The organism is Nostoc sp. KVJ20 (assembly GCF_001712795.1).
In the GTDB taxonomy this organism is placed as follows: Bacteria; Cyanobacteriota; Cyanobacteriia; order Cyanobacteriales; family Nostocaceae; genus Nostoc.
Map to the genome: position 1 here is coordinate 1 of NZ_KV757603.1, position 115,343 is coordinate 115,343.

The following is a 115,343-nucleotide window of genomic DNA, read 5'->3' on the forward strand; positions in this document are numbered from 1 at the left end:
TGTATGAAACCACCCTGCCCTAACCCCCCTTATAAAGGGGGGTTAGGGGGAGCAAGATATGTGCAACTTCACATTAAATTGGTATTAGTTGTTAAATAATTTCATTTTTACTCAAATTTGATATCAGCGAAAAGGGAATTTTCCCGAATTGGATGTAGCAAACACTCTAGCGAAAATGCGTCTCTCCTCCTTTACGCCTCTGTGGTAGACTACGGCAAGTCAAAGTGTCTACGTGATTCTAAATCTATAACTTCTTGCGGCAACTCAAATAAACCATCTTCCCCAGTTTCAAAATCAATCACCTGATACACAGCATCAATATTTAATTCACCATAAATATGAGGAAATAATTCACCTATTTCAGCAGGTTCATAGCGAATTTCAGCTTGTACTTTCTCAGAATCAATAAAAAGTAGTAGCAAATCTTTCTGATTATCAAAAAATCTCTTGGCAACTTTGAGTATTTGCGTTGATTTTGAACAATGTATAAAACCTTCACTGTCTAAAGAATCAGCGCGATATGTACCGAGATTTTTTGCTTGTTCCCATTGGTGGCGTTTGGTAATGTGAATAATAGTGTTCATAAAAATCTAGGAATTTCTGCGGATTGTAATATTTTCAGGAAATCTTCTAACTTGGTAAAGTCTTTAATTACTTTTGTAGCGCCTACATTTGTTAATTTCTTATCACCTATGCCAATAAAAGCAATATTCAACCGATAGGCAGCTTTTACATCCCAAACACCATCACCGACAAAAACAACTTTCTGGAATTTTTCAACTTGATAAAGATTCTCTGCTTTGATAATAGCTGTTTTAATAATATCTTCTCGCGAAAGTGCATCATTAGCTGAGGCTAACGGAATGCCTTCTATTTCTAAGTTGGCTTTTTGAAGTTTTAGTTTAGCAGACTCACGCCAACCACCAGTTGCGATTGCAACACACCAATCAGGGTATAACTGTAATTTAGCTAATACATTTGCAGAACCAGGTATTCCGCTGAATAAATCTTGGTTATTAATATACGCTTCCTGGAGTAGACTAACAAAACGCGCTTTGATTCTGACTAACTCTTCATCTGAAGGAAGACGTTTTAATTTTTCTTTGAAAATTTCTTGGGTAATTCCCGAATCTGTGGTGTATGAGTATTCAGACCAATTTGTATGTACACCAAAAATTCCAAATTCTAATGCAAAAGCACGTTTAAAACAATCTTCATCAACTTTGTAGGTGTTTGTCAGTGTACCATCAATATCAAAAATCACTAATTGCATACAAGCGATCGCTCTACAATATTATTCTTAAAAATTTCACGCCTAGCTGCTAGAGCCTTAACACAACCTTTAAGACTTACTTTATAAATTGTCTCTTATAATTAAGTTAATCAGTACGATCGCTGCCGATTATTTTTGTTTATTCCCATTTTTGCCGTTTGGCGATGTGGAAGATAGTACTCATGTTGATTGAATCATTTTACGAATATCATCTAAAGGTGATTCAGGTTCATTAGAATTATCAGGATAAAATTCTAACGCTACAGTAATGTTCAGTTTGGCATCTTGCTTGTACATGAATGGAGAAATGATTTCTGTAGATACTTTTATTCTGAGTTTCCCTGCTTGCCAGTTTGTAGAACCAACTCTGAAAACTTTACAGTTGATGCCTTCGCTAGAAGATTGCCATGTGACATCTTGAATTTTAAAATTGACTTCGTTTATGCACAATCGGTTAAAAATTCCTGAAACAGAGAAATCACTATGATGCTCCCTTAATTGTGTACGAAATTTCTGGTTAAAATTTTCAAATATCAATTCTTTAAATCTGCTAACTATATATGTATCTTTATTAAATAACAAAACATCAGTACCAAAATCTAAGAGTTGGCAGATATTGCTCATATTAATCCTAGTAATTAATGTAAATTAGAAAGTGTCTGCATGATAATTTAAACTAACAAACTATTCTAATCCGCAATTATTACCATCAATGCAGTGATAATACTGATATTCAAGCTGCTAAAGATAATCGCTCAACAACATTATTTTTTAAAATTTCATACCCAGACACCCAAATACAAAGTTTTTCTTTACGCTTTTGGGTAAGATGATAATTTTATAAATTCGGCGGAATACAAACATCTGGCGCACACAATCCAAGAAACTGTAGGGTTGTCACCTCAAAATTATTCAAATCTACGCGACGGATAGAATGGTTATTGGTATCAGCAATATATAGATATGAATCCATAACACTCAATCCTGAAGGTTCAAAAAAGCGGCTATTTTTACCTTGACCATCTTGTAAACCCGCAGAACCATCTCCCAAAACTGTTTGACAATTACCACTGGGACTAACTAATTTAATTTTGTGATTATAGGTATCTGCTACCCACAGAAAATTCTGAGCAAATTCAACTCCTAAACAGTGTTGTAAACGCACATCTTCACCTTGTCCATCTATATCTCCAAAGTCAAATAAACCCCCACTACCGCAAACAGTTCGCACTTGAAACGGTTTGACAATTCTCACACCGCGAATTGAACTAACTTCACTGTCAGCAATATATAATTCTTGCCCATTATTAGTAATACCACTAGGTTGAGCAAAAGCAGATTCGGTAAGTGAACCATCAATACACGCTTCTGCACCAGTACCAGCATAAGTTTTGATAATGCCAGTTTCTAAATCCATTTCCCAAATTTGATGCGGCCCAGCCATTGCAATAAATAAGGTATTTCCCACTTTCACTAAATCCCAAGGGGAATTCAGCGCGGTTTCTAAACCAGCACCGCCATGAGGATGAATATTGCGGCTTTGTTCACCAATTCCTGCAATAGTTTCAACTACTTGGTGCTTTAAATCAACTCGCCGCAGTGCATGATTTTCTGTATCAGCAACGTAAAGAATCTGATTCTCGGCATCATAAGCCATTCCTTGCGGTGCAAAAAACTGCACTTCATTAAAAGTACCATCGGTTAAGCCAGATTTTCCAGTCCCAATTAATTGTAAAATTTCTCCATCAAAGCTACTCATAATCAGGCGGTGATGTCCAGAGTCAGCGATGAATAAACCTGCTTGAGTAGCTAGAACTTTACCAGGAAAAGCTAGGGGTGTGATTAATGGTTGGCGCTGTTTTTCTAAAGTCAAGCTGATTTCTTGAAAATTAATTGTGCCTTTGTTTTGGTGTTGCTGAATTAACTTTTGAATCAACTCGTCTAAAGTATCACGGTTTCCTTCACCAGAAATCTGGCCAATCACGTAACCTTCTGGATCAATAATTATTAACGTAGGCCAAGCACGCACAGCATACTCTTGCCAAATCCGAAAATCTCTGTCAACTACAACTGGATGTTCAATGTCGTAGCGCAGAATAGCTTGACGGATATTTTCTGTTTCTTTTTCATTTTCAAATTTGGCGGAGTGAACGCCGACAATGGTAAGGCTATCTTTATATTTTTGTTCTAAATATTTCAGGTTTGGCAGAATATGTAGACAATTAATGCAGCAGTATGTCCAAAAATCTAAAATTACGACTCTACCTTTGAATTGTTTAAGAGACAAAGGCTTATCGGTATTTAGCCAAGAGTAATTTTGTGGCAATTCTGGCGCTCTAACACGGGGAATCATAAAGTATCCTTTGATAAAGTCAACTCATCACTTAAACTTTAAATTCAGAGTGGTTTTTATGCAGATTTTACTGCCTTTATACACAATAAAAGGTAGACAAAGCCTTAAATTACTTAAACTAAAGTCTGCAAATAATCAAACTTGAGCACTTTATATTACAGTAAGTCTATCGATTTGTCGTAACTTGAAGTATAATTATCCTCTCAAACAGAGTCAGTGAAAGTTTATGAACACTTTTTATGTTTCAGATTTAGATGGAACATTGCTTGGAGATAATGCAATTCTTTCTTCGTTCAGCAAGAAAATACTTTCTGAACTCTTGCATCAAGGACTCCAGTTTACTGTAGCTAGTGCGCGTAGCGTTGTTTCTATGCAAATCATTCTGAAAGATTTGAATCTTCGTCTCCCGATTATTGAATTTAATGGTGCTTTTATTTCTGATTTGGATTCTGGTAGACATGAAATCATAAATTCTATTTGTCCTTCTGTAGTTGAAAGTATCTACAAACTTATCCTGGAGTTTGGCTGTGTTCCCTTTGTATCTAGTTTTAATGGCATGGAAGATTGTGTTTACTATAAAGATGTAATGAACGATGGAATGCGTTGGCATATTAACGATCGCCTAACTAGCAAAGACCGAAGATTGAGAGCAATTGAAGATTTGACACATTCTTTTAGCGATCAAATTGTTTGTCTAACAGTGATTGGTCACGCACAGGAATTACTCGAACTTCAAGGCGCGATTATTGAAAGACATAAAACTAATGTAGAGACACACTTGATGGAAAACCAATACTCTCCAGGTTGGTATTGGTTAACAATTCATGACCGCAAAGCCACGAAAGCTCAAGCCATTCGGACTCTGGTAGAAAATTATGGATTACAGGAAAGTGAGATTATAGTCTTTGGTGATCAAATTAATGACATCAAAATGTTCAAAATTGCTAATCATGCCATTGCAGTTGCTAACGCAGATGCCAAACTCAAACGTTATGCAACATTAGAAATTGGCTCAAACACAGAAGATAGCGTTGTTAAATACATTCATCAGGATTGGTTGAACAGATTTGCTTAGAAAAAGGGACTGGGGATTGGACTACCAGTTTCTAACTTTCAGTATCCGCATAAACTAGAAATGGTTTTAATGGACATCACTTTTGAAAAGACTTGACAGACTAACTACTATAGAGTTGTCAGCTTGGGTACAACAAGCAAAAACGAAAGCTGAACACGGAAAAGTTATCGATCGCATTCCGCAATTAGCTAAAGCCGATCCTGCTTGGTTTGCAGTTCATATCTGTCTTAAATCGGGTAAAAATATCAGTTTTGGGGATATAACTTGTATTTTCCCGCTAATGAGCGTGATTAAAACATTTTCTCTCCTTTATCTGCTGGAACATTTTGGAGCAGAAACGGTTTTTAAGTGGGTTGGGGTGGAACCATCGGATGCACCCTTCAATTCTTTAGAACAATTAGTTAGCGATCGCGGCCACCCTCGCAACCCTATGATTAATAGTGGGGCAATCACTCTCGCTGATAAGTTACCAGGAAAGGACGCTAGCCAACGCACTCTCTTATTTTGTCAATGGCTCAACCAATTAGCAGGTTGCCAACTAAGTTTAGATGAGGTGATGCTGGCTTCGGTGCGATTAACCCGCTCAACAGCTAATGAAGCGATCGCAAATCATCTTGCCGAAGCTGGACATCTAGAAAATATTGAAACAGCACTTGATACCTACGAGCAAATATGCTGCATATCTGGGCGAGTTGAAGATTTAGCCTTGTTGGGAAAACTTCTAGCTTGTGAAAATAACTTTTTAGAATCACAAAACCGCCAAATTGTCAATGCTGTGATGTTAAATTGTGGACTGTACGAAGCTTCTGCCGAGTTTGCAGTCAAGATTGGTTTACCGATGAAATCAGGGATTGGTGGTGGACTTGTAGCAATAGTACCAGGTGAGGGAGCGATCGCTTGCTACAGTCCTGGGTTGGATGATATCGGAAATCCTGTAAGTGCGATCGCATTTGTTGAGGCTTTAGCGCAAGAGTTACAGTTGAGTATTTTTGGTTAACTCTGGTTTTTCTGTTTCGGGAGCGCTTATTTTAGGTAACGGCGTTGATTCAGGAGTCGGCATGACCTCTGGTTGTGGTTCTGGTGCTGGAGACTCGATAATCTCTGGCAGCGTGGGTGGCAAACTGGGAGATGGCGCAACTGTTACTTGTGGAGTTGGTGTCTTGCCGGTTTGACGGTTGAAAAATCCCCCAAATCTAGATTTTTTTGGCTGAGGCGCAACTTTTTCGGGCAACGGTGTAGATTCAGGAGTCGGCGTTACCTCTGGCTGTGGTTCTGGTGTTGGCGTAATTATTTCTGGTACTGGAGACTCGATAATCTCTGGCAGCGTGGGTGGCAAACTAGGAGATGGTGCAACTGTTGTTTGTGGTGTGGGAACTTTACCAGCCCCACGGTTAAAAAATCCGCCAAATCTAGGTTTTGTTGGTTGAGGGATAACTTTTTCAGGTAACGGCGTTGATTCAGGAGTCGGCGTTACCTCTGGCTGTGGTTCTGATATCGGAGACTCAATGATTTCTGATGGTGTCGGGGATAAGGTGGGAGATGGTACAGCCGTTGGAACTTCCAATTCTGGTTGTTCTGGCTGTGTTTTAGATTCTTTGGGAACTTCAGTTTCAGGAATGGGCTGTTTTTCTAGCTTCGGTTGTATTTGGGGTGTTTTTTCAACAGAAGGGGTAGGTGTGGGTTTAGGTACAAGTTTATAATTCGGATCTACAATGCCCCGAACCTCATCTGCTGTGAGTTCTCCTCTCACGATTTTTGATAAAGTGTCTTTACCCTTTGGCTGGTAGTCAATCAACCGGACTGTGGTATTAAAGGCATTTTTGAGAGGATTTCCCTGATTATCGAGAAATTCCAGCTTTATCCAGTTTTTACCAGTTTGGAAACCTTTAAGATAAACAGCTTGCCAGCGATCGAAAATAAAACTTTCACCATTAATTGTGACGCGGATACGCCAATCACTAAATCCGTCGTTAGCGTTTTCCTTCTCAATCAGATGTAGGGGAGCGTTAGTTAGATAAAAGTCCAGTAATATTGGCTCTGCCCCATAGCTGCTTTGAGGACGGCTATAAGTTAGCAAAGGTAACTTGGGATCTGGGTTGTTGTCGTCGGTTTTGGTAAAGACGTGAAATGTTGTTTGGGCATAAGCACCTTCATTCTTAAAGCTTTCATGCCAAGGACGAGAAGCAAAGACGCGCAGGGTATGAGTACCTGGAGACAAGTCAGGCAAAACCAAAGGCTGATTCAGGTCGTAAACAGGTATATAAGGTTGATTATCCAGAATTACGTGTAAATGTGGCCCCAATTGTAATTGTGGGTCTTTAAATATTGGTAGATCCCTAACTTGAAAACTGGCTGTAATTTTATCATCTTGAAAAACTTCATCAGATTTTGGAGTAACAATTGTCACTTGTGGCTGATAAACTTCCAAAATTGTCCGCAGTTCTTGAATAACAGATGGTGGGGAAACTTCCGAAAATTGCTTTGAAATTTGAGAAATCTGTGGAGAGTTTTCTCTATAGCTATTATATACTTCCTGGCTAGCGACTTTCTCGCCGCAACTGGTCAAGCTTAATACCAGCAACAATGTCATTATCCACCTAAGAATCGGGAACCTCTCAGGGACGAGCTTCTCTAACACCCTTTTCTGCCACGAGTTCATGCGTTGCACCCAGTGATAGTCTTCGACAATTGACAGATTATTTTCGCTCAAACTGTCCATCTGGAACTATAGCCCAAAAGGTGAAATCCACCTCACATCGCCTAAGTTTTCCTGTGTCTATTTCAGTAGATTTTAAAATAAGTCATACTTTTTACAGCTTTTTACTTACAACAATGGAAAGATGACACAAATGTTCATGAGTAATAGTAGTAAAAGCTGGAACGCCCAACACATACAGCAAAACCATAAAACTTACCAATTGTTATTCTTTGTAAATTAAAATGGTTAATCTATTGACTTTTAGACAAATAGTTTGACGTTAAAAGGCAGATAAGGCGGGAATTCCAGCAATATTCCACCAAGTTTGAATTATTGTTAAAATATCTCCAACAAAGTGCAGGTGAAGACTCTATAATTCAACGAGAAACAACTCTCCACATAGGGTCTTCATCGCGGCTTCAGTAAAATTCTGAGTATCCGGTAATGGTTCACTTTGTGGTATTCATGATTCCTCATTCCTTATCAAGAGAGGAGGTCAAATGACAATAAGTCCTCCGGAGCGAGAGGAAAAAAAGGCAAGAGTAATCGTTGATAATGACCCAGTTCCAACCTCATTTGAGGCATGGGCAAAACCTGGACATTTTGACAGATCCTTAGCCAGAGGTCCCAAAACCACCACATGGATTTGGAACCTGCACGCACTCGCCCATGATTTTGATACACATACAAGCGATTTAGAAGACATATCCCGCAAGATATTCTCAGCCCACTTCGGCCACTTAGCCGTAGTGATGGTTTGGTTGAGCGGGATGATTTTCCACGGCGCGAAGTTTTCTAACTACGAAGCTTGGTTAAGCGACCCATTGAACGTTAAACCAAGTGCCCAAGTTGTTTGGCCCATTGTCGGGCAAGACATTTTAAACGGTGATGTTGGCGGTGGTTTCCACGGTATTCAAATCACCTCCGGTTTGTTCCAAGTATGGCGTGGCTGGGGGATTACAAACTCCTTCCAGCTTTACTGCACAGCGATCGGTGGATTGGTATTAGCAGGCTTGTTCCTATTTGCCGGCTGGTTCCACTACCACAAACGCGCTCCCAAACTGGAATGGTTCCAGAATGTGGAGTCGATGCTGAATCACCACTTGCAAGTACTGCTAGGTTGTGGTTCCTTGGGATGGGCAGGTCACTTAATCCACGTGTCCAATCCGACCAACAAGCTTTTGGATGCAGGTGTTGCTCTCAAAGACATCCCCTTGCCCCACGAGTTCATCTTGAACAAAGACTTGTTGACCGAGTTGTATCCCAGCTTTGCTGCTGGTTTAGCACCTTTCTTCACCTTGAACTGGGGTCAGTATGCTGACATCCTGACCTTCAAGGGCGGTCTGAACCCGGTAACAGGTGGCTTGTGGATGACTGACATTGCTCATCACCATTTAGCGATCGCAGTTCTCTTTATCGTTGCTGGACATCAGTACCGTACCAACTGGGGTATTGGTCACAGCATTAAAGAGATCCTCGAAAACCACAAAGGCCCTTTCACCGGCGAAGGTCACAAAGGTCTCTACGAAAACCTGACCACATCTTGGCACGCTCAGTTGGCTACTAACCTAGCCTTCTTGGGTTCGCTGACCATCATCATCGCGCATCACATGTACGCGATGCCCCCCTATCCATATTTGGCAACTGATTACGCTACACAGTTGTGCATATTCACTCACCATATTTGGATTGGTGGCTTCTTGATTGTTGGTGGAGCGGCTCACGCTGCGATCTTCATGGTGCGGGATTACGATCCAGTTGTGAATCAAAACAACTTGCTGGATCGGGTGATTCGTCATCGTGACGCGATTATTTCTCACCTGAACTGGGTGTGTATTTTCCTTGGCTTCCATAGCTTTGGACTTTACATCCACAACGACACAATGCGTGCATTGGGTCGTCCTCAAGACTTGTTCTCTGATACAGGGATTCAATTGCAGCCAGTATTTGCCCAGTGGATACAAGGTATCCACGCCTTGGCTCCTGGTACAACTGCACCTAATGCCCTAGAACCAGTTAGCTATGTCTTTGGCGGCGGTGTCTTGGCTGTTGGCGGTAAAGTGGCAGCTGCACCCATTGTTTTGGGCACAGCGGACTTCCTAATTCACCACATTCACGCTTTCACCATTCACGTCACCGTCCTAATTCTGCTCAAAGGTGTACTGTACGCCCGTAGCTCTCGTCTGATTCCAGACAAAGCAAACTTGGGCTTCCGCTTCCCTTGCGACGGCCCTGGTCGTGGCGGTACCTGTCAAGTCTCTGGTTGGGATCACGTATTCCTCGGACTTTTCTGGATGTACAACTCCCTGTCTATTGTAATTTTCCACTTCAGTTGGAAGATGCAATCAGATGTTTGGGGAACCGTAGATGCAGATGGGACAGTAACTCACATCACTGGTGGTAACTTCGCCCAAAGCGCCATTACCATCAACGGTTGGTTACGAGACTTCTTGTGGGCACAAGCTACACAAGTCATCAATTCCTATGGCAGCGCGCTATCTGCCTATGGTCTACTCTTCTTAGGCGCTCACTTTGTCTGGGCATTCAGCTTGATGTTCCTGTTCAGTGGTCGCGGCTACTGGCAAGAACTGATTGAGTCCATTGTTTGGGCGCATAACAAACTGAAGGTAGCACCAGCAATTCAGCCTCGCGCTCTGAGCATTATTCAGGGTCGGGCTGTAGGGGTAGCTCACTACCTCTTGGGAGGAATTGCCACAACCTGGGCATTCTTCCATGCACACATCCTTTCAGTAGGGTAGCAATCAGCAAAATTTTGGATTTTGGATTTTAGATTTTAGATTCAATCCAAAATCCAAAATCTAGAATCCAAAATTGAACTGGTATTTGATGGCTAAAGGTCAGAGGATTTATTAAACCTATGGCGACAAAATTTCCGAAATTTAGCCAGGATCTCGCACAGGACCCGACGACTCGTCGGATATGGTATGCGATCGCTACAGGCAACGATTTTGAAACCCATGATGGCATGACGGAAGAAAATCTTTACCAAAAGATTTTCGCAACTCACTTCGGTCACTTGGCAATCATCTTCCTGTGGGCATCCAGCCTCCTGTTCCACGTGGCCTGGCAAGGTAACTTTGAACAGTGGATTAAAGATCCCCTTCACATCCGTCCCATCGCCCATGCGATTTGGGACCCCCACTTTGGTAAACCAGCGATCGAAGCTTTTACCCAAGCGGGCGCTAGCAATCCGGTAAACATTACCTACTCTGGTCTCTACCATTGGTGGTATACCATCGGTATGCGGAATAACGGCGAACTGTACAACGGTTCAGTGTTCTTGCTATTATTCGCTGCTGTATTACTGTTTGCTGGTTGGCTGCACTTGCAACCCAAGTACCGTCCTAGCTTGGCATGGTTTAAGAGCGCTGAACATCGCCTAAACCACCACTTAGCAGGTTTGTTTGGTGTTAGTTCATTGGCTTGGGCTGGTCACTTAATTCACGTTGCTGTCCCCGAAGCTCGCGGTCAGCACGTAGGTTGGGATAACTTCCTGAATACCCCACCCCATCCAGCCGGTTTGACACCATTCTTTACAGGCAACTGGGGTGTTTACTCTCAAAACCCTGACACTCCTGGACATATCTTCGGGACATCGCAAGGTGCAGGAACTGCAATTCTGAGTTTCTTGGGTGGTTTCCATCCCCAGACAGAAGCTTTGTGGCTGACTGACATCGCTCATCACCACCTAGCGATCGCAGTTTTATTCATCGTTGCTGGTCACATGTACCGGACAAACTTTGGGATTGGTCACAGTCTCAAAGAAGCATTAAATGCCAAGAGTTTCTTTGGTATTCCTGTTGAAGGCCCGTTCAACCTACCTCACCAAGGTATCTACGACACCTACAACAACTCCCTGCACTTCCAATTGGGATGGCACTTAGCAGCGCTAGGTGTTGTTACTTCCCTGGTAGCGCAGCACATGTACTCCATGCCTTCCTACGCATTTATTGCGAAGGACTACACAACTCAGGCAGCGTTGTACACGCATCACCAGTATATTGCTGGATTCCTGATGCTTGGTGCTTTTGCTCACGGAGCAATCTTCTGGGTACGTGACTACGATCCAGAACAAAATAAAGGCAACGTACTTGACCGCGTATTGAAGCACAAAGAAGCGATTATTTCCCACCTCAGCTGGGTATCCCTTTTCTTGGGCTTCCACACCCTTGGTTTGTACGTACACAATGACGTAGTAGTTGCTTTCGGCACTCCTGAAAAGCAAATCTTGATTGAGCCAGTATTTGCTCAATTCGTCCAAGCTGCTAATGGTAAAGTACTGTACGGTTTAGATGCTTTGCTATCTAACCCCGATAGTATTGCTTACACAGCATGGCCTAACTACGCTAACGTTTGGCTTCCAGGTTGGTTAGATGCCATCAATGCTGGTACTAACTCCCTGTTCTTGACAATTGGCCCTGGCGACTTCTTGGTTCACCATGCGATCGCTCTAGGTCTGCACACCACCACCTTGATCTTGGTCAAAGGTGCTTTGGATGCCCGTGGTTCTAAGCTGATGCCCGATAAAAAGGACTTCGGCTATGCCTTCCCTTGCGACGGCCCCGGTCGTGGCGGTACTTGCGACATCTCAGCATGGGATTCCTTCTACCTCGCTACATTCTGGATGCTCAACACCATTGGTTGGTTGACCTTCTACTGGCATTGGAAACATCTAGGTATTTGGCAAGGCAACGTAGCTCAGTTCAATGAGAACTCTACATATCTCATGGGCTGGTTCCGCGATTACCTCTGGGCTAACTCTGCTCAGTTGATTAACGGTTACAACCCCTACGGCGTGAATAACCTGTCTGTCTGGGCTTGGATGTTCTTGTTTGGACACCTAGTTTGGGCTACTGGCTTCATGTTCTTAATCTCCTGGAGAGGTTACTGGCAAGAGTTGATTGAAACCCTTGTTTGGGCACACGAACGCACTCCTCTAGCTAACCTAGTTCGCTGGAAAGACAAGCCCGTTGCTCTATCTATTGTTCAAGCTCGTGTAGTTGGTCTAGCTCACTTCACTGTTGGCTACGTCGTAACTTACGCCGCATTCTTGATTGCTTCTACTGCTGGTAAGTTCGGTTAATTCGGCTGCTAGTTTTGTAGATAAGTAATAAAAATCCCCTGCCGCAAGGTGGGGGATTTTTTTATTGAGCGGGCAAGATGCCCAGTTTAGGAGATAGAACTCATAAAAGATTGTCGAGTGCTGGCGTTCGCAATGATAGCTTTTATAGGAAACTAAAAATACAGCTAACTTTTGAATAAACTTGTTGTAAAAAACCATATCATTTACCCTAGGAGTTATTACCCTAGGAGTTATCAAATGTCCCTTCCCGAAATTACTCAAAAGCTATTAGCCGCGAAACAAGAAAAAAAACTAAGCTTTGCCGATTTGGAAAAAGTTATCGGACGTGATGAAGTATGGATTGCTGCTTTATTCTATCGGCAAGCTAGTGCTTCCGAGGAAGAAGCTAAGTTACTAGTTGAAGCATTGGGGTTAGATAATAGTTATATTAAAGAATTGACTGAATATCCTATAAAAGGATTAGGCCCAGTTGTACCAATTGACCCATTGATTTATCGTTTCTACGAGATTATGCAAGTTTATGGTTTCCCCATTAAGGAAGTAATTCAAGAAAAGTTTGGTGACGGGATTATGAGTGCCATTGACTTTACCTTAGATATAGAAAAAGAAGAAGACCCCAAAGGCGATCGCGTTAAAATCATTATGTCTGGTAAATTTTTACCATACAAAAAGTGGTAGTGTTTCAGTCTTACTTATTTTAGGAGTATATTTTCATCCACAGAGATACAAAGTTAATATACTCCTCTGCGTCAAAAAAATAACTGTTAAAATTAAATCCTTGAATAATACCAAAACAAGTTATAACTAGAAAAAACGAGATAATTTTATAAATCTTGCAAGAAGAACCAATAACGCCACCAAAAGAAATAATTTTTAATCCCTTTTATACCCAGCAGAACGGAGCAGCATATTTAGGTGATAGCCTTAAACTTATTCAATTCATTGATGATAATAGTATTAATTTAATTATCACATCACCTCCATTCGCACTCACCCGCAAAAAAGAATACGGTAACGAAACCGCTGAAAAATATATTGAGTGGTTCCTACCTTTCGCCTATGAATTTAAAAGAGTACTCACAGAGAATGGCTCATTCGTACTAGATTTAGGCGGCGCTTACCTACCTGGTAATCCCGTGAGGAGTATCTACCAATACGAACTTTTAGTGAGGTTATGCAAAGAAGTAGGTTTCTTTCTTGCTCAAGAATTTTACCACTATAATCCGGCTCGACTGCCAACCCCTGCTGAGTGGGTGACAATCAGACGAATTCGCGTTAAAGATTCAGTCAATACAGTTTGGTGGTTGTCTAAAACCCCGCATCCTAAAGCAGATAACAGAAAAGTTTTAAAGCCTTATAGCCAAAGTATGAAACAATTACTCAAAAATGGTTATAAGGCAAAAATACGTCCTAGCGGACATGATATTTCTGATAAATTCCAAAAGGATAACCAGGGTGCAATTCCGCCGAATTTACTAGAAATTCCTAATACTGAATCTAATAGCGTTTATTTACGACGCTGCAAAACAGCAGAAATTAGACCCCATCCAGCACGTTTTCCTCAAGGGTTCGCCGAGTTCTTCATCAAATTCTTAACTGATGAAGGTGATAGGGTATTAGATCCATTTGCAGGTTCTAATACAACCGGCTTTGTTGCTGAAACTCTGCAACGCCGATGGATATCTTTTGAAATTAATGAGAATTATGTAATGGGAAGTCGTTATCGATTTAGCGAATAACGAAATTAAGTGAAGAGTCAGGAGCAAGAAGTTAAAATTTCTAACTTATAACTCGTAACTCATAATTACTCACTTAGATTTCTCCATTTACCTGCATTTGATGAACTTGATCCGCTAGCTCTTGACGACCTTGATCATCTAGTTTGTCAATAGCTAACATTCCCATGAGAATAACTTCTTTTAGGGTCAAACGTGTCGAATGTGCCTGTTTTTGCACAATCTCTTTAATAATGGGACTGACACCAATCGCTGTACTAGCTCTAGCCACGTAATAAAAGCAAAACACTAATGATTCAGCCTAAATCTTAGCACTTTCAATGAGGTTATTCTCTAGAGGTAAAACTTAATTTAAATGTGTTTCAACTCATACTTCAATGAGTAAACATAAATTTTTAAATTACGTATATAGGACTAGTATTTTATTCTTGAAATACACGTATATTATGTATTGCCGAGAGTACGGTACTACAAGCTTGAAATGGTGCGTTACCCTCTGCAAAAACATCCTACAAGACAACTGAGAAGCCTTCTTGACTGTTGCCTGTTGCCTATTCCCTATTGCCTGCCTACGCAAATTAGTTCAGAAATCAAAGCGGATTCCTATAGTGAGTTCTAAACTTCTCAGTATGGTAAACTTGATGCTTGCTCACTCAGGACACATCATCGTATGATATCAATTTCTCAACGGTTTAACTTTTGCCTATTCCTCCAGAATTTCCACGAAATTTTCAATCGTCACATCAAAGGTGCGAGCTAATTTGTGGATAGCAGTAAAGTCAACTGTCATCATTCCAGGACGACGCGCATATATTCTAACTGTGCTGTAAATTACCCCAGAACGGTCAGAAACTTCTTTTAGTGTCCATCCTTTGTCTTTTGCTAGTTCTCGAATCTTTAATCTGACTAATCCCATATTTGATAACTGATGCATTTGCACCGCTCAATTTAATATGAGAAATTAAAAAGTGTAGACGCGTACTTTTACAAAGAAGCAAGCTACGTGGAGCATATCGTAGAGAAACCGCTTGTGGTCAGACATCGCCTCTCGGTCTAGCAAACTCTCATGCGATCGCTACCAATTTACTGAAATCTAGAAACATGAAATAAAATGGTTATTTCCTATATTACCAATATCAAAAGCAAAAGCCTCTGTCCTGAGATACTCAAAAATTGCTCACTAATCGCCAAGTTTGCAAACACTTACAATATTTGTGACAACTGAGTTATGGAAAGTTGTCAGTTGCTAAAAACAATGCTTTCAGTAGAAAGATTCTTACAAACAAGACTTCTATACCACCGAGAAAACCGTACTTTAAAGAGATCGTAAATTGTCAAATATAATCTCGTGAACACGCTTTACAGAACTATACAGTGTAAATAAGAATAATAACTTAACCGAAGTAAAATTTTCCTGAATACAGACAACTAATGCTGTCATAGGGAAAAGCAGTGAGTAGAGGAGAGAGAAAACGATGAGGGACCCTTATCTGTTGGCAGCAGGCTTGTTAACAGGACTAGCAATACCAGCATCGGCTCTTCCACATCTGTCAATTGTCCTGCCCGAAAGTTCTAAATTTCTGTGGGATTTAAAACAGGGTTCGCAGGCAATAGTCAGTACAAAAATTATCCCCAGCGTTGATCTCTCCTTACCAGAACTCAGCGGCCAAGCGTTCCAACCCCTAAAAAGTTCGCAGCCAACAGTAAGTGAGAAAAACGTCCCTAGCGTACCAGAATTCAGCAGTCAGGGATTACCAGCCGCAACAGAGTCATTAATCAACCCCAGCACCCAAGCAACTAGCCTCTTATTGACATCTGGCAATCAACTTTACTACCAAAGATTGGCGGCTCTGAAAACAGGTCAGATTTATACACGCGTAAATAGTGATAATTTGCAATCATTGTGGGAGTCGATTAAGAAACGTCAACTAACTTATGACGACTGGAAAAGTTTATTAGCTTTAGAAGCGAGAGCGATCGCTCAAGGTCAAGGTACCAATCATCTAAGTATCTTAATTGGCGATTCTTTAAGCATGTGGTTTCCTAGAGAAAAGCTACCTGCTGGTAAATTGTGGCTCAATCAAGGCATATCTGGAGATACTTCCAGTGGTGTTTTAAAAAGATTGGGAGCATTTTCGGCAACACGGCCAAATGTAATTTACATTATGGCTGGGATTAACGACTTACGAAAAGGCGATAGCGATGAAACGATTTTGCGTAATTATCGCCGGATTGTCCGTCGTTTACGACAGACTCACCCCCAAAGTCAAATCATTGTCCAATCAATTTTGCCGACTCGCCTACCAAAACTTTCCAATAGCCGCATTCGTAACATCAACACACAACTAACCCTGATTGCTAAACAAGAAGGCGCTAATTATCTAAATATTTATAGCTGGTTTACGGATATGGAGGGCAATTTGCGCCCAGAGTTGACTACAGATGGATTGCACTTGTCTCAAGAAGGATATGATGTGTGGCGAACAGCACTACAGCAGATAGAATACAAGCTCACTCAGCATGAGAATTGAGCGATCGCTTGGCCGACATTTGGAGCGATGTCTACGACGGGCTGCGCCTGCGCGATTTTAAATTTATGGAAGTTCCTGATAGCGATACCATCAACATCCGTTCTGTAATTGAACACCAATTGGCAGCCTTTAAAAAGGATGATGCCCAAGGTGCTTTTGCCTTCGCTAGTCCAACAATTCAGGCACAATTCAGAAACCCAGAAAATTTTATGCAGATGGTAAAGACAAGCTACCCGGCAGTATACCGTCCTCGTTCTGTTTTTTTTGAAAAGGTAACAACCATCCAGGGAAACATAACTCAACCAGTGCTACTACTTTCTCCTGATGGAATTCCCTTGAGGGCTTTATATTTTATGGAAAAACAGCCCGATAATATCTGGAGGATTAACGGTTGCTTTCTAGTTTCTCTAGAAGGTAAATAAATTCAAAATCTTATGCTTTAACGCCCAAGGCTTCGCGATTCAAAACCTGATTCAACTTACCGCTACGATAACCTTCCAAATCTAAGGTTACATAGATAAATCCAAAATCTTGGAATGCAGAAACTAATGTTTGTAAATCATTAGTCAACACAAACTCTTTAATTTGTTCTGGTGGTAATTCAATGCGTGCTGTATCTCCTTCCGATCGCACACGCAAATTCTGCCAACCTAGCTTTCGCAGATAAATTTCTCCTCTACCGACTCGTTGCAACTTAGTTACAGTAATCTCTTCACCGTAAGGAAACCGAGAACTGAGGCAAGGTTGAGCAGGTTTATCCCACCAAGATAAACCAAGTTGTTGCGAAAGTTGGCGAACTTCAACTTTGCTGACACCCACTTCTGCTAAAGGCGATCGCGCCCCTCTTTCCTTAGCCGCCTGAATTCCTGGGCGATAATCATGCAAATCATCAGCATTTACCCCATCGACTACATAGGGATAACCCAACTCTAAAGCTAAAGGTTTGAGAGTGTCGTGCAACTCACTTTTGCAAAAATAACAGCGATTAACCGGGTTAGAGGTGTAATTGGGATTTTCCATCTCGTGAGTCTGGACGATTTTATGAGGAATCCCAATAGTTGCAGCTTGAATTTTCGCGTCTTCCAACTCTTCTGGTAATAGCGAAGGAGAAACAGCAGTGACAGCCAAAGCGCGATCGCCCAACACATCATAAGCAATTTTGGCAACCAAAGTACTGTCAACGCCTCCAGAGTAGGCAATCAACGCCTGCTCCATTTCTCTAAATAAGGCTCTTAATTGCTCAAATTTTTCTGTCAGCATCATTTCCCAATCCTGCCAAAACCCGATAGCACCCAATCATTTATATTGTAGTCATTAGTTATGGCGCTTTGGGCATAAGACCCAGAGAGGAAAGACTTACTGTAACTTCCCCTCTGCTCCTCTGCTCCCCTGCTCCTCTGCTTCCCTGCTCCTCTGCTCCCCATCAACCAACGTTGGTGCTTGACTGTACTTAGCCACCAGACGGGCTAAAAGTGGTAAATCAATTGGTTTAGAAATATAGTCATTTACACCAGCGGCTAGACAAGTTTCGCGATCGCCTTTCATTGCCATTGCTGTTTGAACAATTACCGGAATCGTCCGATATTGTGGATGTTCTCGCAGTTGTTGCACCAAGTTAAGACCATTTCCATCTGCTAGATAAACATCCATTAAAATCAGCACCGGCTCTAACTCAGTTAGAGTTTCCCACATCTCGGCAGCATTCTTAACCCAAGTCACTTGATATCCCAATTTACGTAGATAAATTTGCATCAAATCAGCGTTGGGTAAGTCATTTTCTACCAGCAAAATTTCTACAGAAGAACTAGGGGTGAAAGGCACAGGAAATGAGGAAAATTTTGCTTCCCCTGCTCCCTCATCTTCCCCTGCTTCTTCATCTCCTCCAACTCCCACTTCTTGCTTAAGGGGAAGTACAAGGGTAAAACGGGAGCCGCGATCTACCTCAGATTCAACTTTCACCGAACCACCGTGAATTTGGGCAAGTTTCCGAGTCACTGCTAAACCCAAACCAGTACCTTCAACGCCATCAGCTACAGCCTTAGCAATTTGGAAATAGGGTTGAAACAGTTGAACTTGGTCTTCTTGGGAAATGCCACTGCCAGTATCCCAAACTGTAAAATGCACAGATACGCCTTTGGAAGCAACCTGTAAACCAACACTTCCTTTACTAGTAAACTTTAGGGCGTTGAAGAGTAAATTCAACAGCATTTGCTTGAGTCGTAAGGGGTCAGCTACTAGGGTTGTAATATCAGGTTCAAGTTCTAGGCACAGTTTCAAACCCTTATTAGCGGCTTTCTCTTTCACCAGTGCCAAAACATTGCTACACAGCACTGGCACATCTACTGTTTCCCACTGCACTTCCAGCTGATTTGCTTCAATTTTAGAGAGATCCAAAATATCATTAATCAGAGCTAGCAGGTGCTTGCCGCTAGACTGAATGATATTTAAATACTCTTGCTGGCGTTCTCTAGTTGGTTCGTACCCTGGAGCTAAAAGCAGGTGGGTAAACCCAATAATGGAACTAAGTGGTGTGCGAATTTCGTGACTGGTATTTGCCAAAAACTGATTTTTGAGTTGATTGGTGCGCTCCAATTCTTGATTAGAGTTACTTAACTGTTGATACCGTTGCTCCCAAGATAGGATGTGTCTAAGTTGTACCAAAGCTGTAGTACAGTACTTGGCAGACCTTGCCATCAATTGTGATCTGAGTTGAGCTTGTGATTTCATGAGCGACTCACGATCAGAGCTTAGGGGCGTTGCGGCGATAATTAGCCAACCCATAACGCTGCCAGAATCATCAGCCAACCGCCAAGCGCTAGGTGGTTGTTGATTCTCAAGCTGTTGCAAATCTTCGAGTTTTATGACCTCTTGCAATCTCAACAGCAGCTTTTTTTCTGCTGTCAGCACTTCTAGAAATAAAGGTTGTGAGTTTGGGGATGGAGAACGAGAAATATAGCAAACTGTGGCCACAGTTTCTTGTGGTTGAAACAGAGCAATGCCTACGGCACAATCTGCAAGCACCAGATTACTGCTGTTAACAGCACTGTTAATTTCGTTAACCACAGTTTGGAGAATTTCCGCTTGTGCGGCTCCTGTCTGTGGGACAGTGTTACAAGCAGAAAGCAGGCAATCATTAAGGCGACTTTGCAACTTGTTCAAGCTGCTCTCCAGCCACAGCTGTGCGCGAAGTTGCTCAATTGTTCTCAAAAGTTTTGGCGTTGCATCTATCTGTGAGTTCTGGTCTGATAAGCTTGAATACTGCTGCATGGTCAACTAGACCGCTGAACAAGTTTAGCTTCACATAAAAATCCCAATAGGATTCTATGTATATTAGCCGACAATTCTTTTTTATTTATAAACCATAACTTATGTTGTTATAAACCATAGCTTATGATGTCGAGTTTAGCAGCTAGACCAAAAAAAAATATTTTATGAGCCACTGACCTAAAATTTTTTAAAAGCAACTTAAGACTTATGGATACACAATTCGCCCAACTAATCGTTAATGGGATTGCGGTGGGGAGCATTATTGCTCTAGCGGCAGTCGGACTGACTCTTACATACGGAATTTTACGATTATCTAACTTTGCTCATGGTGATTTTCTCACCTTAGGAGCCTATCTGACTTGGCTGATAAACACTATTGGAGTTAATATTTGGCTGTCAATGATTTTGGCGGCGGCGGGAACAGTAGCAGCAATGCTGTTATCGGAAAAGTTGTTGTGGTCAAAGATGCGCTCTATCCGTGCTACTTCCACTACGCTGATTATTATTTCTATCGGACTTGCCTTATTTCTTCGCAATGGGATTATTTTTATCTGGGGTGGCAAGAACCAAAACTATAATTTACCTGTTACTCCGGCTTTAGATATTTTGGGTTTAAAAGTGCCGCAAAATCAATTATTGGTATTGGGGTTGGCGGTGCTAGCAATTTTGGCGTTGCATTACCTGCTGCAAAATACCAAAATTGGCAAGGCAATGCGAGCAGTTGCCGACGATCTGGATTTAGCTAGGGTTTCAGGTATCAATGTTGACCGAGTAATTTTCTGGACTTGGCTAATTGCGGGCACTCTTACGTCATTGGGCGGCAGTATGTATGGGTTAATTACAGCCGTGCGCCCGAATATGGGATGGTTTTTAATTTTACCATTATTTGCCTCAGTAATACTTGGTGGCATTGGCAATCCCTACGGTGCGATCGCAGCAGCTTTTATCATTGGCATTGTCCAGGAAATTAGCACCCCTTGGCTGGGTTCACAGTATAAACAAGGTGTAGCACTGTTGATCATGATTTTGGTGCTGCTCATTCGTCCCAAAGGTTTATTCAAAGGGACGATTTGATCAGCACCATTCCACTTCTAATTATTCAATAATGTGGAAATACCAGGCTGCTACCAGGAAATTGATAGCCAACAAGAACAATGCCCAGCCTGTGCGATAAGCGTAGGGAGGTTTAGCTCCACTGTCGGCAACTGCGGAATTCTTCGTTGTTTTAGCGGTCATAATGCGATTCTCCTTATGTCATGACTTTTTAAGAAATACCAAACTGGCGTACCAAATACCCAAATTCTTTAAGAATATTTGTGTGAAGTTGGGAATTGGGGATTGGGATTAGGGGAGAGGTGAGAGGTGACAGGTGATAGTGAATAATCTGCACCCTGTAACCCTTTCTTCAGACTCAGTGGCGTGAAAGACTTGCCGTGACAGGTGATAGGGAATAATCTGCACCCTGTAACCTGTACCCTATTCCCTTCTTCACTCCCCACTTCCTACTCCCTCCTCTCCAGCATGATAGGAACTGCGAACCAGAGGCCCGGAACGAACATGATTGAATCCCATTTCCCATGCTAATATGCCAAGTTGCTCGAATTCCTCTGGAGTCCAATATTTTTGAACTGGCAGATGTTCTAAAGAAGGACGCATATACTGCCCGATAGTCAAGCGATCGCACTCTACAGCCCTTAAATCGGCCATTGCTTCAACGACTTCATCAAGTGTTTCCCCGTGTCCTAGCATCAAACCTGATTTAGTGGGAATTGTCGGATCGATTTCTTTGACCATAGCCAGAACTAAAAGCGAGCGATCGTACTTGGCTCCCCGACGCACTGGCCCAGTTAAGCGTCGTACTGTCTCAATATTGTGATTAAAACAAGCTGGTTTGGCTTTCACAATCATCGCTATCCGCTGGCGTTGACCTGATTCCCCCACACCAGCACCACCCCAAAAATCTGGGGTCAGCACTTCAATTTGAGTCTCTGGGTTCAATTGGCGGATAGTCGCGATCGTCTCTACAAAGTGCCCTGCACCCTGATCGGGCAAGTCATCACGGGCTACAGAAGTCAGCACGACATAACGCAATCCTAAAAGCTGCACCGCCTGTGCTACCTTTTGGGGTTCCTCTAAATCAAGAGGCATTGGTGCATGACCTTTATCTACTTGACAGAAAGCACAAGAGCGTGTGCAGGTAGGCCCCATTAGTAAGAAAGTTGCAGTTTTTTGGGCATAGCACTCTCCCCGATTGGGACAGCGCCCTTCTTCGCAAATCGTGTGAATCTGGCGCTGCTTAATAATGCGTTGTACGGTAGAGATTTCACTAGCTTTGGCAATAGGGCGACGTAACCAGCTAGGCATTGCCGTAATTTCAGACTTGAGTTCGGCTTGTTGTGACGAAATCATAGACATTCAAGCAAGATCCAAAGGAACTGTGGGGCAAGTTTAAGCTTTAAATATCACGATGACATAAATTACCCATAACAAAAATAGAAGTTTTGCAAAACACCTCTAGCAATGTCATTTATACCGAAATATACTATCCCCCAATTGCTAGAAATTTTGTATATAGTGGGAGGATTCTCAAGGACAATCGGCAAGGCCGCTATTTACACTTATAGTTTCTGTTAGAGCAAACAGTCGTGGCAAGCAACAAGATTTTAGTTATCGATGACACTACAGTTGTCAGGGTAAAAGTACGAGAAATGTTGCCTCCGGGCAATTTTGAGGTACTGGAAGCAAAAGATGGTTTGGAAGGACTGAATTTTATCCTTCAGGAAAAACTCAGCCTGATTATGCTGGATTTCCTGTTGCCTAAAATGAGTGGCTGGGAGGTTTTCCAGAAAGTTCAAGCCGATCCGGAGTTAAGGAAAATTCCTTTAGTGATCATGTCTGGTCGCAAGGAAGAGGTGACTGAGAAAATTACCGAACCCTTTGAATATTTTGAATTTCTAGGCAAGCCTTTTGATCAGAAGCAACTAATTAGCGCAATTAAGTTAGCTATGACCAAGGCGAAACAGCCACGCCCAGAACTCGTCGCAGTCGGAGCAGGAGTTGCTGTTAAAAGTAGCACAGCTACAGCCTCTAGTGTTGCAACTGCTACGATGCCTACGGTGGCAAGCAACGCAGCCTCTAGTGTTGCAACTGTTGCGATGCCTACGGCGGTAAGCAATGCAGATCCTAGTACCGGAGGAGTCTCTAACGCAGAAATTAATGCGTTGAACGAGAAAATTGTCAAAATGCAAGCAGAAATTGATGGGTTGAAGAAACAACTAACTCAGGTTGTGACTTTTATTAAACAAAAAATCAAGTAGCATTTGTACTCGTTATTATCGCAGCCAAAAATACACCGTCTCTAATAACGGGTGTCCGATTAAAAGTGGGTAAAAATAATTAGTTCAAAAACACTTATGTTGACAAATCTTCGTTGATAACAAAATTCAAAAACAGGAAAAAATAACTAGCGATTATCTGCACCTCTATAATTTCTGAATTTTGAATTTTAAATTATCTATACTCCTATGGTGAAGTCAGCTACACATAGCGTCTTTACATGACAAGGAGTTGAACTCAGTTGTTAGTCTAGCAAAGCAGCCCAATACTCATGAAACCTGTCACAGTTTCCTCTTAAACTAAGGAGAACGGCAGGCTTTTTTGTTATTTAGTCTGCTCATCCACAATCTGTATCACAATTTGAAAGCTAGTCCACAGATCAAAAGTAGTAATACCAATTTTTTATGAAGCTGCATAATAGCTGCATAATATAATTCGATCCCCCCTAGCCCACGCCAGCCGCTCCACTTGGGGAGACCCCAGACGCTCGCAGACTCGCTAACGCTGCGCTATCGCCCTTGGGAGAAGACCGCGCTGGCTCCCCTTAATAAGCTACGTGTACACACAAGTCCTAAAAACCTAGCTTGATAAGCATTTNNAATCAGGCATTCCTATGCAGAGCAGAGGAACGAGATAACAATGAGAAATTGATCTTCTTTTGACTTGTGTGTACACCGTAGTTAATAAGGGGGGAACTGGAAAAACATCTATCAAAGTCCCCCAATTTATCGGGGGATTTAGGGGGATCAAGATATATGCAAATTCACATTAAATTGGTATAAGAGCAAATATTTATCAGACATAGGACTCATATTTGATTTTTGAACAAAACTCAGTACACCTTTATTCCTTCTTCCTAGTCCCCAGTCCCCAGTCCCCAGTCCCCAGTCCCCAGTCCCTTACCTCTACGAGTGATTCAGAAATTAAATCGGATTGCTATACATTTGCTAGCAATATCCTTATAAACTTTATAGCTTTTAGCATTTCCATAATACATAGTTCGAGATTCAGATATTCGTGAAAATTATATTATAAATTATGTTTTTTAAGACAAATTAAACAAAAAAAGCCTATTTAATGATACTGACAGTCTTAGCACGGGAATAATAAGCCATAGAAACAAGAATTATGAGCATAGTTTGCAATGTTAGTAGTATTAGATACTTTATATGCATTTCCTGGTTATCGCATTACCGAGGATATCTACTCAGGTAGCAAAACCCTGGTTTATCGGGCTATTAGAGAAAAAGACAAAAAACCAGTCGTTCTCAAATTGATGCGGAACGAATATCCGACGTTCGCGGAAATCGCCCAGTTCCGAAATCAATATATCATCACCAAAAACCTTGAGCTTCCTGGCATAGTCAAAACTTATAGCTTAGAAAGCTACCGTAACAGCTACGTCTTAGTAATGGAAGATTTTGGCGGCATTTCCCTCCAAGACTGGCGACTGGAGGACAAGGGGAAGAAGGAAAACTGGCTTTCCCTCAATGAGTTTTTCCATATTGCTATTACAATTGCTTCTACTCTTGAAGGATTGCATCGCGATCGCATCATTCACAAAGACATCAAGCCTGCCAATATTCTAATAAACCCTACCACAGATGAAATAAAAATCATCGACTTTAGTATCGCCACCCTCCTACCAAGAGAAATTCAATTTCTCACCAATCCCAACATCTTAGAAGGCACTTTGGCTTACATTTCTCCAGAACAAACCGGAAGGATGAACCGAGGTATCGATTACCGCACTGATTTTTATTCCCTCGGTGTCACCTTCTTTCAACTCCTCACCGGACAGTTACCCTTCACCGCTAAAGATCCGATGGAGTTAGTTTACTCTCACATTGCCAAACAACCGCTAAAAGCAAGTCGAATTAACTCTGATATTCCGCTAATTTTGTCTGACATTATCAGCAAGCTGATGGCAAAAAATGCCGAAGACCGTTATCAGAGTTCTTTGGGATTAAAGCATGACTTGGAGATATGTCAAAGTCAGTGGCAAGAAACAGGAAATATTGCCCTCTTTGAACTAGGTGCGAGGGACATCTCAGACCGTTTCGTAATCCCCGAAAAACTCTATGGTCGTCAGAGTGAAGTTGAAACCCTACTCGCCGCTTTTGGGCGCGTGGCAGACGGGGCAACAGAAATGATATTAGTCGCAGGTTTCTCTGGCATTGGCAAAACTGCTGTGGTTAATGAAGTCCACAAACCCATTGTACGGAAGCGTAGCTACTTCATCAAAGGAAAATTTGACCAGTTTCAACGCGACACCCCCTTATCAGGATTGGTGCAAGCTTTTCGAGACTTAATCGGGCAACTCCTCTCGGAAACTGATGCCCAAATTCAACAATGGAAAGTCAAAATACTGCGAGAGTTAGGTACACAAACTCAGGTAATTATTGATGTCATTCCTGAACTCGAACAGATTATTGGCAAGCAACCTCCGGTTACAGAGATATCTGGTAGTGCTGCCCAAAATCGGTTCAATTTATTGTTTCAAAAGTTCATCCAAATCTTTACTACAAAAGAACATCCCCTGGTCATATTTATCGATGACTTGCAATGGGCAGATACGGCTTCTTTGAAATTAATTCAGCTATTAATGTGTGAGAGTAAATTCTCTTCACTTTCAGAAGAGACAGAACAAATACATGAAATTCAGGGTGGTTTATTGTTAATTGGTTCCTATCGAGATAATGAAGTTTCAAAGGTGCATCCGCTTTATTTAACACTACAGGAGATTGAACAAGCAGGAGCAACTATTAATACAATCGTCCTAGCACCGTTAAATCAGGGTGATTTAAATCATCTCATTACAGATACTCTTCATTGCTCTGAAGCAGTTGGTGTTCCTCTCACTCAGATGGTATTTGCCAAAACTAAAGGCAACCCCTTCTTTTCCGTTCAATTTCTCAAATCTTTACACGATGATGGGCTAATTATATTAAATTTTGATACTGGTCATTGGCAGTATGATATTTCAAAAATTAAAGAATTAGCTCTCACAGATGATGTCGTAGAATTTATCGGACTGCAAATAGAAAAATTGCCAATATATACCCAAAAAGTTCTCAAGCTGGCTGCCTGTATTGGAAATCAATTTGACCTAAAAACTCTAGCGATCGTCAATGAAAAATCTGTAGTAGATACAGCATCAGACTTGTGGCAAGCATTACTTGATGGGCTAGTCCTACCACAGACTGAAAACTATAACATCTTTTCAAAAGAGAATAATAATCAAGAATCTATTGTTCACGGAATAGATTCTACACAATTTTCAAATTCTAATTCACAGCTACCTAAATATAAATTCGTCCATGACCGAGTACAGCAAGCTGCTTATTCTTTGATTCCCGAAGAACAAAAAAAGCCAATTCACTTAAAAATTGGACTACTGTTATTGAACAATATTCCAGTTGCAGAACAGGAAGAAAGGGTTTTTGAACTTGTCAATCAGTTTAATATCGCAGTGGAATTAATCTCTCCTCAAGCTAAACGAGATGAACTAGCCCAGATGAATCTAATTGCTGGACGTAAAGCTTTAGCATCAACAGCTTATCCCACTGCTGTGAAGTATTTAACTACCGGCATCCAACTACTGTCAGATGATAGTTGGGAAACTCAATATAAGCTAATCCTAGCTTTGTATGAGACAGCAGCAGAGGCAGCATATTTAGCTGGCGACTTTAGGCAAACCGAGCAATTAGCAGAGATAGTATTGGTACAAGGGAAAACTCTTATAGATAAAGTTAAAGCTTACGAGGTAAAAATTAAAGCATCTGGGGCACAGAACCAAGCACTTAAAGGAATTAATACTGCACTAGCCTTTTTGAAGCTTTTAGGAGTAGAGTTTCCTGAACATCCAAGCCAATCTGATGTTCAGCTAGTAATGGGAGAAATAGCCTCAAATTTGGCTGGTAGGGATATTGAAGATTTAATTAACCTACCAAAAATGACAGAAGCTAAAACGCTAGCAGTAATGAGTATTTTATCGAATATTCATGCTTTAACTTATCAAGCTATTCCTGAATTATTCGCACTGATTATTGTTAAACAAATCAACTTATCTCTACAATATGGCAATGCACCATTATCTGCCTTTGCCTATGTTAATTATGGACTAATACTGTCTGCGCTAGTGGGAGATGTTGAGTCGGGCTATCAATTTGGTAAACTAGCTGTAAATCTTTTATCGAGGTTAGAAATTAAAGAAATTAGCGCGAAAATTCTTGGCTCTTTTCTTTCACTTCTTAGACCTTGTAAGGAGCACGCCAAGGAAATATTAAAACCTTTGTTGCAAGCTTATTCTATTGGTATTGAAACAGGAGATTTAGAGTATGCAGCTTATTCTCTACACATTTATTCTTACTGCTCATATTTTATCGGTAGAGAACTTTCAGAGCTAGAACAAGAAATGGCAAATTATAATAATGCCATCAGACAACTCAAGCAAAAAACAGTATTCCAATGGAGTAATATTTATCGGCAGAGCGTATTGAATCTACTAGGGTGTGCAGAAAATTCCTGTTCTTTAATTGGTGAGGTTTATAACGAAGATAAAATGCTGCCGATCCATTTGGAAACTAAAGATGGACTTGGACTTCTATATCTCTATGTCAGCAAACTTCATCTCTGCTATCTATTTCAAGAATTTCATCAGGCAGTTGAAAATGCCACACTAGCGAAAAATTATTTAGATACTGCAATAGGACATCTCGTTGTTCCAGTTTTCCATTTTTATGATTCTTTGGCAGGTCTAGCTGTATATTTTGAGGTATCTGAATCTGAGCAAAAATGTATTCTCGATCGGGTTCAAGCCAATCAAGAAAAAATGGAGCATTGGGCAAATCATGCCCCAATGAATTATCTGCACAAATATTATCTTGTAGAGGCTGAACGCTATCGGATTGGAAGTCAATATCTCGAAGCAATGGAATTTTACGATCGCGCTATCTTCCTTGCCAAAAAACATGAGTATATCAATGAAGAAGCCGTCGCTCAAGAACTTACTGCCAAATTCTATTTAGAATGGGGTAAACATAAGATTGCCCAAACCTACCTAACAGATGCTTACTATAGCTATGTTCGCTGGGGAGCGTTAGCCAAAGTTGACGATTTGACAAAACGCTATCTCCAATTACTGGCTCCTATATTTCAGCAAGAAAAACTGAGTATCCATTCCAGCGAAGAAAGCACTTCTTTAGATAACACATCTATATCATCTTTATCTACCCTGAGTAATCAACAAACTGTTATTGGCTCGAAGACAAGTATTTCTGATTCTCTGGATTTAGCCGCATTCATTAAAGCATCTCAAGCACTCTCTGGCGAAATTGAGCTTGAGCGACTACTTTCTACTTTGATGAAAGTTGTGATGGAGAATGCAGGAGCTTCTAAATGCGCTTTAATTTTGAGCGAAGGTGATAACTTAGCATTAACTGTTACAGCAGTTTGTTCAAGTTCAAATTTTGATCATACCCACACGGAGTTTCCATCAACTTCTTTGGAGTCAAGTTACGATGTTCCCATTACTTTGATTAACTACGTTAAGCGCTCCAGAGAAATTTTGGTTATTGATGATGCAATAACTGTTTCATTTTTAGCAGGTGATAGCTACATTCTGAGTGAAGAACCTAAGAGTTTGTTATCTATACCTCTTCTAAATCAAGGTAAATTGATTGGAATTATTTACCTAGAAAATCATTTGACGACAGGAGCATTTACACGCGATCGCGTAGAAGTCCTCAAACTACTCACTACTCAAGCAGCAATATCCCTAGAGAATGCTATCCTCTACAAAAATTTGGCACAAGCTAAAGAAACCTTGGAAGAATACAACCATACCCTAGAGGAAAAAGTCCAAGAAAGAACGCAGGAACTCAACGACAAAAATCACTGTTTACAACAAACTCTACAAGAATTGCAACGTACCCAAATCCAATTGATTCAAAGTGAAAAAATGTCTTCTTTAGGACAAATGGTGGCAGGAATTGCCCATGAAATAAATAACCCTATTAACTTTATTAATGGCAATATTACTCATGCTAGTGAGTATGTCCAAGACTTGCTGGATTTGGTAGTTGTTTATCAGCAAGAATATCCCCGTCCTTCGCCTTTAATTGAGAGAAAATCTGAGGAAATTGACATAGATTTTCTATCAGAAGACTTGCCAAAGATTCTAGATTCCATGAAAGTGGGGAGTTTACGTATCCGGAATATTGTTTTAGGCTTACGCAACTTTTCTCGCCTAGATGAATCTGAGATGAAGCCTGTGGATGTTCATGAGGGAATAGACAACAGCTTAATGATTTTGCAACACCGATTTAAAGAAAAGAACAATTTTGCTGAAATTGAAGTCATCAAAGAATACGGAAAATTACCCGAAGTTATTTGTTATCCTGGTCAACTCAATCAGGTGTTTATGAATATCTTGAGTAATGCGATCGATGCTTTACAAGAGGCATTTTTTATTGATCATCCATCATTGGTAAATGACAAAGAACAAATAACAAAAGATATAAATGCGTCAGCGGCTTCTCATAGAGTAGGACAAATTCACATATTTACTGAACTAACAGATTATAATACGGCGATAATTAAAATTGCCGATAACGGTTCTGGTATGACAAAAGCAGTACAGCAGAAAATCTTTGACCCATTTTTTACCACCAAGTCGGTAGGAAGTGGCACGGGGTTGGGGTTGTCGATTAGCTATCAGATTATTGTGGACAAACACAAGGGTAGCTTAACCTGTGATTCCACATTAGGAAAGGGGACTGAATTCGTGATTGAGATCCCGATGCAACAGTCAGATATCTAGACTATGGCAATCTTATTTGATTTGCTCTCCAGTGAGAGGCTCAGATCCCCGACTTCTTGAAGAATTCGGGGATCTTTTTGTTCTGTGGGCTGGGCATCTTGCCCGCTTTGATTATGTAACTTAAATGCCGATGAGTTTATTCACTAAAGACTCTTGAGCCTCACGTCGTCCTGTAATTACCATCTTGACTCCACTGGCTGACGCAAGGGTAAAACCTCGACGCTGAGGTCGCTCAGGTTGCTGATTAACTAGCGCTAACTGATAGCGTGATAGGATGGTTGCCAATACTAATTTCATTTGAAACAAACCTAAAGCCTCACCAATACAACGACGGACACCACCACCAAAAGGCAGAAATTCATAAGGAGAAAATTGGCGTTCTAGAAAACGTTCTGGTCGAAACTGCTTAGGTTGGGGATATAAATCTTCACGTTGATGAGTAAGATAAATACTAGGAAGCAATACTGTTCCAGGCTCTAAAGAATGTCCCAAGAGTTTAACCGGTTCTTGTACTACCCTTGGGAAACAGAACGGTAAAACAGGGCTAACTCGCAAGATTTCATTACAGACAGCCGTAAGATATGGCAGTCGATAAATGCTCATAGGTTCTGGGGAATCACCAAGAGTGCCCACTTCTTGGAGCAGTTTTTCACGGACTAGAGGCTTTTGGTGAATCCAATACAATCCCGAAGCTATTACAGATGCCGTAGTTTCATAAGCGCCAATTATTAGGGTCATTAACTGATCGCGCAATTCATGATCTGTCATAAATTGACCAGTTTCATCTTGAGCTAAGATCAGCAAGGAAAGTATATCGACACATTCTGAATTAGGTTGTTGCCGACGTTCAGCAATTTCGGCGTAGAACAATTGATCGGTTGTCTCCCGATCGCGCAGAAATTTTCCCCAAGGACTCCAAGCCCCTAAATCCTGTTGCAAGAATGGGAGCAAGAAAAAACTAGAAGTGATAGGTGAATGAGAGAGATTTAACAGCAATGGCAGTGAATGCTTAAGTTTTTGAAATCTTTCTCCCCCATACAACCCTAATACAACCTGTAACATAACTTGTAGAGATATTTCTTGTGTTATGTTACGAGCCAAAAAGGGCTGATTTAGTAGTAACTGACTAAAGGCATTTTCGGTAATATTACAGATTTGTTGGCCATAGCTTTGCATTCGCTCTCCATGAAAAGAAGGCATTATCAATTGTCGTTGTTGTTTATGACGACTTCCATCAAGTATGAGAACTGAATTTTTTCCTAGCCAGGGTTCAGTAATTTGATTGAGTTCACCGGCAGCGACAAATTTCTTTCTATCATTCGTTAAAATTTCTTGGATTGCCTGAGGATGATTCACAAATACTACAGTATCGCCAAAGGCAATTATCCTACCAGTAAAAATGTCGGGATATTGTTGAGCTGCGTTTTCCATGTAGCCCACAGGATCAGTAATCCACTGAAGCTTTTGTAGCAAAGAAGGGGTTTTGAGAGGATTAGGTAGCTGCATATGAATTTTAAGTCCAAACCAAAATCGAAAAATTGTATTAGCGAGGACAAACCCTTAACAAAATAATATGGGTTCATCTATGATGAGCTTTCAGCAAAATAGGATACCTAACAGGTATCCTATTTTCTTATAAAGATAGAGTGAGAATTTATTGATTTAACTCCAAGCTGTCTATATTTTGATAGCGACCAGAGTGAGAATACCAAATCAGATTGGCAGATATCCAGCCATGTAGTCCTGATATATATTTGGCAAGTTCTGCATCTAATTCTTCTCCAAAAGATGGAAGAGATGATTCAAAATCTTTCAAGCGATGTACTTCTCGATCATGCATTTCGCTAACTGTGAGAATTGCTTCTTCTAAAGAAACGTTTTGTTGATAATAAATTAACAATGCTAAATTATGAACATCGCCACTTGACATTTCTCTATGTACGGAGAAAATATCATTACACCAAGCAAGAATGTTAATTGTCATCGCTTTTAATTCTTTCATCACCTCATGATTTCGGAGAGAATCAGGAATTGTTAAATAATTGCAAAATTCCATCAATGCAAGGAAAACATATCCGCCTAAAGTTAACCTACGTATAAGCATATAACTGTCAACATCGGGTGTAATTTCCTGTGCGCGGTTAACTGCTTCTTGAACACAGCCATCAAAATAGCCTTCATAGCGATCAACAAAGTAATGAAACCATTCTTGACTGCCTCTTTGAAGTATCCGTTGTCGTAAATCACTTAAGGCATAAGCAAGTGGTATATCCTTACTCGTGAGTTCTGCACCATTCAATATTTCCAAAAATCTCTTATGAAAATCTTTGAGAACATCAGGTTGTCTTCCTAAATTTGATAAATCACACTGGTCATCCCAAATAAACGCCCAGCTCAACCAATCATTTGCAATTTTCAATTCTTCAAGCTGGCAGTTGGGATAAGCACTTGCCGCTAGGAAGAAAAATTTTGATTTGCAAAAACGCTGATAAGATGATTCATTGGCCAGGAGATTGAAGCGAAGTACCCATTCAAGAGCGTGCCTTTCTAGAACATCAATATGTTTATTAATGTGGGATGGAAATGGGCAGTATAAATTAGGGTAAGCTAATTGATTCATAAAAATGAATTAGTTTAAAGTACCAAAAAAATCCATCACAATAGAACAAAGACAATACTGTTAAGAGTCTTTGAAAAAAAAAACTTCTGCAAAAATTCACAGTGATTCCATGTTTTCTCAAGTGCCTAAATATGATTTAGTCAACTATCATTACTATGTAAATCTATATGATTTTTTTAAAGTTATCTCAATATTGTTCAATGTTTTTTATTAAAAAATAACCGTAATTATCTGTAATTATATTTCTTTAATAAAAATAGCTATCTCTGTGTATATTCGTTCATGAGAAATGCTGTTGACTAACTAAAAAAGTTAACTTATGACATCAAAAATATTGTTTTAGTTAGCGCTCCTTTTATAAAAAGACAAGGGTAATAATGACTAATTTCAGAGCGTTCGCCTTCAAGAAAGAGGATCTTCAACTCCGGCAAAAGTAAAGATTGGTGCTGAATGTCCATGCTGTAGCGATCGCCTTCGTAGTTGTATAAGGCAATTTGGTGTAAGAATGTTGCTGTTATCAGACTTTTTGGGAACTATAGGATTGTCAGACGAGAAAATTGTCTGTCAGTCTGTGAAAAAAAATGGAGGTGAATTAGCTGCGATCGCAGGGCAATAGGGAATAACTAACAATGAATAAAATTAATTTAAATATATGAATGAACAACCAGACGTAAAAATGCTTTATACTCCAGAAGATAGTTTAATCTTAGTAGTAGATGATACTACTACTAATTTAGAAATTGTCTTTGATATCTTAACTAATGTTGGCTTTAAAGTTATAACGGAAAATGATGGACAAAGAGCAATTAAGCAGGTTGAATTCCAGCTTCCTGACTTAATTCTCTTAGATGTGATGATGCCAGGAATAGATGGGTTTGAAACTTGTAAAAGACTGAAAGAAAATTCAGCTACTTGTGATATACCCGTAATCTTTATGACAGCCAATTCGGATACTCCTAGTAAGGTAAAGGGTCTAAATATAGGAGCAGTTGATTACATCACAAAACCATTTCATGAAGAAGAATTATTAGCTAGAATTAAAACCCATCTTCAATTACGAAATCTCACAAAAACTTTAGAAAAACGAGTTTTAGAAAGGACATCAGCATTATCTAGGGCATTAAAAGACCTACAAGAATCTCAACTTCAGCTTGTACAGACAGAAAAAATGTCTGCCCTTGGTCAATTAGTAGCAGGAGTTGCTCATGAAATTAATAATCCAGTTGGTTTTATTCATGGAAATCTCGGACACGCTTCAGTATATTTTCAAGATATGATTAATATTATTGACCTTTATCAGCAGCATTATCCTAATCCAGTTCCAGAAATTCAAGAGGAAATTGCAGCTATAGATTTGAAGTATATGCTTGCCGATCTACCTAATTTAATTTCCTCAATGAAAGAGGGAGTTCAGCGCATTCGCAATATTAGTACCAGTTTGAGAACCTTTTCTCGAGCAGATAGCGATCGCAAAGTTTATTGTAATATTCATGATGGCATCGACAGTACCATCATGATTCTCAAACATCGCTTAAAAGCATCTGAGGATCGTCCTGATATTCAAGTAATTAAAGATTACGATAATTTGCCAGAATTAGAATGCTTTATCGGACAACTAAATCAGGTATTTATGAACTTGCTAGCTAATGCTATTGATGCTTTAGAGGAGTCTAATGTCGGACGCACCTATATTGAAATTGAAGCAAATCCCAATCAAGTTTTGATTCAGACTACTCTTACTGAAGATAAAAATCATATCTTGATTCGCATTAAAGATAATGGCATGGGAATGTCAACTGATGTCCAGCAAAAAATCTTTGACTATTTATTCACCACCAAGCCTGTGGGTCAAGGCACAGGATTAGGATTATCAATTGCCCGTCAAATTGTTGTCGAAAAACATGGAGGAACTCTAGAGGTAAATTCAGTACTAGGAGAAGGTTCAGAGTTTATCATTAAGCTTCCCATTCAATAATCATAGTCAGTTACGTTAATAAATATAAACTGTCAGAACCACAAAATTCATAATTTGTGATGAGCATTACATAACTATTGATTAGAAACAAAAGCAAGCATTAAATTCTCCGAGAACAGAGATTAAGGAGTTACTTTCGATATATTTTCGGGAACCCTAGAAGGGTAGTTCTCAGATTGTGTCCTGAAAATTTATGAACAATGCACTTAATCACTCAATAGCTACGCTTAATCTTTCTTTAGAACGCGATATATTTTTACGTACATTAATTAGAGAATTATCTGGCACTTTACAGGATGTAGTTGGCTTAGAAGAAGCTTCTGGATTTATTAGCGTAGTTGGTGAAAGGATGGGAAGGCAGATTAACCAAGATTACAAATCTGCCTTGGAAGTCTCCAACCTTTCTCGGAAACAGGTAGCTGATGTCTTGATTGATTTAAAAAAACGCATCCGGGGCGATTTTTATGTGATTGAGCAGGATGATGAAAAAATTGTCTTTGGCAACCGCGTCTGCCCATTTGGCGACAAAGTTCTTGATCGCCCTGCCATGTGCATGATGACTTCAAACGTTTTTGGAACGATCGCAGCTAATAATCTGGGATATGCGAAAGTAGAATTGCAAGAAACCATAGCACAGGGTGATCCTGGATGTAGAGTTATTGTTTACTTAAAACTTACAGAAGAAGCAGAAGATGCAGAAGGTCGAGAATACTTTAGGGGACTAGAATCTGTGTAAACCCTTCAGCATCAAAATAATTCCGGGACATAAGCTTAGTGCAGATATGTAAAGTGAATCGAACCCTGAGATTGGAAGCACCATGACTCCTGAACAATTTCTTGAATTTGCCAGAGTTTTACCAGAACCTTTACTTCTGGTGAGTGGAGAGGGTCAGTTGTTAGCTACCAATCAACCAGTGGCGGATATGTTGGGGTTACGCCGTCAAGAACTGCAAGGAAGAATGCTTTTTGAAATTGTAATTGAGCCTGCCAACGATATTGTCAGGTATTTACAAGCTTGTTCAAGTAGCAGGGCTATGGTTATTGGCTCCTTGACTTTACGAAAGAATGATGGGCAAACGTTAATATGTCGTAGTCAGGGAGCCGTTATTCAACCTTGGTCTCCTGAATCTTCAGCTTTAATTCTCTTACGCTTGGAAAATAGAACTTTGACCAGCAGTAATTTCGTTCTCCTGAATGAAAAAATTGATGAGTTAGCCAAAGAAATTCAGAGACGAAAACAGGCAGAAGAAGCACTCAAGAAAGCGAATCAAGAGTTAGAAATTCGGGTTGAAGAACGTACCACTGCTTTACAAGAAACATTAAACGAACTACAACTTACTCAAACTCAGCTTATCCAAGCTGAAAAAATGTCTAGTTTAGGTCAGATGGTCGCTGGTATTGCTCATGAAATTAATAACCCAGTGAGCTTTATTTATGGGAACCTTCATCACGCCCATAAATACACTCATGATTTACTAAAATTGGTGCAAATTTATCAACAAATTTGTCCAAATACTCCTCCAGAAATTCAAGAGCAAGTAGAAGAAATAGACTTAGACTTTCTGATTCAAGACATAACTAAACTCTTCCAGTCCATGAAAGTGGGAGCAGAACGCATTCAGGAAATTGTTAAATCACTACGTAACTTTTCTAGACTTGATGAAGCAGAACTTAAGCAAGTCAATATTCATGAAGGAATTGATAGTACTTTAATGATTTTGGAGCATCGCCTGCAAGCTAGGCATGAGTACCCAGAAATTAAAGTAATCAAAAAATATAGTCAACTACCAAATGTAACTTGCTATCCTGGTCAACTTAATCAAGTGTTTATGAATATTATTGCTAATGCAATCGATGCATTGGAGGCGTCGGCTAATAATGGTCAATGGTCAGCAGTAAATCCACAAAGAATTGACAATCAAAAACTGATAAATAATAATCCCAAAATTCAAATTAAAACTGAGATAGTCAATGAAAAATGGATAGTGGTTAGTATTGCTGATAATGGTTTGGGGATAAATGAACAAGTTCGCTCAAAGCTATTTGACCCCTTTTTTACCACTAAATCTGTGGGCAAAGGTACTGGACTAGGACTATATATAAGCTATCAGATTATAGTTGAAAAACATAACGGACAACTTAGCTGTTTTTCTGTTCCAGGGAAAGGTGCAGAATTTGTAATTAAGATACCTATTAACTCAGTATCATAAAATTTAACTTAGAGGATGTTTGAAAAGTCTCCTCGTCGGTATCAAAACGTTTTCGATCCCCCTAAATCCACGCCACTTGCTCATGGGGGAAACCCCCAAGACCGCAGTGGCTCCCCTTAAAAAGGGGGACTTTAAGGATTTTCCCCCCTTTTTAAGGGGGGTTAGGGGGGATCAACCAGTGCTTAAAATCACAGCTAACCACTTTTCAAACATCCTCTTAAAAGATATGACAAAGCCTGTCTGCTAATTAGCAAACAGGCTTTGTATTTGAGGACAAAGTTTGGTTGAAACTCGGTTAAATCTTCGCAGTAGAATCAACTGAGGGTTGAGACTGACTAACCGAATCTAACTTTGGCAAAAGCAGTACATTTTGTGCTTTTACATTACTGTTGATTGTTGCTTGCAAAAATGGGGTATTGGAGATAGAATTGTTAGCCAATGTAAACAGTGGATTTGACAAAATCCCTGCTACTGTAGTGGCAATTAATGTTACTACCAACCCAACTTGCAAAGGTCTTAGCCCAGGCAAATCCCAACGCACTTGGGGATAATTCTTCACTGCGTCAGACATTTCATGGGGTTCTTTGACTACCATCATCTTAACTACGCGAATGTAGTAGTAGATGGAGACGACGCTGGTAACTAAGCCGAGCAAAACTAACCAATAAAGTCCTGCTTGCCAACCAGCCCAGAATAAGTAAATCTTGCCGAAAAACCCAGCCAATGGTGGAATACCACCCAAGGAAAGCAGGGAAATACTCAACGCCAGTGTTAGGAGTGGATCTTTTTGATATAAACCAGAGTATTCGGCAATCTGGTCGGTTCCCGTGCGTAGTGAGAATAAGATGATGCAGGTAAAGCCGCACAGGTTCATGAACAGGTAAACCAGTAGGTAAAATACCATACTCGCATAGCCCGCTTGTGTACCAGCAATCAAGCCAATCATCACAAACCCAGCTTGGGCAATGGATGAATAAGCTAGCATCCGTTTCATGCTGGTTTGAGCTAGGGCGACTACGTTACCCAAAATCATGCTGAGAACGGCTAGAGCTGTGAAGACAAACCTCCACTCGTCAGCAACAAGAGGGAAGGCTGTGAGCAGCAAGCGGATGGCTAGGGCAAACCCAGCCGCTTTGGAACCGACAGATAAAAAGGCGATGACTGGGGTGGGAGCGCCTTCGTAAACGTCTGGTGTCCACTGGTGGAAGGGTGCGGCGGAGATTTTGAAGCCAATACCTGCGATCGCAAATACCAGGGCAATCACTAAACCCAAAGATTGGCCGACTTTCGCTGTGGCAATGCCATTAGCGATCGCACTAAGTTCAGTTTGTCCTCCCGATAGTCCATACAGCAGTGATACACCGTACAAAAATATTGCCGTGCTGGAAGCTCCAATTAACAAGTATTTCAGCGCCGCTTCATTGGAGCGGGGGTCACGCTTGGTATAACCTGTCAACAAGTAAGAGGAGATACTCAGGGTTTCTAGGGAGATGAAAATCATCACCAACTCACTAGCCCCGGATAAAAACATCCCTCCTAGAGTAGCACTCAGCAAAATAGCGATGAATTCGGCTAAAGCAGTGCCGCTCTGCTCAACGTAGCGAATTGACATCAGTATAGTAGCGATCGCAGATAAGGCAATAATGCCGCGAAAGACGATACTCAGGTCATCACTGTTAAAGCTACCGGTAAAACCGATGGGATTAGGAGAGTCCCATTGAAAATAGAGGGCGACAATCGAAGCAAATAAACCTGCGATCGCTAGATATCCAATCCAGCGCGCGGATGTACGCCCCAAAATCAAATCAACTATCAAAACCCCCAAGAGGGTGAGAATAACAATCCCCTCTGGTAAAATCGTTCCAGCGTTTAGCTGGGATGCAATATTAGCAAAATCCATGAGATGTATAGGTTTTGGCGATTAGACATTAAGGCTAACTCTGTTCACTCTAGCAAGTTTTCTAATCCCCGGACTAGCTCTTTTAACAAGAGCTTAACAGCTTGGGTGCAGATTGCGATCGCCTACGGCATACTGTTCGCGTTCGCACCAACTTCACTAGCTTACCAGCAGGTTTCTTAGTATTTAGGGATTCACCTAAATACTTTCCTACTTGGTTTTTAAGGTATGACCTTAATTAAATAATGATGCCGCAGCTGCGATCGCTATGTACAAAAAGCTAATTAATAATTAATAAGGGCACAGCATTGCTGTGCCCTTAAAGATTCATAACTTCTAACTTTATTAAAAATCGACAGATGGCAGTTTGCCTTGTAAAGACTGAAATTTAGACTGAACACAGTTTGCACAATTGCAACCAAGTTGATCAATAATCGGATTAGATGTTTGAGTCAACATTGGTGTTACCAGATCAGGAATTTGTTGTGTAGAGACTACCGTAAAAATTTGTGTAGGGTATAGAGATTTCAGGCTGGATGCATGTGCTGGATTGACTACCAGCAGCATGGATACCAGAAGTGCGGGACAGGCGAGTAAAATCAGTTTGACTATGTTCATTATTTACATAAAGATACCTTTGTTGATACAGCATAGCTAATAAATTGACCACCTTCAACTTTAACTACGCCCAAATCCTTGACCGCGTAAAACCTTTGACCAAATAACCAATTCGCCTTGCTCACCGCCTGCGGCCAGTAACTTGCCTTGGGGATGCCAAGCTAAGGCCGAAAAACCTCCTGAGACACCTGTGATAATTTGGGATACTTCCTTGGCTTTGTTCCACAAACATAACCAGCCATCAGCAGCAGCAGAAGCGAGAAGGAAGCTTTTAGGTGCAAAGGCGATCGCATTAATCACACCTACATGATTTGTTAAAACTCGCGCTTCCCAACCTAAAGTGTCATCCTCTAGCTTTTCCCACACCACAATACCTTCAACGCTAGAAGATGCCAGTATTGGCGCACCGACTTTGGTCATAGCTTCTGACCATGCCAATTGGCGAATTTTACCAGGGAAGCCACGCATCACCCAAGGGTCGGGGTTGTTCCATTCCAAAACGGTGACACTACGATCCATGTTGCCAGAAGCCAGGTATTTACCATCAGGCGACCAAGCCATAGCCACACTGACAGTAGTCATATCTAGGTTGTATGGTTCTTCATCCCAGTTTTGACTATGCCAAATTTTCACTCCCTTGTAACCACTAATGGCTAAGTATTGTCCGTCAATGCGCCAATCTATACCCAATACTGAAGAGTTGTCGAAATTCAGCGTCACGACAATTTCACGAGTATCAGCATCCCAGACTTGGACATAACGCCCCAAACTAAAAGCCAGTTGGTTACTGGTGTAATTCCAAGCTAGCTTGTCAACCCATGCAGGGGCATTTTCCAAGGTGGCGATTAATTCAGTGTCGCGCCAAATTTTCACCTGTCCATCTTGTCCACCAACGGCTAAAAATTTTCCATCTGGCGAAAAAGCTAGACAGTCTACAGATTTACCGTTACCAGTTTGTAAGCTTGTGAGTTCGCCATTATTCCACAAAACTACTTCCCCGGCGGCAGAAGTTGCTGCTAAAGTTTTACCTTGTGGCGACCAAGCGATCGCAGTTACATAATCTGAAAGTGTCCCCGAATAGTGTTGTTCAAATTCCTTAGATTTGCTGGTTGTGGTGTTCATATTTGTAAAGGAGAGTGGGGAATGGGGAATGGGGAATGGGGAATGGGGAATAGGGAATGGAGAATGGTAAATTCCCTACTCCCTACTCCCTACTCCCCACTCCCTATTTAAGCTAGACAAGCAAGAAAATCTTGCTTGAGTTGGGCTGCATCAAGGTTGCGCCCGATGAATACTAGTTCGTTTTTGGGGGTTTCACTTGCTTTCCAAGGGCGATCGGGTTTGCCATCGAATATCATGTGTACTCCCTGGAATACAAATCGATTATCTTCTCCAGCAATATTTAAAATACCTTTCATCCGAAAGATATCTGGCCCTTGGGTACGCAGTAATTCAGAAAGCCAAGCGTTTAATTTTTCTCCATCAACTGCACCAGCTTCTACTAAAGCTACAGAAAAGACACTTTCATCGTGTACGTGGGCATCTTCTCCCAAGAAATCTGGATCAATTTCTAATGCATGATCTAAATCAAAGGCTTTTACACCTAATAAAGCATCCATTCCGAGTTCAGAATTTTGGGTACGGTAGATTTTTGCGATCGCATTCATCGCCCGAATCCGTTTCTCCAATTCATTCAACTCTTCTGGCGCTACCAAATCTGTTTTATTAAGTAAAATTACATCAGCAAAAGCAATCTGTTCTTGTGCTTCGTCTGCATCCCAGTGCTGCGAGATGTGCTTGGCATCTACCACTGTCACCACCGCATCTAGAGACAGTTGGCTTTGTAAATCTTCATCAACAAAAAATGTCTGAATCACTGGTGCAGGGTCGGCTAATCCAGTTGTTTCAATTACTAAATGGTCAAATTTATCGCGTCGCTTCATCAAGTTGCCAATGATGCGAATTAAATCGCCGCGCACTGTACAACAGATACAGCCATTGTTCATTTCAAATATTTCTTCATCTGCATCGATAATCAATTGATTATCAATACCCACTTCCCCAAATTCATTGACAATCACAGCAACTTTTTTGCCGTGTTCGTAGGTGAGGATGTGATTGAGTAGAGTCGTTTTACCTGCTCCCAAATATCCTGTAAGAACAGTAACGGGAACTGAATTGTTGATTACGTCAGCCACCATACTCTAAATTCCTCTTGTCTCACCTTATGGATAATCATTATCGCCCATGATAAATCTTTTTATATTTTTGTGCGAACTTGCTATTGTTTTGGCTTTCAGCACAATAATCACATAATTTAATCAAGAAACATTTTATTTTTATGCATCTGTAATAAGTATTGAAGGAGGCAGGAGGCAGGAGGCAGAAGGTTTTTTTCACTTATAGGATTCAAACCCCTCCTGAAAAAGAGCCACAAAACTAGAATTTTTGGAGTTCTTGTCTTAAACCCAAGACCCTATGGTTGCGGGCTGTTACAGATAGCGCAGCGGTAGCTCAGGAGAGGAGCGTTGGGCAGTTATCCTCCTGCCTCCTGCCCTCTGCCTCCTGCCTTCCTCGATAAATATTCACAAGTTGGCGTAGCTGATAAGAATATTCCAACTCACCCTGCGGGAAGTCGCAGGTTAATACCTTGACAATGCCACAACAGGCATGATAATCATTATCACATAGAAAAATTATAGATTGATGGAGAAGCGTGGTGGTTTCAAGAAACACTACCTGCTCGAAAAAGCAAGTAACTCAAACAGGGCAAGCATCTGCGTCTATTGCAATCAGCTTTTTAGTCGTTGCGCCACTGGTTTTATCTACCGCTTTAGCGCCAGCACAAGCAGATGATACTCATAATCATTCAGATGAAACGGGCTTTTACATTGGATTAGATAGTTTGGAGGCTCTCTCTACAGGGACATACGCAGGTTTAGAGAACCCCAACTACAATCGTTTAACCCTTCTGTTTGCACACAGGAATGAAGACACGCCGGAATCAAGCCATTTCCACGGCATTGGTACTTATAGCTACTCTGGTTCTTTAGATAACCCAACCATTAACCCAACCAATACAAATAACCGAATTCCTGAGTCTTACTCAGAACAACCGCCGCTAACATTATTACCTGGTACAGGGTTTTATACTGGTCGCTTGATTAGTACTGCAACAGATAAGGAATATAGTAATCTGACAATAGAACCTATCGCGTCGCTAAAAACTTCCAAAGAATTAGACAACCAATATTTATTCAATAGCTCCAATGGTCGTTGGCAGTCGTCCCTTGAAGGTGCAAATATTGGTTTACAATTAGCGTCAATTAGCAGCGGATTGAATATTGGCGACTCAGCCGGCGTTAATATTGTCAAGTCAGTCGGTGATATCTACACAATCGGCAGTGGTGATGATTTTTCGTTCATCCCTACCTTTTGGACTGATGCTGCTGCACCACTGGGAACTTACTCTGCATCATTCAAACTCGTAGATTTAGGCAATGGCAATAACCCCATTCCCTTTAAGGAGTCTGGCACTTTCAATTTTGATTTTGAAGTCAAGACCGTGCCTGAGTCGTCAACTGTCCTTGGTCTTGGTATAGTCGGTCTACTAGCGCTTTCTCTTTCTCGCTTGCAAAAACTTAATCGCAGTAGTTTGAACTAATTTTAATCTCGCACCAAGGCACAAAATGATTTTTGCGTCTTGGTGCGAGGATTTAATTTTCTGAAGATAACAAAAAATCTTGAACTGCTTCTAAAACAACTGCTGGGTATTCTTCATGCAATCCCAGAGAACCAGGGATAACAACACTTCTCACCCCTGGTAAGGCTACCAAAGCGTTCATTTCTTCTCGTGATTTGGGAGGGCTAGATTCCCCAATTACAACCATGAGGGGTACGGTTAGAGACTTTACAAGTTCTAAAAAATCAGATTGTGCGTGTACAGCATCAAGATTACCAGTGACAAAGGCAGCAGATGCAAATCGCGCTCCTGGTTGTTGAGTTGTGTGCCACTTCTTCTCAATGAAACTCGGTGTAATTTTAGCCGCGTCAGTAAAGACATGACGGCGATACATAAAACTTAATAAAGATGGGGCAGTATTGAGTTTGTAGAGAGCTTGACCAAGTATAGGCGATCGCACCAATTCTCTCACAAAGCCAGCTATTTGCTGACTTGCCCCCATTGTCGGCAAAGGGCCACGCCAAGTAGGAGCTAACAACAAAATTCGTGAGAAAGCAGCTTGTTGTTTGACAGCTAATTGTAAAACGTAACTAGCAGCATGACCAGCCGCCACCACAGTAATGGGAGTATTAAAAACAGCTTTGACAAAATCTTCCAGAAAGTGCTGATAAATTTCCGGTCGATAATTCAAACTAGGGCGAGAAGATTCACCAAACCCTGGCCAGTCTAAGGCTACAACTTGAAAATTGGGAGCTAGTAACTTGGCAAGTTCGCCGACTTCCAAACGCGTCGAAACACTGCTGAAAGATGGTAGTAGCAATAGCGGTGAACCTTTACCGAGGGTTTCATAAACAACCCGCAATTGCTGATTTTCAAAATTCCAGAGATATTCTTGAACTACTCCACCAAAGCCAATAGCAGCAGGAGTAGATAATAGATTGCTTGGCATAAGACTAAATTTTGGTAGTTGTACGTTATTTGTCCTTTGTCTTTTGCAAATGACCAATGACAAATGACCAATAACCAAGTTTAGTTAGGCAAATCTAGCTTACATTCCAATGCTTTTTTTTGCATGGTTTTAAAAATGTTGTAAAACCCATTAGCACGGGAAGGTGTCAGGCTAACGTTTAAACCTGTTTCTTGAATAAAATCTGGGGTAAGTTGGACAATCTCAGTTGGGGTTAATCCCTGCAATCCTTCAACTAGCAGCCCTACTAAACCTTTGGTTAACTGGGAATCAGACTCGCCCTGAAACACAACTTTACCGTCATCCAAAGCTGCGGTGATAAAAACTTGAGACACGCAACCAGGAACTTTATTTTCGGGTAATTTCTCCGCTTCTGGGAACTCATTGAGCTTCTGAGCGTACCAGATTAGCTGTTCGTAGCGTCGCTTCGGTTCGGAAGCGCGTTGAAAGCGCTGGACAATTTTAGCGAGCGCAGGTGGCAAAGAATCTAGAGTTGAGGACATAACAGAAGCTACAAATGATCGGTCTTACCTTGAGTGTAAATTATCTTTAGAGCTATCGCGCCTCTTGTTCACTTGGCATTATGAAGCTTGCCATTACTGAATATATTTTATCAAATCCAGCTAATTACTGCGTAGGCGCAGCCCAACCTAGGCATCGCATCCCCATCGTCCAGATTTTTTAATGCGTCTGATCACAAAAACTGAATTTTATTCTAAGTAAAGATTTTATTAGTTTGTAGCAGATTCTCTGCGTGCCTCTGCGCTTACCTTTGCGTTCCTCTGCGTTTAAATTTCAACCCTCAATTCTCCACGATTCGACAATTCTATGCCTACGGCTGGCTGCGCCTACGCACTTACAAAATTAGGTGCAAGTAGATTTTAACTAAGCAGCTAGATAATAATCAACAATTAAAAATTAAAAATCAAAAAAAAATTCTGATTTTTAATTTTTAATTTCTCTCCCTCAAGGATTAATTCGTAGTTTGTGCAGCTAGCATCTGCTTCAGCTTTTCTAATTCTGAAGCCCAACGAGGATCTGGACGAATAGTGTCTGAATCTGTCGTTGTAGTGCTGGTTTCACGAGAACCACCGCCGCCACTGCCGCCACGACGAGGCTTCTTAGAGCTTTTCTCACGACGGCTACCTTCTCTGTTGGGGCTAGGAGTTGGGGTACTACTAGCAGCAAGAGTAACTGGTTTAGGAGCTTGCTCGTCGCCCTCTTCACCCTTTGTCCGAGGTAATGCCTTTTCTAGCTTAATGGGAGTGTCTTTGAACATCTGCCCATTATACTTTTCAATGATTTCGTCAGCTTGTTCGTCATTGTTGACGGTAAGAAAACCGAAACCACGGCATTTGCCAGTTTTGCGGTCTTTAATTAATTTAGTTGTTACAGCATCACCTTCTGCTGCAAAAACTGCTTGCAGATCTTGACGATCTATTTCATCTTTAGGCAAATTACCTATATATAGGCGAACGGACATGAACTATACCTCCAGAGTTGAATGAACATGGCAAGGCGAGAAAACAATTACTTGGCTTTGGCTTTTAAATAGATGCTATTGACCAAGGCTGCCATTAACCAATTTTTTTGCTCGAAACTGTCAACTTATACAACAATACAGTTTTTCGTCGGGATCAAGCTTGTTTAATCCAAAGGCCCACACTATGGTGAGCTAATAACACCTTAATTCTAAGAATTGTAAATTTAATAGCCTATTGCCTGCAAAAGTACACGCTTTCTTTCATGCTCTTTTTCGCAGAATCAAATACCATTCCTTACATTACCACGGTATTTTCTACGTAGCTAGTTTAGCGCATACATTTCCGACGTTAGTATTACTGCATCGTAACATAAAACACATTTTTTATTCAAGGGAGCATATTTTGAAACAAAAACCAGCCGGTGGCTGGTTGATTTCCTGCTGTGTTGGGAGGATAAAAAGGTATGGAGTAGGGGAAAAGCATCCGATTTCATCACTAAGCTGTAGTGCTGAGTTATGTTGGCTGCTAATGTTTGTGTAAATAAATGTAACACTTGTAAAGAAAACCTGCAACTTTTGTTTACATTCCGATTTGTCCTTTGTCCTTTGCTAATAACGAATGACCAATGACCAATGACTAACCAGTAAGAAAAACGTATGCGCCCCAAGCCTGTGCTGCAACTGCTAAAAAAGTAGACCAAATGGGATGAGGGCTATGAATGGTTTTACCACTTTGAGTTTCCAAGGTTTGGATATCGATCCAAGGTGTTGCTCCTCGGCGGAACCAACCTGTGACGATAATTTGCCTACCAATTAAATCCTGGTGATTGACTGACTGTCCTAGCCAAGAAATGTGGTGTAACTTCACTAAACCTGCGCTGGATTGGAGGATTAAATCTTGCGCTAGAGAGTTGCTAGTGCCTTGACGACCTAATAATTTGCCCACAAGACGCACGCTGACGCTATCAATTGGTAAGGCAGAAGGGTCAGATAACAGGTTGGGTAAGTAGTCGTCAGTTTGCACAGTGTCAGGTTTGATATCTGGGAAGAAAGAATTAATCCGCATCACTGTACCGATGCTAAAGCCAATCAGAAGACAGCCTGTAATGAAAGACCAATCTTCGTATATCCACTTTAGATTTAAAAACTTTAGTGTGAATGCTAGTTGCCAGGTTAGCCAGACTAAAGCTGCAAACAAAACCCCTAGAGGAATTCCCAACCAGGGAGCGATTTGTAATAAGAAAGACTGACGCTTCACCTTTGACGGTTCACTAGCAAAATGTAGCTCGGTGTCTAGATGCCAGTGACGGGCTATTTGGCAGAGGCGTTCGATGCGATCGCCCATCAAAGGATGACTACTATTAATCGTAAACCATCGGCGATAGGGATTGGCAGTATCCCACTTCAAAAAGGCTTCAAAAGATAGATTGCTGGCAATAGTGCCCAAAGCGAGGCTCTGTTGGTAGCTGACTGGTGTCAAAAGATTTAAGCTTTCTAGTTGCCAACTGGTCTGTTCTTGTTTTTGGATATCAGCTGCAATGCCAATAGCAATTTTGAGTAAAGCACGAATCAGGGCATTGGGATTACCAGTAATTTCAGATGCAACGCGATCGCTATAATAAAGCCGCAACCGCGATAACCACAATCCAGTCCCAGTCAGCAAAGACCAAACTCCATAAATTAGACTAGCCAAAATTGTCACCGGCCAGCGCCAAATTTTCGCTGATATTTTGTCTCCCCACTGCGACACTTGCTGATATAGCTGATGAATTGGTAGTGTCACCAGCAGCAACAAAGACATCACAGCAAAATCCCAGTGAGCAATATGCCCTAATTGCGTGGCGTAAATAGTGGCGATTTCATCATCTGCTAATTGCTCTAATAGCCCTTGACTCACAACAATCCTGGCATTACGTGGTAAACTACCATAGGTCAGGATAATTGGTGCAGCCATTGGTAAGATCCGCAGTTTGGGTATGGGCCAGTGTCGCTGTTGGCAACAACGTTGTAGCACCCGAACGGCTTCCCGGCTATGGGTATTTAATACATCTTTAGGAAATTCTCGCTGACCATACAATTTCGCCAGTAGTAGATCCAGCAACCAAGGCGATACTCCGATTAAAATCACCAATACTATTAGCAACAATCTAGTAGGATCGCGGTATAAAAGTTGCAGCGGCTCCAGATAAGGTAGTTTGACTAAAGTCTGGTTGATGAATCCCAATGCTAACTTGAGGATTTCTCGCATAACCCAAAACAGGGCGATGAATGTCCCTGCTGACAGTAGCCGCAAAGGAATTAATTTCGGTTTGCGTAGTGGTTGCCATGCTCTAGCGCGTTGTGCTTGCCGCCAATAAATAACACCGAATAATTTAGCTTGGGTGCGAGTCACAGAACCCATGAAGCCATTTAGGGGTGCAGTTGTTGGTGGTGGTAATGGCGTCGCTACTGTGGCTTTGAGTCTAGCTAGTGGCACCATCGACGGTGTGTCGTCGCTTTTGGTTTCTGTGACTTGATCTTTTGGTTTTTCCTCTAATGTAGGAGTTTCCGGGGGGGGGACTGGGGGAGAATCTGGAGTTGAATTATCAAAGGCAACAAATCCAGTTTCGACATTTTTTGATTCTTGATCGCGTTTTTTACGTTTTGTCAGGTGTTCGAGAGCGCGTGTTGCCCACTCTTGAACTTGCGGATTGTTACTCTCAATGAGATTCTGGGATATAGCGATCGCTTTGGACACTTCGCCAGTGCGAGCATAAGCCATCACTAAACCAACTTGGGCTTGTAAGCTAGCAGTACCATTGCTTTGGCTGCTAGCAATAGGTTCTAAGTGAGCGATCGCTGTTTGGTAATTCCCCTGCTTGAGGGCAACTAAACCAGCCTCCAAAGACGATTTGGCATGTGAAGGCATACAAATTCTGGCACTCCAATCTCTTCTAGGTGATCCACGTTTGTGCAAAAGCGCGAACCTCGGATGCCGTGGAACTCAACCGCGCTCAAGTTTTGCTTGTCAACCAATTTTGGATTTTGGATTTTGGATTTTGGATTGAGCCTGACCACAAGGTTACTTGGCTCAAGGATTTTAAATTAAGGATTTTAGATTTGTTCTACCCACTAGGGGCAAGACATGAACAAAAAAATCTAAAATTTAAAATCTAAAATCTAAAATTCGTAGTGAATTATTCTTCCACTGGTTTTTGACTAGAAAATACTGGAGCGATCGCGCTTAATTTTAACTCTGGATGGTCGCCCAATAATTGTTGACAATTCCATTCATTGCGGAATAGTAACACTGGACGTCCCATACTGTCTTTAACTGTAGTGGTGTTGAATATTCGGCCCACTTTTTCTAATGCTTCCCAACCACCCTCAACCCAACGGGCGACACTGTAGGGCAATAACTCTAATATGGTTTCTACACCATATTCGTTTTGTAAACGAAACTGCACCACCTCGAATTGCAACTGACCCACCGCCGCCAAAATTGGATCGCGCTTGGCTTCATCAGTTGAATACATAATTTGTACAGCACCTTCTTCTCGCAATTCCGCAACGCCTTTTTGGAATTGTTTAGATTTTGAGGGGTTGGGATTCCTCATAGACGCAAACAGTTCCGGCGAGAAATACGGAATCCCCTCATATTCGAGCTTTTGTCCCGTGTAAATTGTATCCCCGATCGCAAAAACACCGGGATTATTCAAACCGATCACATCGCCAGGATAAGCCACATCAATCGATTCCCGCTCTTGAGCAAAGAGTTTTTGCGGGCGAGATAGACGGATGAGTTTACCAATGCGGGCGTGATTCACCATCATATCTTTTTCAAACTTACCAGTGCAGACCCGGATAAATGCGACGCGATCGCGATGCTTCGGGTCCATATTCGCTTGCAGTTTGAAGACAAACCCCGAAAATTCCGGGTATGTAGGGGGAACTTCGCCAACACTGCTGACATGAGAACCGGGTTTGAGGGCATAGTCGAGGAAATACTTGAGGAATAACTCTACCCCGAAGTTAGTCATGGCGCTACCAAAGAACACAGGCGTCATTTTGCCTTCGTGTATCAACTGCAAATCTAGCTCTGGCCCAACTCCTTCTAACAGTTCTAGATCGTTTTTCAGTTGGTGGTAGAGGTCTTGTTCTAGCTGTTCTTCTATTCTCGGATCACCTAACTCGACTATCGTATCACGGGCTTCGCGGCTACCGTGGAAACTGCGCTCAAAGAGGTGTATTTGTTGCTTGTGTCGGTCAAAAACACCTTTAAAGCGATCGCCCATACCAATCGGCCAGTTGACCGCATAGGTTTGTAATCCCAATTCTTGCTCAATTTCATCCAACAGTTCCAGAGGTTCCCTACCTGGGCGATCGAGCTTGTTGACAAATGTAAAAATCGGGATACCCCGCAACTTACACACTTCAAACAATTTGCGGGTTTGGGGTTCCAAACCTTTTGCCGCATCAATCAGCATCACGGCATTATCGGCAGCGGCGAGGGTGCGATAAGTATCTTCACTGAAATCTTGGTGTCCCGGCGTATCTAATAAATTTATTTGACAGTTCCGGTATTCAAATTGCAACACTGTGGAGGTGATGGAAATACCACGTTGTTGCTCCATCGCCATCCAGTCAGAGGTAGCCTTTCGCTGCGCCCGTCGCGCCTTCACCGCCCCAGCTTCGTGAATTGCACCTCCGTACAGAAGTAGCTTTTCTGTTAGTGTAGTTTTACCCGCATCAGGGTGAGATATAATCGCAAAATTGCGGCGAAGTTCAACCGCTTGAATAAGTTCAGACTGAAGTTCAGTAGACATAAATGTATTTGTTTGTTAGCTAACTTAATTTTTTGACTCTTGTAAGTCTTTTAATCTTAAGACAACGATGCTCGTGATAGGGTCGTAATATAACCAACAATCTGACTAAATAGGAGAAAAGAATGTACGACACAGACAAGCGAAAGCTTCTATCTGCCTTGTCGCATGGAGCCATTTTTTTCAGTACGGCTTTTATATCTGTAGGTATACCTATCGCCATACTGCTCGTATCTGATGATCCTGTTGTTAAAGAAAACGCCAAAGAGTCTATCAATTTCCACTTTAATGTCTGGCTGTATGGAGGAATTCTAGGAGCGCTATTTTTTCTATTTGGTTGGTTAGTGTTACCTCTATTATTGTTGGGGCCACTAGCGGGTATTGGGTATCTATTACACTGGGGATTAACAATTTGGGCGCTCATCGGAGTTTTCAGCAATCCTGATATACCCTTCCGTTATCCCTATATTTTCCGAGTTTTTTAACACAAATTATCATTGGGAATGGGGCATGGGGCATTGAGCATTGAGCATTGGGCATTGTCAGTTATTTACTACCAAATACAAAATTTAATTAATTCGTAGCGAATTCTCTGCGTGCCTCTGCGTTTTCCTCTGCGCCACTTGGCGTTGAAATTTCAACCCTCAATTCCCCAAAATTTTGCCAACAGACAGTCTTATCATTTTGAATTGCTTATTATGTCGTTTTTTTCCCAGTCCGTCGGATAGGTGCAACCAAGCTGTAGAATACAAAATTGCCCCACAACTTGATTAAGAGTAGGGCAAAAGGACAGTTAAGCACTGTTTGTAGTCTGTCCGACGGCAGGAAAATTTTAGCCTGCTTTTGTGACGCTTTGTTTTGTGTCCAATTGCGTTGTTTTTCTTCATAAAATTTTATGTTTCCTACACATCGTCCCCGTCGTCTGCGTACTCATCCCCAACTGCGCCGGATGGTTCGTGAAACTGTTTTAACAACAAACGATTTAATCTACCCATTATTTGCTGTACCAGGTGAGGGAATCGCTAACGAGGTGAAATCCATGCCCGGAGTCTACCAACTTTCGGTAGATAAAATTGTTGAAGAAGCAAAAGAAGTTTATGACTTAGGAATTCCTTCGATTATTTTATTTGGAATTCCGGCTGATAAAGATGTGGATGCCACTGGCGCTTGGCATGATTGCGGTATCGTCCAGAAAGCGGCGACGGCGGTAAAAGCAGCAGTGCCAGATTTGATTGTAATTGCTGATACTTGTTTATGTGAGTACACCAGTCACGGTCATTGTGGTTATTTACAAGTTGGTGATTTAACAGGACGAGTTTTAAATGACCCAACTTTGGAATTGTTGAAGAAAACAGCGGTTTCTCAAGCAAAAGCTGGTGCCGATATCATCGCCCCTTCGGGGATGATGGATGGGTTTGTGCAAGCAATTCGTCAGGGTTTAGATGAAGCCGGATTTCAAGACACGCCGATTTTGTCTTATGCTGCTAAGTATGCTTCGGGTTATTATGGCCCATTTAGAGATGCAGCAGACTCGACACCACAATTTGGGGACAGAAGAACTTACCAAATGGACCCAGGTAACGCCCGCGAAGCAATTAAAGAGATTGAATTGGATATTGCTGAAGGTGCTGATATGCTCATGGTTAAGCCAGCCTTGGCATACATGGATATTATCTGGCGGGTGAAGGAAGCGAGTAACTTACCAGTTGCGGCTTACAATGTTTCTGGTGAGTATTCGATGGTGAAAGCTGCCGCTCTCAATGGTTGGATTGACGAGGAGCGCGTGGTTATGGAAACTTTAACTGGGTTTAAACGGGCTGGTGCAGACTTGATTTTGACTTATCATGCCAAAGATGCGGCGCGATGGTTAAAGTAGGACAAATGATTGAATAGTAAGAATTTGCCGACATCTTGGCTCATGAGCAAACGGAAAAGAGTGAATTGATCCGACACTTGATTGTTGAACGTTGGCTAACCTTAGACCTCTTGCAAAAGTGCTTTTTGCAAGAGGTCTTATGAGTGTGAGCAATTATTGCCGCAAGATTTTTCGCGTATTGCTGAGTTTAATACTCAGTACAGAGATTTACCAGGGGATTTTGCATTCTCCTTGATCGTCATTTCGGAATGCTTAGATATTGGTGCGATGCCTAGGTTGGGCTACGCCTATGCTACTTTGAACAGTGATTTTGATATTTATCGGCGTTATCGTAAAAAACCTTTTGGGCGGGTATTTTAGGAATGCGATTTTCAATGCGTAAGTCCTAAAACCTATAAAATCTAACTTAGGTATGTGGATTTATTAATTTGCAACTCCTAATGTAGGGTGCGTTAGTGATTTTCGTAACATAATTTTCTCAAGTATTGATGCGTTAAGCTTGACGGAACGCAACAGCACCTATATATCTGAGAATCAGTTGTCCATTCAGCCTCTGTTACGGAGTTAAAGTTTTGCGTTTTATTTGGCTCCACGTTTCTTATATTCTTGCTCCAATGAAGAGGATCGTTTAAACAACCCAATCTCTAACTAGTGCGATCGCTCACCTTATTTGCGACAGCAGCACGATAAAATTCTAAAACCATAATCGTACTAAAAGGTCTAAATGGCAGAAACACTTTTCTTCAACGCCTTACGGGAAGCCATTGATGAAGAAATGGCGCGTGATTCCAGCGTATTCGTTCTCGGTGAAGATGTAGGACACTATGGCGGTTCCTATAAAGTTACCAAAGACCTGTACCAAAAATATGGCGAACTCCGCATTCTAGACACCCCCATTGCGGAAAATAGCTTTACTGGGATGGCTGTGGGAGCTGCAATGACTGGGTTACGTCCCATCATTGAAGGCATGAATATGGGCTTTTTATTGCTCGCCTTCAACCAAATATCCAACAACGCTGGGATGCTACGCTATACTTCCGGCGGTAACTTTAAAATTCCGATGGTAATTCGCGGCCCTGGCGGTGTGGGACGACAGCTAGGCGCAGAACATTCTCAGCGACTAGAAACTTACTTCCAAGCTGTGCCAGGGTTGAAGATTGTTGCTTGTTCTACACCAAGAAATGCTAAAGGACTACTAAAATCCGCTATCCGCGATGATAATCCAGTGTTGTTCTTTGAACACGTTTTACTTTACAACTTGAAAGAAGATTTACCAGAAGAAGAATACTTGCTACCTCTGGATAAAGCAGAAGTTGTGCGTGAGGGTAAAGATGTCACAATTATTACTTATTCGCGAATGCGGCATCATGTGTTGCAAGCTGTAAAAACTCTTGAAAAACAAGGATACGATCCAGAAGTTATCGATTTAATATCCCTCAAACCATTAGATTTTGATACCATCGGTGCATCAATAAGAAAAACCCATAAAGTCATTGTTGTGGAAGAATCAATGCGAACTGCGGGTATTGGAGCAGAAGTCATCGCCTCAATAAACGATCGCTTATTCGATGAATTAGATGCGCCAGTACTAAGGCTTTCTTCCCAAGATATTCCCACACCTTACAACGGTAATCTGGAACGACTAACAATCATCCAACCAGAGCAAATCGTGGAAGCTGTGGAAAAAATGGTAGCTTTGCGAGTCTAGGGATTGGGGACTAGGGATTGGGGACTGGGTACTGGGTACTGGGTACAAAAAAAATGACCAATCCCCAATGCCCGATCCCCAGTACCCAATACTTGCTCATAACTCCATAAAAGAGCGCTATTATAGCCTTTGTCAGTTGCGAGTTATGGTATGCAAAGACAGCGATCGCTATTAATTTTGATTTTAGTCCTGATAATCGCCGCTATTACGGTGATTGCCACAATTCCGATACCCCTTGGACTGGACTTGCGGGGAGGATCACAGCTCACAATTCAGGTGAAACCATCAGCGGATATTCCCCAAATCACCGAACGAGAATTGGAAGGTGTGAAGAAAGTTGTCGAAGGACGGATTAATGGTTTGGGTGTTTCTGAACCTGTGATCCAAACAGTCGGCACAGATAAAATATTGGTGCAACTACCAGGGGTTAATGATCCAGAGCAAGCTGAACGGGTGCTAGGGGGTACAGCGCAGTTAGAATTTCGTACCCAAAAGCCGAATACAGAAACCCAACTGCTTGCTTTCCAAGCATCTAGAGCCGAATTGAAATTTAAGCAAGAAGAATTAAGAAAGAGTACCGACAAAGCAGCAATTGTCAAGAATCAAGAAGATTTACAGAACAGTAATCAAGCGATCGCAGAATTGTTTGAAAGCACTAATCCACCACTAATTGGCAAATACCTCAAGGATGCATACGGTGAACCCACTCAAGGCGACAACTGGAATGTTGCCATTCGCTTCGACCAACAGGGTGGTGAACTATTTGCCAATTTGACGAAAAATCTTGCCGGAACTGGGCGGAGCATTGGTGTTTTTCTGGACAATGAATTGATCAGCGCTCCTACTGTAGGTATAGAATTTGCCGCCACTGGTATTACTGGTGGCGCTGCGGTGATTACAGGACGGTTTACCCCACAACAAGCCAATGACTTAGGTGTGCAGCTACGAGGTGGTGCATTGCCAGTACCAGTAGAAATTGCAGAAATCCGCACTGTTGGAGCAACCTTGGGTAAAGACAGCATCACTAGCAGTATCTACGCTGGTATCGGTGGTCTGAGTTTAGTATTAATATTTATGGTGGTGTACTATAGACTACCAGGACTGATTGCCGATGTAGCACTATTGATTTACGCATTGCTGACCTGGGCTACCTTTGCTTTATTGGGTGTCACCCTGACCCTACCAGGAATTGCCGGTTTCATTCTCAGTATTGGGATGGCGGTAGATGCGAATGTGCTAATTTTTGAACGGACGCGGGAAGAATTGCAAGCAGGTAAATCCCTTTATCGTTCTGTGGAATCTGGTTTTTATCGCGCCTTTTCCAGTATTTTAGATGGCAACGTGACTACAGTCATTGCCTGTGCGGCACTATTCTGGCTGGGGGCTGGTTTGGTAAAAGGCTTCGCCCTAACTTTAGCTTTGGGTGTAATGGTGAGTATGTTTACGGCAGTTACCTGTAGTCGCACCTTGATGTTTTTAGCAATTACAATTCCCGCACTCAAAAAACCAGAACTTTTCTCTCCGAACCTGCCAACATCAAATAAGGCAGAGGTGGCTTAATGAAACTGAGTATTAACAAATCGCGATCGCTTTGGTGGGCTATTTCTGGTGCTGTCATTCTCGCTGGGATCATCTCAATGGTGATTTCTTGGCAAAACCCGACTATCAAAGCACCCCTACGTCCCAGTTTAGATTTTGTTGGTGGTACACGATTGCAGTTTGAACGGGATTGTAGCAAACCCGGTAACTGCGACCAGCCAATTGATATTAATGTTGTTCGAGAAGTAGCTAAAGAACAAGGATTGGGCGATAGCAGCATCCAAATTGTGGCTGACAAAGGAACTGGCGCAGAAAATGGTATATTAATTCGCACAAAAAACTTGGATCGCGAACAGCGTACCAATTTGCAAAATGCCTTAAGCGAAAAAGTTGGTACTTTTGACGAGCAAAAAAACCAACTTGACACCGTTGGGCCTACTCTGGGAGCAGAACTGTTTAGGTCTGGGGTAATAGCTTTAATAGTTTCCTTTGCAGGCATCATAATCTACTTGAGCTTCCGGTTCCAGTTGGATTATGCAGTGTTTGCGATCGTTGCACTATTGCATGATGTCTTGGTTACGGCAGGGATTTTTTCGATTTTGGGTTTAGTACTAGGTACTGAAGTAGATAGTCTGTTCATCGTTGCTTTACTGACAATTACAGGTTTTTCAGTCAACGATACGGTGGTGATTTACGATCGCATTCGTGAGACGCTGCAAATAAATCCCGATCGACCAATTGCTGACATTGTGGATGATGCTGTGAACCAAACCCTAGCAAGGTCTATCAACACGACTTTAACCACGATGCTATCTTTGTTTGCGATATTTCTGTTTGGGGGAGAAACTCTAAAAAACTTTGCCTTAGCTTTAATTATTGGCTTTACAGCCGGGGCTTATTCAAGTATTTTTATCGCCAGTACTCTTCTAACTTTGTGGCGAGAGCGCAACGGTCAAACAAGTGTGGTAGTCACTGATGAATCGATTGATACATCTCCTGGTAATTAATCATTGAGTATTGGGCATTGGGCATTAGTCTTTAGCAAATGACAAATGACAAAGGACAAATGACAAATGACAACTGACCCATCCTTTACTCAACAAGTAGAAAGATTACATAGGTTGACAATATATGGTAGATGGCTGTTTGTAGTCTGTTTATGGCTCACTGTTGCCCCTGCTTCCTTGTGGGGTCTACGTGCAGAAATTTCTCTGTGGCAGCAATATTTTACCTGGGTGGCGGTGCGATATGGGCTTTTCTACAATCCACTGTCTACCTTTGGTTTAGCCTTTTGTATCGGGATGACCGCTGCTGTTTTAGTTTGGCAAAGTCGGAATATCTTACTCGGACTACCACAGCAAGAAAAACAACGTTTAGAAAAACAAGTTTCTCGAATACGTCAACAGGGGCCAACTCATCCTCTGTGGAAGTGGATTTGTGATTAAATCTTCAAATCGTTGCATATAGATATACGTATTCAGCAATTTCTAGCAAAATACGACTTAGAAACAGCAAATATACTGCTAAAAGTGGTGCCATACATGAACGATCATCAGATTCAATTTAGCGATTACAAGTCTGAAATTGACCTTTACCAACTGCAAGAACTGTTAAACGTTTCAGCTTTCTGGGCAAAGGGACGGAGTATTGAAGATTTAGGTATAGCTATCGCCAATAGTGAACCAGTGATTTGCGTCTGGGATAGCGATCGCCTGATTGGCTTTGCTAGAGCAACATCTGATGGCATATATCGCGCCACAATTTGGGATGTTGTGATCCATCCACAGTATCAAAGTAGTGGGTTGGGAAGCAAGTTAGTAGAAACCGTTTTGACTCATCCCCGCATGAGGTGGGTTGAGCGCGTTTACCTGATGACTACTCACCAGCAGGGTTTCTACGAAAAGATTGGTTTTCAAGCCAACACTACCACTACGATGGTGTTACACAACCTAGCTAACGCTGCTTTCGTTACTACTACAGAAGTTCAGCTTCAGGAATCACTAGGGGGATAGAGATTTGTAGTCTGGTAAGCTGTTGAGGTGCTTCCTTTGCAATGGTCAAGGGCAGAATTTCTAACTTTCCTCCCATAACTTCCACCAGAGTTTGATTGATTAATAGCCTCATTCCTGGGGAAAGAGCAGCGTTTGCTTGGTTAATCTGACTCAGATGATCTTCAGATTTGAGTAAATCAATCGGCTCGCTCCAGGCTATGGCATTGGTTGGTACATCCAGCCAAATGTTTACAACATTATTTGTAGTTAAGGTGCTACTGGAAATACAGATGCTGCCTTCCTCCATCTGAGTAATGGCAGTGTCTATTAAACTGATCAATATTTGGCGGAGCCAGAGGTTATCTGCCAAAACATAAATTTCTGGGTCGGCGGGTAACAATTGCAAGGGAAAATTGCGATTTGCCGCCAGCATATAGGTTAATTTATGAACCTCCTCCAAAATTTGGGCTAAAGGTCTAGGCTGAATATCTAATTTATTAGTACCATGTTCAGTTCTCGCAACGTTGAGAATTTCATCCATCAGCTTCAGCAGTTTCAGCGTTCGCTCGTGAGCTTGGGCAATAAATTCTCGTTCCTCAGCTGGATCTTCACACAAATCGGACAAAATTAACTGTTGCAAGCCAATCAGACCATTGAGGGGCGATCGCAATTCATGAGTAGTCCGCGCTAAAAAACCAGCTTTAAACTGGCTCATTTCCCTTGCCATCAGGTATGCCAGCTGCGTTTGCTGTAGCTGTTGCGATATTGGTGGCATATCCTGTTGAGCTAATGGCGCTACTGGGGATGAGCTAGATGAAACATTAGACGAACGCACAAATAACTGACGGAAAACCATACCTAGTGCAATTCCTGCTCCTAGATATATCCAGTTGCTCCAATTCATCAGAAATATGGGTAGAAACCCCGTCCTAGAAGGACGGCTTTACAATTGTCACTACTGCCTTGGGGTTGCTTGAATCGGTGTACCTTTGTACTGTACTTTCAATGGGACAGTTACCATTTCAAATCTTGCAACCCTGTACACATAGTGTTTTGCACGGGAAGTGCCTCCCTTACGGGGTGATGTTAGCTTCGTCAATGTTTTAAGAGCTTGTTAGGCTAGCAGCACTGTCTCAGTGACCTTAAGACTGTTTAACTACCAGCGACAGAGCGGAAAACTAGCTACGCATTCTCCGGTGTCGTGACTCAAAAAACGTAGTCAGTTATGACTTAGACTGGTCAGAACGGCTTGAGAGAAAATCTAACAAGCCTCATGCCTTTAGGCTGAGGTTCCTGACAATCTGGCAATTATTAACTTGTTCATTGACCACAACAGCGCAAACGAAAGTTCCAGATTTATCTGTTGTGCAAATCAGGAAAACAACATTATAGCTACCTATATCTGGTTATCACTCGAAATATCTAAGTTGATCGCACCTTGCCGCAAAATCTGCCAATTTATCCCTGTCCATTTAGCAACGGTGGAAGGTACACCCATTCCCGACATTTCACCCTCATATTCTGTTGTTGCTAGAGTCCGAACTGTAGGAAACTGATTCTCAATTTCTGCCATCGTTTGCAAAGGTGACTGACCAGAAAAATTGGCGCTAGTGGTGGCAAGAGGGCCAGTTTGCGCCAAAATAGTTTGAGCGATCGCACTGTTTGGGACTCGAATACCAATTGTTGTCGGGTCAATGGGATTCATAACTTTGGGTAGACGTTCACTCGCTGGTAAAACTAATGTCAGCCCTCCCGGCCAATATTTATCTACTAATTCTTGCCAAATTTTATATTCGTCTTCACTACCTTTGACATACGGCCACAAATCTTCAGCACTAGCCGCCATCAAAATCAAAGGTTTATCTTGACTGCGTTGCTTCGCCGCAAAAATTAATCCTGCTTTTTCTGGTACGGTTGCAAGTGCCGGAACAGTATCCGTAGGAAAGCTCACCAAAAAACCAGCACGTGCGCCAGCTATTAAATTTGTTAGAGAAACTTGTGTCATTGTTATGGGTTTGGGCATGAGGCAGGTTTCCTATTTTCTATGCGCTATGCCCCATGCCCCATGCCCTTTTCCTAACTTTTATAAGCAAGGGCAAAGCGTTCAATTCCAGCTAAATCAGCATGAATTTGAATCTTACAATAGCTACCTTGATTTTGCAAAAGTTCTCGCACTGCATCCGCCTGTCCTGCCATCATCTCAATCAACCACACGCCACCCGGTTGCAAATAACTAGGGGAGACTTCTATCAAATGGCGAATGCAATCTAAGCCATCACCGCCACCATCCAAAGCTAGATGCGGTTCATGGTTCACTACTTCTGGTTGCAAACTAGGTAAAATGCTGGTGGGTATGTAAGGGGGATTCGACACCATACCACTGAACTGACCTTTTAAGAATGTCAGTGGCTCCCACCAAGAACCTTGATAAAATTTAATCCGGTCAGCAAAACCCAAATTATCGGCGTTGGTTCGTGCGATCGCCAGAGCTTCTAAACTGTAATCAACTGCATGAATTGTGGCTTTTGGCAAGACATCTGCTAATCCCAGTGCGATCGCTCCACTCCCAGTACCCAAATCTGCCCAGTGCCCTGAAGCACTGCTAGCAGATGCTTCCGCTAAATCAATTAAGCACTCTGTCTCTGGTCGGGGAATCAAAACTGCACTTGACACCATGATTTCAAAGTTACGCCAAGGTGTAACTCCCGCAATATACTGCACTGGCAAGCGGTCATTTAATCGCCTTTGCCACAACTGGTCTAACTCTTCTAAAGGCAATTGCAGCTGAACTTGCGGCCAGTTTTTAAAAGACTCCAAACGCAGTGCCAAGCGGTCTAAGCCAGCAATTTCTAAGAGCAGCCAATCTACCTCTCCTGGTGGGACATCAGTGGCGATCGCTGCTTCAAGAGCTGCATTTCGCCACTGCCAAAGTTGTAAACCAGAAACTATCAGATGTTTCTCCCCCATACCTCAACCTTGGAACGCATATCCGTTATTTTTTCGGAGCGGGGGCAGCAGGCTTGGCGGTTGGTGATTGATTCGGCGAAAGGGAGCGAATAAAATTGATCGACTCCCGTGATGGATAGAGAACAATTTTATTGATGCTAGGATCGCTGCTGCTATTGAGAGCCTCCATAACACCGTACAAATCCACTACCTGAATTTCAGTGTTTTCTGCTTCCTTTGGCACGGCTTTCTTGAATTCGTCTAACAGAGCCACTGCTTGCTCTTTCTCAAAAAAGAAGGGGATGTACCGCTCGTTACCTTTGGCAACGGGAATGGTCAGATAGCTATTATCTTTCTTAAATTTGGGTACAAATAAGGGAATACCATTGAATTGCTCCCCTTTTTTACCATTTTGATTTAGCATACTTGTCGCCGAAGCTACCTGTTGTTGCGTCGGGACTAAAGTATAAATTACTGAGTCTGGTTTCTTTTTGCTTTCTTGGACTATTTTATAGTAGTCTGCCAGAGACAAAGGTCTAACCTGTAGGGTGCTTGCTAACTGGGGATTTTCTTTTTTCAGGCGATTGTCAAGAAATTTTTGAGCATCTTGCTTGCTAATAAAAAATCCTACCTGTGAAACCGGCTTGGATGCGTTGTTTCTGGAAAGAACTACGAATTCGCCTTTCGGATTGGTAAGCGTGAATACAGGTACTTCTTGGAGCTTTTTAACTACCTGATCTTGTGGCAATGCGATCGCCTCTAGATTTCCTATTCCTGGTAGATTGCCGATTCCTGAAAGCCCAGTTAAAAATACACTGCCAGCTATACCCAATGTTGCGCCCAAGCGAATAAATGATTTCATGACTGCTCCTCGCATCAATAGTCCAATTAAATTAAACAAATGGTTGGATTTCCACAGCACCAACTAGCTTTAGTTATATAGCAATCTATTTCAGTTGTGAAAAATTCATTGTGCGCGTTGAGGTTGGGTGTTAAACATCAACGGTCAAAATCCAATGTTCCCCAACTATTTAGGGTTGCTATAGTATCGTTTTCAGAAATTGGCTGTGTTAACGTTGTGTTTTTCTCGGATTAGCTCCGCTATTCACCGCGAAACGCCGTAGATGCCTATTATATGTCTTCTCAAACAGTGAAAAGTCTCTCCATCTCTCCGGACTTGGAGATGATAAATGCCATTCTATCGGCTTTTTATAATATTGGGTGACGCGATTGCTTAATCAATCGTTCCATCTGGGATTGCTTTAATATCTTCTCAAATATATACAAAGCTTAGTTTCAAAAATAATTTACTGCTTAAGGACTAATATTTGTATCTTAGGCTTCAACAGCAGAACAGTCTAATTGATATTCTCGGTAAAAACACGCAATTAAACTGCATGTGTCTGCAAAAAAATCAGTTAATCTGCTTTAACTTTTAACTATCTTAATTAAATCGGGATGACAGGATTTGAACCTGCGGCATCCTGCTCCCAAAGCAGGCGCGCTACCAAGCTGCGCTACATCCCGGTTACACTTGTTCACTTTTTTGGTTTGCTCTTAACTCCCCATCAAAGCGATCGCACTTTTTACAAGGCATTAATTTAATTATATCAGATAAAACGGCTTATGCCTAATATCTTTTATCTTCTACAAAGACAAGCTAGATTACATCCTTACACTGATAAAGGTTTTTCTGCCGACTTAGTTTTACAAGAGATATACTTGTTTGTTCGTCGGCTAAACCTTGTCAAACCAAATTAAAGTAATAGATTTGTACTAGTATCCCTGATTTTCTTGTGCGAATCGGGTTTTATTTGGATTGAGCGCTAATGAGGATACCAGAACATGCCTTTGATGCCTTCTGGATCAGCCATAAACCCCATAGTTCGGTAGAAATCTACAACATGTGGGTCAGCAAAGAGAGTGACATTACTAATTTCTTCACTCCTAAGTTTTTTGAGAACGTATTTCATCAGCGCCTTACCCAGTCCTTGACTTTGAAAGTCTGGGTGAACCACCACATCCCAAATTGTGGCATTAAACGCGTGATCTGAGGTAGCCCGTGCAAAACCAATGAGCCGCTTTTGGTTTCCTCTCACCTGCCACATTGAGGCGACGAGAAAACTATGCTCAATAGCTTTTTTCACTTTTCTTAGAGGACGACGCGACCAACCAACTGCATCACAGAGTTCTTCTAGCTCATATAGGTCAATGTCTCGTTCCGTGCTAAAGACGATTCGAGCCTCCTTTGAAGAAGCTTCGCTAATGCTACTGGAGTTGCCCGCAGCTGCCGCTGTATGCTCTTCAAAGGGGTTTGTCCTAGTTGTCGCTATAGATTCAGGAGTACTAAACCAAGTTTTCCAAAAACCCATGCCAACGTGGTTCGGGTAGTATAACTGAATTGGTTTCCACTCTTAGGAGTGTTGATTCATATTTAACATAGCTACCCCCATTTACTACCCTTTACACTCAAAATTTTTCGGTTGTTTTCGGGATTTGTAATGGTAACAGCCAGTTAAAGCGTGTTTCACACCAATCATTTTCAACTTTAGCATTTTGTTGTAAAGGCTAGGAGAAATTCATCAAAAGGGAAGGATAATAAGTAATTCAAAATTCAAAATTCAAAATGGAAAAACCTAATCCTGGGAATTACTCGTATAGAGCTTAAATGCACGTTAGCTTAGGAGTGAATTGTATACAAGGGATTGGGCATTAGGCATTGGGTATTTAAGAACACTCTATTTCTTGTCCCCCCAGTCCCTAATTCCCAGTCCCTAATTCCCAGTCCCCCATCCCAGCCCTCAATCCCCAACACCCAGTCCCCAGGTGACGAAAGCAAGCGAGTCTTACCCTTAACAATGGCTTCTGGTTTAAAATCTTCGACACTGGAACTCCTAAAGCGCTTTAACCGAGCGTTTCCCCAGTTTTATGAGCAATTCGTCAGCAGTGAAATTCAACTGCAAAATTTGCGGCTAGCCTACCGTCTCTATAAAACTAGACGCGCTGTGATTGAACTGAAACCGGAAGGTAGCAAAAGTGCCCTGCATTTTGCTTACCGCAACCAGTCTTTTCTCCTCAGCGATATTTTTGGTGTACTAGCAGCTTATGGGTTGACTATCCACGGTTTGAGTTTATACGGTCAAATCCGTCCGCCAATGTTGGTTTTTATCAAACTGTTGGTGTCTCGTGGTAGTAAAGCCTTAACCGAGAAAACCGCAGAAAATGTCTGTCGCGCCATTCGCGAGGCTTTGGGAGGTCGGTTTGAGGTAGAAGAGATGCTGGCAGTAGAATTCAATCTTGACACTGGCTTAGAACAGGTACAAACTGAGTTCTATGTCGATCCGGTCTTTCATCTCCCCGCACTAGTGATTGAAGCCGATAATCAACCAGGATTATTCTACAAAGTGATGTACGCCATCTGGCAGGAAGACCTTCTGGTAGTCAATGCCAATTTACTAGTTTGGCGCGGACGTACACGGCTAATTCTCTACTTGTTGGGGCCAAATGAAAGCCTCATTCCTGAATATCTGGGTCACAAAATTGCTGAAGGAGTGCGACAGAGGTTGCTAGGTAAATGAAAAAGTTATGAGTTATGAGTTATGAGTTAAAGATTAATAACTCCTCATTCCTAACTTCTAACTTCTAACTCTCTTCCTATTCCGTATTTAGTCGCACCCGCCCTTAAGGGTACGATATAAGTATGGCAACTATCGAAATCTTGGGCGTTCCACACGCATACGAGCTAACGGCTCCCACTTCCTGCCCCCATGCTTTAGTATTTATCCACGGTTGGCTTAATAGCCGTGGATATTGGCAACCTGTGATTTCCCGCCTATCAGATGATTTGCAATGCCTTTCCTATGATTTGCGGGGTTTTGGTGAATCGCAATCCCAGGTAAAAACTGATTTTAGTCGAGCACAAACGTCTCTGAGCCTGACGCCCATCTCCAGTAGTGCGGTTGGCTCACCTTTCGATTCTATTTACACTCCTGCTGCCTATGCTCAGGATTTAGCAGCTCTTCTGAAACAGCTGAATATTACCAGTGCTTGGCTAATTGGTCACTCGTTGGGTGGGACGATCGCTCTTTGGGGAGCAGATCAAATGCCTGAGTGTGTTAAGGGAGTTATCTGTATCAACGCTGGCGGTGGTATTTACCTCAAAGAAGCCTTTGAGCAGTTTCGCTCGGCAGGTCAGAAATTTTTGCAAGTCCGCCCGCGCTGGCTGTCCCAAGTGCCTTTGATTGATTTGCTGTTTACTAGAGCGAGTGTAGCTCGTCCTTTAGACCGCTATTGGGCACGTCAGCGGGTAATAGATTTCGTCGTGGCTGACCCAGAAGCGGCTCTGGGAACTCTGTTAGACTCCACAACCGAAGAAGAAATCAATCGTTTACCTGAGCTAGTATCCCAACTCAAGCAGCCAGTTTATTTTTTGGCTGGTGCAGAAGACAAAGTTATGGAACCCAAGTATGTGCGCCATTTAGCTAGCTTTCACAGACTGTTCCAATATTGTGCTGACAATGTTTTGGAAATTCCTAATTGCGGACATCTGGCTATGTTGGAACAGCCGGATGCTGTCGCTGATCATATTCGGTCGATAGTCATTGGGCATTAGGCATTGGGCATTGGGCATTGGGCATTGGGCAAAACGCCCCGCTATCCATGTACAACACTCATTACTCAGTAGTCTTGAGGGGCATTGGGAATTTGTGGTTACAAATGACAAATGACAAATGACAAATAACTACTCAATAGGTTGATACAACTTCATCACCTGAGTGAGGGCTAATCTAGACTCAACGCCTAGTGTGAGGGGGGATGTATGACCACGGGATAGATGGTCAGCGGCGGCACAGCCGATCATGGCGGCGTTATCGGTACAGAATTTTAGAGGTGGGAATAAGACGCGTAGGTTATGTTTAACGGCGGCGGCTTGGAGGTTTTTTCTCAACCCGCTATTAGCTGCTACACCGCCACCAATGGCAATTGTGTCTAGGCCATAGTCTATGGCACAGGCGATCGCTCTTTTGGTTAGCGATCGCGCTACGGTATCCTGAAAGCTAGCTGCTACATCTGCTACTGGCACTTGTCCACCATCTTTCTCTAACTGCTGCACTAAACGCAATACAGCCGTTTTTAACCCGCTAAAACTCGCATCATAACGATGAACCCCCCCACCAGGTAGAGAAACTTTTCCTTCCGGTAAGGCAAAGGCTTGAGAATTTCCCTGTTGTGCCAACTTGTCAATCACTGGGCCACCGGGATAACCCAGCTTTAACAATCGCGCCACTTTATCAAAGGCCTCACCCGCTGCATCATCACGGGTTTGTCCCAGTGTTTCGTAATTACCACAATCTTTGACATAAATCAAGCTTGTATGTCCGCCCGAAACTAATAAACTAAGGAAAGGGGGATTTAAAGTTGATTCGCTTAAATAAGTTGCATAAATGTGACCTTCGAGGTGATGAACTCCCAAAAATGGCTTGTTGTGTACCATCGCTAGGGTTTTAGCAGCAGTCAACCCCACCAACAGCGCACCTACAAGTCCAGGGGCACAAGTGGCGGCAATTGCGTCAATTTTTCCCCAGTCTAGTTGGGCTTCCTCTAAGGCTTGTGCGATCGCAACATTTATCGTTTCCAAGTGCTGGCGAGATGCTACTTCCGGCACTACCCCACCATACTGCTGATGGACAGGAATTTGCGAGGCTACGATACTGCTGCAAACTTTACGATTGTTAACAATTGCAACGGCAGTTTCATCACAGCTGGTTTCTATTGCTAAAACGGTTGTCATTGGTAGTGCTGAGTGCTGAGTCCTGAATAGTAGAGAGAAAATCTTGCTTCTTTACTACCCTACAACAACAATTCTTACTACTCGGCACTCGGAACTCAGCACTCAGGACTAATTTTGGTTGAGAAGCTTTAACTTTTATTTACTTAAACTTTACTCGGTTCCCACCCAAGAGTATGATGACTTCCTAGTTATGCAAATAAACAGACTGTACAAGCCGCTTCGTTTTGTACAAAAAACTTCTTGTTTTGTAATAAAAGGAAACAACTCTATGCGACGATTGTTTGCTTTGATGTTAGCGATTAGTCTTTGGTTCAATTTTGCTCCCCCAGCACAAGCTTTAGGAGCTAATTTGACACCGTGCAAGGACAATCCCGCTTTCCAAGAGCTAGCAGCTAATGCCCGTAATACCACCGCTGATCCCCAATCAGGGAAAAAGCGGTTTGAGCGTTATTCTCAGGCGCTATGCGGCCCTGAGGGCTACCCCCACTTGATTGTTGATGGTCGTCTAGATCGGGCTGGTGACTTTTTGATCCCTAGCATTCTGTTTCTATATATTGCTGGTTGGATTGGTTGGGTAGGTCGTGCCTATCTGCAAGCAATCAAAAAGGAATCTGACACTGAACTAAAGGAAATCCAAATCGATATTGGTTTGGCACTACCCATTATCCTCTCAGGCTTTGCTTGGCCAGCAGCAGCAGTCCAAGAATTTCTCTCTGGTAAGTTAGCAGCCAAGGATTCAGAAATTCCAGTTTCTCCACGCTAAATCAGCTTAACTAATTCATTCGTTTTGGAGACTAAATTCATGGCAGACAAAGGCGACCAATCATCTTATTTGATTAAATTCATTTCTACAGCGCCCGTTGCAGCTACTATATGGCTGTTTATCACAGCAGGTATCTTGATTGAATTCAACCGCTTTTTCCCCGACCTACTTTTCCACCCACTACCATAAGTGGAAAATTGGATTTAGCACAGTTGAATTTCTTGTGTTTTGCCTAATATTGTGTAGTGGATGTATTCAGCTTAGTTAAGCAGAATTATCACCAAAATAGTCAGCAAAAATAGTTTTTTGAAACTCGTGATTCTGTTTACAGATCGCGAGTTTCACAGGTTTAAAATTAGCTAAATTAATTTTTCTAAACTTCCTAGCAAAAAGACATCTTTAGCCACAATTATTATTAATATAAAAATGCCACCATTTTAATTTAGAGGCTGAACATAAAATATGGCACAAGCAGTAGATGCATCAAAGAATCTTCCCAGCGATCCAAGAAATCGGGAAGTTGTTTTTCCCGCATTCGGCGATCCTCAACTAGGCAATCTAGAAACCCCGGTTAATTCTTCTCCCTTGATCAAGGGATTCATTAATAATTTGCCTGCTTATCGCCCAGGTCTAGCTCCTGCTAGACGCGGTTTAGAAGTTGGCATGGCTCATGGTTACTTACTATTTGGCCCCTTTGCCAAATTAGGCCCACTGCGAGACACAGGTAATGCTAACTTAGCTGGATTATTGGGAGCCATAGGCTTGGTTGTTGTACTTACAGCTTGTCTATCTCTGTATTCCAATAGCAATCCGCCCAAAGCACTTCCTAGCGTTACCGTACCCAACCCTCCAGCAGATGCTTTTAACTCTAAAGAAAGCTGGAACAACTTCGGCAGTTCTTTCTTGATTGGTGGTATTGGTGGTGCAGTAGTTGCTTACTTTTTAACTAGTAATTTGGCACTAATTCAAGGTCTATTTGGTTAATTACTAGCAGTTAGGAGTTAGGAGTTAGGAGTTTAAATTTATAACTTCTAACTCCTAACTCCTAACTTATTTAAACAAAACCGTTTCAATGTCATTTAAAGCAGTTTCAAAATCGTCATTAACGATTTGAATGTCAAATTCATCTGCGGCTTGAATTTCTTCTTGGGCGCGGAGTAGACGACGGGCGATCGCTTCTTCGGAGTCTTGGGCACGAGAGCGGATTCGTTTCTCTAATTCATCAAATGAAGGCGGTAAAATAAAAATGCTGAGGGCACTGGGGAAGGAAGCACGAATTTGTCTTGCCCCTTCTAGTTCTATTTCCAACACCACCAACTTACCGGAATGAATTTGGTTAAGTACAGCTTCACGGGGTGTGCCGTAATAGTTACCAGCAAACTCTGCCCATTCTAAAAATTCACCTTCAGCAACTAATTGTTCAAACTTGCTGCGGCTGATGAAGTAATAATTTTTACCATCAATTTCCCCTGGACGGGGAGAACGTGTCGTCACGGATACGGAATAATAGAGTTCTGGATGACGCTCTAGGAGCGATCGCATTAAAGTGCCTTTGCCGACCCCACTGGGGCCAGTCAAAACAATTAACCTGCCTAAATGTAAGCATTTTTCGGTAGTAGCACTATTCTGGATGGGTAAAACTGGCATCATCCCTTCAACCTGTGAATCAATCAATAGATATTATTCATTAGTGTTGTGTTCTTGGTCTAGTCCACGGTGACTAAAGAATTTGTAGCAAGAGTGACAGAAAGCTTGTCTAATTCACATGTTACTGCCGATATGGTGCAAATAGAAGTGGGATTTAGGATTGTTAGTCTACTGTTAATAGTTCACCAAAGCAACTTTGTTAGGCAGCCATAAATTTGACAAAACGAAAGAAAAGACTTGTCTCTACTCCCCACCCTCACCCAGTAATTTTGGGTTGTTTGAGTACTAGTCAATTATCTACAGTTTGATGTTCACGGGAAATCACAAAGCGATTTGCTACCGTTTCCGGCTGAATCGCTGACAGAATGACGTGGCTGGAATCGGTGATAATTACAGCCCTAGTCCGACGACCGTAAGTTGCATCAATCAGTTGACCTCTGTCCCGTGCATCGGTAATAATCCGCTTAATCGGGGCAGACTCTGGACTGACAATGGCAACTACTCGGTTGGCAGACACGATGTTACCAAAGCCGATGTTGATTAATTGAATATCCATAAAAAAACTGACGCTAAACGCGGTTTGAAAAGCTTGAAATAAACTTATCCTCATGTTATCGCCAAAAAACAGGAGTTACAACGATTAAATTCAAGCCAGTCTGCGTTTTTAAATAATGTCTGCTTTTTTTAGCTATTTATCAGCTATTTTTCCTTAAAATCATCCCAAAGATATATGTGAAATTTCACTGATACAAGCTATTTGGGTGATGTACATTTATTTTGTTTGAAATAAGTATCTGCCTCAGAAATTAAAACAATTCGCAATGGGCTAACGCCCCGCTCCGCTAACGCAATTATGTTTTGTAACGGGGATTTAACCCCGACACAATGCCGCCTATAAAGGTAGGGGACTCAAACCCCCAAAGTTCCTTGATGGAGAGCAAGGTTATTTCTTCTCCTTCTTCATTATTCAATCGCTAAGTTCCGCGATCGCATCTGGCAACAAAATGCGATTATGCGATTACTTGTTAGAAACTGTACCCTACATTAGCGAAAGCTTCTGTAGCAAATATCTTAGAGGCGAGGCATTTTTGTTCGAGTTATAGCTGCTGTTTTACTCTGATCTTAAGGGTTCAATTTTGTTTCCTAGATTTACAGCACGCAACCGTCGAACACTTCCAGCTTGACAATCGCGTAACCAAGCTTTAACTCCTTGGGCAACAGTACCCTTACTACTATCGCGTGGTGGGGATAGTGGCTGCTGTGCTGAATCGGAACCAATTTGAGAAAACATCATCACTAGTTGCCAACCACTTGCAGTTTTAGTCAACAATAGCCAGTGGAATTGCTGCAACTCTACAAGTTTCTTTCCGATGTACTGCCGTTCTAAGCTAGTAAAGAAAACTTGCTCAATTCCTGATGCAGAGCTTTTAGGCGCATCTGCACTATATTCTTCAAGGTTAAGGGGCAGAGGAGTAAACTCAGGTCTTCCTGCCACTAGCATATAACTATAAACATCACTGCTTCTACTGAGGCGGCGGGCGCGTTGACTAGCGCGATTTGTATAACTAGGCAAATCTTCCAGTAGTTGTGTAGTTAATGTTTCTAAATTTTGCTCAGAACACAAAGACTTTGCGCCAGTATTGACATTTTCTCTTTGTGCTAGCACCAAAGGTTTAGGGGTGAGGTTTGTCGAGAACGCTGGGTAAGCAAGGCTATTTGATACTAAAACCCAGAAGCCATAAACTAAAAGCCAACTATAATTTTTCTTCCTGAGCGAAGAGGCAAGATTGTTCTCCTCTACACCCTGCACTCTGTCTCCCAGTTTCTCACTGACTCTTAGCTTCATGCCACCGTGGTTAACTCCTCAGAAATCCTTTTCCAGGCTAACTCAGGCTCAGTAGCAGTGGTGATGGGACGCCCAATTACTAGGTAATCTGCGCCGGCAATAATAGCTTGCGCTGGGGTGAGCGATCGCTTTTGATCTGCATTATCTGCCCAAGTCGGTCGTACTCCCGGACAAACTAGCAAAAAGTCATCTCCACAAGTTTGTCGCAACTGCGCCACCTCTTGAGGCGAACAAACTGCCCCATCCAAACCAGATTCTTGAGCCAGCAGTGCCATTTCTAGAGCATATTCTGGCAATTCCAGAGGTATTTTTAAATCAAATGCTAATTGCCTCGCAGAAATGCTTGTTAGCAAAGTAATGGCAATTAACTTTGGTGGTTCTACACCTGCTTTTGCAGCCCCTTCCTGTGCAGCCTCAGTTGCAGCTTTCAGGGCATCCCTACCAGCAGTAGCATGAATTGTCAGTAAATCCACTCCGTATCTAGCTGCACTCCGGCAAGCACCAGCAACGGTATTGGGGATATCATCAAACTTCAAATCTAAGAAAATGCGCTTTTGTCGAGACTTTAGTTCTTCTAGGATTTTCGGGCCAGTGCTGGTAAATAACTCTAAACCGACTTTCCACCAAACCACTTGAGGTAGCTGATCTATAAGAGCGATCGCACTTTGTTCATCCGGCACATCCAAAGCCACAATAATTCGTTGTTCTGCCTGTTCACCATTCCCCATTTCCCACTCCCCATTCCCATTTAAGGCACTAAACGCACAAACTTATTTTTCCCAACTTGTAAAACCTTACCTTGTAATTCATTAGGAGAATCAAAAGTGGTATCAGCATCAGTAATGCGATCGCCATCTAAACGCACTCCACCCTCTTGAATTTTCCGCTTTCCTTCACCTGTACTTTTGCACAAGCCACTGACATTGAGAATATACGCTAACTTAGTAGGAAATTGCTGTACGCCAGCTAGAGAAAATTCTGGGACAGCACCTTCCTTACCGCCGCTTTGGGCTGCTTCTTTGGCCTCTTGGGCTGCGGTTTCGCCGTGATACTGTTTCACAACTTCCCATGCTAGAAGTGTTTGGCGATCGCGGGGATTTTCTGGCAGTTGATCCAAAGGTAAATCCGTCAATAGTTCAAAATACTGCTCCAGCAGATGATCGGGAACTCCTTGCAACTTTTGATACTTTTGCCCTGGGTGTTCTGACAATCCGATATAATTACCTAAAGACTTAGACATTTTTTGCACCCCATCCGTGCCAATCAAAATTGGCAACAGCATCCCAAATTGGGGCTTTTGACCAAAATGGCGCTGCAAATCTCTGCCTACAGCAATGTTAAATTTCTGATCAGTCCCACCTAATTCCACATCTGCCTCAACTGCAACCGAATCAAAACCTTGCATTAACGGGTACAGGAACTCATGGATGAAAATTGGATTCTCTTTTTTATAGCGATCGGCAAATCCTTCCTTCGCCAACATCTGTCCCACCGTCATCGTGGAGAGTAACTCTAAAATTTTCTCTAACTTTAGTACAGATAGCCATTCGGAGTTATAACGCACCTCTAACCTTCCTGGTGTGTCAAAATCCAAGATAGGACGTACTTGATCAAGATAAGTCTGAGCATTTTGCATTACGTCTGCTTCTGTAAGCTGACGACGCACTTCAGACTTACCAGTAGGATCGCCAATCCGCGCTGTAAAATCGCCAATAATTAAAACTGCTGTATGGCCTGCATCTTGAAAACCTCGCAGTTTTCGTACTGGTATGCTATGACCTAGATGAATATCAGTACCCGTTGGGTCAATCCCCAATTTGACCCTTAAAGGTTGGTTTGTAGTTAGTAAGAGCCTTTCTAAACTTTCGCTGTTAACATCAACTGATTGTGGGAAAACTTCTACTACACCACGACGCAGCCAAGCAAAATCTTGCGTCATCTTAAGAGACTCATTATTAGCTATGTTTTGCACACTAGAAGTTAAGTTGGTTATAAACACTTGCAATTTATCCACTTTCTCATCTGCCAAACTACTATAATTGCAAAAAATTAACCGCCTTGCTTCACCCAATCAATTACAGTTAAATTTACAAGTGAGGAAGTGAAATAGCCGTGTCGTCGTCTAGGACTTTTGAAGATAAACAGCCACAGCGTCGGGCTTCATCAGGTTTTGAGTTTTTGAAAGGAGTTGGTCAGGTAACTGGCGGTACTCTCCTCTCAATCACCATGCTGGCAAGTTCCATTGTAGCCGGAGGACTGGTTGGTTTAGCCATCAGTTTCCGTAATTTGCCAGATGTGAGACAGCTACGTAACTTCTTTCCCTCAGAAACTACTTACATCTATGACGTTAAGGGTAAACTTTTAACGAGTATCCACGGGGAAGCTAACCGAGAAGTCGTACCCCTAGATAGAATTTCCCCGAATCTCAAACGGGCGGTGTTGGCAAGTGAAGATAGCCACTTCTACGAGCACCACGGTATCAACCCCACTGGTGTTGGACGTGCCGTAGTCGTTAACGCTGTAGCAGGTGGAGTCAAAGAGGGTGGCTCTACCGTTACTATGCAATTGGTAAAAAACCTATTTTTGTCTCGCAAGCGTGCCTTTACCCGTAAGTTAGCGGAGGGGGTGCTAGCAATTCGGTTAGAGCAAATTCTCACTAAAGATCAAATTTTAGAAATGTACCTCAATCAAGTTTATTGGGGTCATAACAATTATGGTGTACAAACAGCGGCCCGCAGTTACTTTAATAAATCAGCAGAATATTTAAGTTTGGGTGAGTCAGCGATGATGGCGGGTTTAATTCAAGCACCAGAAGAATTCAGCCCGTTTGCGAGTATGAAACTGGCAAAACAAAAGCAAAAAGAAGTGCTGGGACGGATGCTGGAATTAAGCTGGATCAACCAGTCAGAGTACGACAGTGCCCTCAAGCAAGAAATCAAACTTGGTAGAATCAAATCGTTTCAAGGTAGTGCCCTACCCTATGTAACTAATACTGTGGCGCAGGAGTTGGCCAAGAAATTTGGGCGTGAGACACTACTCAAAGGCGGGATGCGGGTGCAAACTACAGTTGACGCCAACTTCCAAATGATGGCTGAGGAAACTGTCAGTAAGTGGCATAAATCACTGCTTGGGCAAGGATTATCTAAGAATCAAATCGCCTTGGTGGCAATTGATCCGCGCACGCATTTTATTAAAGCACTAGTGGGCGGTGTAGATCCTAAGACCAGTGAATTCAATCGTGCAACTCAATCTCAACGGCAGCCCGGATCTTCTTTTAAACCCTTTGTCTATTATGCTGCTTTCGCTACTGGTAAATATGGGCCGGACTCAACGGTGGTAGACTCTCCAGTTAGCTATCAAGATGGTAGTGGTCGCTACTCTCCCAGAAATTATGATGGGGGTTTTAGCGGGCCTATGCCAATTCGCACAGCTTTAGCCCAGTCACGCAACATTCCCGTGATTAAGATTGGTAAGGCTGTTGGCATGAATAGAGTGATCGAAACTTGCCGTACCTTGGGCATCATGAGTCCGATGGAACCTGTTACCTCCCTACCTCTGGGTGCAATTGGTGTCACTCCCCTAGAAATGGCTAGTGCCTATGCTACCTTTGCTAATTATGGCTGGCAATCTCCACCAACTGTAATTGCTCGTGTCACCGATAGTAGTGGTAACGTGTTACTAGATAACACCCCTAAACCCCAGCTAGTTCTAGACCCTTGGGCATCAGCAGCAATCATCGATGTGATGCGAACTGTAGTTACTAATGGTACTGGTAAAGGTGCTGCGATCGCTCGCCCAAGTGCTGGGAAGACGGGTACAACCTCCTCAGAAAAAGATATTTGGTATGTTGGGACAGTACCACAGCTAACAACCGCTGTCTGGGTGGGGAGAGACGACAACAGACAATTAGCTAGCCGTGCGACGGGTGGCGGTATGGTTGCTCCCATCTGGAAAGATTTTATGGAGAAAGCACTTAAGAACGTACCAGTAGAAAACTTTAAGTCACCTTCCCAGTTTTCTCGGCCCAAGTCACAATAATTTTGGCTTTTGGCTCGCACTTTTGGCGTGCTTCCAGCACAATTTGGATTTTGGATTAATTGTCAATCCAAAATCTAAAATTGACTAAGCCTGTTTCTCTAGTTCGGCTTTCATCCGTTCTAAAGTGAGGTGCATTTGGTCAAACATTTGTTGCGGAGTTACACCGAACTGACCTAATTGTGTTTTCAGTTGTTCTACTGTCATTTGTGCCATAAAATCTTCGGATAGCTCGAAGCGCTTCATAAAGACGCGATATCGATCCATCATGGCTTCCATTTGCTCAATAAACAGCTTTTTGCCATCGCGGTCAAATTTGCCGTAGTTGTTACCAAGCTTGATTAGCGCTTGATAATCCTCAAACAGCTGTTTTGCTTCTTGCTGAACTATCTCAGAATCGAAGAATCCCATATTGCTTATATTAAACTGAGCGTCCAGACTCAGTAGCTTAATAGTTTTACTTCTATTTATTATTTTAGTCTAGGGGAGTAATCTAGTGACAAAGCTTCGGTTTTAGTACGGTTTGTTACCGAAATTTCAACACTTGACTTGAGAACTTTTCTTTTGTGTAAACCGACCTAATAAAGCCGCAATACTCATCGCTTTAGCCATTGATTTAGGATTGGTGTTTTCACTCGGTTGAATTTTCAGTTCGGGAGCGTATTTTAAGGCTAGTGAATTTTGCGGGTTCAGTTTTAATGCTTGATAGATGTAAACCCTAGCCATCCCGATAAATTTCTGTTTGAGATGTACCATACCTAATAAAGCATAATAGTCGCTGTTATTTGGCTCTAACTTGATGGCATCGCGTAGTTCTTGCACGGCTAGGGGCCATTTGGCTAGCCTGACGTACTCAATAGCTCGCTGGTAGTGGCGTTGAGCGTAGTTTGTCAAAACTGGTTTTACATCAGTTTGTTCAGATAATGTTAATTCAACTGGCTTGACTTTTATCTCAGAGATGATGGGAGCAGCTTTTTGCGGTAGGAATAAGTCTGGTTTGTGCAACCGTAAGTATACCAAATTCAGTATAGTAATTTGTTGCGTCACCTGATAAAACTGATCTAGTGATTTATATTGAGCTTCTGCATAACAGGCGATCGCTTCTTCGTAAAATAATTCTGCTTGGGGTGTAGACATTTCGATCATTTCCTGAGCTATGGCACTTTGAGAAGACAAAGGCTTCTGCTCTGAAACTCTTGCGTCTGATCGCAGCATTGCGATCGCAATCAAGCGCTTCTGTCGATGTTTCAGCTGTTGATAAGCTGGATTGATTAAATAGCTAAATATTGCCGTAGCCAATTCTTGGTCTGGATTACAGTTTTTGGCATTGCGATCGGGATGTAGCAGCTTGGCTAAACTGTGATAGCGTTTAAAAATCTGGCGATCATCAGCAATCACAGAAATTCCTAGCACAGCGTAAGGATCACAAAGCTGTTCAAGCCATTTTGGCGGTAGGAAGGTCTGTGACATAGTAGTAATAAAGCTGTTAAAAACTTAAAATTAGCATCAAAGCTCAATGCACAGTCATGTGAAACTTACTCAAATTTCTTCAAGTACTAAATTAATTCTAAAAGTCTGAAGGGCAAAGCAGGGTAGTTGACTGTCTGATTGTCGAACTGTGGTATTGGTAAATTTATTAGAAATATGTTGACTAAGCGCAAAAGCCGAAGTGTCGCCGCTGTTTTAGCTTTTTCTGGCACACTAACAATTTCCGGATTACATAAATTCTATTTGGGACAGCCGTTGTGGGGTATTTTGTATGTGTTGCTTTCCTGGACGCCGATCCCCAAGGTAGCTAGTGCCATTGAGGGAGTTTGGTATTTAGCCCAAGATGAAGAAGCTTTTGATCGTAATTTTAATCTAGGTAAGTCAGCAACAAGAAACTCACAAAGGGTAAGTAATCAGGTAGGAGCGATCGCTGATGCAATGCGTGAATTAGATGCTCTGCGCCAGGATGGACTGATTTCAGAGTATGAGTTTGAGCAAAAGCGCCGCCAATTGCTAGACCAGATTTCTTGAAGTGAGCGAAAATCATGAATAACTGGCTACCTTTGAATCCCAGGCTGCAAAAACTCCGCGCCAAGCTCCTCAACGATCCCTACTATCGTCTGCAATCTGGGGAAGAAATTCAGATGGCGGCAAAATTAGGTATTCGCATTGATGTTAATCAAGCGACTGTAGATGATTGGTTACGCCTACCAGGTTTGTCAATTCACCAAGCGCGATCGCTTGTAGAACTTTCACGTTCTGGTGTTAAATTTTACTGTATTGAAGATATTGCTGCGGCTTTGGCTATACCAGCGCCGCGCCTGGAGCCATTAAAGCCTCTGCTGAATTTTGTTTACTATGACCACGAATCTCTAGAAAATCCGACCCATTTAGTCAACCCAAATACAGCAACAGTTGAAAAATTAGCACAAATTCCATTTATAGATTTGTCTCTGGCGCAAGCAGTGGTGCAAAATCGGCAATCAGCCGGAACTTATCGGAACTTGGCTGATTTTCAGCGACGCTTGGAGTTAAGTGGTGATGCGATCGCTCAGATAATGTATTATTTGAGGTTTTAAGTTAAAAGTTAAAAGTTAGAAGTTTTAAATAACTCCTAACTCTGACAATTTTGGATTGAAGGAAAAATCCAAAATCTAAAATTGATTAAATGAACCCAATGCGATCGATAGGCCAAAAGCGAAACGTTGCCCGACCGATGACATTTTTTCTAGGTAAAAAGCCCCAATAGCGAGAGTCATTACTATCATTGCGGTTATCTCCCATGACAAAAAATTCGTCTTCTGGGACTTTCACTGGTTGGTATGGCTGATTTGGTGGTTCCGCGATGTAGTCTTCTGCCAAGGGTTGACCGTTGAGGTAGACTTTGCCAGAAGCAACACTAATTACCTCACCAGGCTGCCCAATAACCCGCTTGATGAAGGCTTGGTCTTTGGGATATCCTCGACGTTGTAGTTCTGCGGGTGGCTGAAAAACAATAATATCCCCAGTTATGGGAGGGTGAAAATGGTAGGAGATTTTTTCTACCACCAAGCGATCGCCTGTATGTAAGGTTGGCAACATCGAATCAGAAGGTATATAACGGGGTTCAGCGATAAAAGTCCTGATTAGGAATGCCAAACACAATGCGATCGCAATTAAAATCAGATTTTCTTGCCAACTACGCCATAATTTTAACGACGCACGCTCTTTTTCTACATCACTTTCGTGAGGAATCATAAAAGTTTCTAGCCAGTTTAAGAAGTAAGACAAATACTTTGATTATTTTGACTCAAAAGGTATATTAATAGGAAAGCTGGGTTTAAAGTCAACCCATACAGATATTAAATAATACACTTATTGGATCTAGCTAAGATAAGCAAAAGTACTGTAAATAAACTATGACCTGTCTAAGGCAATATAAGCTAATAATTAGGATTTATAAATAAATAATTAAAAATCTTAATTCTAATTAGTGTAATTATAAGGCAAGTTATGAGGCAGTTTTCAGCTTTGCTTCCTGCTGTTAAAAAAGTTAGTGAGCCACTGGTAGAGTGATACAGTCAATGATTTTTTTATGGGAGCAGAAAATTGTTTGTTGAGTGGCGAAACAATTTACCGAATGTCTGACAATATCTGCTTCACTTTGCTGAAAAAAGGCAGAGTGCAGTCTTCTTAGAGTCTGATTTGTAAAAAAAAATATATTTTGATATGTATAGTAATCCGATTTTCTAAACTTATTTGCGTAGGGAGGGCATAGGAAAGAAGTGAATGGATATGTACTGAGTTTTTTCAGAAATCAAATATAGGAATCCGCTTTGATTTCTGAACGAATTTGTGTAGACAGGCAATAGGCAATAGGCAACAGTCAAGAAGGCTTCTTAGTTGTACTGAGTTTTTTCAGAAATCAAATATGAGTCCTATATGAGTCCTGTATCCTTAAGTGATATTACGGTAGATAAATCACTATTATAGTGTAATCTCCAATACATATTTTTAGGCAAGTAAAGTGTATTTAGTAAAAAATCTTACATTTCAATCTAGAATTTAATGGTTCAATAAATAGACACCATACTATTGCAATGCAATTATGATAACTTGCTCAGATGTATGTGATTAACTTCCGTAATTACACGGTGACGGTAAATATTAAATTGTACTATTAATTGAGATATAAATTTACTTAGTTATCGAGAAAAACATTAACAGGTAGAAAGCTACTAGTAATTTCGGCTAAAGTATCAGCATCCAAAAGAGAACTAAACAGGCGATAGAATTTCTTTTGCTGAATGAGTCAAAAGTATCTACATTAACGAATAAGTGCCCCCTGGCAATGAGAAACTATATTGAATCAATTTTCGTCTGATCTATTTCCTAGAAGGTACAAGATAACATTCTGTCACTAGAAAACTTAACTTTTTCTTAAAAAGGAAGTAATAGCAGCAGGCAGTAGAATATATCTTATCAAGAATAGAACTAATAGTTTACTAGACTCTTTTTTGAAAGATACCTCGCCCTTCTTAAGTAGTTTTGTATGTTAATCAAATAATTTGCTAAGTTGTAAATTATACAGCTTTACTGTCAGAATGCTTGACTATAAAAACTTCAGTTCGCGAAAAGTGCAAATTGTAGGCTTGACAGTTTAGCTCATCTTATTTGCAAAACTATAAAACTTGAAAGGATAATGCTGCCTTAGCGGTGAATTGAAAAACAGCAACTAATTCAGAACTCCTATTAAGAGGATTTTGGGGTGTGGTTAATCATCTGATTGTGCTCCTTCTTAGAGCTAGCGGTAATAGCGTGCAAGTGCAGACTTTGCCTTTTATAAGTGGGTTGATGTTCAATATTACCAAATATCGTGTATTCAACACTCGTCCAAATCTAGAGTATCTAGATTTCAGTTGAATCAGTATAGTCTGTCTTCTCGATTCTGAATTTCCGTTATTCTCAATTTCAATTTTCATGATTACCAGAAAGCAACTGGTATCTAAATATCTAAATAAAATGTGCTATAACGTACCGTCATAACCGTGGGTGATGGTTCGATCTTTGAAGGAGCTATGAGGTGGAAAACAATAAGTCGTTTCTGTGGCCAGAAGGAATATTAATTGCACTGCTTGCATTAGGTGGTGTTTTTAGCCTTGCTTTTATGATGCTTTTAAGACCAAATGTTTCAGAAGCTCAAAGTAGACAAAGTATAAATGTAAAGCGTGTAGCTGCAAACGTAGGAACTCAGCAGCGCATTGAGAAATTAAAGGCGTCGATGCTTACAAGTTGGCAGCAAGAAGCACAAACAAAAGGATTATCATATGCTTTACCATCACGTTTTCAAGGGGCAATAGTTAAAGCAGCAAAACTCATTCAGAGTGAGAAAGTGATTGCTCTCACCTTTGATGATGGCCCTTGGCCTGAAACCACAGGGCAAGTGCTAGATATTCTGAAATCAAATAATATCAAAGGGACGTTTTTTGTTGTCGGTCAGAACCTAAAGAATTATCCAGAATTAGGAAAGCAGATTGTCGCTCAAGGTCACGTCATTGGCAATCATACTTGGCATCACTGGTATCACTTCTTTAATCAACAAGCTGCTGCTTTTGAAATTGATCGTACAACAGAGCTAATTTATCAAATTACAGGTGCTAAAACAAATCTGTTCCGACCGCCTGGTGGCAACCTGCACAATGGATTAGTTACTTATGCTAAAGGTCAAAAATATAGTGTGGTGATGTGGTCAGCTGACTCCATAGACTACAAGTTGCCAACTGTACCAAAGTTAATCGATAACGTAATTAAAGATTCAAAACCTGGTGGTATTGTGCTAATGCATGATGGTGGTGGTAACCGTTCCAGAACTGTGCAAGCTTTACCAGAAATTATTAGCAACTTTAGAAAGCAAGGCTATCGCTTTGTAACTATTCCAGAACTTTTAGAAATGGAAGATACTGAGCAAAAATTGCTTGCTAACAAAAAGCAATAATTATTAATTATGGGTAGTTAGTCAATAGTAATTGGCTAAAAACTAAAATTATATTTTTTAATTAATAATACGTTATTTCTGAATCAGTAGGCTCGTAGTAAGTGGCTCTAGCCCTTCCTACGAGCCTTTAATTATTCACGCCCAGCTACTTAATGACTAGTCACTAAACTGAACTCAGTTGTTTTTTCAGGATTAGCTTCTGGACTATCAGCTTCAGAAGGCGGAACCAACTGCCAGAATTTCGGCAAAAATTCTTGCCAGTTTTGCAGAATTTTCTTTGCCTTGGGTGAACCAGTACGTTCTGCATGAGTTTGAATTAACTCTTGCAGTTGCTTTGCACCGACTTCTGTGATCACTCGCTGGATTTTGACAATTTCTGGGTTGACTAACTCACGGAATGAGTCGTCTTCATCCAGGAAGTATGCCAGTCCACCAGTCATTCCAGCGGCTACGTTACGTCCGACTTTACCGAGGACGACAATCACACCACCTGTCATGTATTCACAGCAATGATCCCCAGCGCCTTCAATCACTGCTATGCCTTTGGAGTTTCTCACAGCAAAGCGCTCTCCTGCTAGACCATTGGCAAATAACATCCCACCAGTAGCACCATAGAGGCATGTATTGCCAACTATCACATTTTGTGATGCGTTATAGGTAGCATCAGATGGGGGTTTGATGATGATCTCACCACCATGCATTCCTTTACCTACGTAGTCATTTGCCTCTCCTTCAAGGGTCAAAATTAAGCCGGGGAGATTGAAAGCACCAAAGCTTTGCCCAACACTACCTGTAAAGTTGAGATTAATTTGTCCTTCAAAGTCACTGTCACCGTATTGGGAAGCGATCGCACCCGCTAATCTAGTGCCTACTGTTCTGTCAGTATTGACAATAGGGTAAGTCTTATTAACAGTGGACTGATCCCTAATGGCAGCCAGAATTTCGGGATCGGCAAGGAAATTGTCATCCAAAACCACGCCGTTGCTGTGAACTTCTTCATGCACCAACCAGCTACGATTGTCTCTGCTATTTGGTAGCTGAAGTAAACAGTCGAGATTCAGCGATCGCGTTTTGGTGAGTTTTACCTCTTGGCGCAGTTCTAACAAATCTGCACGTCCAATGATTTCTGACAAGGAACGGTAGCCAAGTCGGGCTAACAAACTCCGCACTTCTTCGGCTATGAAGTAAAAGAAGTTGACAACCTGTTCTGGTATTCCCGTAAACCGCTTGCGGAGTTCTTCTTTCTGGGATGCGACACCCACGGGGCAATTATTTGTGTGGCAGATACGCGCCATGATACAGCCTTCGGCAATCATGGCAATGGAGCCGAAACCGAATTCTTCAGCACCCATCAATGCACCTATTACCACATCCCAGCCACTCTTGAGTCCGCCATCTACGCGTAAAATCACGCGATCGCGCAGGCTATTTTCCATCAAAACCCGATGTACTTCACTTAAACCCAATTCCCACGGTGAACCAGCGTGTTTAATCGAACTAAGGGGTGATGCACCTGTACCACCATCATGACCAGAAATCTGGATGATATCAGCGTTTGCCTTAGCCACACCAGCCGCGATCGTGCCAATGCCAACTTCTGAAACTAGCTTCACCGACACCTTTGCTTTGGGATTAATTTGATGCAGATCAAAAATCAGTTGTGCTAAGTCTTCAATGGAATAGATGTCGTGATGTGGTGGTGGCGAAATCAGTGTCACACCTGGCTTTGAGCGCCGTAACATCGCAATGTATTGGCTCACCTTTGGCCCTGGTAGCTGTCCACCTTCCCCAGGCTTGGCACCTTGGGCAATTTTGATTTCAATTTGTTTGGCGTTGACTAGATATGCTGGCGTGACACCAAAGCGTCCCGATGCTACTTGCTTAATGGCACTATAAGCTTGATCACCATTCCGCAATCCTTTTAAATGAGGTAGGGTCGGCGAGTGTCCAGACTCATCTACATCATCTAGAATTGTGTAGCGCACCGGATCTTCGCCGCCTTCTCCAGAATTTGATTTCCCGCCAATGCGGTTCATGGCGATCGCTAAAGTTTCATGGGCTTCTCTTGACAAAGCGCCTAAAGACATGCCACCGGTGCAGAAGCGTTTGACAATCTCATATACCGATTCCACTTCTTCTAAAGGAACCGGCGATGCATCGCCTTGGAAATCCAGCAAGTCCCGCAAAGCTGTTACTGGTCTGCCTTGGAGGTGCTTCTTGTAAACTTCGTAGTGATCGTAGTTTTTGCCATCTAGAGCCTTGTGTAGCGCCTTAACCATTTCTGGGCTATTCATGTGGTACTCGCCGTTAGGACGGTATTGTACAAAGCCCAGGTTTTCTAACTTATTAGCAGTCAGTTCTGGGAAAGCCTTGCTGTGGAAGGAAAGCACTTCATCAGCGAGTTCGCTCACACTCAAACCTCCGATGCGGGAAGTCGTACCACGGAATCCCAGTTCGATTAAATCTCCGCCAATGCCAATAGCTTCAAAAATTTGGGCTGCTTGATAGCTGGAGAGTAGAGAAATTCCCATCTTGGAGAGAATTTTTAGCAAACCTGACTCTACTGCTTTGCGATAGTTTCCTAAAGCTTGTTCTAGGGTGAGAGTCGGAATTTTTTGCACACCCATTAACTTTTGAGTTTTGGGATCAGACCACCAACTACGCACCGTATCTAAAGCCATATACGGGCAAACTGCGCCAGCACCATAGCCAATCAGACAAGCAAAGTGATGGGTACTCCAGCATTGAGCAGTATTGACAATCAGGGATGTTTTCATTCGCAACCCTTCCCGAATCAGATGGTGATGCACCGCACCGACTGCTAACAAGGGAGGAATGTAGGTGGATTCTGTGTTGATACTGTTATTGCTCTGGTCGCTTAATATTAAAATCTTTGCGCCAGCCCGGACTGACTCAGCTGCTTGTGCTTGTAAAGATTGGACTGCGGCCTTCAATCCTTCTGGGCCGCTGGCGATCGCAAATAGGGTTGACAATTCAGCCGTGGCAAATCCTGACAGCTTAATTGCTTCTAGTTCAGCATCCGTTAACACTGGCGACTCAAGTTTTAATCTCCGAGCATATTCTGCCTTGGGTTCTAATAAGTTACCCCGTTCCCCCAGTTCGACTTTCAAAGACATCACTAGCTTTTCGCGCAGCGGATCGATCGCTGGGTTAGTCACCTGAGCAAAGCGCTGTTTGAAATAGTCATAAAGCAGGTGTGGTTTTGTTGACAGCACCGCTAAGGGAATATCATCACCCATGCAGAAAGTCGGCTCTGAACCTGCGATCGCCATTGGATGAATCACCATTTCCACATCTTCTGTGGTGTAACCAAAGGCAGTTTGACGCTGAAGTAAGGTTTGCTTGTCAGTAGTCAATTGTCCTGGGTCATTTGTCATTTGTCCTTTGCCATTGCCATTTGCTAATGACGGATGACTAATGACTAATGACTTTAATTCTTGACGGTGCTGTTTCAGCCATTCTCCATAAGGGTGCTGTTTGGCGATGCGTTGCTTAATATCCCAATTCTTCAGGACTTCATGATTTTCTAAATCCACGGCAATCATTTGCCCTGGGCCGAGTCTACCTTTCTCGACAATATCGGCTTCTGGGAAGTCCACTACACCAGCTTCGGAAGCTACAACAATGTAGTTATCTTTGGTAATCACGTAGCGAGCTGGTCTTAAACCATTACGATCTAGTGTTGCACCAACTTTTTTGCCATCGCTGAATACTAAAAGTGCTGGGCCGTCCCACGCTTCTTGCAGACCACTGTAATATTCGTAGAAATCAACAATTTCTGGATATTCACGTAAAGAAGGCTGATTTTGGTAAGCTTCTGGAACCATAATCATTAAAGCTTCCAGGGGGCTGCGTCCAGAGCAAACCAGCAATTCCACTACGTTGTCTAGGGTAGCTGAGTCGCTGTTATCAATATGAACTAATGGCTTGAGTTCCTTGATGCGAGTCTCCTGGGGAGAGGCTGCGCCAACGCCCCATACAGGATGATTCAGGCTAGCTTCTCGTGCCATCATCCAGTTGATATTGCCCAACAAGGTGTTGATTTCGCCGTTGTGACCCAAAAGCCGCATTGGTTGTGCTAGAGGCCACTTGGGCATCGTGTTCGTACTAAAGCGGCGGTGATAGACAGCAAAGGCACTTTTGTAAACTGGATTTTTTAAATCTTCATAAAAGTTGCCCAAGACAGCCGAACGCACCATGCCTTTGTAGACAATTGTCCGACTTGATAACGAGCAGATATAAAATTCTTCTGAGATATTGGTTGCAACTTTACTAATTCGGCGGCGGGTAATGTACAACTGCCGTTCCAATTCATCACCGCTTTTGTCAACGGAAGCTAACAAAACTTGTTCAATCTGGGGCTGATTTTCTCTTGCTTGTACCCCAAGTGAATCAGATTGCACTGGCACTACTCGCCAACCCAGCACAATAAATTTTTCTTCAGCAGCTACTTGCTCAACAGTCGCCCTAGCTTTTTGTGCTGCTTCTTGGTCTTGTGGTAGAAATATCATCCCCACAGCTATATTATTTGTGGATGTAAATTCCTTCCCCCTTTGGGCAAAGTCTTGTTGGAACAACTCCCAAGGGATAGCTGTCAATACTCCAGCACCATCACCAGAGTCTTGATCAGCGCTACAACCTCCTCGATGTTCTAAGCAAGTTAAAGCAGCTAAGGCTTTTTCGACAATTTCGTGGCTGGTATGATTTTGGCGATGAGCAATAAAACCGACACCACAGGCATCTCGTTCCTCTACTAACCACTTTTGCCCCTGATAGGTATCTCTTGAGTTTATGTCCGCTGTGATTTTCTGGTCTTGATTCATCGGTTTATTATTCATACCCTGTTCCTGAAGTATTGAGTTACCAATTTTGCCACTACATTGTGGGCAAAAATTTCTAAATTCAGCGATGGAAAAATATGTAAGCACCGAAATTTAGGGAAAAAAAATTTTAACTTCGGTTTTACTTTACTAGTTCACCCGTGTTAAAATAGTCGCGTCTCTTTTATGTGTTTATGCGGTGTTTGACAAGTTACCTCCGCCAAGACATTATTTTTGCCCTGACAGTTTCTTTTTTATATTTTGAAGTTAAGTATTTTCTCAATCCCTTTTTTCCAGATGCACGCTAGCTACTCGTAGAGCCTATTTTGGCTCACCTGAAACAAAACTAAAACTAAGCGCTGTGCTATGTTCTAAAGCCAAAGTCATCCTGATCCAGCAATAAAATCAGCGTATTACAATATATACCCATTTGACAATTCCCAAATATTGTTGTTGTCTAGAATTTTGCCGCTTATGAGTTGCCGCATGTATTACTATTAACTAGACATTACTGAAGTAACAACATTAGCAACATTCAGCAAGGATTAAATATCTTAATCCAGTTTTGATAACCAAAACTACCGTATATGGTGTGGTTAAAATTAGTGGGAGTCAAAACCTTGATTGCAGTGCCTTTAGCGTCTAAATAAATTGTTGTACGTCTAAAAGTGATAGCTAGCCAACATATAGATTATCATATTTATTCAAAAATAAAGTCATGTTTTTTTATACTTCCAAATAATTGGTTAGTTTATACCTTGGATGATAGTTTTCAAAAGTACTTAGTAAATTATGGTAAAAATGCCGAATTATTGCCAATCAGGGATTAGCGATGGCGGAGCCATCGCCAAGGGCGAACGCATATTTTTCCGGGCTACTGTATCACCAATACTTTTGACAGTACTTTGCTTAACTACTACCTGTGCTACTAACGCCCAGCAGTCTCCAACAAACGCCCAATCAATACCCAGTTTAATTTCACAGTCATCTGCACCTCCTTTAACAGGTGTGGCATCCTCTGGTAATCAAATTTCCCTCAATGGGCGTACTTTACCAGGAACTTGGTTGCAGCGACCTGGAAAAGCCGGCCAGGTGACAACTCATGTCAGTGATGGTGCTTTTAAGCAATTAATTGGACTAAATTTTTTAAATAGTAGTAATTCAGCGAGGCAACCAGTACAGTGGTTTTCGTCGATGACAAAGCCACTGGTTTTAACCACCAGGCTAGTAGGAGCATATCGCTATCTGGATATTACTAATTTTGCTCAAACATCTGGATGGCAGATTCAAGCTAATGGCAACACCTTGGTGATTGCTACCCCAAAAGCACAAATCACGAATATTGTTCAGAGCCAGGAACCTCCAGAGGCGAGTGCCCCTTTGCAACAGGCTCGGATTCTTGTCGATTTAGATCGTTCAACCCCCTGGCAAGTTGTACAAGGGTTAGCGATCGCAAAACCCCAAACTCCATCCTCTGATCCAGACACGCCAACCCCAAAAGCCACTACACCGCCAAATCGCCAGTGGACAGTTACCCTGGATGGAATAGCCGCCCCTGTTTTGATAGAACGCTATACCCCCCAGCCAGCAGCACCACCAACATTGCTGCCAAACCTGCTTAAACAATTATCACCAGTTACACCAACACTAGATCCTGAACCACTGATTCAAAAAGTGGAGGTGCTGAAAAACCAAACGATTATTAGTCTGAGCGTTCCCTTTGGTCTATCACCTCAAGTTACTACTGTAGCTAATCCCAACCGCCTGATTATCAATATTCGACCCGATCCTCTAGAAGAACGAGATATTACTTGGGCCCCAGGATTGCGCTGGCGACAGAATTATGTGAACTTAGGCACAGAACGCTTTCCTGTGGTCTGGTTAGAAATTAGTCCCCGCAAATTTGGGCTAGCGTTAAAACCTATGTGGGCTAGTACTGATGGGCTGACGGGTACTGCTCCCTTAATTCAAACAGCACAACGTTACTTAGCAATAGCTGGAATTAATGGTGGTTATTTTAACCGCAATAACAGATTACCATTAGGTGCGATTCGTCAGAATAATCAATGGTTATCAGGCCCCATTCTGAATCGAGGTGCGATCGCTTGGAATGATTCAGGCCAATTTTACTTTGGTCGTCTCACCTTAGAAGAAACTTTAATTACAGCAAATGGCCAGCGTCTACCAATTCTGTTTCTTAACAGCGGTTACGTCCAGAGTGGTATTGCTCGTTACACACCAGCTTGGGGATCAACTTACACGCCCATAACGGATAACGAAATTATCTTAGTGGTACAGAAAAACCAAATTACTAACCAGTTACCAGGCGGCAAAGTTGGAGTCACAGCGGTTCCCATTCCCCAGGATGGCTACCTACTAACTTTACGCGCTAGTGCTGCTAGTGCTGCCTCACAACTACCTATTGGAAGCGCAGTAAATATTTCCAGCGTCACAACTCCAGCTGATTTTAGTCGTTATCCCCACATTATTGGAGCAGGACCGCTATTAATCCAAAATCGTCAAATTGTCCTTGATGCCAAAGGCGAAAAATTCAGCAATGCCTTTATTGCCGAAAAAGCTATTCGCAGCGGTATTTGCACAACAGCAACAGGCACACTGATGATTACTGCCACACATAATCGTGTCGGCGGTTATGGGCCTAATTTGGCAGAACACGCCAAATTGATGCAACTCATGGGCTGTGTGAATGCCCTAAATTTGGACGGCGGTAGTTCCACCAGCCTTTATTTAGGAGGACAACTACTCGATCGTTCACCTAGTACCGCTGCTCGTGTTCATAACGGAATTGGTATTTTCCTGCAACCACGAAAATGAGGGAATGGGAGAAGTCTCTTAATCATCAATACCCAATGCCCCATCCTTTTTTAAAGTTTAGAACAAGCTATCATTTTGCTTGATGAAGAATTGGTGTAGACATCACAGTTTTAGTAGTGATGGTTTACACCATAAGGTTTGATTTTGCTATGTTTATCAAGGTGCGACAAAACTGCTGATTTTCAAGGTTGCAAGATAGCACCAGATTTTTGATCAATAGTTAAGTTAAGAGTACCAACGGTTTGTTATGTCTCCAAATGAGGTAACTATGGCTCGATATCAAGAAACTACACAGACTGAAACTCTACACCTACCTCCAGCCATAACTTCTAGGGGCGTCGCTGCAACTGAATTACGTCCTTGGGGCGCTTTTACAGTTTTGGAAGAAGGGCGCGGATACAAAATTAAGCGCATCGAAGTTAAGCCTGGACACCGCCTCAGTCTACAAATGCACCATCACCGCAGCGAACATTGGATTGTCGTCTCTGGTACAGCTAGAGTAGTTTGTGGTGAGAAAGAAGTACTACTAAGCAATAATGAATCAACTTATGTACCCCAATGTACATCTCATCGTTTAGAGAATCCTGGCGTGATCCCCTTGGTGTTGATTGAAGTGCAAAATGGCGAATACTTGGGAGAAGATGATATCATCCGCTACCAAGATGATTATGCCCGCACCAAAGATTAAAACCAAAAAAACGCTAAAGCTCTAATCCCAAAACTGAATACATTTTTGTGCAAACCGTCTTTGTGTACGAATTACTGCACCCCAGAAGTCCCTACCTTATTAAGGTGGGGACTGAAGCATATTAGTGTTATAAATGTAGTAATAGCGATCGCGCTCATGCCTTCGATGAATTGGAATTTTGCAGAAGCGAGGGTCAACCCATCTGTAAAATGAAAGATGGGGTATTCAATATGCAAAAAACTAGTTCCATGATTCATCTGAGTCAAGCAGCCGCAAGTGAAATTGGGCGAATAAAGTCCAAGCAGCCAAATGTATTGTTTCGATTGGCAGTAAAACCAGGTGGTTGTTCCGGGTTATTTTATGATATGTCTTTCGATGAAGCAATAAAAGTTGGCGACCAGATTTTCGACTTGGATGAAATTCAAGTAGTCATAGATGCCGCAAGCTTAAATTACCTCAACGGTTTGAGGGTGGATTATTCAGAAGACTTAATGGGTGGTGGTTTTCGCTTCCAGAATCCCCAGGCGATCGCAACCTGTGGCTGTGGCAATTCCTTCTCCATTAATAATTAAGTAATCGTTCAAAGAAGCAATAAATGGCAAATGACAAATAACAATTGACATAAAACCGTAAAAAAAGATATAATCAGGATTTGTTAAAACTTAGACATATAAGCAGCTTTACGCGCTGTAACTCATGCCAACAATACAGCAGCTAATACGTACTGAGCGCGAACAAGCGCGTCAGAAAACCAAGTCTCCGGCTCTGAAACAATGCCCCCAACGTCGGGGAGTTTGTACCAGAGTATACACGACCACACCAAAGAAGCCTAACTCAGCTCTACGAAAAGTAGCAAGAGTCAGGCTTACATCTGGATTTGAAGTCACAGCTTACATTCCAGGTATTGGTCACAACTTACAAGAACACTCAGTTGTGATGATTCGTGGTGGTCGGGTTAAGGATCTACCGGGCGTGAGATACCACATTATCCGTGGCACCCTAGATACAGCCGGAGTTAAAGACCGCAAACAAGGCCGTTCCAAGTATGGAACCAAGCGTCCGAAAGAAGCGAAAAAATAGGATTAGGCGATTAATCGCATCCAACACGATTAATCGTCTACCTTAAAAGTGCCAAGGGCAAAAAAACTATCAGGGTATGTGTTTTAACAGCAGTTATGAAAGCTGTTAAAGTCTGTTTAAAAAAATCAAGCTACACCTACACTAAGCGAGCAAGTGTAGAAGTTCTGAGGAGAACGCTGTAACCCACAGCAGGATTCTAATCTGGACATTAAGGTTTAGAATATTGTCCCCTTGAGTATTTAGTTGCAGGTAGCAAGTCAATGAATTTTAGATTTTAGATTTGCGATTTTGGATTGGTCGAACCCACGAGGGGATGAGGCTTAAAGACTTTTGATTTTTTCCAATCCTTGTGGTCGGAACATTTACCAAAAACTCTAATCCAAAATTGGCAGTCAATAGGTCAGCCTTGCTGCAACAGTCGAAAACAAAATTGAGAAAGTCTGAGGGTTGGGTTCCACAGCTTTTAGTTTCCGGTGTCTGATAGCATATAATTTCGTTGCCAATTCCGAATTAAAGGTGAAGTATGTCTCGTCGTGGTGTTATTCAAAGGCGCCCAGTTCCGTCTGACTCCGTATATAACAGTCGCCTTGTGAGCATGATTATCAGACGGATCATGCGTCATGGCAAAAAATCACTTGCCGCACGTATTGTTTATGATGCATTAAAAACTATTGAGGAACGCACTGGTGCTGGTGCTTTGGAAACCTTTGAAAGAGCAGTGCGAAATGCCACGCCTTTAGTAGAAGTAAAAGCTCGACGAGTAGGTGGAGCAACTTACCAAGTACCAATGGAAGTGCGTACAGAACGGGGCACTACCCTAGCACTGCGTTGGTTAGTGCAATATTCCCGCTCTAGACCAGGCCGGACAATGGCAAGCAAACTGGCAAATGAGTTGATGGATGCTGCCAATGAGACTGGCAATGCCATTCGGAAACGTGAAGAAACGCACCGGATGGCGGAAGCTAACAAAGCATTCGCACACTATCGTTACTAAGTAGAAAAGCGATATATCGCCTTGCCGAAGCGGTATATCGTGGATTTACAAAACAAAGACGGTTTTCCGTAAAAGTATAGAATCTTAACAAAGAGTAATATACAAGATATCATGAGGCAAAAACTATAGGAGGTAGCTGTGGCACGCACGATCCCGCTAGAGAAAGTACGCAACATTGGTATTGCGGCGCATATAGATGCGGGCAAAACAACAACAACAGAGAGAATATTATTTTACTCTGGGATAATTCATAAAATTGGCGAAGTTCATGAAGGAACTGCCGTCACAGACTGGATGGATCAGGAGCGGGAGCGAGGAATTACCATTACTGCCGCTGCAATCAGTACCAGTTGGAAAGATCATCAAATTAACATTATCGATACTCCGGGTCACGTAGACTTCACAATTGAAGTTGAGCGTTCCATGCGTGTGTTGGATGGTGTAATCGCGGTATTTTGTTCTGTGGGCGGCGTGCAACCGCAGTCCGAGACAGTGTGGCGGCAAGCAGAACGCTACAAAGTTCCTCGGATAGCCTTTATTAACAAAATGGATCGCACCGGAGCGAACTTTTATAAAGTTCACGAGCAAATCCGCGATCGCCTGCGGGCGAATGCGATCGCTATTCAACTACCAATTGGTAGTGAAAACGACTTCCAAGGTATTGTTGACCTAGTACGGCAACGTGCGTATATTTACGCTAATGACCAAGGAACCGATATTCAGGAAACTGATATCCCCGAAGCATTGCAAGCTCAGGTAGACGAATTCCGCACCAAGCTAATAGAAGCCGCGGCAGAAACCGATGATGCTCTGATGGCTAAGTACTTCGAGGGAGAAGAACTTACAGAACAGGAAGTTCGGACTGCCCTGCGTAAAGGCACAATTGCGGGGACAATTGTACCAGTACTTTGCGGTTCGGCATTCAAAAACAAAGGCGTGCAATTGATGCTCGATGCAGTTGTCGATTACCTGCCTGCGCCAAGTGAAGTACCGCCAATTCAAGGCTTACTGCCAAATGGCGATACTGTTGAGCGGCGGGCTGATGACAACGAACCTCTAGCAGCTCTGGCATTCAAGATTATGGCTGACCCTTACGGTCGCCTGACATTTGTTCGTGTTTATTCTGGTGTCCTGAAAAAGGGCAGCTACGTTCTCAACGCTAGTAAGAATAAAAAAGAACGGATTTCCCGCTTAGTTCTAATGAAGGCAGATGATCGGCAAGATGTCGATGAACTGCGAGCGGGTGATTTAGGAGCAGCTCTGGGATTGAAAGACACCTTGACAGGTGACACGCTCTGTGATGATGGATCGCCAGTAATTCTGGAATCCCTATTCATTCCTGAGCCTGTAATCTCCGTGGCGGTTGAACCTAAAACCAAGAACGACATGGACAAGTTGTCCAAGGCTCTGCAATCTCTCTCCGAAGAAGACCCCACATTCCGTGTCCGCGTCGATCCGGAAACAAACCAAACCGTGATCGCGGGGATGGGAGAGCTACACCTAGAAATTCTAGTAGACCGGATGTTACGAGAATTTAAGGTGGAAGCGAATGTAGGTGCGCCCCAAGTAGCTTACCGAGAAACAATTCGGAAAGCTGTGAACAAAGTTGAGGGCAAATTCATTCGCCAAAGTGGTGGTAAAGGTCAATATGGTCACGTTGTGATCAATTTGGAACCTGGAGACCCCGGTACTGGCTTTGAATTCGTTTCCAAAATTGCTGGCGGTTCAGTACCTAAAGAGTACGTTGGCCCCGCAGAACAAGGAATGAAAGAAAGCTGCGAATCCGGTGTTCTAGCTGGATATCCGTTGATTGATGTCAAAGCGACGCTAATTGATGGGTCATACCACGATGTAGACTCTTCGGAAATGGCTTTTAAAATCGCTGGCTCAATGGCGATGAAAGAGGCTGTGCTGAAAGCTTCACCCGTCCTCTTAGAGCCTATGATGAAAGTTGAGGTTGAAGTTCCTGAAGACTATATCGGGAACGTCATTGGCGACCTCATTGCTCGCCGAGGGCAGATTGAAAGCCAAAGCACCGAACAGGGACTTGCTAAGGTCGCATCCAAAGTTCCACTGGCGACCATGTTTGGCTACGCCACTGATATCCGGTCAAAAACGCAAGGTCGGGGTATCTTCACGATGGAGTTCAGCCACTACGAAGAGGTGCCTCGCAGCGTAGCTGAAACTATCATTGCAAAAAGCAAAGGGAACGCTTAGTTAAAATAAGGAAATGAGTATTCATGGCACGCGCAAAGTTTGAAAGGAATAAACCCCACATCAATATCGGTACAGTTGGCCACGTTGACCACGGTAAAACTACCTTGACAGCAGCCATCACCATGACCTTGGCAGCTATGGGTCAGGCTGTAGCTAAAGGCTACGACCAAATTGATAATGCTCCCGAAGAAAAAGCACGGGGTATTACCATCAATACCGCTCACGTAGAGTATGAAACAGCAAATAGACACTATGCTCACGTAGACTGTCCAGGACACGCTGACTATGTGAAAAACATGATCACCGGTGCTGCTCAGATGGACGGAGGTATCCTCGTAGTTGCTGCTACCGATGGTCCTATGCCCCAAACCCGTGAACACATCCTGTTGGCAAAACAGGTAGGCGTTCCCAGTCTGGTTGTCTTCTTGAACAAAGAAGATTTGATGGATGACCCAGAACTCTTGGAACTAGTAGAACTAGAACTTAGAGAACTGCTTTCTAGCTACGATTTCCCTGGCGATGATATCCCTATTATCAAAGGCTCTGGTCTGCAAGCTCTGGAAGCAATGACCAAGAATCCCAAGACCCAACGTGGTGAAAATCCTTGGGTAGATAAAATCTATGAACTGATGGATGCTGTAGATTCTTACATCCCCACACCTGAGCGGGATGTTGATAAACCCTTCTTGATGGCTGTAGAAGACGTGTTCTCAATCACAGGTCGTGGTACTGTCGCCACTGGTCGGATTGAACGGGGTGTAGTCAAAGTTGGCGATAACGTTGAACTAGTGGGTATCAGAGATACTCGCGCTACTACCGTAACTGGGATTGAAATGTTCAAGAAGAGTCTTGAGCAAGGTATGGCTGGAGATAACGCTGGCGTACTACTCCGGGGTATCCAGAAGGCTGATATTGAACGGGGTATGGTAATTGCCAAACCAGGTTCAATTAAACCTCATAATGAATTTGAAGGTGAAGTGTACGTCCTAACAGAAAAAGAAGGTGGTCGTAAGACTCCATTTTTCGCAGGCTACCGTCCCCAATTCTATGTGCGGACAACCGATGTAACTGGTACTATCAAAGCCTACACTTCCGATGAAGGTAAAGAAGTAGAAATGGTGATGCCAGGCGATCGCATCAAGATGACAGTAGAATTGATCAACGCGATCGCTATTGAACAAGGAATGCGCTTCGCTATCCGCGAAGGCGGTCGCACCATCGGTGCTGGTGTCGTTTCAAAAATTATCAAGTAGCAAGCACCTTTTTGCTCATAACGAAGGAGCAGAGATGGTATTTATTTTGCCTCTCTGCTCCTTTCTCTTCCCCCTATAAATAAGGTAATAGGTTACAGGGGACAGGCAATAGTTTTCTGTAACCTATAACTTGTAACCTTTAACCTGTAAATACTCCCCTAATTACGCAGAACCTGGAAAATTAAAGATGGCAACTCTACAGCAGCAGAAGATTAGAATTCGTTTACAGGCCTTTGATAGGCGCTTATTGGATACATCTTGCGAGAAGATTGTAGACACAGCTAACCGCACCAACGCTACAGCCATAGGCCCAATTCCTTTACCAACAAAACGCCGGATCTATTGTGTGTTGCGATCGCCTCACGTAGATAAAGATTCACGGGAACACTTTGAAACCCGTACTCATCGCCGGATTATTGACATTTACCAACCCTCTTCTAAGACTATTGATGCCCTGATGAAATTGGATCTACCATCGGGCGTAGATATCGAAGTCAAACTTTAATTTAGTCATTAGTCATTGGTAATTTGTCATTAGAAAAGACAAAGGACGAAGGACAAAAGACAAATTACATTAGTATTAATATTTACATAGCCCTGAAGAAATATATCTCAGGGCTTTTATTTAGCTAGGAAACAAATGATAGAATGTAGACAAAATACGGGAAAAGCAGAGAAAAGGAAAATTTTAAAGATTAAGTTTATACTAAGGTAACAATGACATCATCTTCTAAAATTGCAGTTCGCGAACTACCTCTGTTCCCGTTACCCGAAGTAGTTCTGTTTCCTACAAGGCCATTACCCCTGCACATCTTTGAATTTCGCTACCGAATCATGATGAACACGATTTTGGAGAGCGATCGCAGGTTCGGTGTTTTGATGTTCGATCCAGTCAAGGGTACAATTGCAAACACAGGTTGCTGTGCCGAAATTATTCATCACCAACGGCTGCCAGATGATCGGATCAAGATGTTGACTTTAGGGCAGCAAAGATTTCGTGTATTAGAATATGTTCGTGAGAAGCCATACCGTGTTGGCTTAGTAGAGTGGATTGAAGACCAACCACCTACTAAAGATTTGCGACCTTTATCTTCTGAAGTAGAACAACTACTGCGAGATGTTGTGCGTTTGTCAGCCAAGTTAACTGAACAAAATATCGAACTGCCAGAAGATTTGCCTGACCTACCAACAGAGTTATCTTATTGGGTAGCTAGTAACCTTTACGGTGTCGCTCCAGAGCAGCAGCTCTTGCTAGAAATGCAAGATACTGCAACTCGTCTAGAGCGAGAAGCAGAAATTTTAACCTCTACTCGTAATCACTTAGCAGCTCGTGCTGTTCTCAAAGACACATTTAATGAAAAGTGAGGAGTTAAAAATTAGGAGTGAGGAGTTAGGAATTAGGAAGAAATAACAAAAAATAAAAGATTGGCAACTTATAATTTATATTCCCTAACTGAATCACTGATAACTCTTAACTTCTCAAGTAACAGTGCTGATCGATAAAACATTGTAAGCACCAAGAATTTTTAAAATCTCTGTGTGGGTAGTTAATTCTGCTAAAGCAGATTGCATCTGTGCCTCCTTGGCATCCGCTTCTAAATCCATAAAAAATAAATATTCGCCTAGCGATCGCTTCGTCGGACGAGATTCAATTCGGCTGAGGTTAATTCCTAGTTGAGCAAATATTTGCAAAGGCTTGACTAGTGCTCCCGGTGTGTTGGCAGGCATACTAAAAGCCAGCGATGTGTGACTAGCAGACGCTTTTGATGTCTGGTATCCAGCATTAGCTTCGCCATGACTGACTACCCAAAAACGAGTAAAGTTTTCTGGATAGTCGTTAATGCAACTAGCAAGTATGGGTAATTTGTAGAGTTGAGCAGCTCTACTAGAAGCGATCGCTGCCGTTGTTGTATCTTGCCCTAATCGCTGTAATGCTTCGGTTGTAGAATTGCTGGGAATAATTTGTGCAGTCGGCAGAAACCGCTCTAACCATCCCTGACATTGTGCCAAAGCTTGCGGGTGAGAGTAAACAGTTTTTATCTTATCTAAATTAGACGCGCAGGAAATTAACATATGGGCAATGGGTAATACCAAAGCCAATTGAATTCGCAGACTGTCTAATTGCCAGAGTGTATCCAGTGTTGTGGTTACACTCCCTTCAATAGAATTTTCCACTGGCACAACAGCCAACTGGGCTTGACCATCAGCAACGGCGTGTAGTGATTGGGAAATACTGGGATAAGGGCATAATATAGCTTCAATTCCCGTACTTTTGCTCAACCAGTTGACATAAAAAATAGTTGCTTGTTCTGCGTAAGTGCCAGGAGGCCCTAAATGTGCGATGGATAGAGTCATGCCTTTAGCCTTAAGTTACGAGTTTAATCAGTAAATAGAGGTATGGTATTTTCGTCTTGGCAAATATATCTAAAATTTACGCACTAAAGAAATAGACAGAAATATGTATCCAGGAAAACAAGTCATGGAAATCAGTCTTTTTTCAGATAGATTTCCTGGCAGTTTTTTTGCTAAATTTCTCTGAAGATTTCAAAAGAATTATATTAGTTTCTGTATAAATAATGATGCACATTTTGATTTTTGTGTCAAGAGTCAATTCCTAATGTATATTTATTGAACTAAAGATAGTAATGGGAGTACCAACTTTTTGCTAATGATGGATAGTTGAGAAACAACAATCATTTTTATGGTCAATAAATTTTATACTTTTCTCATAATCAGAACTAAGTTGTTAAAAAATATTAAAATTAAGAAACAGATATTTTTATTCGCTCATGGCTACCCGGTTTACTGCCTCCCAATCGGTTGAAATCGCTGTTCCAGAGCAGCCTATTCCCATTCAGCACTACTTGCGTCAGCCTCAACGTCTAGTTAAGGCTTTGGTTGACAATAGCCGGATTCAGCAGGTTTCTGAGGAGGTATTTCGCTTGAAAATGCGCCCACTAACTTTTATGTCACTAAGTATTCAACCTACTGTGGATATGAGAGTTTGGGCAGAATCAAATGGAATAATTTATTTGCGATCGCTAGGTTGTGAAATCCTGGGTTTCGAGTATATTAACCAGCGCTTTGCTCTCAATTTAAAAGGCTATTTGTCTCCCAAAGAGTTTAGCACTGGCACTCGCCTGCAAGGAAAAGCTGATTTAGAAGTGCTGGTGGATTTCCCGCCGCCATTTTCCTTCACGCCTAAGCCGATTTTAGAAGCTACTGGAAATGGTCTGCTTAAAAGTGTGCTGTTGTCGGTCAAACAACGGTTATTAAATCAACTTTTGGCAGATTATCGCTACTGGGTGATATCACAAACCAAAGATAAAGAACTTGATGGTGATAGTAATGAATTGCCAATCCTGAATGCTGAGTAATTTTTTAACAAACAGAATTCAGGAGTCAAAATTTAATTCTGTAATTAGTGGCACGACTGAATCCCCGACTAATTTATTCTGAATTCTGAATTCTGAATTCTGTATTCTGTATTCTTCTTCAATCACTCAACACTCAGGCGTTTGATTTGGCAAGGACGAAAAGACTGACGATGCAGAGGCGAAGGCCCGTATTGTTGCAAAGCCAGCAAATGCCGCTGACTACCATAACCCTTGTTACTTTCTAGGTTGTACATAGGGTATTTTAATGCCAGACGCAGTACCAAATCGTCACGCCAAACCTTAGCAACAATACTAGCAGAAGCAATAGCAAGCGATCGCTCGTCTCCTTTAACTATTGTTTGTTGTGGCAATAGCAAGTCTTTTATCAACTGATTGCCATCAACCAAGCAAATTTCAGGCTGTACCTTTAACTTCAGCACAGCCCGCTTCATTGCTAATAGCGTCGCTTGCAAAATATTTATCTTGTCAATTTCGGCAGTAGAAGCAAATCCAATTTTCCAGTCTATAGCCAGCTCGCAAATTTGCTGCGCTAGCTGAGTTCTTCGAGAACTAGATAACTTTTTACTGTCTTTAATTTTAGCTGCCATTAGTATTGGCAAAGCGTGATCTGGTAGAATCACTGCTGCCGCCACCACAGGGCCAAATAAAGCACCTCGCCCTACTTCATCCACACCTGCAACCAACCCTGGAATCCCTGACAAGGTAGAAAACTCTAGCCAAGTGGATTTTTCCAAAGGCGTTGGCGATGTTTCTACCATAAAGCAAATTAATTATCCTCAATCGCTGAGGAACGACGACGGCGGCGACGGCTGGCAGTAGCGCTACTATTAGCTTCGCTTTCATCTGCGATCTCGTTCGCGGCTGCGGCTTTCGCAGACAAGCGTCCCGAAGGCTTCACAGTTAACTCTGGTGATTCAGTTGTCTCTTCGATCAAAGATTTTTGTTCTGGTTCAATAACTTTTGGTGTCGGTATTTTGCTTGCGGTTATTTCAGGTGTTGCTTTTTGTGGAATAGGAGTTATTTCAGGTATTGCCTTTTGGACAATAGCGGTTATTTCAGGTATTGCTTTTTGGACAATAGTTGATTCTGAGGTTGATTCAGTTGGGGTCGTTGGCAATTGACCGGGCTGAATCACATTAATAATCACAGACTTGGTATTTTTAACCTCTTGCTCTAACTTCACCAAGGGAGATATGCCCATCAAGGCAAACATATCCTGTTCTTGGAGGCTCATTTCTACAGTTCTAATCTCCGGTGGTTCTACCACTGGTTTAACTGGTTCTGCCTTGATGATTTTAGTGCGCTCTACTCTTTCACTCCAACCTGGTTTACCAAGGGTGGGTGAGGGAATTTCTGGTGCAACTCCTAGTTCTGGTTCCATATCAAGGTCTAAGTCTGGCTCGTTGACAAAAGCCAGTGGATTGGGAACAACCCGAGCTTCATCTTTCCCGTTTAACCCATTGACACCAATGCGACTGCGGCGAGTGCGGGTACGACGCTTATCATTAAGCTCTTGATAACTAGGATGATTGATCAGATTTAGGTTACTCAATTCCGAGTCGCCGTCAAATGCTTCCCCAAATCCATCGTATGTTTCTCGTGGTTCAGGGGTGCGGGCAGATGGCTGACGTGGTTCTCGGTGAGGTAAGGATACAAAACGTTCGCGCTCTGGTGTCTCTGCCGGTATCGGTAATCGGTTTTCGATTTCTCCAGGCAGACGCACGGTATGTCCTAAACCACCACAGGTTGGGCAAGTTTCACCAAACAATTCGTAAATATTTTGACCCTGACGTTTGCGAGTCAGTTCTACTAGACCCAGTTCAGTAAGTTGGGCAATCTGGGGACGAGCTTTGTCTGCTTTGAGTGCTTTATTAAAGTGTTCGAGAACTTGTAATTGGTCACGTCGCGATTCCATATCGATAAAATCAACAACGATCACTCCGGCGATATTCCGTAGACGCAACTGGCGAGCAATTTCTGTTGCCGCTTCGCAGTTTGTCCACAAAACTGTTTCTCTAGCTGTTGCCGATCGCGTGAAGGAACCTGAGTTAACATCGATTACGGTTAATGCCTCCGTCGGCTCGATGATGATGTAACCTCCAGAAGGTAAGTCTACCCTTGGTTTCAGAGCTTCTCTAATGGCCGCAGTGATGCGGAAGTATTCTAAAATTGGGGAGCGATCGCGATGATGGTCAATCAACAATCCCTGCGGTGTTTGACCACCACTCCAATTCTGCAAGTACTGTTTGACGCGTTTCAAACCAGTACTGGAATCTACGACAATCCGATTTACATCCGCGCCGTACATATCCCGCAATACGCGCTGAATAAAATCATCGTCTCGGTTGAGCAGTGCTGGAGCACGGGTAGAATGGGCTTCCTGCTGAATGGCCTCCCACTGCTTTTGCAGCAACTCCAAATCTTCCATAATTGCTTCTTCGGGTTTGCCTTCTGCTTCTGTACGCACAAGCAAACCCATTCCCGCCGGTTTGACCAAAATCGCTAATGCCCGTAAGCGGTTGCGCTCACTTTCACTTTTAATTCGTCGGGATAAATTTACGCCCCTACCGTATGGCATCAGTACTACGTAGCGTCCAGGTAAGGTGATATTACCCGTGAGTCTGGGCCCTTTTGTCCCCGTTGGCTCTTTCATTACTTGCACCAAAACTTTCTGTTGTGGTGCAAGTAGTTCTGTAATTGCCGCTGCGGTACGCTTGAGCTTCAATGGCCCCAAGTCGGTGACGTGAATAAAACCGTTGCGCTCTGGGTCGCCAATATTGACAAAAGCCGCATCTATCCCAGGCAAGACGTTTTCTACTACTCCTAAGTAGATATCACCTATTTGATGATGACCTGTAGCAACAACGAGTTCCTGTATTTGATCTTCAGAAAAAACCGCAGCAATTTGGTGCTGCTCCGCGATGATAATTTGTTTCGGCATTCAATTTCCTCAAAAATTGGCAGCACTTACAGGTTTGAGGTTTGTTGTATCAAGTCCGGTTAATTACTTGTAATTCAAAACTCCCTGCGTCTCCGCATCAGTTTTAATTATTAGTATTTTCTCGGTTTGATATTATACTTTTGCTGCCCTCACAACCCTCAAAAGGCGCTACTGATAATAAAAATCGCAAATCTGAGCTTCTAAGTTAAATAGCTATTGGCGCTCTTAAGAGCGTTTCCACGGCTGATTATTCCAGAACGGCTGCATATCGTTTAAGCAATTAAATCAACCGTCCGTGGTTGATTTGTGATGCAATACCTCAATTAAGAGAGTTCTGAGTTGAAAGTTCTAAATCCTGAGTGAGCATTTTAACTCAGGACGCTTCATTTGATAGTAACCTACTGAATTCGTGAAGAAAAAGAAACTATTTCTATTTTCCATTCCCCGGATTTATCTTAGGGTTATACTCAGCAGCGCCAGTTGCTACCCTGCCTTGAGCCGCTCTAGCCTAAGACAAGCCGCGCTTTGCGCGTCTGTGAAAGTCTACAAGTCGGCATAACCGACAGCAGTTGCTTTAACTCTAAAAAGTAATGCACTAGCTCTTAGGCACTACGTGGATTAGACATTCAGCAGTTGTTTCAAAAGCATGAATTTGGAGAAGCTAACCGAGCCTGCTGTTAGTTACTGATTCACAAGGTAGCTATAGAGAGAGTGTGCATTCTTTAATCTGCTTTTTGTTTGTCTGGGATAAAATCCTAGAAGTTGCACTCTAATATCTTTGCTTTCGCCCCCTGAATACCAGGGTAGTGAACCAGCTAATTCAATGCAGCGCCAGAAAATTTCTCTTCAACCCATTCTAACGCAACCTTGCTAAAAATCAATTCATATTAAATGCAATGTTAGGACAACTACTAGCAAGTTGCCCTACAGGGATTATACCCCTAAAATTAGCCGATTGCGGTGGATGTGTAGGAGTTGGAATTCTACATTAGCCACTGTCTCTAGCATAAACAGAATTTGTTCAGGACGCAACAGCAAACCGTCCTGGCGATAGCTACCTAGATAACGGATCACAGATGACATAGATTCTGCTTTGCTATTGGAGGTTTCTACTAATTCCAGTTCAAATAAGCGATCGCGCAGATTTATTAACTGGCTCTTGCCTGACTTAGTTATTTGCTCGTACCAAAGTTCCTCTTTCGCTTTGATTGTATCAATCCAGTTTTGCCATTGTATGGGTGTTGTTTCTGCAAGTGCTGCTACAGTAATCAAATACTCTGCGGACTCTAGCAGTTGGGTAGCGGCACTAGCTTTTAAATCTATCTGCTCCACATTATATATAGGTATGTCTGTGGGCATTTCACGAGCCAACTGTTCTTGGAAAGTATCAATTTCCATTGGCACAGTTAACTCAAAATCTGCAATTTCACCGCTGCTAGTAGCCCCTAAAGCCAAAGCAGTTGCTAGAGAAATCCGCGGCATTGGATGAAATCCACCAGTGAAAGCGATTGGTAAACCTGCTCGTCGCACAACTCGATCAAACAGACGGATTAAATCTAAGTGGCTCATCAAAGCCATGTCACCCTGTTTACCAAACCAAAGCCGCAGTCTTTGCGCCTTAGTTGTGTTGGGGACAAACTCACCAGCGAATTGTGGGATAGCAGGTGATTCAATCACGATGTTATGCCCAAAGTCGATGCCACAGACGCCACAGTGAGAACAACCTTCAAAGGAGCAATCGGGTACAATTGCAGCTTCTAAGGCACGTTGCAAGTCTTCTTGGAGCCACTTTTTGTCAATCCCGGTATCAATATGATCCCAAGGCAGGGGAATATCGAGGGAGTGGGGAGAGACGCGATTAATTGTGTCTGTACTAGGGAGTGAGGAGTTAGGAGTTAAGAATTGGGCATTTTCCGCATCTTTCGATCTCTTCTGCTCTTGGACATGAAATAAATTCCATTCGCCATTCTCTATTTGACGGTATTTCCAATCTAGATCGGCTTGGGCGATCGCAGTCTCCCAAGCACTAAAAGCTTGATCTAAATTTTCATACCAGGAATCCATCCCTGCACCCAATTCCCAGGCACGGCGGACGACTTTGCTCAAATTGCGATCGCCTCGTCCCACAAAATCTTCCATTGCCGAAATGCGGACATCAGTAAAATTTACCTTCACTGCCTTGATTCGGCGGAATTCTTGCCGTAACAAGTTTTGTTTACGCTTAAATTCAGCGGTAGAAACTGAGTGCCACTGGAATGGTGTATGGGGCTTGGGCGTAAAGTTAGAAATTGTCAGGTTAAAGTTTAGGGGTTTTCTACCCTTACCTCGACATTCTCGCTGTAGCCAGCTTACTGTTTCGGCAATGCCCAAAACATCAGCATCCGTCTCACCCGGCAAGCCAATCATAAAATACAACTTTATTTTATCCCAGCCTTGCTCCCAAGCGGTTTTTACTCCCCGCAACAATTCTTCATTCGTCAAACCCTTATTTACGATGTCTCGCATCCGCTGAGTACCAGCTTCTGGAGCAAAAGTTAGTCCACCTTGGCGCGTACCTCCAAGGATGTTGGCAATATTCTCATCAAATCTGTCTACCCGTTGGCTTGGTAGAGTCAGAGAAATGTTTTCATTTTTTAAGCGATTTTTGATTTCCATCCCCACTGCTGGTAGGGACAAATAATCAGAACAACTCAGAGATAGTAGAGAAAACTCATTGTAACCAGTTGCCCGCATTCCCTGTTCAATTGCTTCTACAACCTTATCGGGTTCTACATCCCGTGCTGGTCGAGTCAGCATTCCTGGTTGACAGAAGCGACAGCCACGAGTGCAACCACGTCGAATCTCAATGGTTAAACGGTCATGCACCGTTTCTACATAAGGAACTAAACCAATGGAATATGCTGGTATGGGAGTTGCCACCCTTCGCAGAATTCGCTTCGGCACATCTAGGCGACAAGGATGAACTGAGCCATCCTTTGCCATGTCGTAAAACTGAGGCACATATACGCCTGGTATCTGTGCCAAATCCAGTAACAGATGTTCTCGACTTAATCCTGCTTGTTTGCCTTCTTCCAATACCAAACCAATTTCTGGCAGTAGTTCCTCTCCATCTCCAAGGGCGATAAAGTCGAAAAAGTCAGCGTAAGGTTCAGGATTTGATGTCGCTGTTTGCCCACCAGCGAAAATCAACGGAAATGAGGACTGGGTATCGGTAGATTCCCTACCCCCCTGCCCCTCTGCTCCTCTACTCCCCTGCCTCTCTCTCCACGTCAAGGGAATTCCAGCCAAATTCAACATTTCGAGGATATTAGTTGCACCCAGTTCGTAACTGAGGCTAAAGCCTAAAATGTCAAATTCTGTTAGCGATCGCTTTGACTCTACCGCAAACAATGGCGTATTAGTTTCGCGTAGTTTGTCTGCCAGGTCTTTTCCTGGGAGGTAGGCGCGATCGCACAATTGACGTGGTTGGGCATTCAAAATGTTATAAAGGATGATGTGCCCTAAATTAGATGCACCGACTTCATACACTTCTGGGTATGTTAAAACCCAATGTATTGCTGTCGTATCCCAAGGTTTATGTACTGCTAACAGCTCGTTACCCAAGTAACGAGCTGGTTTTGAAATACCCGACGTTATTAATCTTTCAACTGCAACAACCACTGTGCTATCTTCTAGCTACCTTAATTACAGCTACTCAATCCCAACCTTAGCATTGAATTAGGTCTTCTAACAGAGTTTATCGTTGCAACTTACAACTCCTTTACATAAACTCCACTTAAATTTCCCGAACCTTTGTGATTTTACATAAATTTATATTTGGGCCAACTCGGCTTCACCGTCTAATATTTCAAATACCCTATCGAGTTGCGTCAGTTCAAAAATAATTCTAATTGTTGGAGCAACAGCGCAAAGCTGGCAACTCCGTCCTAAAGTAAGAGCCAGCTTGTGTGTAGATAACAATGCCATCAACCCCGCACTGTCTAAGGATTCTACTGCTGCTAGGTCTACTACCAAGATGGAAATACCATTTTGTGCCAACGCTGTGGTCATATCTCGTTCAAATTCCAAGGCGTTTGCAGCATTCAAACACCCTTGGGGGCGAATAACTGCAATCTTGGGATAGTTAAGCACTGCTTGCATAGTTACATCCTGTTGAGAATTGTCGAAGCGTCAAGCTAAAGATTATTTGAACATAAACTCTATTTTGTTGCATCGACCATACGTCTTAGCTCTCTTTGCTGAATCTTTATTGGTTTAGTATGTCTGTTTAAAGATTGTTATAATTCCAGGTTAAAATGTGTTTATATATACTTTTTTTTTATCTCAGTTCAAAAACAATCAACTATAGACAGCCATAGAGCAGACAAATTATCAGTAACTATGCTGAGAAACCTTGCCTAGTCTATAACTAGAGCTAATTTAGCCAAGTCTTAACGGTAGGTTAAATCTCCCACTTTAGCGTTGCTAATGGTATACCGGAAAGTCATAGCGAATTATCTATCTAACTAATTAAATTGTGATATATATCACTAGCAAGTTAGTATTTGGATCACTCTTTATACTGAGACTGATCTGGGATGATTAGTATCATATTACAGTTGGGTTATTACTTATGAGAACTCAGTACGCTATTCGTAAATTGGTAGAAAAAGCTCTTGACATTAAAAAACTAACTCCTGAGATAGAAAATGAAATAAACTCAGAACTGACGGAACTTGGTTACATTTCTGATGTTGATTACGAAGCCTTAGAATTATTAATGGCAGAGATGGATGCTGGACGAGTCCAGTTGGTTCCTAGCCTGGGATTTTAAAATAATTTACGCCTAATGTGAATTAAATAGGTTGAGACTGAAAAGTGAGAACATTGATGCCAAAACGGCGACGAAGCAATAGACGTAGAGTGTGAGAAGCAATTTTGGCAGCAATATGAACACAGAAGCCATCAACAGTCTTGTTGAGTAAGCGTTCCGGATTACGACCAGTATTTTGAATTTCGTGAAAAACACCTTCGACGCGCTGGCGAACACGGCTAATAAAACGGTTCAAAGTATGAGAATGTTGAAGATGCTGGTTTTCGCGCTTGAGTGTCCAGATGCGATTCCCCGTGCGTCGAGTGATCATAGCCTGCCAGTCAGCAGAAATAAAACCCTTATCCGCGTAAATATCACTATACTGAACCATCTCTAAAATACCTTCAGCCGCAACTCTTTCATCAGTATTAGCAGGAACTACGTCATAAGCAATAGGAATTCCATTCCACGTTGACAGCATCACTAGCTTGTAGCCAAAATAGCTCATAACTCTTGCAGCACACCGACCGGGGGCAGCATTGCCAGCGAAGTCACTATATCGCTTGTCACGCTTGAGTCCCAATACAGGTAACGGTTTAGTGTCGAGGAGGAAATATTTTTCACCTTCCCCAACCAATTGCTCCACCCAACTACGGCGTAAGTTTTCTAACATCCCATCCAATTGCCGTAACCGCCGATTAAATTGGCTTTGGTCAAGTAAATTCGGAAACCACTCTCTGTAATTTCCCCTGATGAAACCGAGAAACTGCGTTTCTTCCGGAAACGGCACATAATCCATGACTAGTGCTAGTGTCATAATTTCGCTATCACTCATTCTGGCTTTCACACCTGGCTTTCCCACTGTTGTGTTTTTTACTTGCTTTTGATACCAATCATCTACGAGTACAAATATTGTTGTAATTAACGTTCCCAGGTCTATGCTATTCATGGGGGAAGTCTGATTTGATAAGTGTGGTAACTTTCATCTTCTTACTTCTCCCGCCTTTTTTCCTAATTCACATTAGGCGTAATTTGTAATTCGTAATTCGTCGTCATGATGCTCTCTCTCTAAGAGAAGCTCTCGATAGCTTGCTTCTCTGTAAGGATAAGTAGACTCGCTACCGTTACGCTAACGTAATTAAGTTTTGTAATGGGGATTGAAAAAGAGCCATGAAACTTGTTTATGACGAGAGATTCTTGACTTAAAAACTTTTCTATGAGGCTAATTATTTAAATATTTAAGGTGGCGTAAACTTTGATAATGAACCTCTACATCGTGCATTCATAGTAAATCGCCAGTCATTGCTAAGTAAAAAACTCAGCACTTAGCACTCAGAACTATCTTGGTATGCTTGCCAAAGTTGGTGAATAAACTGATTGAGTTGCTGTTTGGCTACTGAGTCAGGTTCAGTTTTTGGTTCTTTTGCTAAAAGTTGGCTCAAGAAGGTAATCACTTCTGTATCTAAAGCTGGTCGAAATAAATTGGCAGGCCAAAGCAAGTCAGATGCATCTCGCAAATCGGTAATTAGCGGCGATTCTTGAGTCCACGTGACCATTAATAAAGGACGCACCCAGCACAGCTGGCGGGAAACTACAAATTGAATAACTTCTGCATACAGATTTCTGTCGCCATACTTTAAAGACACAATTTGTCCCGGTTGAAGAAAATCTAGGCTCATGTCTATCATTATGCAGTTTGGGCAGGGGCAAGGATTATTTTGCAACTTCCTTAATCTTAAAAGTGAAAATGCGCTACGTTAAGGAAAGCTTCTGTAAAATTAGGGTAGCACTCTTATGGCAGCCATGTCTTAGACATCTGTCTCACAAGTGGCTACGCAAAACTAATACAACCAATCCCTGGCAGCAAAGAGTTTTCCTAGCATAGTATCTGAGCAGAAATACTATAGAATAGGTAAACGACTGTTAAGCGATCGCAAAACAGAGACTTTGTTGTAGTGAAGTAACGAGAAAAGAGCAAAGAGCCGTGTCAGTTGAAACCATTCAAAAGCCTTCTACAACCCGCAAGCTCGCGCCTCGGTATCGCGTTTTGCTCCATAACGACGACTACAACTCGATGGAGCATGTTGTGCAGTCACTAATCGCTACTGTACCAAGCCTTACCCAACCCCAAGCTGTTAGCATCATGATGGAAGCCCATACTAACGGGCTAGCTTTAGTCATTACTTGCGCCCTGGAACACGCTGAGTTTTATTGCGAAACATTGAAAAGTCACGGTTTAAGTAGCACGATTGAACCTGATGAATAGTCATTGGTCATTGGTCATTGGTCATTAGTAGAAATATAGAGTATTGACTGGTGACTTAACATTGGTATGAAAAAAAACCTTGTCCATTTAGCTGAACGCCCTGCCCCTATTAGGCTGGGTGCTTTTATTTTGACTTTACTGTTGCTATGGTTGCCATTTGCTACACCAATATACTTACTAGTGCATGATTCAAACTTAGAAAGTATATTGACTTTGGTATTGTTATATGCAATATTTATTTTTCTCCTGAGACTATGGGGTAAATATGTCTACCAGCAGCCCCAAATTCTGAGGCATTATGGCTTAGAATTCACGCGGCAAAACGGTGTGGATTTACTGCGTGGCTTGGCTCTGGGGATAATTAATATTCTGATACTTTTTGGGGTACAAAGTTTGTTGGGTTGGTTGGTGTGGCAACAACCGAAAGTTTTTTTGCTGAAAGTTGTTTTTGAGGGTTTACTTGTTGCTTTGGGCATCGGATTTGCTGAGGAATTGTTATTCCGAGGCTGGTTGTTAGATGAGTTACAACGAGATTACAGTCTGCGTGTGGCACTGTGGACAGATGCAACTTCGTTTGCTACATTGCACTTTATTAAACCCTTAGAGGCAATTATTCATACACTGCCGCAATTTCCAGCTTTAGTACTGCTGGGATTAACGCAAGTATGGGGAAAGCGTTGGCGGAGAGGACGCTTGGGTTTTCCAATTGGTTTGCATGGTGGTTTAGTTTGGGGTTACTACATTATTAATGTAGGTAAATTAGTGAAATATTCTGGTCAAGTTCCTGATTGGGTAACTGGTGTGAATAATAATCCCCTACAAGGAGTGATGGGGGTGTTGTTAATGAGTGTACTAGCTTTGTGGATACGGGGGCGAACTGAGCGATCGCGTCATATATGAAAATAAAAATATTAATTCTATCAGCTTTATTACTTACTTTTCTTTCTGGTTGTAAAAATTGTGAGGCTAAAAAAACTTCAAATTCCGCCCATATGAAGCAGTTGCTAACAACTAAAAAATGCCCCAAGTGTGATTTAGGTGGTGCTGATTTAACAAATACTGATTTAGCTGGAGCAGATTTAAGAGAAGCTGAACTGACAGATGCTAAATTAGATGGTGCAAATTTACAAGGATCTGATCTACGCCAAGCAGAGATGCGATGGACTGATAAATCTGAAGATGATCGTGGAGAATCTGGATTCTCAGAAATCGGTGATATTGATTTTAGTTGTAATGCTGATTATAAAGTTTCTTTAGAGAAAGTTAACTTACAATCAGCTAATCTTTCTGATACTAATCTCTCTGGCTTATTTATTTCTGATAGTAATCTCCGTGCTGCAAATTTAAGTGGTGCTAACTTAAAAAGTGCCTACCTTACAGGTTTAGATTTAACGGGAGCAAATCTAAATCAAGCTAATTTATCTTACGCGAGCCTCGGCAATGCTAACCTTCAGTCGGCAAACTTACAAAATGCTGATTTAAGCCACAGCGAATTAATTGTCAATGTCAACTTAAGAAATGTAGATTTAACTGGTGCTAGATTAAATGTCGCAAAATTGGATGGAAATGATTTAAGAGGTGCAAACCTCCGTGATGTTGACTTTACTCAAAGTAGCGTAGATAGAACAGACTTTCGTCATACTAAAAATCTGACAACCGAGCAGATTAAATTGGCACAAAAATGGGAACAAGCAGTATACGACGAAGAATTTCGCGCCAAATTAGGGCTACCTGCTTGCAAAACTAGGTTAGGTAAATATTTGGGAGATCCTTTTATTTTTAGTAAAATCAAGAAAGGATGTTTTCAAAATTAATCAGTTGCCTTGTTCCCAGGAGTACATATTTGTCAGCTACAGCACACAGCATCAAATATCCTCCCGTGGAAAATTAGCCCATTCTTCACTACGGGCTACATCAATTTCCTGTGTGGAAGGTGCGTTTCCTAAATCAGCACAGAGTCCCCATAAGGATTGTCGGGGAAAGTTAGAGAGTTTATCTGTTAACTCGCGTTCTATATCAGGAGCAATTTGCTGGATCAAACGTATCTTGTCCACAGTTGAAAGCTGCTTTGCTAGTCTGATAATTTCTTTTAGGCTCACAAACTTTCACCTGCTTCATCTGCGAAAATTTTAACAATAGCCAAGTATACTGGGCTTTTTGGTGCAATCTTTACGCAAGCGTCTCAACCACTGTCCCCACCACACATGCTTTATTCAAATTAACGCCGCTTAAATTTGCACCTTCTAACTCTGCACAGAGTAAATTCGCTCCCGTCAAATTCGCCCCCGCCAAATTCGCCCCCCGCAAGTCAGCTTCTTCCAGGTTTGCTTCACTCAATAAAGCCCCTTGCAAATCGGCGCGACTCAAGTCTGCACCTTTGAGATTTGCCCCTGTTAGGTTTGCACCGCGCAAGTCAGCACCGCGCAAGTCTACGCCTTGCAAGTTCACATTCATCAAATTGGCGCCACTCAAGAAAGCACCCACCAATGACACATCACTAAGTCTTGCTCCCATCAAGTTAGCGCCGCGCAAATTACTACCCCGCAAGTCAGCGCCCGTTAAATCTGCTTGCATCAGGTTTGCTCCCATCAGATTCGCCCGCAAGTCAGTTGCTTGGAGGTTGGCTCCCATCAAATTCGCCCCTTCCAAATGTCCACCTTCGAGCTTAGAACCAGCAAAATTAGCACCTACAAGGGTAGCGCCAGCAAGATTAATCCGGCTTAAATCCAGTCGGGAGAGTTCCTCGTCTTCTAAATTTGCGCCTGGAAGTTGTTTGAGTTTTCCTAATCTAATGGTTTCAATATTCATGTAAAGTAACTACTAATCTCTTCACTGATCTTGCTGTGGCTATCCCATTGGGAATCAAGTATCCAGATGCCGGCGCTGAATTTGGGTGTCATCAAGGGTAAGTCGAGTCCTTGTTGTAAACCCATAACTAATAAAGCTAGGGTATCTACAAGTTTAGGGTCAAAGCGCGTAGATTCTTGCTGTTTGCACTCATCTAAAGCTTGAGTAAATATCTGTTCCCGGCTTTGATTTGACGATTTTCGCTGATTGACTCGCCACTGAAAGTCTGCCAATAATGCCAAAATTCTCGACTCTAGGGGAATTTCATCTCCAGCTAAACCTGCTGGTTCCCCTGTGCCATTCCACCACTCGCTTTGGTGAGTAATAATTTGGGCAACTGCTCGTAATCTTGGCATAGTTCGCAATACTTGCGCCCCTGGTATTAAAGGACAACTGGGGGCATCTTCTTGATAGCGTGTTGGTATATTACCAGAAGTCAGGACACTTTCGGCATTTTGTAATGGATCTATGCGATGTAACAAAGCCGCTAGCCGCAATCTCTTAATCTGCCATGCGGGAAGATCCAAAAGCTGGGCGATCGCTTCAGCAAGTACTACTACTTCCGCAGCTGCCATTGGATTGTTGACATCTGCCATATCCATCAGTTGCGCCATTCGCAAAAAGGCTTGGATTTCGTTAGAAACCAAGTTGCGATCCAGCGTTTGTTTCTGAAGCGCTGTAGGGATAGATAAATTCTCTTGCCCAGTCTGGAGGTAATCTACTACACGAGAGACAACTGCACCTAAATTTTGGGATCTATCCATTGACGGTACAATTTGCTGCTTATCGCTTGTGAGTTTTTCCGCCAATTCTGGGTTGTATTTTTTGATGTGAGCGATCGCAATTTCTGCTGTCTCTTGTACTAACTCTGGCTCAAATGTCCACAAGCCATAAAATTTACGCTCTAAATCTGATGTCGGTACTCCAGCGCTGCCATAATCAGCTTCAGATAATTCTTGACAAATTACCATTGCTGTGTATTTAGACGATAAAATAATTAAGTGCCACTCTTGCGCCACCGGATCGCCTGCATCTAATCCTACCAAGTCTACATTGGGTAGCTGGCTGGTAGGATGTTCAGCAAAGCCAGATTCCGCAGCTGCCATAATCGCAATTTCGCGGCTGTACTGGGCGATGTCTGCATATCGATCAGCTTCTTGTAGATACCATTTACCTTGTTGAAAAGCTGTAATGACTAAGGGTGTACCGTCATCGGTTAAGATATGGTCTTCTAAAGCGTGGCACAGGGCAACTAAGGTATTTTTGTAGTAAACACCGAATCGAATTGGCCTGGTGGTATGACGATGGGCTGCTTCAAGCTGTTGTAGGATTGAACCTTCTAACATGGGATTTGGTAAAAATAACCGCAGAGGCACTGAGGAAGATAGAGGGAGAAATTCAGAATTCTGAATTTCCCCACATTTTAGTGTTTTCTAGGATACACCCGCTAACTGTTTTTCTTTCGTCTCTAATGGTGCTGTCAGTGCTGCTTCTAAGTCAGCACAACCCAGTTTTTCTTCTAAGATTTTCATGACTTCGCGTCCGAAGTCGTTGGGGTTTTGTTGCCAAGCTTGCAAGCAGACTTCGCCGAAGAATGAACCAAGGGGTTCGGGATTCCAGAGAAGTTTTTTGGCTGTCCACGGCATCAAACTCATTGGATCGTATCCTGGTTTGAGGATGCCTTCTTTGAAAGCGTATTCTTCTAAATGGGTATGGGGTTGTAGTCCAATAAAGAAAATGGCGGGTTCGACTTTATCAGCACCAAAAATCCGTTCTAGTTCGCGGTGGTAAGCGATGGTTTGACGGATGGTTTCGGGACGTTCGTCAATCACGTTAAAGGAGTAATTTACGGAAACTACGTCGTTGAAACCAGCAGCTTTTAAGTCACGGCAGTTTTGCAAGACGGTTCGCAAGTTATACCCCATCCGCATTTTCCGCACGAGTTCTTGAGAACCACTGGTAATCCCGATTTCAAAGTAGTTCATCCCGGTTTTCGCCATCAAGTCACACAACTCTGGTGTCAAATTGTCGGCTCTGATATATGCTGCCCAGTGGATATCTGTCATACCAGAATCGACGATTTTTTGCAATAGTTCTACAGCATCGGGGATAAATTTTTTCGCGGGGATGAATTGGGCATCGGTAAACCAGAAATTGCGAATGCCGCGATCGTATAATTGGCGCATCTCAGCAACTACTTCATCTGCTGGGTTAATGCGTACTTGTTTGCCTTCGACGACGGTGTAGACGCAATAACAACAGTTGTGAGGACAACCACGCTTCGTTTGTACACCTATATAAAAGTCTTGTTCTTGCAGGTAAAAGTTAAATTCCGGCCAGATGCTTTCGATATAGTCGTAGTTACAAGCTGTTTTTTCTATTGGGGTGGGTTGTTCGTGAATTAGCCGTTTTCGTGGTTGAGTTTCTCCGGCAACGTAACAGCGTTCATCTCGAAAATCTCTGCCACTTAAAAGTTTTTCCAGCAGAGTTTCGCCTTCACCCACAGAAATAATTGTTCCTTGGGGTAAGCTTTTACCCAATTGTTCGTAAAATACACTGACTGCACCGCCACCGACAACTACACGAGCATCAGAATTATATTTTTGGGCACGCTTTAAACCGCGTTTGATTAAGCCCTGATTTTGCCACAACTCTACATAGTAAGCGATGAAGATTCGCAAACCGCCCAATCCCCCACGTAGTTTCAGTAGAGGATTCTTGGCGTAGTAAAATTCAAAGGCGTTTTGCAGTGGGTTGCCACCACGTCCACCAACTGGGGCATAAATTTGAATATCCCGCCAAGAGAATACTAGTAGTGTCGGTTTAAATTCATCAATACAGCGATCCAGAGCCGAACTGTAATCTAAAGGTGGCACTGTTCCTAAATCAAAGATGCGCTGTTCAATATTAGGAAACTGCTTGTGGACATGATCGCTCAGGTAGACAACCCCAATAGGAAAGATGGGGTTACAAGGAAGGCGAACGTAAAGAATTCGATTTTCCATCATCTGTGTTTTAACTTCCATCTTGCCAATCTGTGGAGAAAGCGAGAGAAACATCTAGTCTTACAGTGTGTGCTTGTTTTATTTGGTTTTATTTATCACAATCGTGCTTGACATTTCAGCCGATTGTTGGTATTAGAAACCTGCTGTTAGCAACTGCGGAAAACGCTAAAATTGCTGTGCATAAAACATACATAGAATCTATAGAGAGGTTTATGAAGACATTTTTCATATAGCTTTACCATAACATCGAGTTTATTCATTAAGTGATGATCCCAGGCGATTAATTCTGAGATAGATGAAACAGCAAAACTCACTTCCTCGCTATGATAAAAGGAAGGGGATCGTTGTTATGTCAATTCCCTAACAATCTGCTTTCAGAGAATTGAAGCTTTTATACCAGGATAAAATATTAAAAACTTTTATTTATAGTGTATAATTCCGAAAAAGGTGTGAATAATTACAAAATTTTCATAACTAAAAATATATCTTTAGACAGAAATAATCTACAAATACTCAGTTGGTATTCGCAGTTACAACAACTGGGGATCAGTGGATGCTAGGCTTGGCTAGTGTAATGTAAAATTGTGGCGTAAAGCTCCTCAGCAGTTATGGCTCAAATATTAGATCCTCTACCACCTGAGCAATCAGGAAAAATTCTCTGCTGCTACATTAATGCCACGAGCAAAATACAGGTAGCTCGCATCTGCAATATTCCCAACTGGTACTTTGAAAGGGTTGTTTTCCCTGGACAACGTTTAGTTTTTGAAGCTCCGCGAAAAGGTCAAGTGGAGATTCATACAGGGATGATGGCAAGTGCAATTTTATCCGATAAGATTCCGTGCGATCGCCTGATGCTCGAAGAACCCAGTACTTATGAGTTTGATACAGACTCATCAGATGGAAAAGACCCTATTAATACCAAATTAATGGTGCAGCAAATTAATACAAAAATCGGAGATACTACAAAACCCTTGCAAATCCTTGGTTTAGCATCGGTTGATTAAAAAAAACAATTTTATCTAAATTTAAGGGTTGCTAATTCAGCAGCCCTTTTTGTTTATATATTTATTGGTCATTTGTCATTTGTCATTTGTCATTAATTATCCTCCTCTGCTCTCCTGCCCCCCACTCTCATTTACAATCAATCTTATGAATCTGCCTTCATTTCTTTGGTTGTGGAAAATAGCCGCCTGGTCTATGGGGTTGTCCCTGCTGGCATATCTGATGTTAGCAGTCACCGGCGTTTGGATGTTTCGGGCGAGAACTTCGCAGCAATTTCCTTTTATCACGCCATTTATGGGCGGTAATAAAGGGGTGCGATCGCTCCACTATGCAATGGGCATCAGCATGGTAAGTTTAGTGCTACTGTTGCTAGCGATCGGCATTGTTGGCACTTGGGGGCACTTTGGTTCACTAGGACACTCGTCACACTTAGTTGCTGGGTTAATAGTCGTAGCATTAGTTTTACTATCTGCTTTTAGCGCCACACAAATTAGTGTCAGACGACCTTGGGCTAGACCCTTACACATCGGCGTAAATATTATTCTATTTATAGGATTTGCCTGGGTATCCCTTACTGGTTGGATTGTAGTACAAAAGTATTTACCCTAAAAAATTACGAATTACGAATTA

97 protein-coding genes, 1 tRNA gene and 1 pseudogene are annotated in these 115,343 nt (G+C 42.2%); 50 read left to right on the forward strand and 49 right to left on the reverse strand.

The features are described from left to right. Positions 1 to 209 precede the first annotated feature (209 nt). The 4 genes from A4S05_RS11965 to A4S05_RS11980 all read right to left on the reverse strand — a co-directional run bounded on the left by A4S05_RS11965 (position 210) and on the right by A4S05_RS11980 (position 3,626). A complete protein-coding gene (locus A4S05_RS11965) occupies positions 210 to 584 on the reverse strand; it encodes a DUF952 domain-containing protein (protein ID WP_069070052.1) in 375 nt (124 codons plus the stop codon). Then, on the reverse strand, positions 581 to 1,273 hold the full coding sequence (locus tag A4S05_RS11970) for an HAD family hydrolase (protein WP_069070053.1): 693 nt from the start codon (positions 1,271 to 1,273) through the stop codon (positions 581 to 583). Before A4S05_RS11970 ends, A4S05_RS11965 begins: the two co-directional genes overlap by 4 nt. Positions 1,274 to 1,453: 180 nt before the next feature. Further along, positions 1,454 to 1,897, reverse strand: a complete 444-nt coding sequence (locus tag A4S05_RS11975; RefSeq protein ID WP_069070054.1) for a KGK domain-containing protein — start codon at positions 1,895 to 1,897, stop codon at positions 1,454 to 1,456. Positions 1,898 to 2,111: 214 nt separating this feature from the next. Beyond that, positions 2,112 to 3,626 (reverse strand): thioredoxin-like domain-containing protein, encoded by a 1,515-nt coding sequence (locus A4S05_RS11980; RefSeq protein WP_069070055.1) that lies wholly within the window; start codon positions 3,624 to 3,626, stop codon positions 2,112 to 2,114. A 226-nt stretch (positions 3,627 to 3,852) separates the two neighbouring features. Between A4S05_RS11980 and A4S05_RS11985 the strand changes: the two genes are divergently transcribed. Continuing rightward, entirely contained in the window at positions 3,853 to 4,701 is an 849-nt protein-coding gene (locus A4S05_RS11985) for an HAD hydrolase family protein (RefSeq protein WP_069070056.1), read from the forward strand. Positions 4,702 to 4,783: 82 nt separating this feature from the next. Continuing rightward, entirely contained in the window at positions 4,784 to 5,698 is a 915-nt protein-coding gene (gene glsA, locus A4S05_RS11990; RefSeq protein WP_069070057.1) for a glutaminase A, read from the forward strand. On the opposite strand, the gene A4S05_RS11995 is transcribed toward glsA, so the two are convergent. Further along, positions 5,675 to 7,360: a hypothetical protein gene (locus A4S05_RS11995; RefSeq protein ID WP_069070144.1), complete on the reverse strand. Its 1,686-nt coding sequence runs from the start codon at positions 7,358 to 7,360 to the stop codon at positions 5,675 to 5,677. The two genes, glsA and A4S05_RS11995, sit on opposite strands and share 24 nt — an antisense overlap. Before the next feature lie 539 nt (positions 7,361 to 7,899). Between A4S05_RS11995 and psaA the strand changes: the two genes are divergently transcribed. The 4 genes from psaA (at position 7,900) to A4S05_RS12015 (ending at position 14,242) form a co-directional block, all read left to right on the forward strand. Continuing rightward, positions 7,900 to 10,158, forward strand: coding sequence for a photosystem I core protein PsaA (psaA, locus tag A4S05_RS12000; protein WP_069070058.1), 2,259 nt, complete (start codon positions 7,900 to 7,902; stop codon positions 10,156 to 10,158). 119 nt (positions 10,159 to 10,277) lie between these two features. Continuing rightward, positions 10,278 to 12,503: a photosystem I core protein PsaB gene (psaB, locus tag A4S05_RS12005; RefSeq protein ID WP_069070059.1), complete on the forward strand. Its 2,226-nt coding sequence runs from the start codon at positions 10,278 to 10,280 to the stop codon at positions 12,501 to 12,503. A 237-nt stretch (positions 12,504 to 12,740) separates the two neighbouring features. Further along, the gene (gene cynS / locus A4S05_RS12010; RefSeq protein WP_069070060.1) at positions 12,741 to 13,181 is read left to right on the forward strand and encodes a cyanase; all 441 of its coding nucleotides are present in this window, start codon (positions 12,741 to 12,743) and stop codon (positions 13,179 to 13,181) included. A gap of 155 nt (positions 13,182 to 13,336) precedes the next feature. Next, positions 13,337 to 14,242: a DNA-methyltransferase gene (locus A4S05_RS12015; protein WP_069070061.1), complete on the forward strand. Its 906-nt coding sequence runs from the start codon at positions 13,337 to 13,339 to the stop codon at positions 14,240 to 14,242. A 73-nt stretch (positions 14,243 to 14,315) separates the two neighbouring features. Here A4S05_RS12015 and A4S05_RS12020 read toward each other — a convergent pair whose 3' ends face one another. Together A4S05_RS12020 and A4S05_RS12025 are read right to left on the reverse strand one after the other, a co-directional pair. After that, on the reverse strand, positions 14,316 to 14,510 hold the full coding sequence (locus A4S05_RS12020) for a hypothetical protein (protein ID WP_073640193.1): 195 nt from the start codon (positions 14,508 to 14,510) through the stop codon (positions 14,316 to 14,318). Positions 14,511 to 14,942: 432 nt separating this feature from the next. Next, positions 14,943 to 15,155, reverse strand: a complete 213-nt coding sequence (locus A4S05_RS12025; RefSeq protein ID WP_069070063.1) for a helix-turn-helix domain-containing protein — start codon at positions 15,153 to 15,155, stop codon at positions 14,943 to 14,945. A gap of 559 nt (positions 15,156 to 15,714) precedes the next feature. Between A4S05_RS12025 and A4S05_RS12030 the strand changes: the two genes are divergently transcribed. Next, positions 15,715 to 16,770, forward strand: a complete 1,056-nt coding sequence (locus A4S05_RS12030; protein ID WP_069070064.1) for an SGNH/GDSL hydrolase family protein — start codon at positions 15,715 to 15,717, stop codon at positions 16,768 to 16,770. A 65-nt stretch (positions 16,771 to 16,835) separates the two neighbouring features. Then, complete coding sequence (locus A4S05_RS12035) at positions 16,836 to 17,192, forward strand: DUF4864 domain-containing protein (RefSeq protein ID WP_069070145.1); 357 nt, start codon at positions 16,836 to 16,838, stop codon at positions 17,190 to 17,192. Between the two features lie 10 nt (positions 17,193 to 17,202). On the opposite strand, the gene larE is transcribed toward A4S05_RS12035, so the two are convergent. Then, the gene (gene larE / locus A4S05_RS12040; RefSeq protein WP_176726989.1) at positions 17,203 to 18,030 is read right to left on the reverse strand and encodes an ATP-dependent sacrificial sulfur transferase LarE; all 828 of its coding nucleotides are present in this window, start codon (positions 18,028 to 18,030) and stop codon (positions 17,203 to 17,205) included. Positions 18,031 to 18,126: 96 nt separating this feature from the next. Then, a complete protein-coding gene (gene hrmK / locus A4S05_RS12045) occupies positions 18,127 to 20,037 on the reverse strand; it encodes a hybrid histidine kinase/response regulator HrmK (RefSeq protein ID WP_069070066.1) in 1,911 nt (636 codons plus the stop codon). 207 nt (positions 20,038 to 20,244) lie between these two features. On the opposite strand from hrmK, the gene A4S05_RS12050 reads away from it, so the two are divergent. After that, positions 20,245 to 21,111: a branched-chain amino acid ABC transporter permease gene (locus A4S05_RS12050; protein WP_069070067.1), complete on the forward strand. Its 867-nt coding sequence runs from the start codon at positions 20,245 to 20,247 to the stop codon at positions 21,109 to 21,111. Positions 21,112 to 21,132: 21 nt separating this feature from the next. Here A4S05_RS12050 and A4S05_RS12055 read toward each other — a convergent pair whose 3' ends face one another. Together A4S05_RS12055 and lipA are read right to left on the reverse strand one after the other, a co-directional pair. After that, positions 21,133 to 21,273, reverse strand: a complete 141-nt coding sequence (locus tag A4S05_RS12055) for a photosystem I protein PsaX (protein WP_069070068.1) — start codon at positions 21,271 to 21,273, stop codon at positions 21,133 to 21,135. A gap of 252 nt (positions 21,274 to 21,525) precedes the next feature. Continuing rightward, entirely contained in the window at positions 21,526 to 22,446 is a 921-nt protein-coding gene (lipA, locus tag A4S05_RS12060; protein WP_069070069.1) for a lipoyl synthase, read from the reverse strand. 236 nt (positions 22,447 to 22,682) lie between these two features. Here lipA and A4S05_RS12065 point away from each other — a divergent pair, with 236 nt between their 5' ends. Beyond that, positions 22,683 to 23,354 (forward strand): response regulator, encoded by a 672-nt coding sequence (locus tag A4S05_RS12065; RefSeq protein ID WP_069070070.1) that lies wholly within the window; start codon positions 22,683 to 22,685, stop codon positions 23,352 to 23,354. A 1,163-nt stretch (positions 23,355 to 24,517) separates the two neighbouring features. Next, complete coding sequence (locus A4S05_RS12070) at positions 24,518 to 30,196, forward strand: trifunctional serine/threonine-protein kinase/ATP-binding protein/sensor histidine kinase (protein ID WP_069070071.1); 5,679 nt, start codon at positions 24,518 to 24,520, stop codon at positions 30,194 to 30,196. Between the two features lie 120 nt (positions 30,197 to 30,316). Here A4S05_RS12070 and A4S05_RS12075 read toward each other — a convergent pair whose 3' ends face one another. Both A4S05_RS12075 and A4S05_RS12080 read right to left on the reverse strand, forming a co-directional pair. Beyond that, positions 30,317 to 31,702, reverse strand: coding sequence for a cytochrome P450 (locus A4S05_RS12075; RefSeq protein WP_069070072.1), 1,386 nt, complete (start codon positions 31,700 to 31,702; stop codon positions 30,317 to 30,319). Between the two features lie 148 nt (positions 31,703 to 31,850). Then, positions 31,851 to 32,816: a terpene synthase family protein gene (locus A4S05_RS12080; RefSeq protein ID WP_069070073.1), complete on the reverse strand. Its 966-nt coding sequence runs from the start codon at positions 32,814 to 32,816 to the stop codon at positions 31,851 to 31,853. A 652-nt stretch (positions 32,817 to 33,468) separates the two neighbouring features. On the opposite strand from A4S05_RS12080, the gene A4S05_RS12085 reads away from it, so the two are divergent. The 3 genes from A4S05_RS12085 (at position 33,469) to A4S05_RS12095 (ending at position 37,001) form a co-directional block, all read left to right on the forward strand. Continuing rightward, on the forward strand, positions 33,469 to 34,791 hold the full coding sequence (locus tag A4S05_RS12085; RefSeq protein WP_256090949.1) for a hybrid sensor histidine kinase/response regulator: 1,323 nt from the start codon (positions 33,469 to 33,471) through the stop codon (positions 34,789 to 34,791). Positions 34,792 to 34,984: 193 nt separating this feature from the next. Next, positions 34,985 to 35,527, forward strand: coding sequence for a methanogen output domain 1-containing protein (locus tag A4S05_RS12090; RefSeq protein WP_069070074.1), 543 nt, complete (start codon positions 34,985 to 34,987; stop codon positions 35,525 to 35,527). Positions 35,528 to 35,609: 82 nt separating this feature from the next. Further along, the gene (locus A4S05_RS12095; protein ID WP_069070075.1) at positions 35,610 to 37,001 is read left to right on the forward strand and encodes a PAS domain-containing sensor histidine kinase; all 1,392 of its coding nucleotides are present in this window, start codon (positions 35,610 to 35,612) and stop codon (positions 36,999 to 37,001) included. A 295-nt stretch (positions 37,002 to 37,296) separates the two neighbouring features. Here the strand turns inward: A4S05_RS12095 and A4S05_RS12100 are convergent, their stop codons facing one another. Beyond that, on the reverse strand, positions 37,297 to 38,901 hold the full coding sequence (locus tag A4S05_RS12100; RefSeq protein ID WP_069070076.1) for an NAD(P)H-quinone oxidoreductase subunit N: 1,605 nt from the start codon (positions 38,899 to 38,901) through the stop codon (positions 37,297 to 37,299). A gap of 3 nt (positions 38,902 to 38,904) precedes the next feature. Between A4S05_RS12100 and A4S05_RS41545 the strand changes: the two genes are divergently transcribed. Then, complete coding sequence (locus tag A4S05_RS41545) at positions 38,905 to 39,081, forward strand: hypothetical protein (RefSeq protein ID WP_176726987.1); 177 nt, start codon at positions 38,905 to 38,907, stop codon at positions 39,079 to 39,081. Between the two features lie 162 nt (positions 39,082 to 39,243). Here A4S05_RS41545 and A4S05_RS12105 read toward each other — a convergent pair whose 3' ends face one another. The 3 genes from A4S05_RS12105 to A4S05_RS12115 form a co-directional block, all read right to left on the reverse strand. Next, on the reverse strand, positions 39,244 to 39,516 hold the full coding sequence (locus A4S05_RS12105; RefSeq protein ID WP_069070077.1) for a hypothetical protein: 273 nt from the start codon (positions 39,514 to 39,516) through the stop codon (positions 39,244 to 39,246). A gap of 60 nt (positions 39,517 to 39,576) precedes the next feature. Beyond that, on the reverse strand, positions 39,577 to 40,638 hold the full coding sequence (locus A4S05_RS12110; RefSeq protein WP_069070078.1) for a WD40 repeat domain-containing protein: 1,062 nt from the start codon (positions 40,636 to 40,638) through the stop codon (positions 39,577 to 39,579). A gap of 107 nt (positions 40,639 to 40,745) precedes the next feature. Next, positions 40,746 to 41,717 carry a CobW family GTP-binding protein gene (locus A4S05_RS12115; RefSeq protein WP_069070079.1) on the reverse strand — a complete coding sequence of 324 codons (972 nt, stop codon included), beginning with the start codon at positions 41,715 to 41,717 and terminating at the stop codon, positions 40,746 to 40,748. Positions 41,718 to 42,235: 518 nt separating this feature from the next. Here A4S05_RS12115 and A4S05_RS12120 point away from each other — a divergent pair. Beyond that, positions 42,236 to 43,180 carry an all3515 family Zur-repressed PEP-CTERM protein gene (locus A4S05_RS12120; RefSeq protein ID WP_069070147.1) on the forward strand — a complete coding sequence of 315 codons (945 nt, stop codon included), beginning with the start codon at positions 42,236 to 42,238 and terminating at the stop codon, positions 43,178 to 43,180. A gap of 52 nt (positions 43,181 to 43,232) precedes the next feature. Here A4S05_RS12120 and A4S05_RS12125 read toward each other — a convergent pair whose 3' ends face one another. The 5 genes from A4S05_RS12125 to prfC form a co-directional block, all read right to left on the reverse strand. Then, a complete protein-coding gene (locus A4S05_RS12125) occupies positions 43,233 to 44,147 on the reverse strand; it encodes an alpha/beta fold hydrolase (protein WP_069070080.1) in 915 nt (304 codons plus the stop codon). 80 nt (positions 44,148 to 44,227) lie between these two features. After that, positions 44,228 to 44,668 (reverse strand): SufE family protein, encoded by a 441-nt coding sequence (locus A4S05_RS12130; protein ID WP_069070081.1) that lies wholly within the window; start codon positions 44,666 to 44,668, stop codon positions 44,228 to 44,230. 470 nt (positions 44,669 to 45,138) lie between these two features. Next, positions 45,139 to 45,648 carry an RNA recognition motif domain-containing protein gene (locus A4S05_RS12135; RefSeq protein WP_069070082.1) on the reverse strand — a complete coding sequence of 170 codons (510 nt, stop codon included), beginning with the start codon at positions 45,646 to 45,648 and terminating at the stop codon, positions 45,139 to 45,141. A gap of 637 nt (positions 45,649 to 46,285) precedes the next feature. Next, the gene (locus A4S05_RS12140; RefSeq protein ID WP_069070083.1) at positions 46,286 to 48,556 is read right to left on the reverse strand and encodes a M48 family metallopeptidase; all 2,271 of its coding nucleotides are present in this window, start codon (positions 48,554 to 48,556) and stop codon (positions 46,286 to 46,288) included. Positions 48,557 to 48,824: 268 nt separating this feature from the next. Continuing rightward, the gene (prfC, locus tag A4S05_RS12150) at positions 48,825 to 50,453 is read right to left on the reverse strand and encodes a peptide chain release factor 3 (protein WP_069070085.1); all 1,629 of its coding nucleotides are present in this window, start codon (positions 50,451 to 50,453) and stop codon (positions 48,825 to 48,827) included. Between the two features lie 122 nt (positions 50,454 to 50,575). Here prfC and A4S05_RS12155 point away from each other — a divergent pair, with 122 nt between their 5' ends. From A4S05_RS12155 to A4S05_RS12190, 8 genes and pseudogenes are all read left to right on the forward strand, one after another. After that, positions 50,576 to 50,935, forward strand: a complete 360-nt coding sequence (locus tag A4S05_RS12155) for a DUF4870 domain-containing protein (RefSeq protein WP_069070086.1) — start codon at positions 50,576 to 50,578, stop codon at positions 50,933 to 50,935. A 410-nt stretch (positions 50,936 to 51,345) separates the two neighbouring features. Continuing rightward, positions 51,346 to 52,326 (forward strand): porphobilinogen synthase, encoded by a 981-nt coding sequence (gene hemB / locus A4S05_RS12160; protein ID WP_069070087.1) that lies wholly within the window; start codon positions 51,346 to 51,348, stop codon positions 52,324 to 52,326. 129 nt (positions 52,327 to 52,455) lie between these two features. Next, positions 52,456 to 52,686, forward strand: a pseudogene (locus tag A4S05_RS12165) (VapC toxin family PIN domain ribonuclease); the annotation flags it as partial. A gap of 364 nt (positions 52,687 to 53,050) precedes the next feature. Then, the gene (locus tag A4S05_RS12170; RefSeq protein WP_069070088.1) at positions 53,051 to 54,034 is read left to right on the forward strand and encodes an alpha-ketoacid dehydrogenase subunit beta; all 984 of its coding nucleotides are present in this window, start codon (positions 53,051 to 53,053) and stop codon (positions 54,032 to 54,034) included. Positions 54,035 to 54,184: 150 nt separating this feature from the next. Next, a complete protein-coding gene (gene secD / locus A4S05_RS12175) occupies positions 54,185 to 55,594 on the forward strand; it encodes a protein translocase subunit SecD (protein ID WP_069070089.1) in 1,410 nt (469 codons plus the stop codon). Continuing rightward, positions 55,594 to 56,580, forward strand: a complete 987-nt coding sequence (gene secF, locus A4S05_RS12180) for a protein translocase subunit SecF (protein WP_069070090.1) — start codon at positions 55,594 to 55,596, stop codon at positions 56,578 to 56,580. The genes secD and secF overlap by 1 nt, the downstream gene beginning before the upstream one ends. A 66-nt stretch (positions 56,581 to 56,646) precedes the next feature. Then, on the forward strand, positions 56,647 to 57,018 hold the full coding sequence (locus A4S05_RS12185; protein ID WP_069070091.1) for a hypothetical protein: 372 nt from the start codon (positions 56,647 to 56,649) through the stop codon (positions 57,016 to 57,018). Between the two features lie 96 nt (positions 57,019 to 57,114). Further along, positions 57,115 to 57,585: a GNAT family N-acetyltransferase gene (locus A4S05_RS12190; RefSeq protein ID WP_069070092.1), complete on the forward strand. Its 471-nt coding sequence runs from the start codon at positions 57,115 to 57,117 to the stop codon at positions 57,583 to 57,585. On the opposite strand, the gene A4S05_RS12195 is transcribed toward A4S05_RS12190, so the two are convergent. The 5 genes from A4S05_RS12195 to A4S05_RS12215 form a co-directional block, all read right to left on the reverse strand. Next, on the reverse strand, positions 57,548 to 58,468 hold the full coding sequence (locus tag A4S05_RS12195; protein ID WP_069070093.1) for a sensor histidine kinase: 921 nt from the start codon (positions 58,466 to 58,468) through the stop codon (positions 57,548 to 57,550). The two genes, A4S05_RS12190 and A4S05_RS12195, sit on opposite strands and share 38 nt — an antisense overlap. A 492-nt stretch (positions 58,469 to 58,960) precedes the next feature. Beyond that, positions 58,961 to 59,569, reverse strand: coding sequence for an L-threonylcarbamoyladenylate synthase (locus tag A4S05_RS12200; protein WP_069070148.1), 609 nt, complete (start codon positions 59,567 to 59,569; stop codon positions 58,961 to 58,963). A gap of 71 nt (positions 59,570 to 59,640) precedes the next feature. Further along, entirely contained in the window at positions 59,641 to 60,531 is an 891-nt protein-coding gene (gene prmC / locus A4S05_RS12205) for a peptide chain release factor N(5)-glutamine methyltransferase (RefSeq protein WP_069070094.1), read from the reverse strand. A gap of 25 nt (positions 60,532 to 60,556) precedes the next feature. Beyond that, on the reverse strand, positions 60,557 to 61,372 hold the full coding sequence (locus A4S05_RS12210; protein ID WP_069070149.1) for a Tic22 family protein: 816 nt from the start codon (positions 61,370 to 61,372) through the stop codon (positions 60,557 to 60,559). Between the two features lie 591 nt (positions 61,373 to 61,963). Then, positions 61,964 to 62,037: transfer RNA gene (locus A4S05_RS12215), tRNA-Pro, on the reverse strand. Between the two features lie 99 nt (positions 62,038 to 62,136). Between A4S05_RS12215 and A4S05_RS43250 the strand changes: the two genes are divergently transcribed. Then, positions 62,137 to 62,271: a hypothetical protein gene (locus A4S05_RS43250; protein ID WP_256090950.1), complete on the forward strand. Its 135-nt coding sequence runs from the start codon at positions 62,137 to 62,139 to the stop codon at positions 62,269 to 62,271. 65 nt (positions 62,272 to 62,336) lie between these two features. On the opposite strand, the gene A4S05_RS12220 is transcribed toward A4S05_RS43250, so the two are convergent. After that, on the reverse strand, positions 62,337 to 62,882 hold the full coding sequence (locus A4S05_RS12220) for a GNAT family N-acetyltransferase (protein ID WP_069070095.1): 546 nt from the start codon (positions 62,880 to 62,882) through the stop codon (positions 62,337 to 62,339). A 486-nt stretch (positions 62,883 to 63,368) separates the two neighbouring features. Between A4S05_RS12220 and A4S05_RS12225 the strand changes: the two genes are divergently transcribed. Then, positions 63,369 to 64,088 carry a hypothetical protein gene (locus tag A4S05_RS12225; protein WP_012410214.1) on the forward strand — a complete coding sequence of 240 codons (720 nt, stop codon included), beginning with the start codon at positions 63,369 to 63,371 and terminating at the stop codon, positions 64,086 to 64,088. A gap of 122 nt (positions 64,089 to 64,210) precedes the next feature. Further along, the gene (locus A4S05_RS12230; protein ID WP_069070096.1) at positions 64,211 to 65,122 is read left to right on the forward strand and encodes an alpha/beta fold hydrolase; all 912 of its coding nucleotides are present in this window, start codon (positions 64,211 to 64,213) and stop codon (positions 65,120 to 65,122) included. 129 nt (positions 65,123 to 65,251) lie between these two features. Here the strand turns inward: A4S05_RS12230 and tsaD are convergent, their stop codons facing one another. Continuing rightward, complete coding sequence (tsaD, locus tag A4S05_RS12235) at positions 65,252 to 66,301, reverse strand: tRNA (adenosine(37)-N6)-threonylcarbamoyltransferase complex transferase subunit TsaD (RefSeq protein WP_069070097.1); 1,050 nt, start codon at positions 66,299 to 66,301, stop codon at positions 65,252 to 65,254. Between the two features lie 268 nt (positions 66,302 to 66,569). Between tsaD and A4S05_RS12240 the strand changes: the two genes are divergently transcribed. The 3 genes from A4S05_RS12240 (at position 66,570) to A4S05_RS12250 (ending at position 68,048) form a co-directional block, all read left to right on the forward strand. Next, a complete protein-coding gene (locus A4S05_RS12240; RefSeq protein ID WP_069070098.1) occupies positions 66,570 to 67,064 on the forward strand; it encodes a Photosystem I reaction center subunit III in 495 nt (164 codons plus the stop codon). Positions 67,065 to 67,103: 39 nt separating this feature from the next. After that, positions 67,104 to 67,253: a photosystem I reaction center subunit IX gene (psaJ, locus tag A4S05_RS12245; protein ID WP_069070099.1), complete on the forward strand. Its 150-nt coding sequence runs from the start codon at positions 67,104 to 67,106 to the stop codon at positions 67,251 to 67,253. A gap of 273 nt (positions 67,254 to 67,526) precedes the next feature. After that, positions 67,527 to 68,048 carry a photosystem I reaction center protein subunit XI gene (locus tag A4S05_RS12250; RefSeq protein WP_069070100.1) on the forward strand — a complete coding sequence of 174 codons (522 nt, stop codon included), beginning with the start codon at positions 67,527 to 67,529 and terminating at the stop codon, positions 68,046 to 68,048. Positions 68,049 to 68,114: 66 nt separating this feature from the next. On the opposite strand, the gene gmk is transcribed toward A4S05_RS12250, so the two are convergent. The 5 genes from gmk to tyrS all read right to left on the reverse strand — a co-directional run bounded on the left by gmk (position 68,115) and on the right by tyrS (position 72,496). Beyond that, positions 68,115 to 68,714: a guanylate kinase gene (gmk, locus tag A4S05_RS12255; protein ID WP_069070101.1), complete on the reverse strand. Its 600-nt coding sequence runs from the start codon at positions 68,712 to 68,714 to the stop codon at positions 68,115 to 68,117. A gap of 286 nt (positions 68,715 to 69,000) precedes the next feature. Next, positions 69,001 to 69,267 (reverse strand): extracellular matrix/biofilm regulator RemA, encoded by a 267-nt coding sequence (remA, locus tag A4S05_RS12260; protein WP_041233849.1) that lies wholly within the window; start codon positions 69,265 to 69,267, stop codon positions 69,001 to 69,003. 555 nt (positions 69,268 to 69,822) lie between these two features. Continuing rightward, positions 69,823 to 70,557 carry a hypothetical protein gene (locus A4S05_RS12265; RefSeq protein WP_256090951.1) on the reverse strand — a complete coding sequence of 245 codons (735 nt, stop codon included), beginning with the start codon at positions 70,555 to 70,557 and terminating at the stop codon, positions 69,823 to 69,825. After that, the gene (gene pyrF, locus A4S05_RS12270; protein WP_069070102.1) at positions 70,554 to 71,285 is read right to left on the reverse strand and encodes an orotidine-5'-phosphate decarboxylase; all 732 of its coding nucleotides are present in this window, start codon (positions 71,283 to 71,285) and stop codon (positions 70,554 to 70,556) included. The genes A4S05_RS12265 and pyrF overlap by 4 nt, the downstream gene beginning before the upstream one ends. A 20-nt stretch (positions 71,286 to 71,305) precedes the next feature. Continuing rightward, positions 71,306 to 72,496: a tyrosine--tRNA ligase gene (gene tyrS / locus A4S05_RS12275; protein WP_069070151.1), complete on the reverse strand. Its 1,191-nt coding sequence runs from the start codon at positions 72,494 to 72,496 to the stop codon at positions 71,306 to 71,308. Between the two features lie 173 nt (positions 72,497 to 72,669). Between tyrS and A4S05_RS12280 the strand changes: the two genes are divergently transcribed. Next, a complete protein-coding gene (locus tag A4S05_RS12280) occupies positions 72,670 to 74,595 on the forward strand; it encodes a transglycosylase domain-containing protein (RefSeq protein WP_069070103.1) in 1,926 nt (641 codons plus the stop codon). Positions 74,596 to 74,679: 84 nt separating this feature from the next. On the opposite strand, the gene A4S05_RS12285 is transcribed toward A4S05_RS12280, so the two are convergent. Together A4S05_RS12285 and A4S05_RS12290 are read right to left on the reverse strand one after the other, a co-directional pair. Further along, on the reverse strand, positions 74,680 to 75,003 hold the full coding sequence (locus A4S05_RS12285) for a DUF1825 family protein (protein WP_069070104.1): 324 nt from the start codon (positions 75,001 to 75,003) through the stop codon (positions 74,680 to 74,682). A gap of 126 nt (positions 75,004 to 75,129) precedes the next feature. Next, positions 75,130 to 76,062 carry a J domain-containing protein gene (locus A4S05_RS12290; protein ID WP_069070105.1) on the reverse strand — a complete coding sequence of 311 codons (933 nt, stop codon included), beginning with the start codon at positions 76,060 to 76,062 and terminating at the stop codon, positions 75,130 to 75,132. 174 nt (positions 76,063 to 76,236) lie between these two features. On the opposite strand from A4S05_RS12290, the gene A4S05_RS12295 reads away from it, so the two are divergent. Both A4S05_RS12295 and A4S05_RS12300 read left to right on the forward strand, forming a co-directional pair. Beyond that, positions 76,237 to 76,611: an NINE protein gene (locus A4S05_RS12295; protein ID WP_069070106.1), complete on the forward strand. Its 375-nt coding sequence runs from the start codon at positions 76,237 to 76,239 to the stop codon at positions 76,609 to 76,611. Positions 76,612 to 76,625: 14 nt separating this feature from the next. Then, entirely contained in the window at positions 76,626 to 77,159 is a 534-nt protein-coding gene (locus A4S05_RS12300; protein ID WP_069070107.1) for a ComEA family DNA-binding protein, read from the forward strand. A gap of 85 nt (positions 77,160 to 77,244) precedes the next feature. On the opposite strand, the gene lepB is transcribed toward A4S05_RS12300, so the two are convergent. After that, the gene (lepB, locus tag A4S05_RS12305; RefSeq protein WP_069070108.1) at positions 77,245 to 77,817 is read right to left on the reverse strand and encodes a signal peptidase I; all 573 of its coding nucleotides are present in this window, start codon (positions 77,815 to 77,817) and stop codon (positions 77,245 to 77,247) included. A 1,825-nt stretch (positions 77,818 to 79,642) separates the two neighbouring features. On the opposite strand from lepB, the gene A4S05_RS12310 reads away from it, so the two are divergent. Beyond that, positions 79,643 to 80,554, forward strand: a complete 912-nt coding sequence (locus A4S05_RS12310; protein ID WP_069070109.1) for a polysaccharide deacetylase family protein — start codon at positions 79,643 to 79,645, stop codon at positions 80,552 to 80,554. A 149-nt stretch (positions 80,555 to 80,703) separates the two neighbouring features. Here A4S05_RS12310 and A4S05_RS12315 read toward each other — a convergent pair whose 3' ends face one another. Further along, entirely contained in the window at positions 80,704 to 85,413 is a 4,710-nt protein-coding gene (locus tag A4S05_RS12315; RefSeq protein ID WP_069070110.1) for a glutamate synthase-related protein, read from the reverse strand. A gap of 774 nt (positions 85,414 to 86,187) precedes the next feature. On the opposite strand from A4S05_RS12315, the gene A4S05_RS12320 reads away from it, so the two are divergent. The 9 genes from A4S05_RS12320 (at position 86,188) to A4S05_RS12360 (ending at position 95,827) form a co-directional block, all read left to right on the forward strand. Then, entirely contained in the window at positions 86,188 to 88,230 is a 2,043-nt protein-coding gene (locus A4S05_RS12320; RefSeq protein ID WP_141699706.1) for a phosphodiester glycosidase family protein, read from the forward strand. Between the two features lie 268 nt (positions 88,231 to 88,498). Then, positions 88,499 to 88,918, forward strand: coding sequence for a cupin domain-containing protein (locus tag A4S05_RS12325; RefSeq protein ID WP_069070111.1), 420 nt, complete (start codon positions 88,499 to 88,501; stop codon positions 88,916 to 88,918). A gap of 248 nt (positions 88,919 to 89,166) precedes the next feature. Then, on the forward strand, positions 89,167 to 89,490 hold the full coding sequence (locus tag A4S05_RS12330; protein WP_069070153.1) for a HesB/IscA family protein: 324 nt from the start codon (positions 89,167 to 89,169) through the stop codon (positions 89,488 to 89,490). Between the two features lie 124 nt (positions 89,491 to 89,614). Next, positions 89,615 to 89,998: a 30S ribosomal protein S12 gene (gene rpsL / locus A4S05_RS12335; RefSeq protein ID WP_015214573.1), complete on the forward strand. Its 384-nt coding sequence runs from the start codon at positions 89,615 to 89,617 to the stop codon at positions 89,996 to 89,998. 523 nt (positions 89,999 to 90,521) lie between these two features. Next, positions 90,522 to 90,992, forward strand: a complete 471-nt coding sequence (rpsG, locus tag A4S05_RS12340) for a 30S ribosomal protein S7 (protein ID WP_069070112.1) — start codon at positions 90,522 to 90,524, stop codon at positions 90,990 to 90,992. Between the two features lie 138 nt (positions 90,993 to 91,130). Then, on the forward strand, positions 91,131 to 93,209 hold the full coding sequence (fusA, locus tag A4S05_RS12345; RefSeq protein WP_069070113.1) for an elongation factor G: 2,079 nt from the start codon (positions 91,131 to 91,133) through the stop codon (positions 93,207 to 93,209). A 23-nt stretch (positions 93,210 to 93,232) separates the two neighbouring features. Then, entirely contained in the window at positions 93,233 to 94,462 is a 1,230-nt protein-coding gene (gene tuf, locus A4S05_RS12350) for an elongation factor Tu (RefSeq protein ID WP_069070114.1), read from the forward strand. Positions 94,463 to 94,649: 187 nt separating this feature from the next. After that, on the forward strand, positions 94,650 to 94,967 hold the full coding sequence (gene rpsJ, locus A4S05_RS12355; RefSeq protein WP_008232935.1) for a 30S ribosomal protein S10: 318 nt from the start codon (positions 94,650 to 94,652) through the stop codon (positions 94,965 to 94,967). 212 nt (positions 94,968 to 95,179) lie between these two features. After that, positions 95,180 to 95,827 (forward strand): LON peptidase substrate-binding domain-containing protein, encoded by a 648-nt coding sequence (locus A4S05_RS12360; protein ID WP_069070115.1) that lies wholly within the window; start codon positions 95,180 to 95,182, stop codon positions 95,825 to 95,827. 114 nt (positions 95,828 to 95,941) lie between these two features. Here the strand turns inward: A4S05_RS12360 and pheA are convergent, their stop codons facing one another. After that, entirely contained in the window at positions 95,942 to 96,817 is an 876-nt protein-coding gene (gene pheA, locus A4S05_RS12365; protein WP_069070116.1) for a prephenate dehydratase, read from the reverse strand. A 434-nt stretch (positions 96,818 to 97,251) separates the two neighbouring features. On the opposite strand from pheA, the gene A4S05_RS12370 reads away from it, so the two are divergent. Further along, positions 97,252 to 97,839, forward strand: a complete 588-nt coding sequence (locus tag A4S05_RS12370; RefSeq protein WP_069070117.1) for a DUF1997 domain-containing protein — start codon at positions 97,252 to 97,254, stop codon at positions 97,837 to 97,839. A 122-nt stretch (positions 97,840 to 97,961) separates the two neighbouring features. Here the strand turns inward: A4S05_RS12370 and A4S05_RS12375 are convergent, their stop codons facing one another. From A4S05_RS12375 to A4S05_RS12390, 4 genes are all read right to left on the reverse strand, one after another. Continuing rightward, positions 97,962 to 98,618 carry a ribonuclease HII gene (locus A4S05_RS12375; RefSeq protein ID WP_069070118.1) on the reverse strand — a complete coding sequence of 219 codons (657 nt, stop codon included), beginning with the start codon at positions 98,616 to 98,618 and terminating at the stop codon, positions 97,962 to 97,964. A gap of 8 nt (positions 98,619 to 98,626) precedes the next feature. Continuing rightward, on the reverse strand, positions 98,627 to 100,801 hold the full coding sequence (locus A4S05_RS12380; protein WP_069070119.1) for a ribonuclease E: 2,175 nt from the start codon (positions 100,799 to 100,801) through the stop codon (positions 98,627 to 98,629). A gap of 933 nt (positions 100,802 to 101,734) precedes the next feature. Next, positions 101,735 to 104,461: a TIGR03960 family B12-binding radical SAM protein gene (locus A4S05_RS12385; protein ID WP_069070120.1), complete on the reverse strand. Its 2,727-nt coding sequence runs from the start codon at positions 104,459 to 104,461 to the stop codon at positions 101,735 to 101,737. A gap of 150 nt (positions 104,462 to 104,611) precedes the next feature. Further along, positions 104,612 to 104,941, reverse strand: a complete 330-nt coding sequence (locus A4S05_RS12390; RefSeq protein ID WP_069070121.1) for an STAS domain-containing protein — start codon at positions 104,939 to 104,941, stop codon at positions 104,612 to 104,614. 472 nt (positions 104,942 to 105,413) lie between these two features. On the opposite strand from A4S05_RS12390, the gene A4S05_RS12395 reads away from it, so the two are divergent. Then, positions 105,414 to 105,614 carry a hypothetical protein gene (locus A4S05_RS12395; RefSeq protein WP_069070122.1) on the forward strand — a complete coding sequence of 67 codons (201 nt, stop codon included), beginning with the start codon at positions 105,414 to 105,416 and terminating at the stop codon, positions 105,612 to 105,614. A 22-nt stretch (positions 105,615 to 105,636) separates the two neighbouring features. Here the strand turns inward: A4S05_RS12395 and A4S05_RS12400 are convergent, their stop codons facing one another. Together A4S05_RS12400 and A4S05_RS12405 are read right to left on the reverse strand one after the other, a co-directional pair. Next, a complete protein-coding gene (locus A4S05_RS12400; RefSeq protein ID WP_069070123.1) occupies positions 105,637 to 106,542 on the reverse strand; it encodes an IS982 family transposase in 906 nt (301 codons plus the stop codon). A 376-nt stretch (positions 106,543 to 106,918) separates the two neighbouring features. Beyond that, complete coding sequence (locus A4S05_RS12405) at positions 106,919 to 107,272, reverse strand: hypothetical protein (RefSeq protein ID WP_069070154.1); 354 nt, start codon at positions 107,270 to 107,272, stop codon at positions 106,919 to 106,921. A gap of 305 nt (positions 107,273 to 107,577) precedes the next feature. Here A4S05_RS12405 and clpS point away from each other — a divergent pair, with 305 nt between their 5' ends. From clpS to A4S05_RS12420, 3 genes are all read left to right on the forward strand, one after another. Beyond that, on the forward strand, positions 107,578 to 107,859 hold the full coding sequence (gene clpS, locus A4S05_RS12410; RefSeq protein WP_069070124.1) for an ATP-dependent Clp protease adapter ClpS: 282 nt from the start codon (positions 107,578 to 107,580) through the stop codon (positions 107,857 to 107,859). A gap of 66 nt (positions 107,860 to 107,925) precedes the next feature. After that, positions 107,926 to 108,759 (forward strand): CPBP family intramembrane glutamic endopeptidase, encoded by an 834-nt coding sequence (locus A4S05_RS12415; protein WP_069070125.1) that lies wholly within the window; start codon positions 107,926 to 107,928, stop codon positions 108,757 to 108,759. Then, positions 108,756 to 109,673 carry a pentapeptide repeat-containing protein gene (locus tag A4S05_RS12420; RefSeq protein ID WP_069070126.1) on the forward strand — a complete coding sequence of 306 codons (918 nt, stop codon included), beginning with the start codon at positions 108,756 to 108,758 and terminating at the stop codon, positions 109,671 to 109,673. The genes A4S05_RS12415 and A4S05_RS12420 overlap by 4 nt, the downstream gene beginning before the upstream one ends. Positions 109,674 to 109,724: 51 nt before the next feature. On the opposite strand, the gene A4S05_RS12425 is transcribed toward A4S05_RS12420, so the two are convergent. From A4S05_RS12425 to A4S05_RS12440, 4 genes are all read right to left on the reverse strand, one after another. Then, positions 109,725 to 109,958: a hypothetical protein gene (locus tag A4S05_RS12425; RefSeq protein ID WP_069070127.1), complete on the reverse strand. Its 234-nt coding sequence runs from the start codon at positions 109,956 to 109,958 to the stop codon at positions 109,725 to 109,727. Between the two features lie 70 nt (positions 109,959 to 110,028). Continuing rightward, the gene (locus A4S05_RS12430) at positions 110,029 to 110,667 is read right to left on the reverse strand and encodes a pentapeptide repeat-containing protein (protein WP_069070128.1); all 639 of its coding nucleotides are present in this window, start codon (positions 110,665 to 110,667) and stop codon (positions 110,029 to 110,031) included. Next, positions 110,664 to 112,052 carry a DICT sensory domain-containing protein gene (locus tag A4S05_RS12435; protein ID WP_069070155.1) on the reverse strand — a complete coding sequence of 463 codons (1,389 nt, stop codon included), beginning with the start codon at positions 112,050 to 112,052 and terminating at the stop codon, positions 110,664 to 110,666. Before A4S05_RS12435 ends, A4S05_RS12430 begins: the two co-directional genes overlap by 4 nt. An 87-nt stretch (positions 112,053 to 112,139) precedes the next feature. Further along, positions 112,140 to 113,732, reverse strand: a complete 1,593-nt coding sequence (locus A4S05_RS12440; RefSeq protein WP_069070129.1) for a photosystem II high light acclimation radical SAM protein — start codon at positions 113,730 to 113,732, stop codon at positions 112,140 to 112,142. Positions 113,733 to 114,319: 587 nt separating this feature from the next. Here A4S05_RS12440 and A4S05_RS12445 point away from each other — a divergent pair. Together A4S05_RS12445 and A4S05_RS12450 are read left to right on the forward strand one after the other, a co-directional pair. Next, a complete protein-coding gene (locus A4S05_RS12445) occupies positions 114,320 to 114,715 on the forward strand; it encodes a DUF1830 domain-containing protein (RefSeq protein WP_069070130.1) in 396 nt (131 codons plus the stop codon). Positions 114,716 to 114,860: 145 nt separating this feature from the next. Continuing rightward, on the forward strand, positions 114,861 to 115,322 hold the full coding sequence (locus A4S05_RS12450; RefSeq protein WP_069070131.1) for a DUF4079 domain-containing protein: 462 nt from the start codon (positions 114,861 to 114,863) through the stop codon (positions 115,320 to 115,322). Positions 115,323 to 115,343: the final 21 nt, after the last annotated feature.

Excerpts from the sequence above, each read along its gene's own strand:
- A4S05_RS11965 (WP_069070052.1), bottom strand. The coding sequence starts at position 584 with ATGAACACTATTATTCACATTACCAAACGCCACCAATGGGAACAAGCA.
- A4S05_RS11970 (WP_069070053.1), bottom strand. The coding sequence starts at position 1,273 with ATGCAATTAGTGATTTTTGATATTGATGGTACACTGACAAACACCTAC.
- A4S05_RS11975 (WP_069070054.1), bottom strand. The coding sequence starts at position 1,897 with ATGAGCAATATCTGCCAACTCTTAGATTTTGGTACTGATGTTTTGTTA.
- A4S05_RS11980 (WP_069070055.1), bottom strand. The coding sequence starts at position 3,626 with ATGATTCCCCGTGTTAGAGCGCCAGAATTGCCACAAAATTACTCTTGG.
- A4S05_RS11985 (WP_069070056.1), top strand. The coding sequence starts at position 3,853 with ATGAACACTTTTTATGTTTCAGATTTAGATGGAACATTGCTTGGAGAT.
- A4S05_RS11995 (WP_069070144.1), bottom strand. The coding sequence starts at position 7,360 with ATGAACTCGTGGCAGAAAAGGGTGTTAGAGAAGCTCGTCCCTGAGAGG.
- psaA (WP_069070058.1), top strand. The coding sequence starts at position 7,900 with ATGACAATAAGTCCTCCGGAGCGAGAGGAAAAAAAGGCAAGAGTAATC.
- psaB (WP_069070059.1), top strand. The coding sequence starts at position 10,278 with ATGGCGACAAAATTTCCGAAATTTAGCCAGGATCTCGCACAGGACCCG.
- cynS (WP_069070060.1), top strand. The coding sequence starts at position 12,741 with ATGTCCCTTCCCGAAATTACTCAAAAGCTATTAGCCGCGAAACAAGAA.
- A4S05_RS12025 (WP_069070063.1), bottom strand. The coding sequence starts at position 15,155 with ATGGGATTAGTCAGATTAAAGATTCGAGAACTAGCAAAAGACAAAGGA.
- A4S05_RS12030 (WP_069070064.1), top strand. The coding sequence starts at position 15,715 with ATGAGGGACCCTTATCTGTTGGCAGCAGGCTTGTTAACAGGACTAGCA.
- A4S05_RS12035 (WP_069070145.1), top strand. The coding sequence starts at position 16,836 with ATGGAAGTTCCTGATAGCGATACCATCAACATCCGTTCTGTAATTGAA.
- larE (WP_176726989.1), bottom strand. The coding sequence starts at position 18,030 with ATGCTGACAGAAAAATTTGAGCAATTAAGAGCCTTATTTAGAGAAATG.
- hrmK (WP_069070066.1), bottom strand. The coding sequence starts at position 20,037 with ATGCAGCAGTATTCAAGCTTATCAGACCAGAACTCACAGATAGATGCA.
- A4S05_RS12050 (WP_069070067.1), top strand. The coding sequence starts at position 20,245 with ATGGATACACAATTCGCCCAACTAATCGTTAATGGGATTGCGGTGGGG.
- A4S05_RS12055 (WP_069070068.1), bottom strand. The coding sequence starts at position 21,273 with ATGACCGCTAAAACAACGAAGAATTCCGCAGTTGCCGACAGTGGAGCT.
- lipA (WP_069070069.1), bottom strand. The coding sequence starts at position 22,446 with ATGATTTCGTCACAACAAGCCGAACTCAAGTCTGAAATTACGGCAATG.
- A4S05_RS12070 (WP_069070071.1), top strand. The coding sequence starts at position 24,518 with ATGTTAGTAGTATTAGATACTTTATATGCATTTCCTGGTTATCGCATT.
- A4S05_RS12075 (WP_069070072.1), bottom strand. The coding sequence starts at position 31,702 with ATGCAGCTACCTAATCCTCTCAAAACCCCTTCTTTGCTACAAAAGCTT.
- A4S05_RS12080 (WP_069070073.1), bottom strand. The coding sequence starts at position 32,816 with ATGAATCAATTAGCTTACCCTAATTTATACTGCCCATTTCCATCCCAC.
- A4S05_RS12085 (WP_256090949.1), top strand. The coding sequence starts at position 33,469 with ATGAATGAACAACCAGACGTAAAAATGCTTTATACTCCAGAAGATAGT.
- A4S05_RS12090 (WP_069070074.1), top strand. The coding sequence starts at position 34,985 with ATGAACAATGCACTTAATCACTCAATAGCTACGCTTAATCTTTCTTTA.
- A4S05_RS12095 (WP_069070075.1), top strand. The coding sequence starts at position 35,610 with ATGACTCCTGAACAATTTCTTGAATTTGCCAGAGTTTTACCAGAACCT.
- A4S05_RS12100 (WP_069070076.1), bottom strand. The coding sequence starts at position 38,901 with ATGGATTTTGCTAATATTGCATCCCAGCTAAACGCTGGAACGATTTTA.
- A4S05_RS41545 (WP_176726987.1), top strand. The coding sequence starts at position 38,905 with ATGTATAGGTTTTGGCGATTAGACATTAAGGCTAACTCTGTTCACTCT.
- A4S05_RS12105 (WP_069070077.1), bottom strand. The coding sequence starts at position 39,516 with ATGAACATAGTCAAACTGATTTTACTCGCCTGTCCCGCACTTCTGGTA.
- A4S05_RS12110 (WP_069070078.1), bottom strand. The coding sequence starts at position 40,638 with ATGAACACCACAACCAGCAAATCTAAGGAATTTGAACAACACTATTCG.
- A4S05_RS12115 (WP_069070079.1), bottom strand. The coding sequence starts at position 41,717 with ATGGTGGCTGACGTAATCAACAATTCAGTTCCCGTTACTGTTCTTACA.
- A4S05_RS12125 (WP_069070080.1), bottom strand. The coding sequence starts at position 44,147 with ATGCCAAGCAATCTATTATCTACTCCTGCTGCTATTGGCTTTGGTGGA.
- A4S05_RS12130 (WP_069070081.1), bottom strand. The coding sequence starts at position 44,668 with ATGTCCTCAACTCTAGATTCTTTGCCACCTGCGCTCGCTAAAATTGTC.
- A4S05_RS12135 (WP_069070082.1), bottom strand. The coding sequence starts at position 45,648 with ATGTCCGTTCGCCTATATATAGGTAATTTGCCTAAAGATGAAATAGAT.
- A4S05_RS12140 (WP_069070083.1), bottom strand. The coding sequence starts at position 48,556 with ATGCCTTCACATGCCAAATCGTCTTTGGAGGCTGGTTTAGTTGCCCTC.
- prfC (WP_069070085.1), bottom strand. The coding sequence starts at position 50,453 with ATGTCTACTGAACTTCAGTCTGAACTTATTCAAGCGGTTGAACTTCGC.
- A4S05_RS12155 (WP_069070086.1), top strand. The coding sequence starts at position 50,576 with ATGTACGACACAGACAAGCGAAAGCTTCTATCTGCCTTGTCGCATGGA.
- hemB (WP_069070087.1), top strand. The coding sequence starts at position 51,346 with ATGTTTCCTACACATCGTCCCCGTCGTCTGCGTACTCATCCCCAACTG.
- A4S05_RS12170 (WP_069070088.1), top strand. The coding sequence starts at position 53,051 with ATGGCAGAAACACTTTTCTTCAACGCCTTACGGGAAGCCATTGATGAA.
- secD (WP_069070089.1), top strand. The coding sequence starts at position 54,185 with ATGCAAAGACAGCGATCGCTATTAATTTTGATTTTAGTCCTGATAATC.
- secF (WP_069070090.1), top strand. The coding sequence starts at position 55,594 with ATGAAACTGAGTATTAACAAATCGCGATCGCTTTGGTGGGCTATTTCT.
- A4S05_RS12185 (WP_069070091.1), top strand. The coding sequence starts at position 56,647 with ATGACAACTGACCCATCCTTTACTCAACAAGTAGAAAGATTACATAGG.
- A4S05_RS12190 (WP_069070092.1), top strand. The coding sequence starts at position 57,115 with ATGAACGATCATCAGATTCAATTTAGCGATTACAAGTCTGAAATTGAC.
- A4S05_RS12195 (WP_069070093.1), bottom strand. The coding sequence starts at position 58,468 with ATGAATTGGAGCAACTGGATATATCTAGGAGCAGGAATTGCACTAGGT.
- A4S05_RS12200 (WP_069070148.1), bottom strand. The coding sequence starts at position 59,569 with ATGACACAAGTTTCTCTAACAAATTTAATAGCTGGCGCACGTGCTGGT.
- prmC (WP_069070094.1), bottom strand. The coding sequence starts at position 60,531 with ATGGGGGAGAAACATCTGATAGTTTCTGGTTTACAACTTTGGCAGTGG.
- A4S05_RS12210 (WP_069070149.1), bottom strand. The coding sequence starts at position 61,372 with ATGAAATCATTTATTCGCTTGGGCGCAACATTGGGTATAGCTGGCAGT.
- A4S05_RS43250 (WP_256090950.1), top strand. The coding sequence starts at position 62,137 with ATGCCTAATATCTTTTATCTTCTACAAAGACAAGCTAGATTACATCCT.
- A4S05_RS12220 (WP_069070095.1), bottom strand. The coding sequence starts at position 62,882 with ATGGGTTTTTGGAAAACTTGGTTTAGTACTCCTGAATCTATAGCGACA.
- A4S05_RS12225 (WP_012410214.1), top strand. The coding sequence starts at position 63,369 with ATGGCTTCTGGTTTAAAATCTTCGACACTGGAACTCCTAAAGCGCTTT.
- A4S05_RS12230 (WP_069070096.1), top strand. The coding sequence starts at position 64,211 with ATGGCAACTATCGAAATCTTGGGCGTTCCACACGCATACGAGCTAACG.
- tsaD (WP_069070097.1), bottom strand. The coding sequence starts at position 66,301 with ATGACAACCGTTTTAGCAATAGAAACCAGCTGTGATGAAACTGCCGTT.
- A4S05_RS12240 (WP_069070098.1), top strand. The coding sequence starts at position 66,570 with ATGCGACGATTGTTTGCTTTGATGTTAGCGATTAGTCTTTGGTTCAAT.
- psaJ (WP_069070099.1), top strand. The coding sequence starts at position 67,104 with ATGGCAGACAAAGGCGACCAATCATCTTATTTGATTAAATTCATTTCT.
- A4S05_RS12250 (WP_069070100.1), top strand. The coding sequence starts at position 67,527 with ATGGCACAAGCAGTAGATGCATCAAAGAATCTTCCCAGCGATCCAAGA.
- gmk (WP_069070101.1), bottom strand. The coding sequence starts at position 68,714 with ATGATGCCAGTTTTACCCATCCAGAATAGTGCTACTACCGAAAAATGC.
- remA (WP_041233849.1), bottom strand. The coding sequence starts at position 69,267 with ATGGATATTCAATTAATCAACATCGGCTTTGGTAACATCGTGTCTGCC.
- A4S05_RS12265 (WP_256090951.1), bottom strand. The coding sequence starts at position 70,557 with ATGAAGCTAAGAGTCAGTGAGAAACTGGGAGACAGAGTGCAGGGTGTA.
- pyrF (WP_069070102.1), bottom strand. The coding sequence starts at position 71,285 with ATGGGGAATGGTGAACAGGCAGAACAACGAATTATTGTGGCTTTGGAT.
- tyrS (WP_069070151.1), bottom strand. The coding sequence starts at position 72,496 with ATGACGCAAGATTTTGCTTGGCTGCGTCGTGGTGTAGTAGAAGTTTTC.
- A4S05_RS12285 (WP_069070104.1), bottom strand. The coding sequence starts at position 75,003 with ATGGGATTCTTCGATTCTGAGATAGTTCAGCAAGAAGCAAAACAGCTG.
- A4S05_RS12290 (WP_069070105.1), bottom strand. The coding sequence starts at position 76,062 with ATGTCACAGACCTTCCTACCGCCAAAATGGCTTGAACAGCTTTGTGAT.
- A4S05_RS12295 (WP_069070106.1), top strand. The coding sequence starts at position 76,237 with ATGTTGACTAAGCGCAAAAGCCGAAGTGTCGCCGCTGTTTTAGCTTTT.
- A4S05_RS12300 (WP_069070107.1), top strand. The coding sequence starts at position 76,626 with ATGAATAACTGGCTACCTTTGAATCCCAGGCTGCAAAAACTCCGCGCC.
- lepB (WP_069070108.1), bottom strand. The coding sequence starts at position 77,817 with ATGATTCCTCACGAAAGTGATGTAGAAAAAGAGCGTGCGTCGTTAAAA.
- A4S05_RS12315 (WP_069070110.1), bottom strand. The coding sequence starts at position 85,413 with ATGAATAATAAACCGATGAATCAAGACCAGAAAATCACAGCGGACATA.
- A4S05_RS12320 (WP_141699706.1), top strand. The coding sequence starts at position 86,188 with ATGGTAAAAATGCCGAATTATTGCCAATCAGGGATTAGCGATGGCGGA.
- A4S05_RS12325 (WP_069070111.1), top strand. The coding sequence starts at position 88,499 with ATGGCTCGATATCAAGAAACTACACAGACTGAAACTCTACACCTACCT.
- A4S05_RS12330 (WP_069070153.1), top strand. The coding sequence starts at position 89,167 with ATGATTCATCTGAGTCAAGCAGCCGCAAGTGAAATTGGGCGAATAAAG.
- rpsL (WP_015214573.1), top strand. The coding sequence starts at position 89,615 with ATGCCAACAATACAGCAGCTAATACGTACTGAGCGCGAACAAGCGCGT.
- rpsG (WP_069070112.1), top strand. The coding sequence starts at position 90,522 with ATGTCTCGTCGTGGTGTTATTCAAAGGCGCCCAGTTCCGTCTGACTCC.
- tuf (WP_069070114.1), top strand. The coding sequence starts at position 93,233 with ATGGCACGCGCAAAGTTTGAAAGGAATAAACCCCACATCAATATCGGT.
- rpsJ (WP_008232935.1), top strand. The coding sequence starts at position 94,650 with ATGGCAACTCTACAGCAGCAGAAGATTAGAATTCGTTTACAGGCCTTT.
- A4S05_RS12360 (WP_069070115.1), top strand. The coding sequence starts at position 95,180 with ATGACATCATCTTCTAAAATTGCAGTTCGCGAACTACCTCTGTTCCCG.
- pheA (WP_069070116.1), bottom strand. The coding sequence starts at position 96,817 with ATGACTCTATCCATCGCACATTTAGGGCCTCCTGGCACTTACGCAGAA.
- A4S05_RS12370 (WP_069070117.1), top strand. The coding sequence starts at position 97,252 with ATGGCTACCCGGTTTACTGCCTCCCAATCGGTTGAAATCGCTGTTCCA.
- A4S05_RS12375 (WP_069070118.1), bottom strand. The coding sequence starts at position 98,618 with ATGGTAGAAACATCGCCAACGCCTTTGGAAAAATCCACTTGGCTAGAG.
- A4S05_RS12380 (WP_069070119.1), bottom strand. The coding sequence starts at position 100,801 with ATGCCGAAACAAATTATCATCGCGGAGCAGCACCAAATTGCTGCGGTT.
- A4S05_RS12390 (WP_069070121.1), bottom strand. The coding sequence starts at position 104,941 with ATGCAAGCAGTGCTTAACTATCCCAAGATTGCAGTTATTCGCCCCCAA.
- A4S05_RS12395 (WP_069070122.1), top strand. The coding sequence starts at position 105,414 with ATGAGAACTCAGTACGCTATTCGTAAATTGGTAGAAAAAGCTCTTGAC.
- A4S05_RS12400 (WP_069070123.1), bottom strand. The coding sequence starts at position 106,542 with ATGAATAGCATAGACCTGGGAACGTTAATTACAACAATATTTGTACTC.
- A4S05_RS12405 (WP_069070154.1), bottom strand. The coding sequence starts at position 107,272 with ATGAGCCTAGATTTTCTTCAACCGGGACAAATTGTGTCTTTAAAGTAT.
- A4S05_RS12415 (WP_069070125.1), top strand. The coding sequence starts at position 107,926 with ATGAAAAAAAACCTTGTCCATTTAGCTGAACGCCCTGCCCCTATTAGG.
- A4S05_RS12420 (WP_069070126.1), top strand. The coding sequence starts at position 108,756 with ATGAAAATAAAAATATTAATTCTATCAGCTTTATTACTTACTTTTCTT.
- A4S05_RS12430 (WP_069070128.1), bottom strand. The coding sequence starts at position 110,667 with ATGAATATTGAAACCATTAGATTAGGAAAACTCAAACAACTTCCAGGC.
- A4S05_RS12435 (WP_069070155.1), bottom strand. The coding sequence starts at position 112,052 with ATGTTAGAAGGTTCAATCCTACAACAGCTTGAAGCAGCCCATCGTCAT.
- A4S05_RS12440 (WP_069070129.1), bottom strand. The coding sequence starts at position 113,732 with ATGGAAGTTAAAACACAGATGATGGAAAATCGAATTCTTTACGTTCGC.
- A4S05_RS12445 (WP_069070130.1), top strand. The coding sequence starts at position 114,320 with ATGGCTCAAATATTAGATCCTCTACCACCTGAGCAATCAGGAAAAATT.
- A4S05_RS12450 (WP_069070131.1), top strand. The coding sequence starts at position 114,861 with ATGAATCTGCCTTCATTTCTTTGGTTGTGGAAAATAGCCGCCTGGTCT.